Genomic DNA, 115,343 nt, shown 5'->3' with positions numbered 1-115,343 from the left:
GGCCGATGGTGGTGTACGACGGCCGGACCGTGCTCGTTCCGGTGGTGCCCTCGGACATCGGCAAGGGTGCGTTCGTGACGGGGGAACCCGGCATGGTGAACATGGTCGTCAATCATTTCGAGCGTCTTTGGGCGGACGCCCGGGAGTTCGGGGGCGGGTGACGGACGGGGCCGGCTCCTGTCCTCACACCCAGCCTCGTTCGCGGGCCAGCAGGGCCGCGTGGGCGCGGTTCTCCGCGCCGAGGATCCGCATCAGCTCCGATATGTGGCGGCGGTAGGTGCGCAGCGCTGCGCCGACCTGGCGGGCGCCGGTCTCGTCCTTGGCGACCGTGCACATCGCCCGGAGCACCTGCACCTGAAGGTCGGTCAGGCGGGGTTCGTCCGGGGCGCCGTCCCCGTGCCCGACCATCTCGGCGAACTCCGTGGCGCCCGCCCAGAGTCGTTCGAAGTTGTTGACGACGGCGGTGACGATCCCCTCCTCGCTGGAGCAGAGGGCCCCTCGGGAGGTGACCTTCGGGTCCACCGGGACCAGCGCGGTGTGGCGGTCGTAGACGATCATCAGCTCGCTCAGGTCGTCGAGCACCCGGATCCGGGCGCCGGCGGCGGTCAGTTCCTGGAGGTACGCGCGCGTGGTGTCGTCCGCCACCGCGGTGGCGCGGACCAGGCTGCGCAGGACGACGCCGCGGCGCAGGCAGCGCAGGTCCAGCTCGCGGGAGCGCTCGATGTTCTCCGGGGTGAGCGCGTCGTAGGGCTCGGAGGACAGGACTTCCGTTCGAGCAAAGAACGCCAGTTCGTCCAGCCGTTCGCGGATGGCCGGCAGCCCCATCAGCCGCTCCACCGGGGCCTGTTCGGCGTTCGAGCCGCGGTCGTGCGCCTCGCGTCTCAGGGCGTCCACGAGCGGGTTCAGGTCGGAGAGCGTGCGGATGGTGCTGTAGAACTCGTCCAGGCGCTGCTGGGCCAGCCGGTTGACCACCAGCTCCGGCTTGTGCGGCCACGCCCTGCCGCCGTCCTCGCGGATGACCTGCAGGTCCCGCAGGCGGCGCACCGCCGCGGCCGAGACGACCGGGTCCTGCCGTAACAGCACGTGCACGTCGTCGAGTTCGACCCCGGGGTTGCGCAACAGGTGCCGGTAGATCTCCTCTTCCGCCGCACTCAGGCCAAGGACCGCCATGTGGTACACGATCAAGAGGCACTCCGCGGGAGAAGGCAGGGGGGAGGGTCTGGCCAACGTGTGCTGCACGGATTGTAGAAGGTGCGTGCTCGAAGGGTAAAGGTTTCCCCATGAGTCACCAGGGACCACATCGTGAGACCCGCAGGAAACGGCCGGTCGGGCCGGATGCTGCACCGGGTTGGCCGGATGCGGCCATCGGGCCTGGTTCCTCCCCGCCTGAGGCACTGCCATATTCGGCCCCGAGGGAGGCGTGGTGCCGATCACACGCCGCCAGGGCACACGATGCCGTCGGCGGCGATCCCCGCTGGCCCGGGGCCGGTCCACGCCTCAGCACGCCACACGAGAGGTGACGGAGCCAGATGCTTTTCCGACTGCTGGGTCCTGTGAGAATCGCGGGCGGTGCCGAGATGCAGTCGGCCGCCCGCCGCGCCCTGCTCACCGCGCTGCTGCTGCGCCGGGGACAGTTCGTCGGCATGGGCGAGCTGACCGAACTGCTGTGGGACGAGCCGCCGAGCTCCGCCGTGGCCAACATCAGGAGCCACCTCACCGGGCTCCGCCGCGGCCTGGACTCCGCGCAGCCGGGGCTGAGCAAGCGGCTGACCACCAGCCGGGGCGCGGAGACCGGGTACGCCCTCACCGTCGACGCGGACGAACTCGACCTGTCGCGCTTCCTGGGGCTCGCCCGCCAGGGCCGGGAGCTCCTGGCCGCGGGCGACCACCCGACGGCGGTCGGCGTCCTGGACGAGGCCCTCGCCCTCTGGCGCGGCCCCTTCGGCCAGCGGCTCCCGGCCACCCGGTGGTTCCACGCGCACACCGTGGGCCTCAGCAACACCCGCTTCGAGGCCTGCCAGGACTTCTTCACCGCCTGTCTCCTCACCCACCGGACCGAGATGCTGGCGTACCGCATCGAGACGGTCCTCGCCGAGGCCCCCTACCGGCAGAAGCTGTGGCAGCTGCTCGCCGCCACCTACTGCGCGCAGGGCGACGTGGCCGGCGCGCTGGGCGTGGTCGAGCGATGCCAGTCCGTCTTCGCCGACGAACTGGGCCTGGACGTCCCGCCCGGCGTCGAGGCCATCCGGGCCGCCGCGCTGTCCTGGGACACCGACCGGGCGCACCGCCTGGTGGCCGAGATGGCGCGCCGATGAGGGCGGGCGTCCGGCGGCGGCTGCTGTCGCTCGCGATCGGGGAACTGGTCAACGTCCCGCTGCAGACGGCCGTCTGGTTCGGTGTGGCCGGCGTGCCGACGACCGCCGCCAACCTCCTCGGGTTCGGGCTCGTCGTCCTGCTCCTGCTCGAAGGCACCGCGTACTGGACGGTCAAGCTCCGCGCCCTGTCCGCCGAGCCCGGCGCACCGCTGCCGGGCGCGGCCTGGTTCGCCGCCGCCCGGGTGGTGAACGTGGTGCTGCTCGGGCTCGGCGTTCCGCTGACCGCGCTCATGGTGGCCGTGGATCCCGGCACCGGGAGCGTCCCGGGCCTGCTGTTCGCCCTCTTCGCCGTCCTGGAGCACGTCAACTACTTCCACACCCAACTGATGTACAGCACCCCCGAGGACCGGCGCAGCCGCCGCGTGAACGGCCGGCGCCGGGCCCATCTGGCCCGCGACCTGGAGCGGGCCCGGCAGGGTTCCTCTCAGGGCGCGGCCTTCAGGAGTTCGTAGAGGTCGGACGCGGCGGCCCGGGGTCCGTGCACCGCGGCGACCCCGGTGACGTTGAGGACCACCTCGTCCACGCCGATCGCCCGGTAGGCGTCCAGCTTCCGGTGGATCTCCTCGGCCGTCCCGTAGAGGAAGATCCCGCCGTCCACCAGGGCGCGGACGTCGTCGGGCCCGCCGTCGCCGGTGATCCGGATCCCGGCGCGCCGCAGGGCGGCCTGGTAGTGGGGGAACTGGATGTGCCCCCCGACGGTCGCCCGCAGCAGTTTCGCCATGTCCCGGTCGGGGCCGGCCAGCGCCACCGGGACGTACGCGGTGACCTTGGCCGGCTGCTCCGGGCGCCGCTCCTTCGCGCCCCGCAGCGCCGGGATCAGGAACTCCTCCAGGTAGGCCGCCGAGGCCATCCAGGTGATGGCCACGTCGGCCAGTTCTCCGGCGAGTCCGGCCATCCGCTCCCGCAGGACGCCCAGGCCCAGTGACACCTCCGGCTTGTGGAACGGCAGGAGCTGCGCCTTGGCGGAGAAGATCTCCCCCTCGCGGTCGCTGATCCCGCCGTCGAGGAGGTCCCGGACGATGGTGAGGTACTCCCGGCAGGCGGTGAGCTGGCTGGGGTAGGGCCGTCCCATGGCGCAGGTCTGCGCGGCGAGCGAGCCCGGCCCGTAGCCGGCCACCACCTCGTGCCCGGTGGCCAGGGCCACCGAACGGGCCTCGACCGCCGCGTTGTACGGCGAGCGGTAGGGCATCAGGGAGACGCCGAACCCGGCGGGCACCCTGATCCCCGCGCCGGCCAGCCAGTTCACGATCTGGTGGCTCTCCAGGACGAGGCCCTGCCCCTGCCACAGCCGGGCCGCGCCGCCCCATTTGACGAGGTTGGCGAAGGGGATCACCTGCTCGGGGCGGGTGGCGTTGACGGGGAGGAGGATCGAGTGCCGCATCCCGGCAGCCCTTTCGACGAGGGGGAACGGAGGACAGGCGGGCGGTCAGCGCCGGGGAGGCGCGGACAGTTCCAGCGGCAGGCGCAGTCCGGCCGGGTCGGCGCCGCCGAGGAGGGAGTCGAGCATCAGGTCGGTGTCGCCCACGCCGGCCCAGCCGAGCATGTAGCCGATCAGCGAGGTCCGGCCGGCCGCGCCGGTGAACCAGCCGTCCTCGCGGATCCGGCCGAGGACCTCGCCCTGATGGGCGGCGGCCCGCTCGTAGAGGTCCGGCCGTCCCAGGGTGCGGCCCGCGCCGATCAGGGCCTGGACGACGCCGCTGCTGCCGTGGCAGGCGGACAGGTCCACCGCGCGGCCGGCCGGCAGGGCGGTCGCCCGGCCGAGCAGTTCGGCGAGGCGGGGCCCGGTCAGCCAGTCCGCCCGGCCCGCCGCGGCGAGGATCTCCGAGCCGGCCAGGAGGAAGCCGGCGGCGCCCTTGCACCAGCCGTGCTCGTCCGGGAGGCCGTCCCGCTCCCAGCGGCCGATCAGCCAGTCCGCGGCCTCCTTGGCGGGGCGTTCGAGGCCCAGGACGGCGCCGGTGCGGGCGGCCGCCCAGCGCAGTCCGAGCTCGCCGTGGGCCAGGTCCGACCAGTGGGCCTCCCGGTCGAGGCCGAGGTGGGACAGGGTCAGGTCGGTCAGCCGCTCGACCGTGGCGGTGTCGGCGGGGAGGGCGGAGCCGTCGCGGCGGAGGCGGTCGAGGAGGACCATCAGCAGGCCGGCCGGGCCGTTGGCGAGGTCGGTCTCCAGCTCGCCTCGCGCCGCGCGCTCCTCCAGGGCCTCGATCAGGCCGGCGAGCCGCTCGGACTCGGTCGCCGGGTCCTCGGGGCGGACGAGGAGCAGCGAGGCGGCGCCCGTGAACACCGACTCGGGGCGCTGCAGCAGCGCCTCGCCGTACTTGGCGAGGAGGGTGGTGAGGCCGCGGTCGGCGCTGCCGGCCGGGCCCGCGAGGCTCTCGTCGCGGGCGGCGGCGCGGCCCAGGAAGGAGGCCACGCCGGCCGTGTCGTGGAAGGAGACGAAGTTGCCGGGGGTGATGGTGGAGGCGTCGCGGTCGGGGCCGATGCCGCCGACCCAGCCGCACTCCTCGCGGCCGTCGGGACCGGTGGCCGGGACGCGTACCTCGGCGATCCGGGCGGCGATCCCCCGCCACCAGGCGCCGGGACGGGCCTCGGCGAGCAGCTGCCCGCCGAAGACGCCGGAGGACGAGAGCCCGCCGGGGGTGTCCTCGCCGCACAGTTCGCCGAAGCACTCCTCCAGGAGGAAGTGGTGGTACGCGTCGCTGCGGGCCGCGTTGTGGGCGACGCCGCGCCGGGCGAAGCCGGACGCGGTCGCCGCGTACACCCCGGGCGTCGAGCCGGCGACCGTGCCGAGGGCGTCGGAGTCGCCGCGGGTGACGAAGTAGGGCACGTTGCCGACGCGCAGCGAGGCGCGTTCCTGCTCCGCGGCGAAGCGTTCCGCCTCCGGGGAGAGGTAGTCCTGGTGCATCTTCAGGAGTCCGAACAGCCGCTCGGCCTCCCGGGGGTCGGTGAGGTACTTCGGGTGGGTGGAGGCGTCGATGAAGCGTCCGTAGATCATCGTGGAGCGCAGCAGCAGCCGTACCGGCACCTCGGGACGCGCGTCGATGACGCGGGTGACGGCGCCGTCCCTGAGGGCGCGCAGGGCGGCGCGGCAGCCGGCGAGGATGGCGTCGAACCAGTCGGTGGCGGCCAGGTGCCGCTCGCCGAGCCGGGGCACGTTGTCGCCCTGCCGGTAGTTGAACGGCTCCCGGGACACCGCGATGGCGTCCGTTCCGGGGTCGCGGATCACGGCGCTGGTCATGGAGGACGGCTGGTCGCCGGCGACTCCGACGCCCGCCATGATGAAGTCGACCGGCGAGGTCGGGTTCACCATCGGTACGAGCATGGTGGAGGCGACGGACAGCTTGGTGTGGTTCATCAGCACGTCGGGGAGCTCGACGTCGCCGACCCCGGCGTCCGGCCGGAGCATGGTCTCGGTGTCGATGACGCACGGGTGCTCGCCGCGGGCCAGCAGGTTCTCGTCGTGCAGGTCGGTGGCGCCGATGGCACCGAAGAGCACCGCGAGCGCGCCGATCCGGTAGAAGTAGCGGCCGGGCTGGTCCGCCTCCTCCATGGGGGTGGGCACGGTGAACTCCTGCCAGCCGTGCGTGCCCACGGTCAGCGAGCGGGGGACGCAGCGGGACAGCGAGTGCTCCAGGTACGGGTCGACCGCCCGGTACACGTCGCGGACGAAGTCGTCGGCGGTGAGCGCCCGCGGCTTGAACACCAGCCGGGTGCCGTCGGCCAGATGGAGGATGTGCACCTGGCGGTTGTCGTTGTGCAGGTCGGAGCCGCTGGGCGAGATCGCGGACAGCAGCGCGCCGTCGCCGTCCGGCCCGGCGAGGAGGCCGGCCTCGGCGAGGAGCGGCCGGTCGTCGGCGAAGGCGGTGAGGAACTCGCGGTACGCGTCGAGGGAGTTCGCCAGCATCGTCGTCAACCGGCCCTGGAGGACCGGGTACTTCTCCAGCAGGGCGGCCGGGACGCCGGGCTCCTCCAGGTGGGCGGTGAAGCGGCGCAGGGCGGTGTCGGCGCCGGACTCCATCGGCAGGCCGAGGCCTTCGCGGAAGGTGTGGAACTCGCCGATGAGCGCCCGGTAGGACTGGGTCTCCACCATCCGCAGCAGGGCGTCGTGGGCCTGGTCCACCACGGTGTCGCGGCGGTCCGGGGCGGCGGCCCGCAGCAGCGGTTCGCGGAGTTCCCGGTCGACCGCGGCGCGGGGGGCCACGTGGGTGTAGAAGGGGAGGAAGGCCTCGACGGCCACCGCGCTCTCGCTCATGCCCCGGCACCTCCTGCCAGCAGTTCGGCCGTCCGGCCGGTTCCCTCGGCCCGCAGGCCGGTTCCGTCGGTGATCGGACCGTCGTCCTCGGCCGTGAGGCCGTTCTCCTCGGCCGTCGCCGCGTACAGCTCGCGGTACACGCTGCCTCCGTCCATGAGTTCTGAATGTGTTCCTTGCTCGACGATCCGGCCCTGGTCGAACACGTAGATGAGGTCGGCGGACTCGACGGTCGACAGACGGTGCGCGATGACGATCTGGGTGGCGCCGATGCTCTCGATCAGCCGGGTCACCCGGCGTTCGTTGACGGTGTCCAGGGAGGCCGTGGCCTCGTCCATGACGAGGATGGACGGCCGCTGCAGGAGGGTCCGTACGATGGCGAGCCGCTGCCGCTGCCCGCCGGAGAAGTTGGAGCCCATCTCGGCGACCAGGGTGTGCAGGCCCATCGGCAGGTCGTCGAGGAAGTCCAGGATGCCGACGTCGCGGCAGAACTCCCGGACCGTCTCCTCGGGGACGTCCTGGCCCAGGGTGAGGTTCTCCAGGATCGACCGGTTGTGCAGGTGGACCTCCTGCGGGATGTAGCCGATCACCCGGCGCAGGGAGTCCCGGTCGTACGCGGCGGCGTCCCGGCCGCCGAAGCGCACGGCGCCGGTGGTGGGTTCGTGGAGCCCGCAGACGATCCGGGCGAGGGTGCTCTTGCCCGACCCGGACGCGCCGACCAGGGCGACGCGGGCGCCGGCCGGGATGTCCATGGTGACCTCGCGGACCACCGGTTCGCTGTGCCGGGTGTAGCGGAAGGACACCCGGTCCAGCTCGACCGAGGGGGACGGCAGTTCCTTCAGCTCGCCGCCGGGGCCCTCGGGCTCGGTGCGGGTGATGTCGCTCAGCCGGGACATGTAGCGGCTGGTCTCGGTGAACTCGGCGTACGCCTGGAAGACCGAGGTGGAGATCGCGAAGTAGGTGGCGGAGACGGTCTGCACCGCGATCGCCCCGCCGATGGTGATGGTCCCGCGGCCGACGAAGTACAGGCTGGCGAGCAGCAGCAGCAGCGGCCCGAACATCTGGATGGTGGCCGCCACTCCGGACACCCGGCCCTGCTGCAGCCGCATCCGCGCCTTCATCGCCTCCAGCGAGTCGGCGTAGGTCTCGCGCCAGGTCTCCAGGTACTGGTCGGCGTAGCCGCCCATCTTGATGGTCGGGATGGAGACGATGGCGTCCAGTTGCAGCGACTGGCTCCGGCCGAGGTGGGTGAGCTCCATGTCGACGGCTTCGAGGACCCGCTGCCGGGTGGTGGCGAGATAGCCGGCGTTGGCCGCCACCAGGGCGAGCGCGATCAGGCCGAGCCGCCATTCGGCGTGCAGCAGGTAGCCGCTGACGCAGACCATGGTGCCGATGTCGAGGACGCCCTGGGCCACCCGGGAGGAGAGCATGTCGCGGACGGCGTTGACGCTGCCGAGGCGGAAGAGCAGCTCGCCGGGCTGACGGGTGGTGAAGAACCGGTACGGCAGCGAGAGCAGCCGGCCGAACGCGTGGTCCATCAGGTGCCGTCCGACCACCGCCACCAGCGAGGACAGCAGCACGATCCGCAGCAGGTGCAGCAGGTAGTAGCCGAGCGCGGCGCCGGCCACCATGCCGATGACCCACAGGTGGTCGCCGAGCTCGGTCCAGCCGGAGAACCGGTCCACGGACCACTCGGTGAGCAGCGGGATCCCGAGGACCGCGGCGTAGGCGGCCAGGGAGAGGACGCCGACTCCGGCCATCCGGCCTCCCGCGCCCCGGGGCAGCAGGGGCATCGTCCGCCAGTCGGCGAAGGGCCGGCGGCGCAGCCGGCGGAACTCGGGCCCGGGTTCGGCGGTGACGACGACGCCGCTGAAGTGCTCGGCGAGTTCGTCGCGGGTCAGCCGGCGGCGGCCGACGGCCGGGTCCATGACGACGGCCCGCTCGCCGTCGAAGCTCTCCAGGACGACGAAGTGGTGGTCGTCCCAGAAGAGGATCACGGGCGAGGTGAAGCGGGTGAGCGCGGCGACGCCGCGGGCGCTCAGCAGGCGGCTGCGCATGCCGCGGGACTCCAGGAACCGCGACAGCTGGCGGGCGCTCAGGCCGTCCCGTCCCGCGTCCATGTCCTCCCGCACCTCGGAGACGCCCTCGTCCCGCCCGTGGTAGCGGAGCAGGGACACGCAGCAGCAGAGTCCGCACTCGGTCTGGGCGACCTGGGTGACGGCCGGCACGCGTCGTGCGGTCCGACGTGATTCCGGGCGAACGCCCATGGTGACCGCACCTCCGGGTCGTGGGATGTCGGGTGGAAAGAGGGAGTGGGAAGAGGGGGGTGGGAAGAGGCGGGGGGGGGGAAGCGGGGGGTGTGCGTGGTCGGGACGTCGGACGGGGCGAAGACCGGGGGGTCGGGGCCGGGGTCGTGGGACCTCGGTCCCGCCCGCCCCGCCCCGTCCGACGTGGCCGACGCTGCGGTCGGCTCAGCCGGCCGCGCGTATCAGAGCCGCCAAGCGGTTCAGCACTGGCTGGTGCACTTGGTGGTCGGGCAGGCGGAGGCGGACACCAGGGTCGCCACGGCGGTCACGACGGCGCAGCTCCAGGTCGTGCCGCCGTACACGTCCGCCTCGCCCATCTCGACGAGCTCGAACTCGTCGTAGCCGCCGAGGACGTCGGCCTGCATCTTCTCCATGATCTTCTCCTTCGTGAGGAACGAACGGAATGCGTCCGGGAATCAATTCGTATGCCGAAATTCCGAACACGTCGTCCTCCGTCTCCGGAGGACGTCTCCCAGCCTGTCCTCTCCGCATTCGCTGAACGCATAGACCGGGCGACGCCGAGCGCACACACCGGAATTCCCCCGGAAAACACTTCGGGCCCCCGCGCATTCGCGCGGGGGCCCGAACGGGGAGATTCCTCAGGCGTCCCTCCGTACCGTCGCCCGGTGTCCGGCGCCCACCGCTCCGGCGGTCCACAGGACGAGTACGCCGAGTCCCGACCACGGCCCGAGAACCCCCTCGGGCTCCGAACCGCTGAGCACCGTCCCCCCGGCGACGTCCGGCAGGAACCGCGCCGCCTCGCCCACCACCGGGATGTTGCTCAGGATCGTGGAGAGCATGAAGAAGAGCGGGAGCAGGAGGGACAGCGTCGCCGCCCCGGAGCGCAGGAGCGTCGCCACACCCATGGAGAACGCCACCAGCAGCGCCGTGTACAGCACCGCCCCCAGCAGACGGCCCGCCGTGGCCGCTCCCGCCGGCGCCGCGTGCTCCCCGATGCCGTACTGCACGATCAGGAAGGCCGGTACGACTCCGGCCACCGCCAGCACCGCGCTGACCAGGCTGACGAGGCCCACCTTGGCGTAGTAGAACCGGGCCCGGTCGGGGACGGCCAGCAGGCTGGTCCTGATCGACCCCGACGCGTACTCGCCCGTGACCGCGAGGATCCCCATGACCACGAGGACGATCGCCCCGAGCGGGACGGCGGAGAGGCCGAGGCCCACCGGGTCGAATCCGGGCGCCGTGAGCATTTTCTCGCCGGAGAAAGTGCCGTAGACGATCGCCAGCGCGATCATCAGGCCGAGATAGACCGCGAGGGACCATTTCGGGGACCGCAGGGTCGTCAGTTTGACCCATTCGGCGGCCACTGCGTGTTTCATCGGATCCCTCCGGTCGAGGCCCGGTATTCGGCGTGTTCCCGGGTGAGTCTCATGAACGCCTCCTCCAGCGAACTGCCGGATTCCGTCAGCCCGAACACGGTGATGTTCTCGGCGCTCGCGACGCGCCCGACCTGTTCCGCGGAGGCACCGCTCACCGCGAGCGTCGCGTCGTCCCGCCGCACGGACTCGATGCCGCGCTCCCCCAGCGCCCGCCGCATTCCCTCCGGGTCGGACACCCGGGCCACGACGGTGACGTCCGAGTGCGCGGCGACGAAGGCGTCCACGGAGGTGTCGGCGAGCAGCCGCCCCCGGGCGACGACCACGAGGTGGTCGGCGGTCACCGCCATCTCGTTCATCAGGTGGGAGGAGACCAGGACCGTCCGGCCCTCCGCGGCCAGCGCCCGCATCAGCTCCCGGATCCACCGGACGCCCTCCGGGTCGAGCCCGTTGACCGGCTCGTCGAGGACCAGCACCTCGGGGTCGCCGAGCAGCGCCGCCGCGACGCCGAGGCGCTGCCCCATGCCGAGGGAGAGGCCGCGCACCCGCTGCCGGGCCACCGCGGCCAGGCCGACCTGCTCCAGGACCTCGTCGGCCCGGCCGGCGGGCAGGCCGTGGGAGGCGGCGAGGACCCGCAGGTGGTCGCGGGCGCCGCGGCCCGGATGCGCGGCCCCGGTGTCGAGCAGCGCGCCCACCCGGGTCAGCGGGCGGGCGAGGTCGCGGTAGGGGACGCCGCAGACGGTGGCCCGGCCGGCGGTGGGCTCGTCCAGGCCGAGGATCATGCGCAGGGTGGTGGACTTGCCGGCGCCGTTGGGGCCGAGGAATCCGGTCACCTTGCCCGGGGTCACGGTGAACGACAGGCCGTCCACGGCGACCTTCGCGCCGTACCGCTTGGTGAGGTTCTGGACCTCGATCATCACAGCACCTTTCGTTGCCTTCCGTTCCGAGGACGGGCCCGGCCGGGACGGGCCCGCCCCGCCGGTGTCACCCGGCCCCCGTCGCCACCGGCTCCGCGTACAGCCCCGCGTACACCCCGTCCAGGGCCAGCAGTTCCTCGTGCGTGCCCCGCTCCACGATCCGGCCGCGGTCGAGGACGTGGATGAGGTCGGCGTCCTGGATCGTCGCCAGCCGGTGCGCGATGACGATCTGGGTGGCGCCGGTCTCCGCGATGATCCGGGAGACCCGGCGCTCGTTGGCCGTGTCCAGCGAGGCGGTCGCCTCGTCCATGACGATGATCCGCGGGCGCTGCAGCAGGGTCCGTACGATGGCGAGGCGTTGCCGCTGCCCGCCGGAGAAGTTCGCGCCCAGCTCGGACACCAGGGTCCGCAGCCCCATGGGCAGTTCGTCGACGAAGTCGAGGATGCCCACGGCCGCGCAGTACTCCCGGACCGTGGCCTCGTCGATGTCCTGGCCCAGGGTCAGGTTCTCCAGGACGGTGCGGTTGTGCAGGTGCACCTCCTGGGGGACGTAACCGATCTGGCCGCGCAGGAAGTCGGTCCGGTAGGCGCTCATGGGGCGGCCGCAGAACTCGACGGTGCCGCCGGTCGGCTGGTGGAGGCCGCAGACGATGCGTCCGATGGTGGACTTGCCCGAGCCGGACGCGCCGACGAACGCGACCTTCGCGCCGGCGGGGATCTCCAGGGACACGTCGTCGAGCACCGGCCTGCTGTGCCGGGTGTAGCGGAACGACACCTCCCGGAGCCGTACCGAGGTGTCGGGGAGTTCGGTGAGGGGTCCGCCCTCCGGTTCGCTCTCGTGGGCCGTGATGTCGCTGAGCCGGCTCACGTAGCGGGAGGTCTCGGTGATCTCCGTCAGCATCTGGAAGACGGAGCTGCTCAGGGCGAAGAAGGTGCCCGCCACGGCCTGTACGGCGATGGCGGAGCCGACGGTCACCGTCCCCCGCGACACGAAGTGCAGGCCGGCGAGGAGCAGGGCCAGCGGGCCGAACATCTGGGTGGTGGCCGCGATTCCGGAGATCCAGCCCTGCTGGATCCGCATGCGGACGCGCATGGCGTCCAGCGAGGCCCGGTAGGTCGCCTCCCACTCGTCGGCGAACCGGCCGGCGTAGCCGCCCATCTTGATGGTGGGCACGGAGACGACGGCGTCGAGCTGGGTGGACTGGGAGCGGGAGAGCAGCGCGAGCTCGGTGTCCGTCACCTCCTTCACCCGGTGCCGGCTCAGCCAGAGGACGCCGCCGTTCAGCAGGAGCAGCCCGAGCGCCAGGAGTCCGATGCGCCACTCGGTGACGAACAGGTAGACGCCGATGCAGGCGAGGGTGCCGACGTCGAGGACGCCCTGGGCGATCCGCGAGGAGAGCAGGTCCCGGACGCTGTTGACGGTGTTCAGGCGGAACAGCAGCTCGCCGGGCTGCCGGGTGGCGAAGAACTTGAAGGGCAGGGAGAGGAGTCTCCTGAAGACGTGGCTCATCAGGTGACGGCCCATCACGGCGATCAGTCCCGCGAGCGCGGCGGTGCGCAGCATCCACAGCAGCAGGTAGCCGGTCGCGGCGGCGGCGACCGCCGCCGCGACCAGGCCCGTATGGGACAGGTCGCTCCAGCCGTCGTCGCGGTCGACGGCCCATTTGGTCAGGGCCGGGATGCCGAGGACCGCCGCGTACGAGCCGAGGGACAGCAGGGCGACGAGGGCGATGCGGCGGCCGGCGTCGGCCGGGACCAGCGGCAGCGACCGCCAGTGCCGGGCGGCGGGGAGAGACTGCCGGACGAAGGCCGGGCCCGGGGTGGCGGCGATCACCACCTGGGAGAAGCCGGCCTCCAGCGCCTCGCGGGTGAGGCGCCTGCGGCCGACGGCCGGGTCCATCACCCAGGCCGTCGTGCCGTCGAAGCGCTCCAGGACGAGGAAGTGGTAGTCCTCCCAGAAGAGGATCACCGGTTCGGTGAAGCCGCGCAGGGCCTCCACGCTCCGGGCCCGGAACGCCTTGACGTCCATGCCCCGCGAGCGCAGGAAGTCCGCGAGCTGCTTGGCGCCGAGGCCGTCCCGGCCGGCCTCCAGGTCCTCGCGCACGGTCGCGAAGTCCTCGGTGCGGCCGTGGTACCCGAGCACCGCGACGCAGCAGCACAGTCCGCACTCGGTCTGGGTGACCTGGGTGACGGACGGGACCCGGCGTCCCATCAGAGGGATCCGTGCCAGATCGGCGACACCCGGGGCCGGGCGCCGTCGAGGCGGCCGAGGAGGTGCAGCAGCACACCGGCGGAGCCGACCATGGCGCTGTCGGTGTGGGCGTAGCGGGACCCGGTGTCGGCGAGTTTCTCCGCGATCACGTCCGGGCCGAGGCGGCTCGCCTCGACGGCGTCGGCCCGGTCGAGGAGGTCCTGGTCGAGGCGGTCCGGGTCGGGGAGTTCCCGGCCGGCGCCGGCGATCCGCCGGACGATGTCGATGTTGCCGAGGTCGCCGTGGCACCAGGTGAGGTTGCGTCCGAAGCCCAGCCGGAAGGTCTGGTCGAGGGCCGTCTCCAGGCGTTCGGCGGCCCGTTCGTCCGCCGTGCGGGCGGTCGCCGCGGAGAGCGCCATGGCGATGCCGGCGGCGCCGTGGCACCAGCCGGTCGAGAACCGGTCGGGGAAGGCGGAGTTGGTGGACCAGTTCCGCTCCCCGGGGACGTAGAAGGCCTCCAGACGGTCCGTCAGGGCGCCGATCGCGCCGTCGACCCGGTCCCCGACGTGGTCGCGCAGGGCGGCGAGGGCGTACAGGACCCCGGAGACGCCGTGCGCGAAGCCCGACTGCTCCCACCAGGAGCCCGTCGGCTCGGCCACGTGGCGCAGCAGCCTTCCGGCGAGCGTGTCCAGGGTGGCGGCGGCGTGGTCGCCGCCGATCGAGGCGACCATCGTGGCGATGCCGGAGATCCCGGAGATCACCTCCGGGGTGTCCCCGGGGCCGACCTGCTCGACGACCAGCGGTACGGCGTCCTGTGCGGCCTTCACCCAGCCGGGCTCCCGCAGGATCCGTCCGGCCTCGGCGAGGGCGTACAGCAGGCCGGTGGTCCCGGTGTAGGCGCCGGCGCCGCTCTGCCGGATGCTGCGGAGCTCGTAGACGCCGTCGGTGAGGATCCCGGCGCTGCGCGCGAAGACCTCGTGGGCCACCTGTGCGTAGCGTTCGTCGCCGAAGTGGGCGGCGGCCGCGGCCAGGGCGAGGGCGGGGCCGGTGCGTCCGGTGTACAGGTCGTACCCGAGGACGCCGGAGGGCCAGGGCCGGGCGGCCTGCGCGGAGGCCAGCGGGCCGATCCAGGTGGTCGGCAGGTGGCCGTACTGGTCGGGGAGGCTGCCGGCGGTGAGGGCGTCGGCGACGGTCCGGGCGAGCCGCTCCAGGCCGGTGCGCTCGCCGGCGGCGGCCCGGCCGTTCCAGGGGGTTCCGCCGGAGAGGTGGTTGTCGGGGAAGCGGGAGCAGAAGGCCGAGTGGAGCAGCCGGAGTTGCCGCCGCACCACGTGCTCGTCGAGCGCCGCGGCCTTGGCGAGGGCCCGGGAGAGCGGGGTGCGGTCGACGCGGACGCCGGTGTCCCGGCCGTCGCAGTCGTGGACGGTGGTGCCGGTCGCGGGGACCGTGAAGTAGGGGACGTCGCGTTCGGCCATCTGCCGCAGTTCCGAGCCGATCAGCCGGCGGTCGGAGAACCGGGAGGGGATGGCGATCCGGTGGAGCAGGGCCTGGGCGAGCTCCGGGTCGGCCATCGCGGCGGCGGAGGCCGTCATCCGCAGGATCTGCGCGTACTGCGACGTGGGGTTGTGGATGTAGCGGAGGCGCAGGGACGGCGCGATCCGCCGGAGGAGGTCGGTCCACCAGGCGGGGCGGGCCGTCACCGCCTCGCAGACCTGCCGGAAGCCGTCGGCCATCTGCCCGGCGAGGCCGTGGATCTCCCGCTCCGTGGTCTCCCTGACCACGGTGGATCGCTGTTCGGCCGGGCGGGCCTGGAGGTGGACCCTGATCCGGTCGGTGAAGGGGTGCTCGAAGACCATCGTCTTGAAGGGGGAGACGCCCTGGTTGTCGCCGCCGAGGAAGCCGAGGTCGACGTGGCCGGAGTCCTCGTCCTTGCCGGCCAGGACCAGGGGGAGGATCCCGATGCCGTAGACGCTGCGGCCGATCTCGTCGTACGCGTTCCCCTCGGCCTCGCGGGTGGGGCCGGTGTGCACGCGGGCGGGGTGCAGCAGCGTCTCCAGGTCGATGGCGACGGGGCCGCGGCGGGTGGGCAGGATGTTCTCGAAGTGCATGTCGCGGGCGTCCAGCAGGTAGAACACGGCGGCCAGTTGGCCGCAGGCCCGCATGAAGGGCACGCTGTCCGCGCCGACGTCCTGCCGCTCGACGTACTCGACGTAGCCGTAGCCGTCGCGGACCAGGGTGCGGGCGGCGGGCAGGGCGCAGCCGGCCTCCGCGTTGACGCGCTCGACGACGGTCTCGAAGGCCGCCTCGCAGGAGACGTCCCGGGGCTTGTGGACGAGGCGGGCGCCGGAGGCGAAGGTCAGGATGCTCACGGCCCTGCCGTGGGCGTGGGAGTCGCCGTCGGCGCCGCCGAGGGAGAGCAGCGGGTCGCCGGGGGCGATGCCGGCGAAGCGGGAGACGGCCTCGCGGTCGGCGTGGAGCCGGCGGACGAGTTCCCGCGCGGCGTCGCGGGCGTTGCGCACGATGTGTCCGGCGGCGGAGCGGAGCACCGGGAACGGCTCCACGGCGTCGTTCCACGCGCGGGTGACGAAGTCCTGGTAGCGCTCCTCCGGGGTGTCCCCGCGCAACGCCCCTTCGCCGGAGGCCTTGTTGACGGCGGCGACCAGGGTGCGGGTGGCCGCGTCGCGGAGCCGGGCCTCGGACCTGGCGAGTACCTGGAGCGCGAAGGCGTCCGGGTCGGCCACGGTGCCGGTGAGGTCCTCGGGGAGGAGCCGGTCGGCCGCCGGGAGGGCCAGTCGCCGGATCACGCGCTGGAAGGGGTACGTCTCCGGCTCCAGCGTCCAGGCGAGTGCGGCGGCCGAGGGGGCCTCCGGAGCGGCGTCGGACGGGGCCGCGAGCGTGTCGTGGACGGCGGACGCGAAGACGCCGAGGGGCTCGATGGTTTCGCGGATCTCGACGCTGTCGAGTTCTGGGTAAAGCTTCGCGGGCGAGATCAATGCTCCGGCTCCCTGCGCGGACGGTGATAGATTTCCACGTTGCGCCGGGGGCGGGGAGCATGAGCCGCTCCCCGCCCCTGGTCCGTGCCCGGCCCTTCGGGCTCAGTTGCAGTTGGGCTGGCACTCCTTGGTGAGCGTGCACCAACCGCCCTGGTTTCCGAGGAAGTCGGAGAGCGAGAACGTGTTGGTCGAGCACGCGCCGTAGGCGACGCCGTCGAAGTCCTGCTCGGCGATCTCCTCGATGAGCGAGATGTCACCGTCGTAGTTCGTCATGGGAATTCACATCCAATCCGGCCACATGTGTTCAAGGGGCTGTTCTGCGGGAATCCGCGACCCTTTGCCTGTCGCTCGGCCGAGCGACGGGCAAAAGCTATGCGGGCCGAGAGCCGGTCCACAACCCGTCGGTTGAAGGCGGTGCTCCGAAAATCGTTCGGGCAGGGCCGTGGTCGGCGCGGGTGAAAGCCCTGATCTGCGGCTTCGGCGACGTGTGGCCGAATGCTGCCACGACGGTGGCAGCTTGATGCAGGCCGAATTGCACGGAATTCATGCGCGCGCGTATGCGCGGGACATGCGCGGCGATCGGCCGACCGAATGCGGTCGGCCAATTTCCACGCACGACACCCCGGGAAGAGAATTCATCCGCCCGGCATCATCCCGCCGCCCTTGAGGCGTTCTATGTCGGAGGGGCGGACCTGGATGACGAAGAGGGCGATGAGCAAGGCGACCACGGCGAAGGCGGCGGCCACGATGAAGCCGGCGGCCACGCCGGAGGTGAGGACCTGGTCCGCCCAGGGGGGCGGGAGCTCGCCGGTCTCGGCGAAGCGGGCCTTCTCCAGGGGGCCGGCCTGGGCCAGGAACGCGGGGACCTGTGTGTCGGCCTCGTTGCGGCTGGCGGTGCCGAAGACGGTGACCAGGATGGAGAGGCCGAGGGAACCGCCCACCTGCTGGGTGGCGTTGAGGAGGCCGGAGGCGGCGCCGGACTCGGCGGGCTTGACGTTGGAGAGGGCCATCAGGGTCAGCGAGACGAACATGAAGCCCATGCCGGCGCTGAAGACGAGCATCGGTCCGAGGATCGAGCCCGCGTAGGTGGAGTGGACGTCCGTCAGGGTCAGCCAGGAGAGGCCCACCGCGAGGCAGAGGGCGCCGAGGACCATGAAGGGCTTCGGGCCGTATTTCGGGAGGAGCTTCGCGGTGATGCCGGCGATCACCGCGATCACGGCGCTGACCGGCAGGAAGGCGAGGCCCGCCTCCAGCGGGCTGAAGTCGAGGACCCGCTGCACGAAGAGCGTCAGGAAGAAGAACATCCCGAAGATGGCCGCCGCCAGACAGAGCATCATGCCGTACGTGCCCGCGCGGTTGCGGTCGCGGAACATGTGCAGCGGGGTGATCGGCTGCCGGCTCCGGCGCTCCACCAGGACGAACACGGCGAGCAGCACGACGGCGGCGCAGAACGAGGCGATCGTCCAGGGATCGCTCCAGCCCTGCTGCGCCGCGCGGATGAAGCCGTACACCAGCGCCACCATGCCGAGCGTCGACGTCAGCGCGCCCGCGAGGTCGAAGTGGCCGGGACGGCGTTCGGACTCCCGGACGTGCCGCGGGGTCAGGAAGGCGATCATCAGGGCGATCGGTACGTTGACGAAGAAGATCCAGCGCCAGTCGAGCCATTCGACGAGCACACCGCCCGCCAGCAGGCCGATCGCTCCGCCGGCCGCCGACACGCCCGCGAACACCCCGAAGGCCCTGTTCCGTTCGGGGCCTTCCTCGAAGGTGGTGGTGATGAGGGAGAGCGCGGTCGGTGAGGCGATCGCGCCGCCGACTCCCTGGAGGGCGCGGGCCGCGAGGAGTTGCCAGCCCTCCTGCGCGAACCCGCCGAGCAGGGAGGCGAATCCGAAGAGCAGCACGCCGAAGATGAAGACGCGGCGCCTGCCGAGGATGTCGCCGGCCCGGCCGCCGAGCAGCAGCAGGCCGCCGAAGGTCAGCGTGTAGGCGTTGACCACCCACGACAGGGTGGTGGTCGAGAAGCCGAGATCGCTCTGGATGTGCGGAAGCGCGATGTTGACGATCGTGATGTCGAGAACGACCATCAGCTGGCAGGAGGCGATGACGAACAGGGCGATGCCCTTGCCGTCGCCCGGGCTGGTGGGGGTGGGGTCCACCGCCGGTGTCGTCGGCTTCGGTGTGCTACTCATTGTCGTTCATGGCGCGTCGCGCCCTCACCGCAGGAGCCGTGGGCCGGTCGGTCCACCTTTCGACCCTAAGCCCACCCCCCTGACCCGACCAGTCGATCAAGCACCGGTGGATTCGGCGCAGTTCGGGCCGGTGGCGCGAGGCGCGCGGGATCGGGTGAAAATGCGGACATGCGGGCCTACTCCGACGCCTCCGGCCGTCCCGGCCACCACCCCCGCCGCTGTCGCCGGCACTGTCGCGGGGCGGTGACCGCCGTCATCACCACGATACGTCGCCGCGCGGGGGCGTGGCCGTGGAGCTGACGCCCTCCGGGCACGTCGACGGCTTCGCCCGCGACCGGCTGCCGCCCGCCGCCCAGTGGCCGCGGCTGCTCTTCGAGCTGCCCGGGCTCGACTACCCCGAACGGCTCAACTGCGCCGCCGAACTCCTCGACCGGACCGTGGAGCGGTTCGGCGCCGGGCGACCCGCCTTCCACGACGGGGAGGGCGGAACCTGGAGCTACGGCGAGCTGCGCGAGCGCGTCGACCGGCTCGTGCGGGTGCTCATCGACGAGCTGGGGCTGCGGCCCGGCAACCGGGTGCTGCTGCGCGGCCCCACCACCCCCTGGCTCGCCGCCTGCTGGCTCGCCGTCGTGAAGGCCGGCGGCATCGCCGTCACCGTCCCGGCCCAGCAGCGCGCCGCCGAGCTGGCCTTCGCCGCCGGGACCGCCGCCTGCTCCCTCGCGCTGTGCGACGCGGGCGCCCTCGACGAGCTGCTCGCCGCCCGCGTCCCGGGCCTGCGGGTCGTCCCGTACGGCGGCGACGGGCCCGACGACCTCCGCGCCCGCGCCGGACGCCGGACACCCGGGCCCGCACCGGCCGCCGACACCGCCGCCGACGACGTGGCCCTGATCGCCTTCACCTCCGGCACCACCGGCCGCCCCAAGGGCTGCGTCCACTTCCACCGGGACGTCCTCGCCGCCGCCGACACCTTCTCCGCGCGGGTCCTGCGGCCCCGCCCGGACGACGTCTTCGCCGGCTCGCCGCAGCTCGCCTTCACCTTCGGCCTCGGCGGGCTGCTCGTCTTCCCGCTGCGGGCCGGGGCCAGCGCCGTACTCCTCGACCGGGCCGGGCCGCAGCAGCTGCTCGCCGCGATCGGCAGGAACCGGGTCTCGGTGCTCTTCACCGCGCCCACCGCCTACCGGGCGATGCTCGGCCTCCTCGACACCGGCTCGGCCGCCGACCTGTCCTCGCTGCGCCGCTGCGTCTCGGCCGGCGAGCACCTGCCCGACGCCGTCTGGACCTCCTGGTACGCCAGGACCGGGATCCGGCTGATCAACGGCCTCGGCACCACCGAGCTGCTGCACATCGTCCTCGCCGCCGACGACGCCGACAGCCGCCCCGGCACCACCGGCCGCCCGGTGCCGGGCTGGCGGGCCGCCGTCCTCGGCCCGGACGGCCGGCCCGTCCCCGACGGGCACGAGGGGCTGCTCGCCGTGCGCGGCCCGGTCGGCTGCCGGTACCTCGCCGACCCCCGCCAGACGGAGTACGTGCGCGACGGCTGGAACGTCACCGGCGACCGGTACGTCCGCGAGCCCGACGGCCGCTTCCGGTACGTCTCGCGTGCCGACGACATGATCATCTCGGCCGGGTACACGATCGCGGGCCCCCAGGTGGAGGAGGTGCTCCTCGGCCATCCGGATGTCGTCGAGACGGCGGTCGTGGGCCGCCCCGACCCGCTGCGCGGCCAGGTCGTCGTCGCCTACGCGGTGGTACGGGAGGGGGTGGCGCGCGACGCCGCCACCGCCGCCGCGCTGCGCTCCTACGTCCGCGCCCGGCTCGCCCCGTACAAGTCGCCCCGCGCCGTCGTCTTCGTGGACGCCCTCCCCCGCACGGCCACCGGCAAGCTCCAGCGCCACCGGCTGCGGGAGCCGGAGCAGCCGGGTCCGGGCTCCACGGCCTAAAATGATCACGTGGCCGAGCAGCACACCCCCCGATCCCTGATCGTCTCCCTCTACGGCGCCTACGGGCGGCCCGCGGAGGAGACTCCGATGCCGGTGGCCGCGCTGATCCGGCTGCTCGCGGTGGTCGGCGTGGACGCCCCCTCGGTGCGCTCCTCGGTGTCCCGGCTCAAGCGGCGCGGGCTGCTGCTGTCCCGCCGGACCCCCGACGGCGCGGCGGGATACGCCCTCTCCGACGACGCCCGCAGGCTCCTGGAGGACGGCGACCGGCGGATCTACGCCCGGGCGGAGCCCTCCCTCGCCGACGGCTGGGTCCTCGCCGTCTTCTCCGTCCCCGAGCAGGAGCGGCACAAGCGCCACCTGCTGCGCTCCCGGCTCGGCCGGCTGGGCTTCGGGACGGCGGCGCCGGGCGTGTGGATCGCGCCGGGCCGGCTGTACGAGGAGACCCGCAACGCCCTGGAGCGGCTCGGCCTCTCCTCGTACGTGGACTTCTTCCGCGGCGACCACCTCGGCTACACGGCGACGGCGGAGGCGGTGGCCCGCTGGTGGGACCTGCCGGCGATCGCGCGGCTGCACGAGGAGTTCCTCGCCGGCCACGAGCCGGTCCTCGCCGCCCGGCGCGAGGACCCGGGCACGGAGGAGGACGCCTACCGGGACTACCTCCTCACCCTCGACTCCTGGCGCCGGCTGCCGTACGCGGACCCGGTCCTGCCGCCCGAGCTGCTGCCCGCCGACTGGCCGGGGCGCCGCTCCGCGGAGGTCTTCGCCGCGCTGCACGCGCTGCTGTGGGAGCGCGGAGCGGAGTACGTACGGGCGGTGGAGAAGGACCTGTAGGACGGGACGCCCAAGGTCCCGTACGGGCGGGTCGTCCAAAGTCCCGTACGGCGGGTCCTGGGTCCTGTCGGGGTCGGGAGGGGGGTCTCTGTGGCTGGAAATCGCCCCCTTATATGGTTGAAACCGGGATGTCCCAGGTCCTCCTGGCCCGTCCTCCGTCGCCTTCCCGCCACCCCCGGCAAAGGGAGCCCGTCCCCATGCCCGCACCCACCGGCCCACCCGCGCCCACCGGCCCGCCCGGGACCGCCTGGCGCCTCCGGCTGCCGCGTACCACCGCCGCCGTCCCCGTCGCCCGCGCCCTGGTCCGTACCGCGCTCGACGGGACCGACCCCGGCGCGGCCGGGCGGCCGGACCGCGACACCGCGGAACTGCTCACCGCCGAGCTGGTCGCCAACGCCGTCGAGCACACCTCGGGCGAGGGCCCGATCGAGCTGGTCGTGGAGCTGCTCTCCGCGCCGGGCGGCTGCCAGATCGAGGTGCACGACCCCGATCCGGCCCGCCTCGGCCGGCTGGAGTGCCCGGATCCCGACGCCGAGGCCGACCCCTGGCAGGAGCACGGCCGCGGGCTGCTTCTGCTCCGGGCGCTCAGCAGCGACTGCGGCCACCGCCCGACCCCGCGCGGCAAGGCGGTCTGGTTCACGCTCCCCCGGGTGCCCGCCCAGCGGCCTCGCCCCCGGCCGTGAGCGCCGGCCGGGAGCCCGGTCACGCCCCGTCCGGACCCGCCAGGGTCGCGACGAGGACGGCCTTGATCGTGTGGAGCCGGTTCTCCGCCTCGTCGAAGACGACCGAGTGCGCCGACTCGAAGACCTCGTCGGTGACCTCCAGCTCGGTCAGGCCGTGCCGGTCGTGGACCTCGCGGGCGACCTTCGTGCCCAGGTCGTGGTAGGCGGGCAGACAGTGCATGAACTTCACGTCCGGGTTCCCGGTGGCGCGCAGCACGTCCATGGTGACGGAGTACGGGGCGAGGGCGGTGATCCGCTCGTCCCACACCTCCTTGGGCTCGCCCATCGAGACCCACACGTCGGTGACGACGAAGTCGGCGCCCCGGACGCCGTCGGCGACGGAGTCGGTGAGGGTGAGGGTGGCGCCGCTCGCCTCGGCCAGCTTCCGGGCGGCGGTGACGACCCCCTCGGCCGGCCAGTACGCCTCGGGGGCGACGATCCGCACGTCCATGCCGAGCAGGGCGCCGGTGACGAGGTAGGAGTTGCCCATGTTGAAGCGGGCGTCGCCGAGGTAGGCGAAGGAGACGCCGTCGAGCGGCTTGTCGCTGTGCTCGGTCATGGTGAGCACGTCGGCGAGCATCTGGGTGGGGTGCCAGTCGTCGGTGAGGCCGTTGAAGACGGGGACGCCGGCGAAGGCGGCCAGCTCGTCCACGGTGGCCTGGCTGTCGCCCCGGTACTCGATACCGTCGAACATCCGGCCGAGGACGCGGGCGGTGTCCTTCACCGACTCCTTGTGTCCCATCTGGGAGCCGGAGGGGTCGAGGTAGGTGGTGGTGGCGCCCTGGTCCGCGGCGGCGACCTCGAAGGCGCAGCGGGTGCGGGTGGAGGTCTTCTCGAAGATCAGGGCGATGTTCCGGCCGCGCAGCCGCTGCACCTCGGTGCCCGCCTTCTTGGCCGCCTTCAGCTCGGCGGCGAGGGTCACCAGGCCGCGGAACTCCTCGGCGGTGAAGTCCAGCTCCTTGAGGAAGTGGCGGCCGGAGAGGTCAAGGGCCATGAGGGGCGCTCCTGGGGTGGGAGGGGTGGGTGCCGGTCGGGGACGGGTCCTGCGGGACCAGGGGACGGATCCCGCGGGACTTTGGAAGTCTATACATAGACCAGCATGCTTATACAGACTCGGGGTGCGAGACCCCTCACACCGCGTCCCGCTCCACCGGGCAGCTCATGCAGCGCGGGCCGCCCCTCCCCCGGCCCAGCTCGCTCCCCGGGATCTCGATCACCTCGATGCCCTGCTTCCGCAGATGCGTGTTGGTCGTGACGTTCCGCTCGTACGCCACCACCACCCCCGGCTCCACCGCGAGCACGTTGCAGCCGTCGTCCCACTGCTCCCGCTCCGCCGCGTGCACGTCCTGCGTCGCCGTCAGCACCCGCACGTCCTGGAGGCCGAGGGCCGCCGCGATCGCGCTGTGCATCTGCTCCGGCGGATGGTCCGTCACCCGCAGCGCCTGGCCCTCGTCGCCGGGCTCGATCGTGTACGAGCGCAGCATCCCGAGCCCCGCGTACTGGGTGAAGGTGTCCCCGTCGACCATCGTCATCACCGTGTCGAGGTGCATGAACGCCCGCCGCTTCGGCATGTCGAGGGCCACGATCGTCCGCGCCGAACCCGCCGCGAACAGCCCCCGGGCCAGCATCTCCACCGCCTGCGGGGTGGTCCGCTCGCTCATCCCGATCAGCACCGCGCCGTTGCCGATCACGAGCACGTCGCCGCCCTCGATCGTCGACGGGTAGTCGGCCTGCCCCTCCGACCAGTGGTGGAACGGGCCCGCCTCCGGGCCGGTGAAGAGCGGATGGTGCTTGTAGATCGCCTCGAAGTGCACCGTCTCGCGCTGCCGCGCCGGCCACCTCATCGCGTTGATCGACACCCCGTCGTAGATCCACGCCGAGGTGTCCCGGGTGAAGAGGTGGTTGGGCAGCGGGCCGAGCACGAAGTCGTCCAGCTCCAGGGCGTGGAAGCGGACCGAGGTCGGCTCCCGGTGCGCGGCCAGGAACTCCCGCTTCGTCATCCCGCCCACCAGCGCCTCCACCAGCGCGCCGGTCTCCAGCGAGTCGAAGGCGGCCCGCAGGTGGTCGGCGGCGAGCGGCCCGTACTCCTTCTCGTCGAAGACCCGGTCGAGGACGAGCGTCCGGGCCGCCGGCACGTCGAGCGCCTCCGCGAGGAGGTCGCCGAAGAGGTGCACCGCGACGCCCCGGTCGCGCAGCACGTCCGCGAAGCCGTCGTGCTCCTGCCGGGCCCGCCGCACCCACAGCACGTCGTCGAAGAGGAGGGCGTCCTTGTTGGACGGGGTCAGCCGCTTCAGCTCCAGATCGGGGCGGTGGAGGATCACGCGGCGGAGCCGGCCGGTCTCTGAGTCGACATGGAATCCCATGCGCCCATCCTGGCGGAGCGGACGGCCGTGCGCGTGGGAAGCGCACGGCCGAATTCGCGCCGCACGGGCGGCCGGTGTCCCCCGGGCACCCCCTACAGCCGCGGGTCGACCGGTTCCGATTCCAGGGCGAGGACCGCGAAGACCGCCTCGTGCACCCGCCACAGCGGTTCCCCGGCCGCGAGGCGGTCGAGCGCCTCCAGGCCGAGCGCGTACTCGCGCAGGGCGAGCGAGCGCTTGTGGCCGAGGTGGCGCTGCCGCAGCCGCGTCAGGTTCTCCGGGCGGGTGTACTCGGGGCCGTACACGATCCGCAGGTACTCGCGGCCGCGCACCTTCACGCCCGGCTGCACCGGGCGGCCCGAGCCGTCGCGGACCAGCGCGGCGAGCGGCTTGACGACCATGCCCTCGCCGCCCGCGCCGGTCAGCTCCAGCCACCAGTCGGTGCCCGCGCGGACCGACGCCTCGTCACCGGTGTCGACGACGATCCGCCGCGTCACCTGGAGCAGCCCCGTCGGATCGTGCTCGACGAGCCGGTCCAGCCACCCGAGCTGCACGTCGTGCGGCACGTCGGCGAGCGACCGCCCGCGGACCGCGAGCAGCTGGAACGGCGCGAACCGCACCCCGTCAAGACCCTCCGTCGGCCAGCAGTACCGCCGGTACGCCTCGGTGAACGCGCCCGCGTCCGCGGCCCGTCCGCGCTGCGCGGCCAGCAGCCCCTCCAGGCCCTCGACGCCCCGCGCGGCCGCCGTCTCCAGCGCCCGTACGGCCTCCGGGAGGACGGCTCCCGAGGCGGCGCCGACCGCCGCGTACTGGTGGCGCAGCAGTCCGCCGGACTTCAGCGACCACGGCATCAGCTCGCCGTCGAGCAGCAGCCAGTCCCCCGCGCCGGAGGCGCTGTTCGACGCAGCGAGCTCCTCCCAGAGCCCGGCCGCGCCGATCGCCGTCCGCAGCCGGGCGAGGACCTCCTCGGTGGCGGCCTCGTCGTCGAAGAACGGCCGGCCGGTACGGGTGTACAGGGCGCCGGTCGGCCCGTCCACGCCGAACCGCTCGCGGGCCGCGTCCGCGTCCCGGCAGACCAGTGCCACCGCCCGCGAGCCCATGTGCTTCTCCTCGCACACGACCCGCTCGACCCCGTCGGCCCGGTACTGGGCGAAGGCCTCCGCCGGGTGCTCCAGGAAGCCGTCCGCCTTCGCGGTCGGCGTCGGCGCCATCGTCGGCGGCAGGTAGGCGAGGAGCCGGGGGTCGACCGCGAAGCGGCTCATGACCTCCAGGGCCGCCGCCGCGTTCTCCTCCCGCACCGCCACGTTGCCCAGGTGCCGGGTCTCCACCGTCCGCCGCCCGTGGACGTCGGCGAGGTCGAGCGGCCGGCCCTCGTGCCCGCCGGGCGCCGCCGGCGCCAGCGGCCTGGCCGGCTCGTACCAGACCCGCTCGGCCGGTACGTCGACGAGCTCGCGCTCCGGCCAGCGCAGCGCGGTCATCCGCCCGCCGAACACGGCGCCGGTGTCCAGGCAGAGGGTGTTGTTGACCCAGGACGTCGTCGGCACCGGCGTGTGGCCGTACACGACCGTCGCCCGGCCCCGGTACTCCTCCGCCCACGGATAGCGCACCGGCAGCCCGAACTCGTCGGTCTCGCCGGTGGTGTCGCCGTACAGCGCGTGCGAGCGGACCCGGCCCGAGGTGCGGCCGTGGTACTTCTCCGGCAGACCGGCGTGGCACACCACGAGGTTCCCGCCGTCGAGGACGTAGTGGGAGACGAGTCCGTCGATGAACTCCCTTACCTGCTCGCGGAATTCGGCGGGCTCGCGCTCCAGCTGCGCCACGGTCTCGGCGAGGCCGTGGGTCTGCTGGACCTTCCTGCCCTTCAGCCAGCGGCCCAGCTTGTTCTCGTGGTTGCCGGGCACGCAGAGCGCGTTCCCGGCCGCCACCATGCCCATCACCCGGCGCAGCACGCCCGGCGAGTCCGGGCCGCGGTCGACGAGGTCGCCGACGAAGACCGCCGTGCGGCCCTCCGGGTGCGCGCCGTCCACGTAGCCGAGCCGCGCGAGCAGGGTCTCCAGCTCGCTCCGGCAGCCGTGGATGTCGCCGATGATGTCGAACGGGCCGGTGAGGTGGCGCAGATCGTTGAAGCGGCGTTCGAGCCGCACCTCCGCGGCCTCGGCCTCGGCGACCGACCTGAGGACGTGGACCTTGCGGAAGCCCTCCCGCTCCAGGCCCTTCAGCCCCCGGTGCAGCTCGCGCCGGTGGCGGGGGATGACGTGGTCGGGCATGCCGGCCCGGTCGGCCCGCAGCGCGTTGCGCTCCCGGCAGACGGACTCCGGCAGGTCGAGGACGATCGCGATCGGCAGCACGTCGTGCTCCCGGGCCAGCTGGACGAGCTGCCGGCGCGCCTCGCGCTGCACGTTGGTGGCGTCGACGACGGTCAGCCGGCCGGCGGCGAGCCGCTTGCCGACGATGTAGTGGAGGACGTCGAAGGCGTCCTTCGACGCCGACTGGTCGTTCTCGTCGTCCGCGACGAGCCCCCGGCAGAAGTCCGAGGACACCACCTCGGTGGGCTTGAAGTGGCGCCGTGCGAAGGACGACTTGCCGGAGCCGGTGGCGCCGACGAGCACGACGAGGGAGAGGTCGGTGACGGGCAGCACCCGACGCTCCTCGGTGGTGGTCACGGTCATGCCCGATCCTCCTTCTTCTCGTCGTCCGCCCCGGCCACCCGGGTGAAGACGGCCATCTGCGTGGGCGCGCCGACCTCGGGGTCGTCCGCGCCGACGGGCGCGAACTCCACGGCGTAGCCGTACCGTCCGGCCACCGCGCCGGCCCACTCCCGGAACTCCGCCCGGGTCCATTCGAACCGGTGGTCGCCGTGCCGGACGTGTCCGGCGGGCAGCGTCTCCCAGCGCACGTTGTACTCGACGTTCGGCGTCGTCACGACGACCGTGCGCGGCCGGGCCGCGCCGAACACCGCGTACTCCAGGGCCGGGAGCCGGGGCGGGTCCAGGTGCTCGACGACCTCGCTGAGCACGGCCGCGTCATAGCCGCCGAGCCGCTTGTCGGTGTACGCGAGCGAGCCCTGCACCAGCTTCACGCGGGCGGCCTGCCGCTCGCCCATCCGGTCCAGGTGGAGCCGGCGCGCGGCGACGGTCAGCGCTCGCACCGACACGTCCACGCCCACGATCTCCGTGAACCGCGCGTCCTTGAGCAGCGCCTGCACCAACTGGCCCTGGCCGCAGCCCAGATCGAGGACCCGGGCGGCTCCGGCGGCCCGCAGGGCGGCCAGGATCGCCGCCCGCCGGTGCTCGGCGAGCGGCACCGGCCGCTCCTCCGTGTCGCTCGCCTCGTCCACGGCGTTGTCGACGTCCTCGACGTCGAGCCCGTCGGCCTCGGCGAGCCGCACCAGTTCGAGCCGCTCCGAGGCCTCGCGGGCGAGGCTCCGGCGGCGCGCCAGATAGCGGGTGGTGATCAGCTCGCGCCGGGGGTGCGCCGCCAGCCAGCCCTCTCCGGCCCGCAGCAGCTTGTCGACCTCGTCGGGCGCCACCCAGTAGTGCTTGGCGTCGTCGAGCACCGGCAGCAGCACGTACAGCTGGTTCAGCGCGTCCGCGAGCCGCAGCCCCTCGCCCTCCAGGACGAGCCGCACGTACCGCGAGTCCCCCCACTCGGGGAACTCGGCGTCCAGCGCCACCGGTTCGGCGTCCACCGTCGTCCAGCCCAGCGGCCCGAACAACTCCCGTACGAGCTCCGCACCGCCGCGCGCCGGCAGCACCGGCACCTCGATCCGCAGCGGCAGCGGCGCCGCCGCCCGCTCCGGCAGCGCCCGGCACTGGCCGTGCAGCGCCGTCTTGAAGACCTGCGCCAGGGCCACCGCGAGCAGCGAGGACGCGGCGTACGGCCGGTCGTTCACGTACTGCGCGAGCGCCGCGTCCGGGGCGCCGCCCCGGCCCTTCCCCTTGCCCCGGCGCACCAGCGCCACGGGGTCCACCTCCAGGAGCAGGGCCGCGGTGCACCGCTCCGCGGTGGCCTCGGGATAGAGCACGTGCGCGGTGCCGTGCGAGGTCGAGAACGCCTGCGCCCGCTCGGGATGCTTGTGCAGCAGGAAGCCGAGGTCGGTCGCGGGTCGCTCCGGGGTGCCGGTCGTACTGATCGTCAGGAACACACGTCCGAGTATGGGCGCCCCGCCTCACCCCCGACCAGGCATTTTCCCCACCGCGCTCGCGAGCGCCGCGACGGTCTCCGGCCCGACCCGGCAGCAGCCGCCGATCAGCCGGGCCCCGGCGGCGGCCCACTGCGCGGCGAGCGCCGCAGCGTCCGCCGGGCCGTACCCGGACGCCCCGCGCCAGCCACGCGCCTCCGCGTCCCAGCGCTCCCCGCTGTTCGGGTAGACGACGGCCGGGCGGCCGGTCACGGCGACGGCCGTGGCAACCGCCTCCGCGGCCTCCGCCGGCTCGCAGCAGTTCACCCCGACGGCCACCACCTGTTCGTTCCCGGCCGCGACCGCGAACGCCTCCGCCAGCCCCTGCCCGGCCCTGGTCCGCCCGCCGGCCACCGTGTACGACAGCCAGACCGGCACCCCGCACCCCTCCGCCGCCCGCAGCAGCGCCTCCGCCTCGACGACGTCCGGCACCGTCTCCAGGGCCAGCACGTCCGGCCCCGCCGCCGCCAGCGCCTCCACCCGGGGCCGGTGGAAGGTCACCAGCTCCCGCACCGAGAGCCCGTACCGCCCCCGGTACTCGCTCCCGTCGGCGAGCATCGCCCCGTACGGCCCCACGGACGCCGCCACCCAGGCCCTCCCCTCCCCCGCGTCCCGCGCCAGCGACACGCTCCGGCGCAGCAGCTCCGCCGTCTCCCGCCGCCCGAGACCCCGGCGCGCGAAGCCCTCGAAGGTCGCCTGGTAACTGGCGGTGATCAGCACCTGTGCACCGGCCCGGACGTACGCGGTGTGCGCCGCCGCGATCTGCCCGGGCGCGTCGGCGAGCAGCCGCGCCGACCAGAGCGCGTCCGCCAGCTCGCACCCCTGCGCCTCCAACTGGTTGGAGAGCCCGCCGTCGAGCACGACCACCCGACCGGCGAGCGCCTGGGCGACCGTCCGGGCCGCCGTCCGGTCGGGGGCCCGGTCAGGGCTCCGGTCGGGGGCCCGGTCAGGGGTCCGGTCGGGGGCCCGGTCAGGGCTCCGGTCGGGGGCCCGGTCAGGGCTCCGGTCGGGGGCCCGGTCAGGGGTCCGGTCGGGGGCCCGGTCAGGGGTCCGGTCCGATGCCATCTGCTCAGCCCAGCTGGGGTGCGACCTGCGCGGAGATCAGCTCCAGATGGTCCAGGTCGTCCAGGTCGAGGACCTGGAGGTAGACCCGGGAGGAGCCGACCGCCGCGTAGTGGCCGAGCTTGTCGACGACCTCGGCGGGCGTGCCCGCGAGACCGTTGGCCTTCAGTTCCTCCACCTCCCTGCCGATCGCGGCGGCGCGGCGCGCCACCTCGGTGTCGTCCTTGCCGACGCAGACGACCAGCGCGTTGGAGTACACGAGGTCCCCGGCGGGCCGGCCCGCCTCCTCGGCCGCGGCGCGCACCCGGCCGAACTGCCGCTCGGTGTCCTCGACGGAGGCGAACGGCACGTTGAACTCGTCGGCGTACCGCGCCGCCAGCCTCGGCGTGCGGGTCGCGCCGAGGCCGCCGACCAGGACCGGGATCCTCCGCTGGGCGGGCTTCGGCAGCGCGGGCGAGTCGGCGAGACGGTAGTGCCTCCCCTCGTAGTCGAAGGTCTTGCCGACCTCGGTCTCCCACAGGCCCGTGACGATCGCCAGCTGCTCCTCCAGCCGGCCGAACCTCTCCTTCGGGAACGGAATGCCGTACGCGGTGTGCTCCTCCTCGAACCAGGCCGCGCCCAGGCCCAGCTCGACGCGGCCGCCGGACATCTGGTCGACCTGGGCCACCTGGATGGCGAGGACGCCCGGCAGCCGGAAGGTGGCGGCGGTCATCAGGGTGCCGAGCCGGATCCGCTTGGTCTCGCGGGCGAGACCGGCCAGGGTGATCCACGCGTCGGTCGGCCCGGGCAGCCCGTCTCCGGACCCCATGCGGACGTAGTGGTCCGAGCGGAAGAAGGCGGAGTAGCCGAGTTCCTCGGTGGCGCGGGCCACCCTGAGGAGGGTGTCGTAGTCGGCGCCCTGCTGCGGTTCGGTGAATACGCGGAGATCCATGCCTCCATCCTGCACCTCGCGGTGCGTGTCAAGCCGCGCGTCAGCGCGGAGGGCCTCCCGGCCCGGTCGGGTGAATATCCGTCCCCCTGGCGGGACGCGTCGCCGCTGGCCAGTGACCGTGACCGGGCGCCGTCGTTTGCTCGGGCGGAGCCGGACCGCCCGGCCCGCGTGCCGGCGGCCGCAGCCGGTGCGTCGTTCTTCTCCCGTGGTCCCCGCCGTGCCGGCCGGGGTGCGGGGCGAGGAGGCCGCGATGTCCCAGGAAGCCGCGCCGGAGCAGGCGCTGCCCGAGCAGCAGGTGCCGCAGTCCGTGCCCGAGCAGCAGGCTCCGGGAGCCCCGAAGGGGCTGCTCCAGCAGATGGAGGAGCTGATGGCGGCGCTCTCCGCCGACCTCTCCCAGCTGGACGCCGACCTCCAGTCCACGGCGGAGCGCCTGGACGCGGAGCCCGAGCCCGCCGGCGAGGGTCCCGCCGGTGGCGGTCCCGCCGGTGGCGGTCCAGCCGGCGGCGTTCCCGGCGGTGACGGTTCCGGCGGTGACGGTTCCGCCGGTGTCCGCCACGACGGCGGTTCCGGGACGCGCTGACCGTCCCGGGGATGCGCTGACCTCCCTGGAGATGTGCTGACCGCCCCGAGGGGGCGCTGCCGTCCCTCCCCGCCCTCCCCGTACGGGTCGCTCGCTCCCCGCTCCTCCGTTCCGCGTTCCCCCTCTCCCCTCGTCCGCCTCACTTCCGGGCCTGGGACCTCAGTGGTCCCGGGCCCGGTCGCGCTCCCGCTCCCGCTCCCGGTCCTGTGCCTGCTCCGGCTCCCGGCCGGGCTCGGGGGCCGGGCGGGAGGGGGAGGCGGGGGACCTGGGGTGCGGGGTGGTGGCGGGCGGCGGGCCCGCCCGGCGCCTCGGGGGGTCGGGAGGGCGGGCCCGGCCCTGCTCGCGGACGTCGAGGCGTCGCAGCATGCCCCGGACCCGGTCGCCGGCCTCGTCGGCGGCGTCGATCGCCTCCATGCACTGCCAGTACAGGCTCTCGTCGTCGGTGACCGAGGCCACGCCGACGAGCGCGATGCCCACCTCCCCCAGCAGCTCGCCGAGGGCGGTGAGCGCCGAGCGCGGGTCGCCGACCTCGGTGAGCCGCGCCGCGCGCGGGCCGGCCGCTCCCCACGTCGGGTACTCCCCCGCCTCGCTGAGCCCCCGTGCCTCCCCGCGGAGCTCCAGCGGTCCGCAGAGCGCGAGGTGACTTCCTATCGCCTGGGCGAGGGCCCGGGCCTGCCAGGCTTCCGCCACGATGTCGTGTGCCGTCCGGCTCTCTCCCAGCGCGTGCAGGCCCGCCTGGACGAGTCGCTCCGCTTCCATCAACTCCGCCCCCGTTCGTGCGACTTGCCGTTCTCTCAGTCCACTACCCAGAGTGAGGCCGCCTGAGCCCCGGCACCAGAGGAATTCGGAAATCTGTGGACAGGCATCTCGACGGGGATGAACCGATCACTCCGAAGAGTGACGATCAACGCTTTCGATGCCCGACTCGTCCGTTCCGTCCCGTCTGCGGGGTGGAAAGCGGAGCTCGTTCCGGTCGATCTTGGCGGCGAGCGCGGCGAGGGGGTCGATCCCCAGCACCGTGCAGAACTGGAGGGTGTAGGCGAGGACGTCGGCCACCTCGTCGGCGACGCGGTGGGCCGTGTCCGGGTCCTCCATCACCTTCTCCGCCTGCTCGGGCGTCAACCACTGGAAGATCTCCAGGAGTTCGGCCGCCTCGACGCTGAGCGCCGCCGCCAGGTTCTTGGGCGTGTGGTAGGGCTGCCAGTCGCGTGCCGCCGCGAAGGCGGCGAGGCGGCGCTGGAGCCCCGCCACGTCGTGTTCGGTGTCCGTCACGGGGTCAGGTCTACCACCGTCACCCCGGGGGTCCGCCGGGCCTGGGCGGCGGCGCGCTCGCCGACCGCGCCGGCCAGCCGGATGTGGCCGTCGGCGGCGATGGCGGCGGTCAGGCCGAGGAGGGCGGCGGTCTGGCGGCCGTCGAGCCCCCGGTCGAGGTCGTCGGTGAGCAGGGTGAGGCACTGCATGGCGTCCGGGACCTCGGCGATGCGGTCCATGGCGAGGACGCCGGGGCCGGTGAGGAGGGTCAGCGCGAGGGCGAGGTAGCGGAGTTCGCCGGCGCCGAGACGGCCGAGCGGGGTGGCGGGGCGGGCGCCGCGGGCGAGGAGGGCACGGACGGTGCCGTCGCGGAGCTCCTGCACGCCGACGCCGGTGACGGGCCCGGCGCAGCCCGCGCCGGCGACGGCGGCGAGGCGCTGGTGGCGGCGCGGGCAGTCGGTGTGGGTGCGGTGCAGGACCTCGGCGAGGTTGGCGCAGTCGCGCAGCAGCCGGCCCTCGCCGGGGAGGACGGGCGCGCGCATCCTCTCCGGTTCGGGGGCGCAGACGAAGAGGGAGCGGAGTCCGACGACTGCCTGTTCGGCGGCGGCGAGCACCTCGCGCTGCCCCTGCGTCGCGCCGGCCACGCGCAGCGGGAGAAGGGCGGTGCCGAGGAGGTCGTCGGGGAGCGGTGCGCGGGTGACGGGCGTGGCGCCGGCGGTGAGCCAGGCGGCCTGGACGGTGGTGCGGCCGGGGTCCCTGAGGGCTGTGGTGAGGAGGGTGCGGCCGTGGCGGGTGAGTCGTTCGCCGACGATGCGGAGTTCGGGGTGGGCCTGGACGGCGAGGTCGATCCTGACCGGGCCGACGGGGCCGTCGACGGTGCAGCCGATGCGGAAGCCGCGGCGGCCCTGGGCGTCGGGCCGGGCGCTGTCCGGGACGAGGTCCGCGGGGTGCGGGAACACCTCGCCGAGCGGCTCCCCCGCGCCGAGCCTGGCCAGCGCCTCGTACGCGCCGAGAACGGTCGACTTGCCGCTGCCGCTCGGCCCGGCGAAGAGGGTGACGGGCCCGAGCGTGTACGCGGCGCGGCGCCGCCCGGCGTAGGCGGAGAGCCGCAGCTCGGTCACGGCGGGGCGGGGCAGGGTCGGCCGCTCGGCGCGGGGGGCGCCGGGGGCGCCGTCGATGTTGCCGGCGCGGTCGGCGCGGTCGGCGCGGTTGGCGCTGCCAGGCCCTTCGCCGCCGTCTGCGCCCTCGCCGCTGCCGGCGTTGACGTCGCCCACGCCTTCGGCACGCGGACGGCGACGGGATGGGGAACGGGCGCCCGCGCGGGTGGCGGGACCGGTGCCGGGGCGGGTGCCGGGCGTGGTGTCGGGCACTGGACCGGTGCCGGGTGCGGTGTCGGTGCCGGGTGCGATGTCGGGTGCCGCCCCCGAGCGGGTACCGGGTGCCGTGCCGCTGCCGCTGCGGGACGCGGTGCCAGCGCTAAGCACCGGGCCAGTGCCGGGCACTGGGCCGGTGCCGGACGCAGCGCCCGTGCGCGTACCAGGTGCAGTGCCGCTGCCGGACGGGGTGCCAGCGCCAAGCACCGGGCCAGTGCCGGGCGCCGGGCGGGTGCCGGATGCTGTGTCGGTGCCGGGCGACGTACCGGTTGCAGCGCCGGTGCGGGTGCCGGGTGCCGCGCCAGTACCAGGCGTCGGGCGGGTACCGCGTGCGGTACCACTGCCGGGCGCCGTGGACGTGCCGAGTGCTGCGCCGGGCGACGTACCGGTTGCAGCGCCGGTGCGGGTGCCGGGTGCCGCGCCAGTAGCGGACGTCGGGCGGGTACCGCGTGCGGTACCACTGCCGGGCGCCGTGGACGTGCCGAGTGCTGCGCCGGGCGACGTACCGGTTGCAGCGCCGGTGCGGGTGCCGGGTGCCGCGCCAGTAGCGGACGTCGGGCGGGTACTGCGTGCGGTACCACTGCTGGGCGCCGTGGACGTGCCGAGTGCTGCGCCGGGCGACGTACCGGTTGCAGCGCCGGTGCGGGTGCCGGGTGCCGCGCCAGTAGCGGACGTCGGGCGGGTACTGCGTGCGGTATCACTGCTGGGCGCCGTGGAAGTGCCGGGTGCGGTGTCCGTGCCGGGTGCAGCGCTCGTGCGGATACCGCGTGCGGTGCCGCTGCCGGATGCGGTGCCGGGCGCCGTGCCTGTGTCGGTGCCGGGGGACGTGTCGGTGCTGGGGGCGGTGTCTGGGTGTGGGGTTGGTTCTGGGTGGGGGGTGGCGTCCCCGCCCGTTCCCCTGGCGGAGGGCGGGGTCGGGCGGGGGCTGGGTACGGCGAGGGTGGGGCCGCAGGTGAGGTCCATGATCGGACCGTACGCAGGGGTGGAGCTGACGAACCGTTACGCCGAGATGACCTTCCTACGATCGGGGGACTCCGGCGCGCGGCGCGCCGACGGGCTCCTCGTCCTCGTCGCCGGACGGGCCCTCGCCGGTGCTCTCGACCTCGGTCCCGGGAGGGGCGAGCAGGAAGACGTTGCGGTCGACGCGGTGCATGCCGCTGCCGAGGCCGAAGACGACGCCGCTGCTGAAGTCGAGGACGCGCTTGGCGACTTCCGGGTCGGCGCCGGTGAGGTCGAGCAGGACCGGGATCTGGGCGATGAGGTACTCGGCGACCTCGCGGGCGTCGGCGAAGACCTGGACCCGCAGCACGACCATGCGGCGCTGTTCGGCGGACTCGTACTGCTCGGGGATCGTGCGGTGGTCGACCCTGGACGGCCATTCGTCGCGGCCGCGCAGCGGCAGTACCTGGGCCAGGCCCTCCCACTGCTCGTCGGTGACGTCGTACCTCTCGTACCTACTCATGACCCCATCCTCCCGCCCCTCACCCGTTCGGCCCAACAACGACACGGGTGAACGGACGCCGGACGAAGACCGCCGGCGGTGAAGGTGCGGGTGTACGGGATGCGGTGGGCAGCGAGCGCGCGGCGGGTGGCGTCGGCGCGGGCCTCGGCGCCGGGGGCGGCCGGGTCGTGGAGGACGCCGGCGACGGAACCGCTGTGGGAGATCTGGACGCCGACGGCGCCGGTACGGCGGGCCAGGGCGACGAGCGCCTCGAAGTCCGGGTGCCGCAGGACGCGTTGGGCGCGGCGGGCGCTGGCGGTGGCGACCCGGCCGAGGAGCGCGGCGTCGCCGTCGGCGACGGCGCGGCGGAGCCGGTCGAGCAGCCGGGCGTAGGCGCGGAGGTCGGCGCCGGTGGCCGCCGGGGCGGGCAGGGCGAGGGTGTCGACGGGTTCGCCGCCGCCGAGGAGGCAGCCGACGACGAGGAGCGGCGGCAGCGCGGGCCCGAGGACTTCGAGGACGCGGCCCTCGCGCTGGGCGAAGAGGACGGGCCGCTCGTCGAGCATGAGGGGGTCGCTGGCGCCTTCGGCGCGGACGGCGAGCCCGGCGGTGGTGCCGGGGTCGAGGCGGAGCCCGTACGCGTCGGCGACGGCGCGCACGGTGGCGAGGACGTCGCTGGTGGAGCTGCCCATGCCGAGCCCGAGCGGCACGGAGCCGGTGAGGCGCAGCGTGCCGCCGCGCGCGGGGCGGCCGGTGCGGGCCGCGCAGACGGCGGCGGCGAGCCGGGCGGCGCGGGCGGCCTTCGACCGCCCGGCGGGCACGACGGCGACCGCGTCGGCCGGCGCGCCGGGACTCGGCGTGAACTCGGCACGGGTGCCGGGACCGTCCAGCGGCAGCGTGACGAGCCCGGCCCTGGGCCGCCCGCCGCCGTCGGCGAAGACCCCCTGCAGCAGCTCGCCGTGATGAGCTGCCGCGTGACCCGTACCGGGGGTGGGGTTGGGGGTGGTAGTGGAAGTGGGGGTGGCGGCGGGTGCCTCGGCGGGCGGGGGCGCGGGTGTACTGGCGGTCACGAGGGAGAGTGTCACCCCCCGGCCGGCCGTGCCCGTGCCGGGGGGTGGTGCTCCGGGAAGCGGTGGTACGACTCCGAGGGGCGTCGCGCGGCACCCGGGCGAGGTCCCACGGGGGCACCGCGCGGGGGCCTCCGGCCCTGACCGGCGGGGAGTGGGCGGGGGCACGGGGGCACGGGGGGGCACGGGGGCCGCGCGCCGTCAGGGCCGGCCCGGGCCGGGGATGCGATCCGCGGGAGTGGGGGTCAGGGGGTGGGCCACCAGGGGGTGGTGGGTTCGGTGGTGTCCTTGATGAAGAGGAGGGCGTCCGTGGTGGGGAGGTGGGTGGGGTTCAGGGGGGCGTAGCCGTGCCAGGGGGAGGTGCGGGGAGGGGGTGGGGTGGCGCCCAGGGCTGTCGTCAGGAGGTGGGTGTTCAGGAGGTGGTGGGGGGCGGGGAGGGTGTACAGGAGGCCCTCCACGGTGTTCGGGGGCGGGGGCTGGACCCCGCGGTGGCGGAGGGTGCCCACGGCGGTGGCGGCGAAGGCGTACTCCTGCCCCAGGCGGGAGGCGACGAGCGCGCCGGCACCCCACCATGCGACCTGCCGCTCCCCCATCCGCATGCTGCTCCGTTCGCGCTGGAGGTGGCTGTTGTGGGCGTGCGCGAGGACGGGGCCGCGGGCGGCGAGGGCGAGGAGGTTGGCGGCCATGAGGGAGTCGCGGAGCGTGAGGAGCCGGGGCAGGCGCGCGGGCGAGGGGTCCGCCATGGAGGCGTGGTAGCGGAGGAGTCCGGCGGCGGTGCGGGCGTAGAGGCGGGCTTGTCGGTCCGTGGCCGCTTCCCGGGGTGCGGGGAGCGCGTCCAGGAGGGCCTTCAGGTCGTCGGTGATCAGGCGGAGCCGCTCCGCCTCGGGCGTGCGGCCGACCGAACGGGACGGGTCCCGCAGGGCGGCGGGTTCGTTCCAGCGGTGGTCCTCGCCCAGGAGCTCGTCGAGGGTCCGGGCGGTGCAGGGCAGCATCGCGGGGTCGTAGTGGGCGGCCAGATGGGCGTGGAGCGCCGTGAGCGCCCGGCGGGGGCTCTCGCCGCCGGCGGTCTCCAGCGGGCCGTCGAGGCCGGCGAACCGCACCCGGTCCTCCGGCGGCCGGCCCTCGTTGAAGGCGCGCATCCACCGGACGAGCGCGCGGTTGGCCGGGGAGCCGCCGAAGCCGTGGCTGAAGCCGCGCGCCATGACGTCGTCGAGGGCGTCGTCGAGGGATTCGGTCGCTCCGTCGGGCGCGCTGTGCGTCACGTACGCGTCGACGAGCAGGCCCGCCAGGCAGTCGCTCTCGACGGCGACGGTCCGGTAGCCCTCCTTCTCGACCAGCTGTCGGAAGAGGGTGTTGCGCACGTCGAGGAGGCTGTCCTCGCCATGGGTGGGTTCGCCGAGCGCGAGCACGCGCGGGCGGGTGCCCAGCAGCTCCAGGAGGCGGGCCGCGTCGACGGGGTGGGCGAAGGCGGGTGTGGATGGGGATGCGGATGCGGATGCGGATGCGGTCATGGCGGTGGAAGCTACACCTGCACATTCGAGTGAAGTTCTGGCCGACACGGGCCTGCCACAGGCGGCCTTCCGCGGCCTAAAATCTCAAATATGGCTTCTCTCCGGCCGGCTGATCTCGCCCGCGAGCACGGCATCTCCCCGCAGACCGTCCGCAACCACGAGCGCGACGGCCTCCTCCCGCCGGCCGACCGCACCTCCTCCGGGCACCGCCGCTACACCGCGCGGCACGCCGCCGCGCTCAGGGCCTACCGCGCCCTCGTACCGGCGCACGGGTACGCGGAGGCGGCGGCGATCATGCGGGCGGTGACCGGGGGGCGGCTGGAGGAGGCGCTGGCCGCCGTCGACCGCGGCCACGCCGAACTCCTCCGCGACCGGGGCACCCTGGAGGCCGTGGGAGAGGTGCTGGCCCGGCTCGGTGGGGCCTCGGGCAGGGCCTCGGGCGGGGCCTCGTGGCGGGGGCGGAGGGGTGTTGCCGCGTCGTTCACGATCGGCGAGCTCGCCCGCCGCCTCGGGGTGAGCGTGGCGACCGTCCGCGCGTGGGAGAAGGCCGGGGTCCTCAGCCCCGAGCGCCGCTCCGACAGCGGCCACCGCGTGTACGACGCCGACGACGTGCGGGACGCCGAACTCGCCCACTTCCTGCGCCGGGGCGGATATCCGCTCGCCGTCATCGCCACCGTCGTCCGGCAGGTCCGCGCGGCCGGCGACACCCGGGCGCTGGAGGCGGCCCTCGACGACTGGCGCGGCCGGGTCGCCGCCCGGGGGCGGGCGATGCTGGCGGCGGCCGCGCTGCTCTCGGACTACCTGGCGCTGGAGGAGGCGGCCGGTGCCGGGTGACGGTGGTAGGCCTTGTTCGCGATCCGCCAGGTGCCGCCGGTGCGGACCAGCAGGAAGACGTCGGTGAAGGTGTCCGGGCCGTGCAGGAGCGTCATGGTGGCGGTCGCGACGGTGCCGTGGACGTCCACGGTGTCGACGCGCCGGACCCTGGTCGCCTCGTCGGGGGCCGGGCGGCCCCGGAAGAGGGCGCAGTACTCGTCCAGCGGCCAGGAGACGAAGACGGAGTCCCGGATTCCCTCGATGTGCGCGGTGGGCAGGAACGCCTCGCGGAAGTGGCGGGGATCGCCGGTGGCGTGGCCCCGGACGTAGGCGCGGAGCGGGGCGAGGACCGCGGCGTCCGGCGCGGCGGGGAGTGTGGCGGCGAGGGCGATGTCCGCGTCGGACGCAGCCGTGGGGGTGGCGAACGGGGCGGTGCCGCCGCGCACCGGGAGCCGCGAGGCCCCGGCGAGGAGGGCCAGGTCCTTCGCGAGCGCGCCGATCGTGAACTCGGCCGTGGCCGGTGGCGGGCCGTCCTGGAGGTAGCGGCGCTTGCGGGAGACGAGGCCGCCGAGCTGGCCGCGTTCGAGGACGTCCAGGGCCTGGTCGCGGGGCAGGCCGAGGGCGTCGGCCTGGTGCAGCGCGTCGCGCAGGGCGAGGACGGCGCCGGCGAGGCTGTGGTTGGCGACCAGTTTGAGCGCGGCGGCGGTGGCGGCGCCGTCCACGGGCCGTACGGTGCCCAGCGCTTCGAGCACCGGTCGTACCCGGTCGAGCGCGGCCGGCTCCTCGGCGGCGGCGAGGAACGTCACCGCGCCGGCGGCGACGGCCGGCACCGAGCCGAGGACGGGCGCGTGGACGTACGCAGGGCCCGGGCGGCGGGCCAGCGCGGCAGCCTCGTCGGGGGCGATCGTGGCGGTGTTGACGATCACCGCGTCCGCGGGCACCACGCCGTCGACGGCGTCGAGGACCTCCCGGCAGGCCGCTGCGTCGAAGAGCGCCAGGAGGACGACGTCGGCCCCCGCCACGGCCTCCTTCGCCTCGGGGACCGCGGCGAAGCGGCCGGGCGCGCGGGCCTCGTGCGGCCCTCCCGAGCGGGTCCAGCCCGTGACGTCCGCGCCCGTGGCGGCGAGGCGGGTGGCGATCGCGGTGCCCATGCGGCCCAGGCCCAGGACGGTGATGTTCTGCGGTGCGGTCATGAGGCCACGATCCGCCCTCGCGAACACTGCGACAAGCGCAGATCTCGCAGGCCAGGTCTGCGTGATGCGCATACCTCTCCGCATACTTCGGCATACTGGCGTCCATGGATCTGATGGATCTGACGGTGTGGCGGAGTTTCGTGACCGTGTGCCGGCTGGGGTCGTTGTCGGCTGCCGCGGCGGAGTCGCATCACACGCAGTCGGCCGTCTCCCGGCAGATCGCCGGGCTTGAGCGGCAGTTCGGGGTGGCGTTGGTGGAGCGTCACGCGCGGGGCGTGCGCCCTACGGCGGCCGGGGAGGTGTTCCGGCGGCACGCCCTGGCCACGCTCGACGAGGCCGACCGGGCGGTGAGCGCCGTGCGGGCCGTCCGGGACGGGGCGCGGGAGCGGCCGCTGGCCGTCGGGGCCACGCCGTCGCTCGCGGCGGGGATCGTCCCCGAGGCGGTGCGGGCGCTGCTCGACGAGGCGGGGCCGCTGCCGTGGAGTCTGCGTCCGGGGCTGAGCGCGGACCTGCACGAGCGGGTCCTCGCGGGGGAGCTCGACGTCGCGGTGGTCACGGACGCGCCGCCCGGGCTGCCGCACGCGCCCCGGCTCGTACGCCACTTCCTGGGGCTCGACGAGATGGTCGTCGCGCTGCCCGCCGGGCATCCCGCGGCGGGAGGCGGGGCGGTGGACATCGGCGGGCTCGCCGGGGAGACGTGGGTGGAGGACGACGACGGGTCGGCGGCGCTGCTGCGGCAGCACGCGGCCCGCGCCGGAGCGACCGTACGCGTCGATCTCGCCGCCGCGGATCTGCCGGGCAAGGTCGCCCTCGTGGCGACCGGTCATGCCATCGCCCTGATCCCCGGGGTCCTGACCCGGGCGCTGCGCCCGGACGTCACCACGGCGCGGCTCGTGGCCGCCCCGACGCGCGGGATCTACGCGATCGCCCCGCGCCGGGACGCCCATCCTTCCGTGAGGCCGCTTCTCGCACATCTCGGCGCGGGGTTCGGCTGACGCGGTGTCGTCGGTCGACGGAGCCGTCGGCCGGGGCTCGTCGGGAGGACGGGGGGGCCTCACCGGTCGGTGGCGAGGGGACTCCCGGTCCGCTCCCCCGCACATGGGAGCGGACCGGGAGCCGGTCGGGGAGGGTGGGTCAGATCACGCCCTGGTCGAGCATGGCCGCGGCGACGCGCTCGAAGCCGGCGATGTTGGCTCCGGCGACGTTGTCGCCGGGGGTTCCGTAGCGTTCGGCGGTCTCGACGCAGGTGCGGTGGATGTCGCGCATGATCGTGGCGAGCTCCTGCTCGACCTGCGCGAAGTCCCAGGCGACGCGTCCGGCGTTCTGGCGCATCTCCAGGGCGGAGGTGGCGACGCCGCCCGCGTTGGCGGCCTTGCCCGGGCCGAAGGCGACGCCGGCCTCCTGCAGGACGCGGACCGCCTTCGGGGTGACGGGCATGTTGGCGCCCTCGGAGACGGCCTTGACCCCGTTGCGTACGAGGGTGAGCGCGGCGTTCTCGTCCAGCTCGTTCTGGGTCGCGGAGGGGAGGGCGATGTCGACGGGGACGTCCCACACGCTGCCGCCGGTGACGAACCGGGCGGCGCCGCCGCGCCGTTCGGCGTACTCGGAGATCCGGCCGCGCTCGACCTCCTTGATCTGCTTGAGCAGGGCCACGTCGATGCCCTTCTCGTCGACGACGTAGCCGCTGGAGTCGGAGGCGGTGAGGACGTGGGCGCCCAGCGCCTGGGCCTTCTCGATGGAGTGGAGGGCGACGTTGCCGGAACCGGAGACGCCGACCTGCAGGCCCTCCAGGTCCTGGCCGCGGTGGCGCAGCATCTCGGCCGTGAAGAGGACGTTGCCGTAGCCGGTGGCCTCGGCGCGGGCCTGCGAGCCGCCCCAGCCGGTGCCCTTGCCGGTGAGGACGCCGGCCTCCCAGCGGTTGGTGATGCGGCGGTACTGGCCGAAGAGGTAGCCGATCTCCCGGCCGCCGACGCCGATGTCGCCGGCGGGGACGTCGGTGTGCTCGCCGAGGTGGCGGTGGAGCTCGGTCATGAAGGACTGGCAGAAGCGCATCACTTCGGCGTCCGAGCGGCCGCGGGGGTCGAAGTCGCTGCCGCCCTTGCCGCCGCCGATGCCGAGGCCGGTCAGCGCGTTCTTGAAGATCTGCTCGAAGCCGAGGAACTTGACGATGCCGAGGTTGACGGAGGGGTGGAAGCGCAGGCCGCCCTTGTAGGGGCCGAGGGCGCTGTTGAACTCGACGCGGAAGCCGCGGTTCACCCGGACGGTTCCGGAGTCGTCCACCCACGGGACCCGGAACATCAGCTGCCGCTCCGGTTCCACGAGGCGCTCCACCAGCTTGGCCGTGGCGTACTCGGGGCGGGCCGTGAGCACGGGGCCGAGGGATTCGAGGACCTCGCGGGCGGCCTGGTGGAATTCGGCCTCGCCGGGGTTGCGCCGCAGGATCTCGTCGTACAGGGAGTCCAGCTGAGGGGTCAGAGCGGTCATGGGATCCGTAAGCCTTTCGGGATGAAGTCGTCGTGCTGTGCCGTGCGGTGTCCCGTGCGGACTCCCGCCGGGTCGAGCCGTCCCCGGGCGGGGGCGGCCGGAACGCGCTCGGCGCGCAGGGTGTCGTAGTAGGAGAGGGCGGTGGAGAGGGCGGGGGCGGGGACGCCGCCGCGGGCCGCCGCGGCGACGACGCCGCGCCAGCCGCGCTGCGCCGCGGCGAACTCGCGGGTGAACGCGGCGTCGGCCGGGAAGCAGGGCACGGCGCGGCCCGACCCGTGGGCGCCGGCGATCCGGTCGAGGAAGGGCGCCGGGACGAGGGAGTCGTCGCCCCAGAGGGAGGAGACGACGCCGAGGTCGATGTCCCAGCCGTAGGCGCCGTTCGCCTCCACGATCCGGTGCCAGCCCTGGGCCCACACCACGACCTTGGAGGCGTACAGCGCCTGCTCCACCTCGCGGACGAACCCGTCGGCGTCGGCGAGGTGCCGTCCGATGGGCTCGGGTCCGGGCAGCCGGCGGGCGGCCCGGTGCCAGGCGGCGAGGCCGGACAGCGCCTGGTCGAACACCGCCGCGGCGATGTTCGCGACGGGGACGTCGGCGTCCTGGGCGCTCCGGGCGACGCGGCGCCCGTAACCACCCCCTTGCCCGTCGTACGGCTCCTGCCGGCTCTCCCCGTCCGCGACGGCGGTGCGGGCGAGGAGGTCGGCGGTGATCTCCGTGAAGTGGGCGCCGAGCCGGCCGCCGTCCCACCGCCCGAAGACGTCCGCGATGCGCGCCGGCGAGAAGCCGCCGATCCCGCGGAGCAGGTCGTACGCCTCCGCGGTCAGCTCCACGGTGGCGTGGGCGATGCCGTCGTGCACCATCTTCACGAAGTGGCCCGCGCCGTCGGGACCTACGCGCGTCGCGGCGGGGCGGCCGTCGGAGGTGCGGGTGGCGATCGTCTCCAGGACGGGGCCGACGACGTCGTACGCCTCCGGGGAGCCGCCGACGGTGATGCTGGGGCCGTACAGCGTCTTCTCCTCGCCGCCGGAGATGCCGGCTCCGACGAAGTGGATGCCGTGCTCCCCCAGTTCGGCCTCGCGGCGGCGGGTGTCGGCGAAGTGCGCGTCGCCGCCGTCGACGAGGAGGTCCCCGGGTTCGAGGAGCGGGGCGAACGCGGCGATGACGGAGTCCGTCGCCTCCCCGGCCCTGACCGTGATCAGGAGCCGTCGGGGCCGCTCCAGGGAGGAGAGGAGCTCGCGCGCGGTCCGGGCGGGGAGGAACGTGCCCTCGTGCCCGAACTCGCTCACGAGGCCCCGGGTCCGGTCGGCGGTCCGGCTGTGCACGGCGACCGCGTAGCCGCGACGGGCCAGGTTGCGGGCGAGGTTGCGCCCGGTCGCCGCGAGGCCGATGACGCCTATCTGGGCGGTCGAGGGCATGGCAAAGCTCTCCTTTCTGCGTGGGTGGGTCGTGAGAACGTCGTGGACGCGCCTTCGGGGCGCCGTGGAAACGCCGTGGTGCGGCCGCCCCACTCCGTGTCGCCGAACGTCGCACGCGACGTCGGCCGGGCAGCCGCACCATCAGAACCTTCGACCGGTCCCGTTGATTCCCGGGAGGGTCAGCCGGCGAGAGAGACTTTTCGCAGGGGCGTGACCTCGAGCTCCGCCCGGATCACTTCCTTGCGCACGGGCGCCGAACCGAGCACCTCGCGCTGCAACATCTGGACCTCGGGAGAGGGTTCGAGACCCAGCTCCTCGTTCAGGAGGCGCCGCAGGTTCTGGTACGCCTGGAGCGCCTCGGCGCGCCGGCCCGCCTGGGACAGGGCGCGGATCAGCTGGCCGTGGAACCACTCGTTGAGCGGATAGTCCTGGACCCGCATGCGCAGCTCGGGGATCGTCTCCCGGTAGCGGCCGAGGCGGTGCTCGGTCTCGATGCGCAACTCAAGTGCCCGGATGCGGAGTTCCTCGACGTGCGAGATGGCGGACGCGAGCACCTCTCCGGTCCGCACGGTCGACAGCACCGGGCCACGCCACAGGGCGAGCGCCTCGCGGAGCCGGGCGGAAGCGCCCTGGACGGCCCCCAGTTCGAGGTCCTCCTGCGCCTGGTTGATCAGACCCTCGAAGACCAGGAGGTCGATCTCGTCCGCGTCGACCTCGGCGACGTACCCGCGCGAACGGGTGGTCACGATCTGGCGGTTGGCCGGTATTCCACACTCGCTCACCAGCATGCGGCGGGCGTGGTACACGTACGTCTGGAGTGTCGTCTGAGCGCTTCGAGGCGGATGGGCACCCCATAGCTCCCGTATGAGAGCTTCGGACGCCACGACCTCGTTGGGCCTGGTGAGGAGCAGGGCAAGCGTCTGACAGACCTTCGGCGTACCGGGTCGATGGATGCGACCGTCGTCCGTGATGATCTCGAAAGGGCCTAAGAGGTTGAATCGCACTCCGCACACTCCTTCCCGGCGCTTTTGGCGCCGGCCTCACATCGTCGACGTGGCTGAGTTCACCCTAGGCAGATGGCCTGTCACGGAGCCAACAAACGACAAGGAAGTGTCAAGTGTTGATTTTCACCTAACGGGAAGAGGGGTCGCGACATCGACTGGACATGCTTTCGAGGCGGTTCCCGGACCATGGACATGTGCTCACAAAGTCGATCTCCCCAGACCTTTTCCGTGCCGCTCTGTCCCACTGGACCAGTGGAGTCACCGTCGTGACCACGTCGGATCCGGCGGGCTCGCACCACGGCTTCACCGCGAGCGCCTTCTCGTCGGTCTCCCTGGATCCCGCCCTCGTCCTCGTGTGCCTGGACAACAGGGCGAACTGCTACGAGGCCTTCGACCAGTCGTCGGGCTTCGCGGTGCACGTCCTCGCCGAGGGCCAGGAGGGCCTCGCCGGGCACTTCGCGCGCAAGGGGGCGGACAAGTTCGCCGGTCTCGACATGGACCTGTCCCCCGCCGGGCTGCCGCTGCTGCCGGACGCCCTGGTGCGGATGGAGTGCCGGACCGAACGCCGCATACCGGCCGGCGACCACCTGATCCTCATCGGCGAGGTGCTGGAGGCGCAGACCGGGGACGGCGACCCCCTGGTCTACTACCGGAGCGACTTCCGCCGACTCGCCGACGGGAGCCGGGCCTAGAGCCTCCGGCCTCCCCCCGGAGCCCATGGAAAGAAGGGGGTCGCGGCGATGACGCCGCGACCCCCTTCCTGATGCCCTGATGGCCTGATGCTCTGATGTCCTGATGTCCTCAGGACGCGCCGCCCTTCAGGAGCACCGGCAGCTCGCCGTGTCCGTTGGAGATGAAGGAGCCGAGGGGCGGGATCGACTCGGCCGGCCGGGCCAGGGCCAGGTCGGGGAAGCGCTCGAAGAGCGCGGGGAGCGCGATGGACGCCTCCAGGCGGGCCAGGGGCGCACCCACGCAGTGGTGGACGCCGTGGCCGAAGGCGACGTGGTCGCGCCGGGTGGGCCGCGTGAGGTCGAACTCGTCGGCGGTCTCGCCGTGGGTGCGGGGGTCGCGGCCCGCTGCCCCGAAGGAGATGAGGATCGGGTCGCCCTTGGGGATGACGACGTCGCCGAGGTCGATGTCCTCGACGGCGTACCGCATGGGCAGGTTGACCAGTGGGGCCTCCAGGCGGAGGGTCTCCTCGACGACGTCCTCCCAGTTCGCCTCGCCGGAGCGCACGAGCGCGAACTGCTCGGGGTGCGTCAGCAGGGCGTACACGGCGTGGTCGAGGAGGTTCACGGTCGTCTCGTGTCCCGCGGTGAACATCAGCAGGATGGTGTCGACGAGTTCGCGCTCGGTGAGGCCCTGGCCGCCGTCCTCGTCACGGGCGCCGATGAGCCCGGTGATCAGGTCGTCGTCCGGGTCGGCCCGCTTGACCTCGACGATCTCGGCGAGGAGGGCGTACACCTCGGCCTCGTTGCGCTGGGCGTCCTCGGCCGAGGCACTGGTGTCGAAGAGGTTGTGGATGACGTGGAGCAGCCGGTCGCGCAGGTCGTCCCGGATGCCGAGGAGTTCGGAGATGACGTACGTGGGGAGGGGGTAGGCGAACTCGGCCCTCAGGTCGACCGTCCCGTCCGTGCCGTCCTCGGAGAGCGCGGCCAGCCGGTCGAGGAGGGTGTGCGTCAGTTCCTCGATGCGCGGGCGCAGGACGGCGGTGCGACGGGCGGTGAACGCCTTGGCGACGAGCTTGCGCAGGCGCTTGTGGTCGTCGCCGTAGGCCGTGATCATGTTGCGGTCCGCGACCCACATGGCGAGCGACCAGGTCTGCGCGAGCTCGCTCTCGCCGTTGCCCCAGGCGGGCCAGTGCTGGTACGTGTCGCGGGAGACGCGCGGGTCGGTGAGCAGGTCCTTGACGAGCTGGTGGTCGGTGACGGTCCAGACGACCACGCCGCCCGGCAGTTCGGTCTGGGTGGCCCGGCCTCTCGCTCTGAGCAACCGGCCCTCGGCGTGGACGTCCGAGCCTGTCGGGTCTATGACAAACGGGCACCGCATGCTGCTCATCCTTCTGGCCTCGCTCCTATGGGGGAAGGGGCGGCCCCCGGAACGAACACGCGCTTCGTAGGGGTGGTCGAAGCGCGTGTCCTCCGGGGGCCGTGCAGGGGTCTCGCAACGGTTCCGGGGCGGGGGGCACCCGGAACCGTTGGTGCGTCTTAGGCGGTGGGCAGCTCGTCGGCGAGCGGACGGTCGACCGCCATGATCCAGCGGTTCTCGCCGACGCGCCGCATCACGTCGGTGCAGGTGCCGTTGATGACGGTGCGCTCGCCGTCCTCACCGGTGAGCTCCAGCTCGAACTCGACGAACACGAGCGAGACGTCGCCCGCGACGTAGTTGTTGGTCACGCGCGAGTCGAGCTTCGGTCCGGTCTTCAGCAGGTCGATGATGCCCTGCTTCCGCTCGGCGCCCGTGAGGGGCTTTCCGGTCAGATTCGAGATGGCGTCATCCCGGTACAGCGCGTCGAAGATGGCGCCGTCACCGGAGTTGAAGGCGTCGATGAACGCCTGGTTCTGCTGCTCGACGTCGTCGGTGAGGACCAGGTTCTTCAGGTCCGAGGTGGTCGTCATGGCGGTGAGGTACTCCTGTTTCTACGGGAGGGTGGGGTCGGCGGCGGTCGCCGGCCTGACGGACGGGCGTCACGCCATGCCGGAGGCCTCCGCCGCCTTGATCGCGGCGTTGATGCCGGACTCGATGGCGCCTTCGATGAAGCCGTTCCAGCCGCTGGCCAGACCGTCGTTGGCGAAGGCGATGCGGCCCACGGGCTGCTGCAGGGCGGGCAGCTGGCGCAGGAGCTGGTTGGGACGGCGCAGCGACCAGCCGCCGCGCGCGTACGGGTCGTGACCCCAGTCGGCGACCTTGAAGTCGACGACCTCGTACGCGGATCCGAGGATCCGCTTCGTCTCGGCGTTGAGGCTGGCCTTGTCCAGGGAAAGGCCCGCGCCGCCGAAGGCGATCATCAGCTGGCCGTCGGGGAGCTTGTGCATGGGGACCATGGACTCGAACTTCGAGCCCTCCGCGCTCTGCACCAGGGTGCGGGTCTGCGGGCCGCGCACGTACATCCAGATCTTCACGGCGTGCGGCACGCCCAGGCCCTCGGTGGCCGCGTCCTTGAAGGCCTGCGGAATGCCGTAGGTGAAGGTGATGTTGTTCCAGACGTTCGTCGGGACGGCGCAGACGACGGCCTTGGCCCGGTAGACGATGTTCTGGGCCGTGGTGACGGAGACCTGGGAGCCGGCGGCCGCCGGGTCGGAGATCCGGACGATGTTCTGGTTGTAGCTGATCTCGTGCTTCGCGTCGTTGAGCATGGCCTGGGCGAGACCGATCATGCCCGTCGCCGGCTTCTGGCTGGTCAGGTTGAACCAGCCGTTGGCGTCGTAGCCGCCGAGGCCCCACCACTGGGCGAGGGAGGTCCAGCTGGCGCCGCTGGACGGCAGGCCCGCGTAGCCGGACAGGGTGCCGCCGATCCAGGCCTTCTCCTCCGCGGTCATCCCGAGCTTGGCGTACCGGTCGGCGACGGTGTAGCCGTCCTGGGCGGCGATCAGGTCCTTGGCCTGCAGCGGGTTCAGGGCGTTCGGCAGGAACGTCTGGGTGCCCTCGAAGAACTTCGTGTACAGCCCGCCCAGGGTCTCGAAGGCCGTGCCGACGTCGTACTGCCGGTAGCTGCCGTCGGCCTGCTGCGCGAGGACGGCGTCCATCGGGTCGTCGTAGACGATGCCGATGCCGTACTTGCGCAGCGAGCTCTGGATGTTCGACTGGCTCGGGTGGAACCAGCCGGCGCCGAGCTCGATCTGCTGGCCCTGGAGGGTGTCGGTCCAGGTCCTGCCGCCTATGCGGCCTCTGGCCTCCAGGATCTGGACGTTGTCGAAGCCCATGCCGCGCAGGTGACGCGCGGCGGCGAGGCCCGCGAAGCCGGCGCCGATCACGAGGATGTCGGGGTCGGGCTCCACCGGCGTGCCGCTGGGCGCGGCGGAGGCGGTGGTCGTGGTGCCGGACATGGCCATGCCCGCGGCGGCCATGGCGCCGACGGCGCCGGCCCGCTTCAGGAAGCCGCGGCGGTTCCAGCCGCCGGTGGCGGCCTCCGTGGTCCCGTCCTGGTCGAGCTGTGCGTCGCTGTGCTGAGCGTCCATCAAATGATCCCTTTGATCTCGTCTTTGTCGGTGGAAAAGCGGAGAGCTCCACGAAGGCGGGGCGTGGGGGGTGGGGGGTGGGGGTGACCATCTGATGGGCGCTCCGTCGTGCTGTCCGGCCGGGGCGTCGCACAGGGGGGGTGCGACGCGCGCGGCCTCCGTCCCCGCCCGGAAGGGGGAGTACGGGCGGGGAGGAGTCGGAGTACCGGTGGGCGCGGCCCGCCCGGGTGTGCGGGCCGCGCCTGCCCCTTACAGGAAGGGGGTCTCGGGGTCGAGGCCGAGCAGGACGCGCCCGTGGACCTCGAGGTTGGTGCTGAGCAGCAGCAGACCGTGCAGGGACAGGCCCTGGGCGTCACGGTGGAACCGCTGGAGCGGTGCGGAGCGGCCGATGACGGAGGCGCCGCTCGCGCTGTAGACGATCTCGACGGCCTCCTTGGCGAGCTGCATCGCGTAGGCGGCCTGGCCGCGGAGTTCGGCCTTCTCCTCGGTGGTGGGCTGCTCGTCGGCGTCGGCGCGCGCCTGGAGGCGGGCGATGTAGCCGGACTGCAGGGCGTACGCCGCGGCGATCTTGTTGGCGGCGGTGGCGACCTGGATCTGGGTCAGCGGGTGCTGGGCCTGGTCCGCGTAGTCGGTGTACGTGATCGGGCGGCCGTTGACACGACCCCGGAAGAGCTCCAGGGCGCCGGTGGCGATGCCGAGGTAGGCGGACGCGCCGGCCGCCATCACGTAGCTGAACAGCCCGTACTTGCGGCCGGGGGTGACCTCCTGGTCGCGGCCGGGCGTGGTGTTGAAGATGGCGTCGCCGAAGCCGACCACCCGGTGCTCGGGGACGAAGACCCCGGTGGCGGTGGAGGTGCAGCTGCCGGTGCCGCCGGCGGACGTCACGTCCCAGTCGTCGGCGATGGTGAACTCGGACTGCGGGACGATCGTGACGACCTCCTCGTGGGAGCCGTCCTCGTGCTCCAGGATGGCGGCGGCGATGTTCCAGTCGGCGCCGCGCACACCGGAGTTGAAGCGCCAGGCGCCGTCGAGGACGTAGCCGCCCTCGGTCCGCTTGAGCGTGCCGCTCGGGGTGAAGCCACCGGACACCTTGACGGAGCCGCCGGCGAACACCTCCTCCTGGACGCTGTCCGGGAACAGGGTGACGAGCCAGCCGCTGGACACCCAGACCATGGCGACCCAGCCGGTGGACGGGCAGCCGCTCGCGATCGCGGAGAGGACCCGGGCCTGCTGCTCCAGGGAGCTGTCGAGGCCGCCGAAGCGCGCCGGGACGCCCATGCGGAACACGCCCGCCTTGTCCAGGACGTCGATGTTCTCCTGCGGGATCCAGCGTCGCTTCTCGGCCTCCGCGCCGTTCTCCCGCAGCAGGGGCACGGCCTTCCCGACCTCGTCGAGAATGCGGTCGACCTCGATGTCGCCCGCGCTGTCGATCCTGGTCATTCTTTTTCTCCTCCCCAAGCCGTCTGTTTTCTCACCGGTCCGACAGCGGCGGTGGTGACCACAGGCGGCGTTCTGGCGTACGGGATCCGGAATTCCTCGGGAATTCAACGGAAGTTCGGCACGAATGCCGGCGGTCTGCGAGGTCGGATTGCGTTGCGCGAAGGTGCGCCGCAGGGGAACCGCGCCGATGCCAGAACGCTACGGGAGGGCAGTTTCAAGCCGTTCATGCCGCGAGTCACCGCGCGGTAATCGCCGGGGTGGCCTGAGCCGAGACCGGCGGATGCCCGCACGATGAGACGCGCGCCCGGCCTCCCCTCGCAGAGGACGGGAGGCCGGGCGCGCCGGGCGTGCTCGCCGGGCGGGGCCGGCGTCAGGGGTGGTGGGACGGGATCAGACCGCTTCCAGGACGCGGTCGTTCTCCGGCCGGGGGAAGTACCCGGTGGAGACGAAGAACTCGACGTACCGGGCGAAGAGTTCGGCGGTGACGGGCGGGCATTCCACGCCGGTGCCCTCCAGGGCCTCGACGGTGTCCGTGACGTCCATCGGGGGGTAGAAGCCCTCGCTGTCGGTCATCACCATCTCGAAGGCGTCGAGGAGCGGCACCATCGCGTTGTCGCGGTCGGCCGTCACCTTCTCCAGCCAGGCGTCCCGGTCGAACTCGTCGAGACGGTGGCCGGCGGCGCGCAGCAGCTCGGCGGCCTCGGCGAAGCTGAACTCGGCCGGGTTGTAGAGGTGGAAGGTGCGGCCGGTGTTCTCCTCCCGGGTGGAGATGGCGACGATGGCCGCGCTGACGTAGTCCACCGGCATCAGGTGCAGCGGTCCGGCCAGGCCCTCGGGGACGGCCCCCGCCTGGAGCAGCCCCTTGAGGCTGAGCCAGACGAAGTCCTTGGTCTGGCAGGCGCCGTGGGCCTGGTCGCCGGAGATGACGTCGACGCGGTGGACGGTGACGGGCAGTCCGCGTTCCACGGCCCGCTTGGCCAGCTGCTCGCACACCCACTTGGTCTGCACGTAGCCGGTGGGCATCGACTCGGGCGTGCCGACCGGGTCGGTGGGCCGCAGGGCCCGGCCGTCGCCGGTGGCGCCGGAGAACACGCCCGTGGTGGAGACGTAGTGCAGGGGCACGCTGCGGTACTTGGCGGCGAGCCGCATCAGCTCCACGGTGCCGCCGACGTTGGCCTCCCGCAGCCGGGCGTAGGGGTGGATCCAGTTGACCGACGCGCCCGGGTGGTAGACGGCGTCGACGGTACGGGCGAGGTGCTCGTACTCCTCCTCGGCGAGGCCGAGCCGGGGCCGGCCCAGGTCGCCGACGTGGACCCGCACCCGCTCCTGGTCGATCTCCGGCCACAGCCGGTACCACTCCAGGTTGGCGCGGAGCCGGGCGTGGGCGTCCTCCTGGTCCGCGCCGCGGACCAGGACGTGCACGGTGGCCCGGGTGGTGCGCAGCAGGTCGCGCAGGAGGAAGGCGCCGAGGAAGCCGGTGCCGCCGGTGATCAGCACCTCCGACGGGTCGTCGGCGGACCGGACGACCTCGCCGGCGGGGACGATGTCGTCCGGCAGCTGGATGTCGGCCTCGAAGTCCGTCTCGTCCGCCGCCGCCGTCCCGGCCCCGTCGAGGAGCAGTGCGCACAGGTGCGCGGCGAGCGCCGCCGGGGTCGGGTGGTCGAAGACCAGGGAGGCGGGCAGCCGCCGGCCGGTGACGGTGCTGATGCGGTTGCGGAGCTCCACGGACGTCAGCGAGTCGAAGCCGAGGCCGGGGAACGGCAGGTCCAGCGGGATGGTGCTGGGGTCGGCGTGCCCGATGACGGCGCCGATCTCGGCCCGCAGGAGGTCGACGAGGTAGCCGAGGCGCCGGTCCTCGGGGAGGCCCGCGAGGATCTCCGCGGGGTCTCCGGCGGCCACGGCGCTGTTGCGGGCGGTGGGCCGGCCGGGGGCCTTGGCCAGGGTCGTGAGCAGCAGCGGAGCCTGGGCGGCCTTCTCCCGCAGGGCGGTGATGTCCAGCGGGGTGGCGACGAGGGCGGGGCTGCCGAGGCCGAGGGCCGTGTCGAGGATCGCCGGGCCCTGCTCGGTGGTGACGGGGCGGAAGCCGGCCCGCGCGATGCGCTGGAGGTCCGCCTCGTCGAGGTCCCCGGTCATGCCGCTGGCCTGCGCCCACAGGCCCCAGGCGACGGAGGTCGCGGGCAGGCCGCGGGCGGCCCGGTGCTGGGCGAGGGAGTCGAGGAACGCGTTGGCGGCGGCGTAGTTGGACTGGCCCGCGCCGCCGATGACGCCGGCGAGCGAGGAGAACAGCACGAAGGCCGACAGGTCCAGGTCGCGGGTCAGGTCGTGCAGGTTCCAGGCCGCGTCGGCCTTCGGCCGCAGCACCCGGTCGACCCGCTCGGGCGTCTGGTCGGCGAGGAGTCCGTCGTCGAGGACACCGGCGAGGTGCACCACGCCGGTCAGCGGCCGGTCTGCGGGGACGGCGGCGAGGACGGCGGCGAGCGCGTCCCGGTCGGCGGCGTCGCACGCGGCGATCGTCACCTCCGCGCCGAGCTCCCGCAGTTCGGCGGCGAGCTCCTCGGCGCCCTCGGCGTCGGCGCCGCGGCGGCTGGTGAGGAGCAGGTGCCGCACCCCGTGGACATCGGCGAGGTGGCGGGCGAAGAGCGCGCCGAGGGTGCCGGTGCCGCCGGTGATCAGGACGGTGCCGTCGGCCCGCCACTCCCCCGTGGCCGGGCCGGAGCCGTCGGCGTCGACGCGGGTCAGGCGGGGCAGCAGCACCGCGCCCGCGCGGACCGCGGCCTGCGCCTCCCCGGACCGTACGAGGACGTCGAGGAGTTCGGCGGGCACCTCGGGCTCGTCGGTGTCGACGAGGACGATCCGGCCGGGCGCCTCGGACTGGGCCGAGCGCAGCAGGCCCCACACGGCGCCGGCGGCGAGGTCGGGCACGGTGTCGCCGGCGGCGGCCGGGACGGCTCCGGTGGCGAGGGCGCCGCGGGTGGCGACGACCAGCGGGGTGCCGGCCAGCCGCTCGTCGGCGATCCAGCGCTGCGCGAGCTCCAGGATCCGGTGGGCGGCGAGGTGCGCCGACTCGGCCGGGGATCCGGCCTCGGGGCTGGTCCAGGGCAGCAGGACCGCGTCCAGGCGGGTCCCGGAGTCCAGGGCGGCGGCGACGTCGGCCGGGCCGGTGAACGGCCGGCCGGCGAACCCGGCCCCGTGCCGCTGCGGGTCCCGCCCGTCGCGGCCGGTGCCGTCGGCGAGGACGCCCCACGTGACGGCGGCCGGGTCGGCCTGGCCGGTGGGCAGGGCGAGCGGGGTCCAGCCGATCCGGAACAGGGCGTCGGCGGCCCGGGCACGGCCGCGGCCGATCTCCTCGGCGAGGACGGCACGGAACCGCACGGACTCGGCGGAGGCGACGGGCTGCCCGCTGCGGTCGGCGAGCCGCAGCCCGTACGCGCCCTCGGCCAGCGGGGTGAGCCGGGCCCGGACGGCGGCGGCGCCGGTGGCGTGCACCCGGAAGCCGGTGAGCCGGTCGGCCGTCCACGCGGGTCCCGACCCGTCCTGGCCCCACGTCGGGTCGGCGATGCCGAGGGCGGAGGCGAGCAGCACCGGGTGCAGCAGGTGGGTGCCCGCACCGGGGACCTCCCGCTCGGGCAGCCGCAGTTCGGCGTGGAGCGAGCCGTCGTCGGTGCGCCACACGGTCACGGGCGCGGCCTCGGTCGCCGCGTCCGCGGCGGGCTCCGGCTCCGCTTCCGCGGCGGGGTCGCCGTGCGGTACGGCGCCCTCCGGCGGCCAGGCCGCGAGGTCGAACGGAGCCCCGGCGGCGCGGACGCTCAGCAGGCCGCGGCCGAGCGGGGTCCACGGCAGGTCGCCGCGCTCGGGGCGGGCGTGCACGAGGACGGAGCGCCGTCCGTCCGCGTCGGGCGCGCCGACCGCGACCTGCACGTGGACGCCTTCGCCGTCGGGCAGGACGACCGGGTTGTCGAGGGTGAGCTCGTCGACGCTGGTGGCGCCGAACTCGTCGCCCGCCCTGGCCGCGAGTTCGGCGAGCGCGGCGACGTCGAGGACGGGCGCGCCGTGCAGGGTGCGGGTGGCGAGCCAGGGGTGGGTGCGCAGCGAGAGGCGGCTGGTGAACAGGGTCTCGTCGGAGCCGGCGACGGTGACGGCGGCGCCGAGCAGCGGGTGCCCGGTCGCGCCGAGTCCGAGGCCCTGCGCGTCGAGGGTGGAGCTGCCCGCCTCGTACCAGTAGCGGTCCTGCTGGAAGGCGTACGTCGGCAGCTGCACGCGCCGCGCGCCGGTGCCGTCGAAGACCTTCGCCCAGTCGGGTCCGGCGCCGCGGACCTGGGCCTCGCCGAGGGAGGTCCAGAAGCGCTCCAGGCCTCCTTCGTCGCGGCGCAGGGAGCCGATGAAGACGGCGTCGCGGCCGGTGTCGTCGATGGTGCCCTGGATGCCGGCGGCAAGCACGGGGTGCGGGCTGCACTCGACGAAGGTGGTCCAGTCCTCGCCGAGGAGGCGGCGGACGGCGGTGTCGAGCTGGACGGTCTGGCGCAGGTTGCGGTACCAGTATCCGCCGTCCATCTCGGTGCCCTCGGCCCAGGTGCCGGTGACGGTGGACAGGAACGGTATCTCCGCCGTGCGGGGGGCGACCGGGGCGAGGAGTCCGGCCAGTTCCTCTTCGAGGAGTTCGACGTACGCGGAGTGGGAGGCGTAGTCGACGTCGATGCGGCGGACCCGCTCGCCGGCTGCCTTCGCCTGCTCCAGGAAGGCGTCGAGGGCCTCGGTCTCACCGGCGACGACGACGCTCGCGGGCCCGTTGACGGCGGCCAGCTGGATGCGGCCCTCCCACGGCTCGATGAGCTCCCGCACCCGGTCGGCGCCGAGCGCCACGGACACCATGCCGCCGAGGCCGGCGAGGACCCGGCCGATGGCCTGGCTGCGCAGGGCGACGACGCGGGCGCCGTCCTGGAGGGTGAGCACGCCGGCGACGGTGGCGGCGGCGATCTCGCCCTGGGAGTGGCCGACGACGACGTCCGGCTCGACGCCGTGGTGGCGCCAGAGCGCGGCCAGGGAGACCATCACGGACCACAGGACGGGCTGGATGACGTCGACGCGCTCGATGTCGGGCGTGCCGTCCGCGCCGCGCAGCACGTCCTCCAGGGACCAGTCGCAGAACTCGGCGAGCGCGGTGCCGCAGTCGGCGATGGAGCGGGCGAACACGGGCGCGGTGTCGAGGAGTTCGACGGCCATGCCGATCCACTGGGAGCCCTGCCCGGGGAACAGGAACGCGGTGCGTCCCGCCGTCCCGGCGGCGCCGCGGACCAGTCCTGCGGCGGGCTGGTCGTCGGCGAGCGCCCGCAGCCGGTCGAGGAGACCGTCCCGGTCGGCGGCGACGAGGACGGCCCGCTCGGGGAGGGCCGCGCGGTGCACGGCGAGCGTGTACGCGACGTCGAGGGCGCGGACGTCGTCGTTCTTCTCCAGGTGGTCGAGGAGCCTGCGGGCCTGGCCGCGCAGGGCGTCGCGGGTGCGCGCGGACAGCGCCCAGGGGACGACCGGCAGCTCCGTCGCGGCGGCGGTGCCGGTGGCGCTGCCGGTGGCGGGGTCGCCTTCGGCGGCCGGGGCGGGCGCCTCGGCCGGGGGCTGCTCGATGATGACGTGGGCGTTGGTGCCGCTCACGCCGAAGGAGGAGACGGCGGCGCGACGGGGCCGGTTCAGCTCCGGCCACGGGCGGGCCTCGGTGAGGAGCTCCACGGCCCCCGAATCCCAGTCGACCATGGGGGTCGGACGGTCGACGTGCAGGGTCTGCGGCATCATGCCGTGGCGCAGCGCCTGCACCATCTTGATGATGCCGCCGACGCCGGCCGCGGCCACGGTGTGGCCGATGTTCGACTTGAACGAGCCGAGGTAGAGGGGGCGGCTCTTGGGCCGGTTCTGGCCGTAGGTGTTGAGCAGGGCCTGCGCCTCGATGGGATCGCCCAGGCGGGTGCCGGTGCCGTGGGCCTCGACGATGTCGACGTCGCCGCTGCCGAGTCCGGCGCCGGTCAGGGCCTGGCGGATGACCCGCTCCTGGGAGGGGCCGTTGGGCGCGGTGATGCCGTTGCTCGCGCCGTCCTGGTTGACGGCGGTGCTCTTGACGACGGCGAGGACCTGGTGGCCGTGCTTCTTGGCCTCGGACAGCCGCTCGATCAGGATGAGGCCGACGCCCTCGGACCAGCCGGTGCCGTCGGCGGAGGCGGCGAAGGACTTGCAGCGGCCGTCGACGGCGAGGCCGCTCTGCCGGGAGAAGTCGACGAAGCCGCCGGGGTGCCCGTTCACGGTGGTGCCGCCGGCGAGGGCGAGCGTGCACTCGCCGCTGCGGACCGCGTTGACCGCGAGGTGCAGGGCGACCAGCGACGACGAGCAGGCCGTGTCGAGGGAGACGGCGGGCCCTTCCAGGCCGAGGAAGTAGGAGATGCGGCCGGAGGCGACGCTGGAGAGCTTGCTGGTCATCAGATAGCCCTCGAACTCCTCGGGGCCGTCGAGTTCCAGGTAGCTCTGCTCCACGACGCCCACGAACACGCCGGTGCGGCTGCCCTTGAGGGAGGTGGGGTCGATGCCCGCGTGCTCGAACGTCTCCCAGGCGGTCTCCAGGAGCACCCGGTGCTGCGGGTCCATGGCGAGCGCCTCGCGCGGCGAGATCCCGAAGAAGCCGGCGTCGAAGCGGGTGGCCCCGTCGAGGAAGCCGCCCTCCTTCGTGTACGTCTTGCCGGGCTTGCCCGGCTCCGGGTCGTACAGGGCGTCGGCGTCCCAGCCCCGGTCGACGGGCCAGGGCGTGATGGCGTCGCGGCCCTCGGCGACGAGCTGCCACAGGTCGTCGGCGGAGGCGATGCCACCGGGGTAGCGGCAGGCCATGCCGACGATGGCGATCGGGTCGTCGTCGGCCGCCTCCAGCTCCGCGACCCGGCGGCGGGCCTGCTGGAGCTCGACGGTGACGCGCTTCAGGTACTCGACGAGCTTCTCTTCGTTCTGCGCGCCGGGAGTGCCGGGAGTGCCGGACGCCTTGGGGGTGGGGGATGTGCTGGGCTTCGTGGACATGCGTGAATCTCTCCTCGGTGGCCCCGGGTGCCGCGTGGCACCCGGGGAACTGCGAAGGGAAGGGGACGTCGGTGGCGCGGGACCGTCAGTTCACGGGGTCACCGCCCAGCTCGCTGTCGATGAACGCGAACAGGTCCTCGGCGGAAGCCGAACCGAGCCGCTCGGCCAGATCCGCCTCCTCCTCGGCCGCGGCCGGCGCCTCCTGGGCGGCCGCGGCGAACGCGACCGGGGCGCCGAGTGTCTCCAGGAGCTCCATGAGCCGCGCCGAGACCGCCGCACGGGCCTCCTCGTCGTCGGCGAGCGCCCCGAACCCGGCCTCGACGCGGTCGAGTTCGTCGAGCACCGCGCCGCTGCCGGACGTGCCCGACGTCGCGAGCTCCAGCAGGCCGGCGGCGAGCGCGGCGGGCGTCGGATGGTCGAAGACCAGCGTGGCCGGCAGCTTCATCCCGGCCGCGGCACCCAGGCGGTTGCGCAGGTCGACCGCGGTCAGCGAGTCGAAGCCCAACTCCTGGAAGGCCCGCCCCGGCTCGACGGCGTCCGCGTCCGAGTGCCCGAGCACCTCCGCGACCTTGCTCCGCACCAGGGCGAGCACGGTCCGGGACCGCGCCTCGTCGTCGAGCCCGGCGAGCCGGTCGGCGAGCGACTCGGCGGACACGGCCTGGGACACGGCCGTACGACGGGAGGCCCGGGCCGCCTCGCGCGGCGCCCGCCCCGCGCTCTCGTCCTCCGACCCGGGCGTGGCGAAGGCCGCGTACGGGATCTCCTGGAAGGTGACGGAAGCGGCGGAGAGCACCGGCTGACCGGCGGCGTCGGTCAGCAGCAGCGCGGCCGTGAGCGCCTCGGCGCCGTCTCCGGCTCCGGTGGCGGTCAGGTGGGCGCGTACGGCGGTGGCGCCGGTGGCGTACAGCCGGACGTCGCTCCACGCGACGGCCACGAGCACCCCGTCCGCGTCCGCCTCCTGCGGGAACGGATGCCGCAGCAGCGCCCCGTCGATCAGCTCCGGGTGCAGGCCGAACCGCTCGGCCTCGGCCGCGAGTTCGTCCGCGAGCGCCACCTCGGGGGCGGACGCCCCGGCACCGGAGACCTCGGCCTCCGCGTCCGGTCCCGCGTCGCCCAGCGTGCCGTCGGCGTGCAGGGTCCACTCCGCGCCGGGCCGGTCGGCCCTGGCGTGCACGGCGAACGGCCGCAGCCCGTCCTCGTCCGGCCCGCCCACCCGGACCTGGAGCTGTACGTCGCCGGAGGCGGGCAGCACCAGGGGCGCGTGCAGCGCGAGCCCGTGGACGGTGTCCGCGCCCAGTTCGTCACCGGCACGGACCAGCAGCTCGACGAACGAGCCGGCGGACACGACGACCGCGTCCCCGACCGCGTGGCGGCCAAGCCAGGGGTGGGTGTGGCGGGTGACACGGCTGGTGAAGAGGGTGTCCTCGGACCCGGCGACGGTCACGGCCGCACCGAGCAGCGGGTGACCACCACTGCTGTCGGCCAGGGCTGCCGGGCCGGACTCCAGCCAGTAACGCTGGGTCTGGAAGGCATACGTGGGAAGAGTGACGCGTCCGGGCCGGGCCGGGGCGAAGTACGCGTCCCAGTCCACCGACACACCGGCGACGTGCAACTGCCCGAGAGCGGACACCAGGGTGTCGGGCTCGGAACGATCACGACGCAGACCGGCGACGAGCGTCCCGTCCTGCACGGACTCCGCCGCCATCGCGGAGAGGACACCGTCCGGGCCGAGTTCGAGGAAGACGCCGACCCCGGCCGCCTCCAGGGCGCCGACCGCGTCGGCGAAACGGACCGCGCCACGGACCTGGTCGGCCCAGTACTCCGCCGTCCGCAGATCCCCACCCTCCGCCAGACGACCCGTCAACGTCGACACGACCGGAATCGAAGGCTCGGCGAACGTCAACTTGGCGGCCTCCGCACGGAAGGCGTCGAGCATCCCGTCCATGTGCGGGGAATGGAACGCATGAGACACCGTGAGCCGCTTGGTCTTACGACCCTGCTCCCGCAGCTTCTCCGCGACCGCGAGGACCGCGTCCTCGTCACCCGAGACGACCACCGAGGTCGGACCGTTGACGGCCGCGATCGCGACCCGACCCTCCAACAGCGGAAGAACCTCGTCCTCCGCCGCCTGCACGGCCACCATCGCACCGCCCGACGGCAACGCGTCCATCAGCGACGCACGCGCGGCCACGAGCCGGCAGGCATCCTCAAGGGACAGCACCCCAGCGACGTGCGCGGCAGCGAGCTCACCGATCGAGTGACCAGCCACGAAGTCCGGACGGACACCCCACGACTCCACCAGCCGGAACAGAGCCACCTCGACCGCGAACAACGCCGGCTGCGTCATCCCGGTGCGATCGAGGTTCTCGCCGGAGGCGATCACCTCACGCAGCGACACCTCCAGCAGACCGTCAAGCACACCGACGACCTCGTCGAACGCCTCCGCGAACTCCGGGAAGGCATCGGCCAGTTCCAGACCCATCCCGGCACGCTGCGCGCCCTGGCCCGTGAACAGGAACGCCGTCTTGCCGGAGCGGCCGGCGCCCCGCACGACGGAGGCGCTGGAGCCGCCCTCGGCGAGCTCGCGCAGCCCCGACAGCAGGGCCTCGCGGTCGTCACCGACGACCACGGCACGGTGATCGAGGACCGCACGCCCGGCGGCCAGCGAGAAACCGACGTCCGCCGGACGCAGGCCGGGCTCGGCCTCGACGAGTGCGGCGAGGCGTGCCGCCTGGTCCTGGAGGGCCTGGGCGGTGCGGCCGGACACCGTCCACGGCACCACGGACAGGTCCGCGGCCGGCCGGTCGTCCCGCGAGGTCTGCGGGGCGGCGGCCGGGGGCTCCTCGATGATCACGTGGGCGTTGGTGCCGCTGATGCCGAAGGAGGACACGGCGGCGCGGCGGGGGCGGCCGGCCTCGGGCCACGGGATCTCCTCCGAGAGGAGCTCCACGGCGCCCGTCTCCCAGTCGACGTGCGGCGTCGGCTCGCCGACGTGGAGGGTGCGGGGCAGCACGCCGTGGCGCATGGCCTCGATCATCTTGATCATGCTGCCGACGCCTGCGGCGGCCTGGGAGTGGCCGATGTTGGACTTCAGCGAGCCGAGGTAGAGCGGGCGGTCCTCCGGCCGGTCCTGGCCGTAGGTGTTGAGCAGCGCCTGCGCCTCGATGGGGTCGCCGAGGCGGGTGCCGGTGCCGTGCGCCTCGACGGCGTCGACGTCGGCGGTCGACAGTCCGGCCGCGGCGAGCGCCCGGCGGATGACGCGCTCCTGCGAGGGACCGTTGGGGGCGGTGAGGCCGTTGCTGGCGCCGTCCTGGTTCACGGCCGATCCCTTCACCACCGCCAGGACCTGGTGACCGTTGCGTACGGCGTCGGACAGCCGCTCGACGAGCAGCAGGCCCACGCCCTCCGCCCAGCCGGTGCCGTCCGCGTCCGCCGAGAACGACTTGCAGCGGCCGTCGGGGGACAGTCCGCGCTGGCGCGAGAACTCCACGTACGTCAGCGGGGTGGACATCACGGTGGCGCCGCCGGCGAGGGCGAGGTCGCACTCGCCGCTGCGCAGGGCGTTGGCCGCGAGGTGCAGGGCGACCAGCGACGACGAGCAGGCGGTGTCGACCGTGACGGCCGGGCCCTCCAGGCCGAGGGTGTACGAGACGCGGCCGGAGGCCACGCTGCCCGCGATGCCGGCGGCGCGGTACCCCTCCAGGTCGTCGGGGATGTGCGCGGCCCCGGCGCCGTAGTCGTGGTACATGACGCCGGTGTAGACGCCGGTGCGGCTGCCGCGCAGGGCGCCGGGGTCCACGCCCGCGTTCTCGAAGGCCTCCCACGCGGTCTGGAGCAGCAGGCGCTGCTGCGGGTCGGTGGCGAGGGCCTCGCGCGGCGACATGCCGAAGAACTCCGGGTCGAACCGGTCGGCGTCGTGCAGGAAGCCGCCGTGCCGGGTGTACGTCTTGCCGACGCTCTCCGGGTCCGGGTCGTACAGCGATTCGACGTCCCAGCCGCGGTTGTCCGGGAACTCGGAGACGGCGTCCACGCCCCCGGCGACGAGCCGCCACAGGTCCTCGGGCGAGGCGACCCCGCCCGGGTAGCGGCAGGCCATGCCGACGATCGCGATCGGCTCGTCCGCCGTGACGTCGACGGTCGCCACGGGCGCGGCGGCGGCCGGGGCGTTCGTGTCGAGGCCGAGCTGGTCGCGCAGGTGGGCGGCGAGGGCCCCGGGGTTCGGGTGGTCGAAGACCAGCGTGGTCGACAGGCGCAGACCGGAAGCGGTGTTCAGGCGGTTGCGGAGCTCCACCGCGGTCAGCGAGTCGAAGCCCAGCTCCTGGAAGGCCCGGTCGGCGTCGATCGCCGACGGGTCGGCGTGCCCGAGCACCCCGGCCACCTGCGCCCGCACCAGGTCGAGCAGGGCCGCGTCCCGCTGCGCGGGCGTCAGCGGTGCGAGCCGCTCCGCCAGGGCGGCGTCGCCGTGGCTCGCGGAGCCGGCGCGGCGCGGCCCGGCCGGGGCCAGGGCCCGCAGCATCGGCAGCGGCTGGTCGCCGTTCCCGCCGCGCAGCGCGGCGAGGTCGATGCGGTTGACCGCGAGGACGGCCTCGCCGGTGGCGGGGGCCGCGTCGAAGAGCTCCATGGCCTCGGCCGTACGCAGCGGCAGCAGGCCCGAGCGGGCCATGCGCTGGAGGTCGACGTCCGACAGACCGCCAGAGAGCTCGCTGCTCTCGGCCCACAGGCCCCAGGCCAGCGACAGACCCGGCAGGCCCTGGGCGCGGCGGTGGGCCGCGAGGGCGTCCAGGAAGGTGTTGCCCGCGGAGTAGTTGGCCTGCCCGGCGGTGCCGAGGAGACCCGCGATCGAGGAGTAGAGGACGAAGGCGGTGAGGTCGAGGTCGCGGGTGAGCTCGTGGAGGTTCCACGCCGCGTCGACCTTCGGCCGCAGCACGGCGTCGAGGCGCTCGGCGGTCAGCGAGCCGATGAGCCCGTCGTCGAGGACGCCGGCGGTGTGGACGACGGCGGTGAGCGGCTGCTCGGCGGGGACGGCGGCCAGCAGCCCGGCCAGCGCCTCCCGGTCCGTCACATCACACGCCGCGACCGTCACCGACGCACCAGCGCCCTCCAGCTCCGCACGCAACTCGGCAGCACCCGGGGCGTTCTCACCCCGACGACTGACAAGGAGCAGATGCCTCGCACCGTGCTCGGCCACCACGTGCCGGGCCAGAACCGCACCCAACGCACCCGTGGCACCCGTGATCAGCACCGTCCCCGCGTCCCAACGGGCACCGGACGCGTCGGCTTCGCCGGCGTCGGCCTGGGCCCGCACGAGGCGGGGCACGAGCAGCGACCCCGCCCGCACCGCGACCTGCGACTCCCCGCCCGCCAGGACGGCCGCGAGAGCGCGGCCCGACGCGTCGGTCTCCTCGTCGAGGTCGACGAGGACGATCCGGTCCGGGTTCTCGGTCTGCGCGGACCGCACCAGACCCCACACACCGGCGTGCAGCAGATCCGACACGTCCCCGCCGCCGACGGAGACCGCGCCGCGCGTCACGACCACGAGCCGCGACTCCGCGAACCGCTCCTCCGCCAGCCAGGAACGCACCACGCCCAGGACCCGGGCCACGGCGCCGCGCGCCGCCTCGCCCGACACCGCGCCACCGGACATCAACGGCAGGACGACCACGCCCGGCACCGTCGACAGGGCGGACAGCGCCGACAGGTCCGAGGCGTCGGACGGCAGCTCGAAACGGTCCTCGGGCAGGGCGAGTTCGCCCGCCGGGGCGGGCAGGGCCGTCCAGGTGACGGCGTACAGCCCGTCGCGGACCTGGGTCGCCGCGGCGCGCAGCGCCTCCCGGGAGAGGGGCCGCAGCGCCAGCTCCTCGACGGAGGCGACCGGCGCGCCCGAGGCGTCGGCGACGGTCAGCGCGACCGACTCGGGCCCGGTGAGCCGGAGGCGTACCCGCAGCGCCGACGCGCCGAGGGCGTGCACCTGGACGCCGGACCAGGAGAACGGGAAGCCCTCCTGGCCCTTACGGTCGGCGACGCCGGGCAGCAGGGTGTGCAGGGCCGCGTCGAGGAGCGCGGGATGCAGCCCGAAGCGGGCGGCGTCGGCGCGCTGCTCCTCCCCGAGCGCCACCTCGGCGAACAGCTCGCCCTCGCCCTTCCAGACCCGTCGCAGGCCCTGGAACACCGGGCCGTAGCCGTAGCCGAGCTCCGACAACCGCTCGTAGACACCCGCGAGTTCGGCCTCCGCGGCCCCGACGGGCGGCCAGGCGGCCAGCCCCTCCGGGGTCTCCGCGCCGACCTGGGCGAGGGTGCCCGTGGCGTGCGCCGTCCACGGCCGGCCGGCCGCTGCGTCGTCGCCGTCGGGCCGGGAGTAGATGCCCACGCTCCGGCGGCCCGAGGCGTCGGCGCCGCCGACGAGGACCTGGATCTGCACACCGCCGGACGCCGGCAGCACGAGCGGGGCCGCGAGGGTCAGGTCCTCGACGCGGCCGGCACCGAGGCGCTCGCCCGCCGCCGTCGCGAGCTCCACGAAGCCCGTCCCCGGGAAGAGGTCGGTGTCGAGGACCCGGTGGTCGGCGAGCCAGGGGTGGGTGTGGCGGGTGATACGGCTGGTGAAGAGGGTGTCCTCGGACCCGGCGACGGTGACGGCCGCACCGAGCAGCGGGTGACCACCACTGCTGTCGGCCAGGGCTGCCGGGCCGGACTCCAGCCAGTAACGCTGGGTCTGGAAGGCATACGTGGGAAGAGTGACGCGTCCGGGCCGGGCCGGGGCGAAGTACGCGTCCCAGTCCACCGACACACCGGCGACGTGCAACTGCCCGAGAGCGGACACCAGGGTGTCGGGCTCGGAACGATCACGACGCAGACCGGCGACGAGCGTCCCGTCCTGCACGGACTCCGCCGCCATCGCGGAGAGAACACCGTCCGGGCCGAGTTCGAGGAAGACGCCGACTCCGGCCGCCTCCAGGGCGCCGACCGCGTCGGCGAAACGGACCGCGCCACGGACCTGGTCGGCCCAGTACTCCGCCGTCCGCAGATCCTCACCCTCGGCGAGACGACCGGTCAGCGTCGACACGACCGGGATGGTCGGCTCGGCGTAGGAGAGCTTCGCCGCTTCCTTACGGAAGGCGTCGAGCATGCCGTCCATGTGCGGGGAGTGGAACGCGTGGGACACCGTGAGCCGCTTGGTCTTACGACCCTGCTCCCGCAGCTTCTCCGCGACCGCGAGGACCGCGTCCTCGTCACCCGAGATCACGACAGAGGTCGGACCGTTGACGGCCGCGATCGCGACCCGACCCTCCAACAGCGGGAGGACCTCATCCTCGGCGGCCTGGACCGCGACCATCGCACCGCCCGACGGCAACGCGTCCATCAGCGACGCACGCGCGGCCACGAGCCGGCAGGCATCCTCAAGGGACAGCACCCCGGCGACGTGCGCGGCGGCGAGCTCACCGATCGAATGACCGGCCACGAAGTCCGGACGGACACCCCACGACTCCACCAACCGGAACAGAGCCACCTCGACCGCGAACAACGCCGGCTGCGTCATCCCGGTGCGATCGAGGTTCTCGCCGGAGGCGATCACCTCACGCAGCGACACCTCCAGCAGACCGTCAAGCACACCGACGACCTCGTCGAACGCCTCCGCGAACTCCGGGAAGGCATCGGCCAGTTCCAGACCCATCCCGGCACGCTGCGCGCCCTGCCCCGTGAACAGGAACGCCGTCTTGCCCGAGCGGCCCGCGCCGACCGCCACCGACGCGGCCGTGCCGCCCTCGGCGAGCTCGCGCAGCCCCGACAGCAGGGCCTCGCGGTCGTCACCGACGACCACGGCACGGTGATCGAGGACCGCACGCCCGGCGGCCAGCGAGAAACCGACGTCCGCCGGACGCAGGCCGGGCTCGGCGGTCTCCAGGGCCGTGAGCAGGTTGCGGGCCTGGGCGGTCAGGGCTTCCGGCGTCTTGCCGGAGACCGGCCACGGCACGACCGGCAGGTCGACGGCCTGGACGGCCGGGGTGGCCTGCGCGGCCGGTGCGGGCTGCTCCGTCGTCTCGTCCTCGGCGGCGGCCGGTGCCGAGGGCTGCTCGATGATGACGTGGGCGTTGGTGCCGCCGAAGCCGAAGGAGGACACGGCGGCGCGGCGCGGCCGGTCGGCCTCGGGCCACGGGGTCTCTTCGGCGAGGAGCTCGACGGCGCCGCTCTCCCAGTCGACGTGCGGCGTGGGCTCGTCGATGTGGAGAGTGCGGGGCAGCACGCCGTGGCGCATCGCCTCCACCATCTTGATCACGCCGCCGACACCCGAAGCGGCCTGGGCGTGGCCGATGTTGGACTTCAACGACCCCAGGTACAGGGGACGTTCGCGGTCGCTTCCGTAGGTGTTGAGGATGGCCTGGGCCTCGATGGGGTCGCCGAGGCGGGTTCCGGTGCCGTGCGCCTCGACGGCGTCGACGTCGGCGGCGGACAGGCCGGCGGCCGTCAGGGCCTGCCGGATGACCCGCTCCTGGGCGGGGCCGTTCGGGGCGGTGAGGCCGTTGCTCGCGCCGTCCTGGTTGACGGCCGAACCCTTCAGGACCGCCAGGACCTGGTGACCGTTGCGCACGGCGTCCGACAGCCGCTCGACGAGCAGCAGGCCCACGCCCTCGGCCCAACCCGTACCGTCCGCGTCCGCCGAGAACGACTTGCAGCGGCCGTCGGCGGCGAGGCCGCGGAGCCGGGAGAACTCGATGAAGGCGACCGGGGTGGACATGACGGTGGCGCCGCCGGCGAGGGCGAGGTCGCACTCGCCGCGCCGCAGGGCGTTGGCCGCGAGGTGCAGGGCGACCAGCGACGACGAGCAGGCGGTGTCGACCGTGACGGCCGGGCCTTCGAGGCCGTACGTGTAGGCGAGCCGGCCGGAGGCGATGCTGCCGGCGCTGCCGCTGAACAGGTAGCCCTCGACGCCCTCCGGGGGCAGGTGGGGGCGGGAGCCGTAGTCGTTGTACATGACGCCGGTGAAGACGCCGGTGCGGCTGCCGCGGACGCCGTCGGGGTCGATGCCGGCCCGCTCGAAGGCCTCCCAGGCCGTCTGGAGCAGCAGGCGCTGCTGCGGGTCGACGGCCACGGCCTCGCGCGGCGACATGCCGAAGAACTCCGGGTCGAAGCGGTCGGCGTCGTGGAGGAAGCCGCCCTCGCGCCCGTAGGTCTTGCCGACACTCTCGGGGTCGGGGTCGTACAGGGCGTCGACGTCCCAGCCGCGGTTGTCCGGGAAGTCGGAGACCGCGTCCACGCCGTCGGCGACGAGCCGCCACAGGTCCTCGGGCGAGGTGACCCCGCCCGGGTAGCGGCAGGCCATGCCGACGATCGCGATGGGTTCCTGCTGCCTGTCCTCCACTTCGCGCAGGCGCCTGCGCGCGTCACGGGCATCCGCGATGGCCCGCTTGAGGTAATCGCGGAGTTTCTCCTCGCCCGACATGGTGTCCTCTCCCCCAGGGGTGGTGTGCGTGTGGCGGCGGCGGTCCGCCGATGGCTGTGGCGTTGGGTGTGGTGCTGCGTGGGGCGCCGGTTCGCGCGGTGCGGTACTCACTCCAGCTCGTCGAGCAGGGCGAACAGCTCCTCGTCGCTGGCGCTCTCCAGGTCCGCGTCGTCGTCCTCGCGGCCGCCGGGGGCGGCTTCTCCCCCTGCGGTCTCCGCCAGGCTGAGCAGCTCGCGCAGCCGGGCGGTGAGGAGCGCCTGGCCGTCGGAGCCGGCCGCCGCCACCTCCTTGATCAGCGAGGTGAGGCGGGAGAGTTCCTTGAGGACGGGTTCGGCGGACGGGGTTCCGTCGAGGCCGAGCTGGTCGCGCAGGTGGGCGGCGAGGGCGCCGGGGTTCGGGTGGTCGAAGACCAGCGTGGTCGGCAGTCGCAGACCGGTGGCCGTGTTGAGGCGGTTGCGGAGCTCGACCGCGGTCAGCGAGTCGAAGCCCAGCTCCTGGAACGCCCGGTCGGCGTCGATCGCCGACGGGTCGGCGTGCCCGAGCACCCCGGCCACCTGCGCCCGCACCAGGTCCACGAGGGCCGCTTCCTGCTGGCCCGGCGACAGGGCCGCGAGCCGCTCCGCGAGGGTGGCGCCGCCGGTCTGCTCGGCCGTGGTGCCGGCCGCCGCGCGCTTCGGTGCCCGGCGGACCAGGCCGCGCAGCAGGGCGGGCGGTTCGGTGTCCGCGGAGCGCAGCGCCGCCGTGTCGAGGCGGGTGACGCCGAGGACGGCTTCCCCGGTGGCGGGGGCGGCGTCGAAGAGCTCCATGGCCTCGGCCGTACGCAGCGGCAGCAGGCCCGAGCGGGCGAGGCGCTTGATGTCGGCGTCCGTGAGGCTGCCGGAGAGTTCGCTGCTCTCCGCCCACAGGCCCCAGGCCAGCGACAGACCCGGCAGGCCCTGCGCCCTGCGGTGGGCCGCGAGGGCGTCGAGGAAGGTGTTGCCGGACGCGTAGTTGGCCTGCCCGGCGGTGCCGAGGAGGCCGGCGATCGAGGAGTAGAGGACGAAGGCGGTGAGGTCGAGGTCGCGGGTGAGCTCGTGGAGGTTCCACGCCGCGTCCACCTTGGGCAGGAGCACGGAGTCGAGCTGCTTGCGCGTGAGGGAGGAGAAGACGCCGTCCTCGACGATGCCGGCGGTGTGGACGACGGCGGTGAGCGGCTGCTCGGCGGGGACGGCGGCCAGCAGCCCGGCCAGCGCCTCCCGGTCCGTCACGTCACACGCCGCGACCGTCACCGACGCACCAGCGGCCTCCAGCTCCGCACGCAACTCGGCAGCACCCGGGGCGTTCTCACCCCGACGACTGACAAGGAGCAGATGCCTCGCACCGTGCTCGGCCACCACGTGCCGGGCCAGAACCGCACCCAACGCACCCGTGGCACCCGTGATCAGCACCGTCCCCGCGTCCCAACGGGCACCGGACGCGCTGTCGGATGCGCCGGCGTCGGCCTGGGCCCGCACGAGGCGGGGCACGAGCAGCGACCCCGCCCGCACCGCGACCTGCGACTCCCCGCCCGCCAGGACGGCCGCGAGAGCCCGGTCCGAGGCGTCGGCCGCGTCGGCCGGGTCGAGGTCGGGGTCGAGGTCGAGGAGGACGATGCGGCCGGGGTTCTCGGTCTGCGCGGACCGCACGAGGCCCCACACACCGGCGTGCAGCAGGTCGGTGACGTCTCCGCCGTCGACGGAGACGGCGCCGCGCGTCACGACCGCGAGCCGCGCGTCGGCGAACCGTTCCTCGGCCAGCCAGGAACGCACCAGGTCGAGGACCCGGGCCACGGCGTCGCGCGCCGCCTCGCCGGTCACCGCGCCGCCGGACGGCAGCGGCAGGACGACCAGTCCCGGCGCGGCCGGCACGTCCGACACGTCCGTCGCGTCGGCCGGCAGCTCGAAGCGGTCCTCGGGCAGGGCGGGCTCGCCCGCCGGGGCCGGCAGCGCCGTCCAGGCGACGCGGAGGAGTCCGTCCCGCGTGCCCGCTCCGGCGGCGCGCAGGGCGTCGAGGGAGAGCGGGCGCAGGTGCAGGGTCTCCACGGTGGCGACGGGCGTGCCGGCGCCGTCGGTGACGGTGAGCGCGGCCTGCAGGGTGTCGGGGTCGGGGCTGGTGAGGGCCAGGCGTACGCGCAGGGCGGTGGCGCCGGTGGCGTGGAGGGCGGCGCCGCTCCAGGCGAACGGCAGCCAGGACCGGCCGTCCTTGTCGGCGACGCCCGGGAGCAGGGTGTGCAGGGCGGCGTCGAGGAGCGCGGGGTGCAGCCCGAAGCGGGCGGCGTCGGCGCGCTGCTCCTCCCCGAGGGCGACCTCGGCGAACAGTTCGCCCTCGGCCTTCCAGACCCGTCGCAGGCCCTGGAACACCGGGCCGTAGCCGTAGCCCTGGTCGAGGAGCCGGTCGTACGCGCCGGTCAGGTCGACCTCTTCGGCCCCGGCGGGCGGCCAGGCCGCGAGCGCCTCGGGTTCGGGGGCGCGGTCGGCGGCGAGCGTGCCGGTGGCGTGCCGGGTCCAGCCGGTGCCGTCGGTGTCCGTCTCGGGCCGGGAGTGGACGTCGACGGTGCGGCGTCCGGTGTCGTCGGCGGCGCCGACGGCGACCTGGAGGTGCAGGGCGCCGGTCTCCGGCAGGACGAGCGGGGCGGCGAGGGTGAGTTCCTCGACGTGGCTCGCGCCGGTCTCCTCGGCGGCGCGGGCCGCGAGGTCGAGGAGGGCGGTGCCGGGCAGGAGGGTCACTCCGGCGACGGCGTGGTCGGCGAGCCACGGGTGGCCGCCGCGCGAGACGCGGCCGGTGAGGACGTACTCGTCGCGGTCGGCGAGGGCGACGGCGGCGCCGAGCAGCGGGTGGTCCGTGCCGGACAGGCCGAGGCCGTTGGCGTCGCCGGTGCCGCCGGCGGGGCCGTCGAGCCAGTACCGGGCGTGCTGGAAGGCGTACGACGGGAGGGCGGTCCTGCGGGCGCCGGGGAAGACGGCGTCCCAGTCGACGGGCGCGCCGGAGGCGGCGAGCAGGCCGAGGACGGCGGCGAAGGAGCGGGCCTCGGGGCGGTCCCGCCGCAGGACGGGGGCGACGACTCCGGCGTCGTCGGTGAGGCAGCCCTGGACGAGGGCGGTGAGGACGCCGTCGGGGCCGAGCTCGATCCACTCGGTGACGCCGGCGGCCTCCAGGGTGCGGACGCCGTCGAGGAAGCGGACGGCCTCGCGGATGTGGCCGGCCCAGTAGTCGGCGGAGGCGAGCTGTTCGGGGGTGGCGAGCTCGCCGGTTAGGTTGGAGACGACGGGGATGCGGGGGGCGTGGTAGACGAGTCCGCCGGCGACCTCCCGGAACTCGTCGAGGACCTCCTCCATGTGCGGGGAGTGGAAGGCGTGGCTGACGGACAGCACCTTGGCCTTGCGGCCCTTCTCCTTCCACGCGGCGGCGAGGGCCGCCACGTGGTCGGCGTCCCCGGAGATCACCGTGGACGACGGGCCGTTGAGTCCGGCGACGGTGACGGCGGCGCCGGCGGGGAGCCCGGCCAGCAGGTCGCGGACCTCTTCCTCGGTCGCCTGGAGCGCGGCCATGGCGCCGCCCTCGCGGGCGGCCTGCATGAGCCGTCCGCGTTCGGCGACGAGGACGCAGGCGTGGTCGAGGTCGAGGACGCCGGCCAGGTGGGCGGCGGTGACCTCGCCGATGGAGTGGCCGAGGAGGTAGTCCGGGGTGATCCCGTGGTGTTCGAGGAGCCGGAACAGGGCGGTCTCGACGGCGAACAGGGCGGCCTGGGTGAAGGCGGTCCGGTCGACGAGGGCGGCGTCGGCGGAGTCGGCCGGTGCGAACAGCACCTCCTTCAGGGGGCGCGGCAGTTCCTGGTCGAGGCGTCCGCAGACCTCGTCGAACGCGGCGGCGTAGACGGGCGAGGTCTCGTACAGCTCCCGGCCCATGCCGAGTCGCTGGGAGCCCTGGCCGGTCAGCAGGAACGCGGTCTTCCCGCGCCGGGCGGCGGCCCGGACGACGTCCGGGGAGACCTGGCCGCGGGCCAGGGCGTCGAGTCCGGCGAGGAGTTCGTCGCGTCCGCCGGCGGTGACGGCGGCGCGGTCGTCGAGGAGGGCCCGGGTGGTGGCCAGGGACCAGCCGATGTCGGCGGGGTCCGTGCCGGGGTTCTCGGTGACGTACGCGTGGAGGCGGGCGGCCTGGGCGCGCAGCGCGTCCTCGCCGCGAGCGGAGAGGAGCCACGGGGTGACGGGGACGGCCGGGGTGGCCGCGGGCCGCGCCGCCTTCGCGTCGGCGGGCTTCGCCGGCGGCTGCTCGATGATGACGTGGGCGTTGGTGCCGCTGATGCCGAAGGAGGAGACGGCGGCGCGGCGGGGGCGGCCGGCCTCGGGCCACGGGGTCTCCTCGGTGAGGAGCTCGATGGCGCCGTCCTCCCAGTCGACGTGCGGGCTGCGCTCGTCGGCGTGGAGGGTGCGCGGCAGGACGCCGTGGCGCATGGCCTCGATCATCTTGATGACGCCGCCGACGCCGGCGGCGGCCTGGGAGTGGCCGATGTTGGACTTCAGCGAGCCGAGGTAGAGCGGGCGGTCCTCCGGACGGTCCTGGCCGTAGGTGTTGAGCAGCGCCTGGGCCTCGATGGGGTCGCCGAGGCGGGTGCCGGTGCCGTGCGCCTCGACGGCGTCGACGTCGGCGGACGTCAGGCCCGCGGCCGTCAGGGCCTGCCGGATGACGCGCTCCTGGGCGGGGCCGTTGGGGGCGGTGAGGCCGTTGCTGGCACCGTCCTGGTTGACGGCCGAACCCTTCAGGACCGCCAGGACCTGGTGCCCGTTGCGCACGGCGTCGGACAGCCGCTCGACGAGCAGCAGGCCCACGCCCTCGGCCCAGCCGGTGCCGTCCGCGTCCGCGGAGAAGGACTTGCTGCGGCCGTCGGGCGAGAGTCCGCGCTGGCGCGAGAACTCCACGAACACGCTGGGTCCCGCCATCACGGTGACGCCGCCGGCGAGGGCGAGGTCGACCTCGCCGCTGCGCAGCGCGTTGGCCGCGAGGTGCAGGGCGACCAGGGACGAGGAGCAGGCGGTGTCCACGGTCACGGCCGGGCCTTCGAGGCCGTACGTGTAGGACAGCCGGCCGGAGACGACGCTGGACAGGTTGCCGGCGAGGAGGAAGCCCTCGAACTCCTCGGGGCTGGCGGGCAGCCGGGCCGCGTAGTCGTCGTACATGGCGCCGGTGTAGACGCCGGTGTGGGAGCCGCGGAGGGTCGCCGGGTCGATGCCGGCGCTCTCGAAGGTCTCCCAGGCGGTCTCCAGGAGCAGCCGGTGCTGCGGGTCGGTCGCGGTGGCCTCGCGCGGCGAGATGCCGAAGAACTCCCGGTCGAACAGGTCGGCGTCGTGGAGGAAGCCGCCGTGGCGGACGTAGGAGGTGCCGGCCTGCTCCGGGTCCGGGTCGTACAGGTCGTCGAGGTTCCAGCCGCGGTTGACGGGGAACTCGCTGATGGCGTCGACGCCGTCGGCGACGAGCCGCCACAGGTCGCCGGGCGAGGAGACCCCGCCGGGGTAGCGGCAGGCCATGCCGACGATGGCGATGGGCTCGTTCGCGGTCGTGGTGGCGGACTTCTTCGCGGGGGCGGCGGGCGCCCCGGCGGAGGCGGCGCCGTCGATCTTGCCGAGGAGGAAGGCGGCGACCGCGGCCGGGCTGGGGTGGTCGAAGACCAGGGTGGCGGGGAGCCGGAGCCCGGTGGCGGCGTTCAGCCGGTTGCGGAGCTCGACGCCCGCGAGGGAGTCGAACCCGGTGTCCTTGAAGGCGCGTTCGGGGTCGACGGACCGGGCGTCGGGGTGGCCGAGGACGGTGGCGACGACGCCGCGCACCAGGTCGACGACGGTGGTGGCCCGCTCCTCCGCGGAGAGCGCGGCGAGCTGCCCGGCCCAGTCCGAGCCGGCCGCGCCCGCGCCGGACGCCACGGCCCTGCGGGTCCGGGCGGCGGCCGGGACGAGCCGGCGCAGCAGGGCGGACGGCTCGCCGGCGGCGCGGAGCTTCGGCAGGTCGAAGGCGGCCGGGACGGCGAGGGCGTCGCCCGAGGCGAGGGCGGCGTCGAAGAGGGCGAGGCCGCGGGCGGCGTCGAGCGGGTTGATGCCGGCGCGGGTCCAGCGGGCCAGGTCGGCCTCGCCGAGCCCGGCGCCCATGCCCTGCTGGGCGTCCCACAGGCCCCAGGCCAGGGAGAGGGCGGGCAGGTCCTGGGCGTGGCGGTGGGCCGCCAGGGCGTCCAGGAAGGTGTTGGCCGCCGCGTAGTTGGCCTGTCCGGCGGTGCCGGTGATGCCGGACACCGACGAGAAGAGGACGAAGGCCGACAGGCCCAGGTCGCGGGTGAGGTCGTGCAGGTGCCAGGCGGCGTCCACCTTCGGTGCGAGGACGGTGGCGAGCTGCTCGGGGGTGAGGGCGGCGACGGTGGCGTCGTCGAGGACGCCGGCGGTGTGCACGACCGCGGTCAGCGGATGCGCGGCGGGGACGGCGGCCAGCAGGGTCGCGACGTCGTCCCGGTCGGCGGCGTCGGCGGCGGCCACGGTGACGTGGGCGCCGAGGGCGGTGAGTTCGGCCGTCAGCTCGTCGGCGCCGGGGGTGGCGGGGCCGCGCCGGCTGCTCAGCAGCAGGTGGCGTACGCCGTGGGCGGTGACGAGGTGGCGGGCGAAGAGGGCGCCGAGGCCGCCGGTGCCGCCGGTGACGAGGACGGTGCCGTCCGGGTCGAAGGCGGCCGGCCGCTCCTCGCCGTCGGCTGTCGGCGTGGCGGTGGCGCGGGCGAGGCGGGGCGCGTGGAGGCGGCCGTCGCGCAGCGCGAGCTGCGGCTCGCCGGCGGCGAGGGCCCGCGCGAACACCTCGGAGTCCAGGCCGGCTTCCTCGGTGTCCACGTCCAGGAGGACGATGCGGCCCGGGTGTTCGGCCTGGGCGGAGCGGACGAGTCCCCAGACGGGTGCGGCGGCGAGTCCGCCGACCGCGTCGCCGGGCAGGGCCGCGACCGCGCCGTGGGTGACGACGAGGAGTGGAGCGTCGGCGCCCGCCTCGTCGGCCAGGTGCGCCTGGAGGAGGTCGAGCGCGGTGCGGGCCGCGGCGTGCGCCGCGGACGGCCGGTCGTCGTCGGCGGCGTCGGCGGTGTGCGGGACGCGGAGGACGACGGGCTCGGCCGTGGCCCCGGCCGGCTGTCCGCCGGTCTCCTGCCACTCGACGCGGTACAGCGCGTCGGGCGTGGTGTCGGCGGCCCGGCCGAGGCGCGCCTTGGGCACCGGCCGCAGGGTGAGGGCCGCGACGGACGCCACCGGGGCGCCGGTGGTGTCGGCGAGCAGCAGGGAGACCGTGTCGGGTCCGGCGGGCGAGATCCGGACGCGCAGGGCGGTGGCCCCGGAGGCGTGGAGGACGGTGTCGGACCAGGCGAACGGCAGCCGGATCTCGTCCGGGGAGCTGTCCTTGGCGGCGTCGAGGACCAGCGGGTGCAGGACGGCGTCGAGGAGCGCGGGGTGCACGCCGAAGCGGGCGGCCCGCTCGTGCTGGTCCTGCGGCAGCCGGATCTCGGCGTACACGTCGGAGCCGGCGCGCCAGAGGGCGGTGAAGCCCTGGAAGGCGGGCCCGTAGCCGTATCCGAGGTCCCGGAGGCGGTCGTACACGCCGTCGAGGGGCTCGGCCGTGGCGCCGGCGGGCGGCCACTGGCGGAGGTCCTCGGGGGCGTCGGTGCCGGTCGCCGGGGCGAGGGCGCCCGTGACGTGGCGGGTCCACAGGGATTCGCCGTCGGTGAGGGGCGCCGCGTCGTCGCTCACCCGGGTCTCGGGCGAGGAGTGGACGGTGAACGGGCGGGCGCCCGTGGCGTCGGGGGCTCCGACGGTGACCTGCACGCGGACCGCGCCCTGGCGGGGCAGGACGAGCGGGGCCTCCAGGGTGAGCTCCTCGACCCGGCCGGCGCCGGTCTGGTCGCCGGCCGCGACGGCGAGCTCCAGGAAGGCGGTGGCGGGGACGAGGACGGTGCCGCCGATGGTGTGGTCGGCCAGCCAGGGGTGGGCGCTCAGGGAGAGGCGGCTGGTGAGGACGACGTCCTCGCGGTCGGCGAGCCGGACCGTGGTGGCGAGCAGCGGGTGGTCCGCCGCGTCCAGGCCGAGGCTGCGGGCGTCGCCGGAGGCCTGCGGCGCGAGCCAGTAGTGGGCGCGCTGGAAGGCGTACGTGGGCAGGGCCGCCGCGGGCCGGGCCCCGGGGAAGAACGAGGCGCGGTCCAGGGGCGCGCCGGCGGCGTGGGCGCCGCCGATGCCCGCGAGGAGGGTGCCGGGCTCGGAGCGTCCGGACCGCAGCAGCGGGAAGGCGCGGGCGGCCGGGGTGGCGAAGGAGCCGGTGGCCATGGCGGTGAGCACGGCGTCGGGGCCGACCTCGACGAAGACGGTCGCGCCCTGCTCCTCCAGGGTGCGGACGGCGTCGAAGAAGCGGACGGCCTCGCGGATCTGGGTGACCCAGTACGCGGGCGAGGTGAGCTGCCCGGGTTCGGCGAGCGTGCCGGTGACGGTGGAGACGACGGGGACGGCGGGCTCGCGGTACTCCAGCTCCTCGGCGGTGCGGCGGAACTCGTCGAGGACGGAGTCCATGTGCGGGGAGTGGAAGGCGTGGCTGACGGTCAGCCTGCGGGTCCTGCGGTCGCGGGCGCGCCACGCCTCGGCGATCTCCTCGGCGGCGTCGGCGTCGCCGGAGATGACGACGGCGGTGGGGCCGTTGACGGCGGCGAGCGCGACGCGGCCCTCGTAGCCGTTCAGGCTGTCGGTGATCTCGTCGGCGGAGGCCTCGACGGCGATCATCGCGCCGCCTTCCCGCGCGGCCTGCATCAGCCGGCCGCGGGCGGCGACCAGGCGGGCGGCGTCCGGGAGGGAGAACACGCCGGCGGCGTGCGCGGCGGCGAGTTCGCCGATGGAGTGGCCGGCGAGCAGGTCGGGGGCGAGCCCGTGGTGGGCGAGGAGCCGGAAGAGGGCGACCTCGACGGCGAACAGGGCGGGCTGGGTGTACGTGGTGAGGTCGAGCAGCTCCGCCTCGGGGCTGCCCGGCTCGGCGAACAGCAGCTCGCGCAGCGGCCGGTCGAGGTGCGGGTCGAGGCTGTCGAGGACCTCGTCGAGGGCACGGGCGAACACCGGGTGCGCGGCGTACAGTTCGCGGCCCATGCCGGCGCGCTGGGCGCCCTGGCCGGTGAACACGAACGCGGTGCGCCCGGCGCGGGCGGCGTCGCCGGTGACGACGTGGGCGGCGTCGGCGCCGCGGGCGAGCGCGTCGAGCCCGGTGAGGAGTTCCTCGGCGGTGGAGCCGTACACGGCCGCCCGCTGTTCGAAGGCGGTACGGGTCGCGAGCGCGGCGCCGACGGAGGCGGCCTCGGTGTCCGGGTGGTCGGCGAGGTGGGCGTGCAGGCGGGCGGCCTGCTCGCGCAGGGCGTCCTGGTCGCGGGCGGACAGCACCCACAGGGCGGGGGCGGCTGCCGGGGCGGGGGCGGCTGCCTCGGCCTCGGCCTCGGCCTCGTCGCCCTGTTCCAGGACGACGTGGGCGTTGGTGCCGCTGATGCCGAAGGAGGAGACGGCGGCGCGGCGGGGCCGGCCGGCCTCGGGCCACGGGGTCTCCTCGGTGAGGAGCCGTGCCGCGCCGGCCTCCCAGTCGATGTGCGGGCTGGGCTCGTCGGCGTGGAGGGTGCGGGGCAGGACGCCGTGGCGCATGGCCTCGACCATCTTGATGATGCCGCCGACGCCGGCGGCGGCCTGCGCGTGGCCGATGTTGGACTTCAGCGAGCCCAGGTAGAAGGGGCGGTCGCCGGGCCGGTCCTGGCCGTAGGTGGCGAGCAGGGCCTCGGCCTCGATGGGGTCGCCGAGGCGGGTGCCGGTGCCGTGCGCCTCGACGGCGTCGACGTCGGCGCCGGTGAGTCCGGCGTCGGCGAGGGCCTGCCGGATGACGCGCTGTTGGGAGGGGCCGTTGGGGGCGGTGAGGCCGTTGCTGGCGCCGTCCTGGTTGATCGCGGTGCCGCGGATGACGGCGAGGACGCGGTGGCCGTGGCGGCGGGCGTCCGAGAGCCGCTCGACGACGAGGAGGCCCACGCCCTCGGCCCAGGAGGTGCCGTCGGCGGCGGCGGAGAACGACTTGGAGCGGCCGTCGGCGGCGAGGCCCCGCTGGCGGGAGAACTCGACGAACATGCCGGGCGTCGACATGATGCTGGCGCCGCCGGCGATGGCCATCCGGGACTCGCCCTGCCGGACCGAGCGGACGGCCATGTGGAGGGCGACGAGCGACGACGAGCAGGCCGTGTCGATCGTGACGGCGGGGCCGACGAGACCGAGCTGGTAGGCGATGCGGCCGGACATGACGCTGGGCGTGGTGCCGGTGAGGAGGTGGCCCTCGACGGCCTCGGCGCCCTCGTGCATCCGCGGCCCGTAGTCGAGCGCGGTGGCGCCGACGAAGACGCCGGTGCGGCTGCCCTTCAGCGTCTCCGGATCGATCCCGGCGCGCTCGACGGCCTCCCACGCGGTCTCCAGGAGGAGCCGCTGCTGCGGGTCCATGGCGAGGGCCTCGCGGGGGGAGATGCCGAAGAAGCCGGCGTCGAAGGAGCCCGCGCCGTGCAGGAAGCCGCCCTGGTTCACGGCGCTGCGGCCGCTGCGGTCCGGGTCGGGGTCGAACAGGTCCTCGGCCCAGCCGCGGTCCTCGGGGAAGCCGCCGATGGCGTCGACGCCGTCCGCGACGATCCGCCACAGCTCCTCGGGCGAGGCGACCCCGCCCGGGTAGCGGCAGGCCATGCCGACGATCGCGATGGGCTCGTCGGCGCCGTCGGCCGGGGTGAACAGGTCGTCGTCCGCGTCACGGACGCCGGTGAGCTCGGCGATCAGGTGCTCGACCAGGGCGGCCGGGGTGGGGTGGTCGAAGAGCAGGCCGCTGGCCAGCCGGAGGCCGGTCGCGGCGGCGAGGGACTCCCGCAGCTCGACCGACATCAGCGAGTCGAAGCCGAGGTCCTTGAACGGGAGCCGGGCGTCGACGGCCGAGGGGCTCGCGTACTCCAGGACGGCAGCGACGTGGGCGAAGACGAGGTCGGCGACGATGGTACGGCGCTCGGCCTCGCCGAGGCCGGTGAGCCGCTGGGCGAACGCGCCGCCGTGGGCACGCGGGGCCGCGGAGGCCTCCGTCCCGGCCGGGGCGGCGGCGGGCAGCTCCGCCGCGGCGCGCGGGGTGCCGGAGACCCAGTACGGCTGCCGCTGGAAGGCGTACGTGGGCAGGGCGACCTGGCGCGGCGACGCGCCCTCGAAGGAGCGGGTCCAGTCGACGGGGGCGCCGTGCACGAAGGCGGCGGCGAGCGCGGCGGTGAAGGTCTGCGCCTCGTCGCGGTCGCGGCGCAGGACGGGGACGGCGGTGACGCTGTCCACGGCGGCGACCGAGTCGCGGGTCATCGCGGAGAGGACGCCGTCGGGGCCGAGTTCGAGGAAGACGCCGACTCCGGCGGCCTCCAGGGTGCCGACCGCGTCGGCGAAGCGGACCGCGCCACGGACCTGGTCGGCCCAGTACTCCGCCGTCCGCAGATCCTGCCCCTCCGCGAGACGGCCGGTGAGCGTGGAGACGACGGGGATGGTCGGCTCGGCGTAGGTGAGCCGGGCGGCCTCGGCGCGGAAGGCGTCGAGCATGCCGTCCATGTGCGGGGAGTGGAACGCGTGGGAGACCGTGAGCCGCTTGGTCTTACGACCCTGCTCCCGCAGCTTCTCCGCGACCGCGAGGACGGCGTCCTCGTCACCCGAGATCACGACAGAGGTCGGACCGTTGACGGCAGCCACAGCCACCCGGCCCTCCAGCAGCGGAAGAACCTCGTCCTCCGCCGCCTGCGCGGCCACCATCGCACCGCCCGACGGCAACGCGTCCATCAGCGACGCACGCGCGGCCACGAGCCGGCAGGCGTCCTCAAGGGACAGCACCCCAGCGACGTGCGCGGCAGCGAGCTCACCGATCGAATGACCCGCCACGAAGTCCGGACGGACACCCCACGACTCCACCAGCCGGAACAGAGCCACCTCGACCGCGAACAACGCCGGCTGCGTCATCCCGGTGCGATCGAGGTTCTCGCCGGAGGCGATCACCTCACGCAGGGAGACCTTCAGCAGACCGTCGAGGACGCCGACGACCTCGTCGAACGCCTCCGCGAACTCCGGGAAGGCATCGGCCAGTTCCAGACCCATCCCGGCACGCTGCGCGCCCTGGCCCGTGAACAGGAACGCCGTCCTGCCCGCCTCTGCCGCGGCGCCGCTGACGGCGCCGGGCGCCGGGGTGCCGGCGGCGAACGCGGCGGTGGCGGCGAGGAGTTCGTCGGATCCGGCGCCGAGGACGACGGCCCGGTGGTCGAAGAGGGTGCGGGTGGTGAGGAGCGACCAGCCGATGTCGGCCGCGTCGGGCGCGGTGGTGCCGTCGGCGAGGGCCTGGTGCAGGCGGGCGGCCTGGGCGCGCAGCGCCTCGGGGGTGCGCCCGGAGAGCACCCAGGGGGTGAGGCCGCCGGTCCGCGTGGCGGGGGCCGCGGTCTCGCGGACGGGGCTCTCCGCGAGGACGACGTGGGCGTTGGTGCCGCCCATGCCGAAGGAGGAGACTCCGGCGATCAGTTCGCGCTCGGGGTGCGGCCAGGGAGACAGCTCGCGCTGCACGGCGAGGCCGAGTTCGTCGAGCGGGATGGCCGGGTTGGGCGTCTCGAAGTTGAGGCTCGGGGGGAGCTGGCGGTGGGTCAGGCTGAGCAGGGCCTTGATCAGCCCGGTGATGCCGGCGGCGCCTTCGAGGTGGCCGACGTTGGTCTTGGCGGAGCCGACGTGCAGGGGCTCGCCGGCCGGGCGGCCCGCGCCGAGGACGGCGCCGAGGGCGGCGGCCTCGATGGGGTCGCCGACGGGGGTGCCGGTGCCGTGGAGTTCGACGTACTGCACGTCGGTGGGGGTGATGCCGGCCTTGGTGTAGGCCTCGCGCAGGACCTGCTCCTGGGCGGCGGCGCTGGGCACGGTGAGGCCGGGGGTGGCGCCGTCGTTGTTGACGGCGCTGCCGCGGATGACGCCGTAGATCCGGTCGCCGTCGGCGAGGGCGCGGTCGAGGGGCTTCAGGACGACGACGCCGGCGCCCTCGCCGCGGACGAAGCCGTTGGCGCGGGCGTCGAAGGTGTAGGCGGTGCCGTCGGGCGAGAGGCCGCCGAAGCGCTCCTCGGCGAGGGCGGCCTCGGTGAGCAGGTTGAGGTTCACGCCGGCCGCGAGGGCGGTGTCGGACTCGCCGGTGCGCAGCGACTCGCAGGCGAGGTGGACGGCGACGAGCGACGAGGACTGGGCGGCGTCGACCGTGAGGCTGGGGCCCTGCAGGCCGAGGAAGTAGGAGACGCGGTTGGCGATGACGCCGCGGTTGACGCCGGCCATGGTGTGCTGGGTGACGGCCTGGTCGCCGTACCGGTTGACGATTCCGGCGTAGTCGTCGCGGAGGGTGCCGACGAACACGGCGGTGCGGCTGCCGCGGAGGGTGGCGGGGACGACTCCGGCGTCCTCCAGGGCCTCCCAGGCCAGTTCGAGGACGATCCGCTGCTGCGGGTCCATCGCGGCGGCCTCGCGGGGGGAGATGCCGAAGAACCCGGCGTCGAAGTCCTCCACCCGGTCGAGGAAGCCGCCGCGCCGCACGCCGGCCTGCGCGGCCGGCGTGGAGTGCTCCAGGCGTCCCTCCGGTGCTTCGGTGATGGCGCTCGAACCGTCGCGGAGCAGGGTCCAGAATGCGCCCGGGTCGGCGGCGTCGGGGAGCCGGCAGGAAATTCCCACCACAGCGATGCCCGCACCATTCCCGTTTCCGGGACCGTTGACGACAGGGGTGTGTTCGACCGTCATCGCGCTCGACTGACCTTTCATCGCAGAAGCACAGAAGAACTGTCCGACTTCATCATCGAAAACAGGCAGACAGCTGAAGCCCGATCGAATCTACCGACCGTCGCTAATTGCCGCGTTCGGGCTCGGTAATGTTCCGGTAGGCCCCTGGTCATGGCGGTGGAATCCGCGTCGGAGAGCGTTCGGTTACCTTGTGGTGAGCGATGGGTGAGTCGGGGTCGGTTAGCTTTTCGGAAAAGCTTCGCCGACCGACATGAAAGTGGGACCGGATTCGCCATGGCAATTGAACTCACCGATGACGCCACCAAGATGACTGAGCTCTACCAGAAGGCGTTCAACACCGGTGACCCGAATGTGGTCAACCAGCTGTACACCGACACCGCCGTGACGGTGTGGGAGCCCGGCAACCCGAAGACGGGTCAGGAGCGGAAGGACGCGCTGGCCGAGTTCCTCTCCCTCAAGCCGACGATGAACGCCAAGCTGCGCACCGCCTACGTGGCGGGTGACGCCGCGCTCCTGGTCGTCGACTGGACGATCGACGTCACCGGCCCGGACGGGACCGAGGAGCACCACGAGGGCATCGGCAACGACGTCCTGCGCCTCGGCGAGGACGGCAAGTGGCGCTTCGCCATCGACCACCCGTTCGGCAACTGAGCGCCGGGCAGGAAAAAGGGTCCGGCCCCCGCCGTGGGCGGGGGCCGGACCTGGGGTGGTGCTCACCCGGGCATGTCTCGACGAGACATGCCCGGCGGGGTGCTGCTCAGCCCTCCTGCGGGGCGGAGATGTGCTGCGCGAGACCACCGTCGACCGGCAGCTTGACGCCGGTGGTGAAGGTGGCGTCCGCGGCGAGGAACAGCGCGGCGGCGGCGATCTCGTCGACCGAGCCGTGGCGCTTCATCGGGGTGATGGCGTCGCCCACCGCGTGGAAGCCGGCGCGCTCCTCGGCGGAGAGGCCCGCGGCACCGGCGGTCGGGGTGTCGATGAAGCCCGGCTGCACCGCGTTCACACGGATGTTGCGGGGGAGCAGCTCGGAGGCGAGCACCTGGGCGAAGGACCACAGGGCGGCCTTCGACGCCGAGTAGACGCCCATGCCGGGGGTGCCGGTGACGTCGGCGATCGAGGTCGTGAAGACGATGGCGCCACCCTCGTTGATGAGCGGGGCCAGGGCCTTGACGGTGAAGAACGCGCCCTTGGTGTTGATGTTGAACTGGCGGTCGTAGGACTCCTCGGTCACCAGCTCCAGCGGGCCGAGCTCCGAGATGCCGGCGTTGACGAACACGTAGTCGAGCGAGCCGAGCGTGTCCTTGACGGCACCCGCGAGGGCGTCGATGTCCGAGAGGACGGCGGTGTCGGAGACCACGGTGTGGCCCTTGGCGCCCAGGGTGTTCTTGGCGTCCTGGAGGTTCTTCTCGCTGCGGCCGGTGACGATGACCTCGCCGCCGCCGTCGACGAAGTGCTTGGCGATGGCCAGGCCCATGCCGTTGCTGCCGCCGGTGACGAGAGCCTTCTTGCCTGCGTACTTGCTCATTCTCTACTCCTTGTATTTCCAGCACTCGCGCTGGTCGGCCGTCTCCTGCGCCGTCGGCCGGACGTGCTCATGGAAACACGGCACCCTGGAGAGCTACTTGAGGTTTCATCCAGGCCTCTGACCTGCGCCCGGGATCCGTCCGAAGGGGTGGGGAACGCCCCAAACACGGCTTCCACAAAGCTTCCATGGGGCCTCTACGGGCCTTCGAGAGACCTCTGCGACCCTGAGCGCGGGGCACTGTCGGCCGCATGCCGTCGTACTGGACCCATGGCCCTGAGCGTCGCCGTCATCTTCCCGTTGCGCGGCGTGATGCTCAAGGGCCGGCTCGGGGTCGAGTCGAGACCATGCGGCCCTGCCCCCGGGTGGGGGCTGCGAGCGATGCAGTCCACGACGACGATCGCGCGGGGGAATTGATGCGGTTTCGGATGCTGGGGCCACTGGAGATCACGGCCGACGACCAGTCGTTGGCGTTGGGGGGTTCGAAGCAGCGGGCGACACTGGGGTTCCTTCTGCTGCGGGTCAACAAGGTGGTGGCGACCAGCCAGCTCCTGAAGGCCCTGTGGCCGGAGGACGAGGCGCCCAACTCGGCGCGGAAGATACTCCAGAACACGGTGTGGGGGCTGCGCCGCGTCCTGGCGGCCAACGGGGAGAACTCCGGCTGCGCCCCGGACTCCCCCTGGGTCGTCACCCAGCAGCCCGGCTACATGCTGCGCGTCAGCACCGACCAGATCGACCTGTTCCGGTTCCGCACCCAGGTCGAGGAGGGCCGGGCGCGGCTCGCGGCGGGCAAACCCGACCTGGCCGCACAGCAGTTGAAGGACGCCCTCTCGCTGTGGCGCGGCCCGGTGCTCGCGGACCTGGTGGAGGGCGGTGTGTCCTGGCCGGAGCTCGCGGCCGTGCAGGGCGCGCGCCTCGACGCCCTGGAGGACTACTTCGAGGCCGAGCTGGCCCGCGGCCGTCACCAGGCGATCCTCGGCGAGCTGGAGACCCTGGTCGAGACGGAGCCGCTGCGGGAACGCGCCTGCGGCCAGCTGATGCTCGCCCTGTACCGCTGCGGCCGGCAGGCCGACGCGCTCAGTGTCTACGCGCGTGTGCGGGCGGAGCTGGTGGAGAACCTGGGCCTGGAGCCCGGGCACGACCTGCGCCTGCTCCACCAGGCCATCCTCAACCAGGACCCGGAGCTCATCCTCCCCAGCAGTCCCATGTCCGCCCAGCAGTCGCTGCCGCTCGGCTGGTCCGCGGCCCGTCCGGTGGCGCTGGCCGCCCTCTCCCCCAGCGCGCCCGTCCTCGCACCGGCGCCCGACGCCACCGCCGCCCCCCGCGCGGCCGACCGTCCCCGTCCCGAGGGCGACGCCCTGGTCCCCGCGCAGCCCCGGGGCATGCCCGAGCGGGCCACGCCCGTGGCGCCGCCGTCGGACGCGACGGTGTACGGCACCGGTGCACTGGCCGTCCCCGCGGCGGACCGCGCCCGGGTGTCGGCCGAGCGGAAGTGGCTGGGCGTGCTGCTGATCCGCACCGAACCGACGCCGGAGGCCCTGGAGTCGCCCGTCGACGTCGTCGACCGGTCGCTCGCCGAGACGTCCGCCGCCGTCCGCGAGGAGGTGGAGCGGCTGCACGGCAGCCTCGCGGCGACCATCGGCTCGGTGTCGCTGGCCCTGTTCGGGGTGCAGCGCAGCCACGGCGACGACACGGCCCGGGCGGTACGGGCCGCCCTGGCCGTACGGGACCGGCTCGCGCACACCGGGCTCGTCGAGTTCCGGGCGGCCATCGACACCGGCGAGGTCCTCGTCCACTTCCGCCCGGACGACGAGAGCACCCCGCCCCGGGTGAGCGGCCGGCTCCTGGACGGCGCGCAGACGCTCCTCGCGGGGATCCCCGCCGGGGAGATCCACGCCAGCGCCGGCGTGCACAGCGCGACCGAGGCCGCCTTCGCCTACCTCCCCACGGACGGGCCGGGCACCGGCTGGAAGCTGGCCGGCCCGCGTCGCGACCGGCCCGGCCTGCACACCCTCCCGATCGTCGACCGGGAGTACGAACTGGAGCTGCTGAGCGGCCTGGTGGAGCTCGCCGAGCACCGTGCCGCCCCGCACCTGGTGACCATGGTCGGCGCCGACGGGGTGGGCAAGACCCGGCTCGTGATGGAGCTGGGCCGCCGGGTGGCGGGCCGCCCGGACCTGGCGCAGTTCCTCGCCGCGACCACCCCCGCGCCGGACGCGGCCGACGCGGGTCCGCTCGCCGTGCCGGCCGAGCTGCTGCGCGCGTACTGCGGGATCCTCCCCGGCGACCCGCCGGAGAGGGTGCGGGGCAAACTCGCCCGGCCGTTGCGGGAGCTGCCGCCCGGTCCGCCGTCGGACGCCGACGCCGAGCGCGCGCTGGCGCTGCTGCTGCCCCTCGTCGCCCCCGGGGACACCGGGGCGGGCGCGGAGCGGGGAGCCGGCGGTCCCTCGCGTACGGCCGACGTCCTCGACGCCTGGCGGTCCTTACTCGTGCGGGCCGCGCGGGTGCGGCCCGTGGTGATCGCCGTCGACGACCTGCACCTCGCCGACGACCTGCTGCTCGACTGCGTGGAGCGGCTCCCGGAGACGGCCGGCCCGGTGCCTCTGGTGGTGGTCGCGGCGGCCCGCCCCGAGCTGCGCGAGCGCCGCCCCGTGTGGGGCGCGGCCGCCCCGCACACCACCACCCTCACCCTGTCGCCGCTGTCCGACACGGCGGTGGACCGGCTGCTCGACCTGCTGGTCACCGAGCCGGCGGCCGGGATGGACAAGCGGAACGGCGGTTTGCTCCACCGCGCGCTCCAGGGTTCGGCCTGCCATCCGCCGGCCGACCGCCGCCGCCAGGTGCGCGAGCTGCTGCGGCTCGCCACTCCGCTGCCGGTGCGGCCGGCCGGGGCGAAGGCCCCGGAGCCCCTGGCCGGCTGACGGGCGTTCAGGGGATTCTCGCGAGGGCCGCGGGCACTGCGCCCGCGGCCTCGCGTCGTCCGCGGGACCGGTCAGCGGCCGGTCAGCCGGGCCTCGTCCGCGTCCCGCAGCACCTCGGCGACGGCCCGGAGACCGGCTTCGAGCTGGGCGATCTCCGCGTCCGTGACCAGGACCGACGGCGCGAACCTGAGGGTGTTGCCGGCGCTCGCGGTGGGGAAGGTACGCACCCGGTGCTTCCGCAGCAGGAAGCCGGCGAGGTGGTAGCCGAGCAGGCCCGAGCGGGCCCCCTCGGCGATCACCTCGGACGACGAACCGGACTGCTCGTGGAACTCCAGGCCCTGCATCAGGCCGCGGCCCCGCACGTCCTTGACCACGTCGGGGAAGTCGGCCCGCACCTTGCCGAGGGCCTCGGCGAGCCGGGCGCCGCGCTCCTCGGCGAGCCGGTAGGCGCGGCCGCCGTCGGCCTCCAGCATCTGCAGCACCTTGAGGGCGATGCGCGTGGAGAAGCCGTCCTTGGCGAAGGTCGAGCTGTGCACCAGCTCGAACTCGTGGCGGTAGCGGCTCTGCCGGGTCAGCATGACCGAGGTCTTCGCCAGGCCGCCGCCCAGGCTCTTCGCCAGGACGTAGTAGTCGGCGCGCAGCCCGACCGCCGAGCTGGCCAGCATCCGCCCGGTCCGGCCGACGCCGCTCTGGATCTCGTCGACGACGATCGGGACGCCCGCCGCCGCGCACTCCCGCTGGATCTCGGCCACGAAGGCCTCCGAGAGCGGGACGATGCCGCCCTCGCCCTGGATGGGTTCGAGGAGCAGCGCCGCCACGCCCGGGAAGGCGTGCTCGACCACGACGACCTGGCCGCCGCGCACCGCGAGGCCGTACAGGACGGTCCGCTCCTCGGCGAGGGTCCGGCGGAGCGCCTCGGCGTCCTCGCGCGGCACGAAGCGGGCCTGCGCGGCCAGGGCGGTGAACGGGGTGCGGTAGCCGGGGTTGTGGGTGAGCTGGACGCTGCCCACGAGCTTGCCGTGGAACGAGCCCTCCAGGGTGAGGAAGACCGGGGCCCGGCCCGCCGCCTCGGCGTTGCGGCGCTCCGCCTCGGCGGCGAGGGCCTCGAAGCCGGTGGCGCCGGCGGCGGCCGGCACGCCGAGGTCCCGGAAGGCCTCGGCGGCCACCACGGCCTCGCCGGTGAGGACCGCGGCCCGCGCCTCCGCGAGCTCCGCGGCGACGCCCTCGGTGAGCTCTCCGGCCCGCATCACGCGGTCCAGCTCGGCGTGCTTGACGGCCGCCTCGATGGCCTCCGCGCCGCTGTTGCCGAAGATGGCGAAGTACGGCTCGTCGGTGCCGAGTTCACGCTGGAGGACGCGGTTGAGCTGGTTGGCGACGGCGTCCGCGTCCGGGTGCCGGGAGAACTGCGCGAGCACCGGGGTGCCCCAGTCGAGCAGCTCCTTGGCGTGCGCGACGATCTCCGGGTGGTTGTGCCCGAAGAACAGCGAGCCGTAACCGCCCGCCGCGTCGAACACCTCGACCTCACGGCCGTCCCCGCCCTCGTAGTACAGGGTGTTTCCCGAGGCCCGCTTGTACGCGACGTCGAGTCCCACGGAGCTGAGAAAACCGAGGATGTACGGCTCCGCCAACTCGGGTTGCTGTGTCTTGGAATTCATGCCGCCCTCTTTCCGACCACGTCGACCACGTCGACCACGAAGCGATGCGGCGACCCTATGCGCGGCCTGGAACCGGAAGGCCTCTCGCTTTTCTCCCCCCGGGTCATGCCACGGTCATCGGCCGCTCATTTCCCGGCGGTGGGCGCGGTCACGGAACCCGCGGTGAGCGCGGAATGGACGACGCGGGCGACATCGGTCGTCCGGCCGTCGAGGTAGAAGTGCCCGCCGGGGAAGATCCGGACGTCCGTCCTGGCCTCGGTGTGCTCCCGCCAGGCGGCCGCCCGGTCCGTGGTGACCACCGGGTCGCTGTCGCCGACGAGGACGGTGAACGGCATGGAGAGCCGCGGGCCCTCCGTCCAGGCGTAGGAGCCGATGGCGCGGTAGTCGGCGCGCAGGCTCGGCATCACCATGGCCATGATCTCCGGGTCCTCCAGGACCTGGCTGCCGGTGCCGCCGAGCCGGCGGATCGCGGCGATCACCGCCTCGTCGTCGTCCATGCGGTCCAGCGGGTTGACGAACGGCGTCGGCGCGCCGCGGCCCGACAGGAAGAGCCGCACCGGGGCCGGGAGGTCCTGGCCGACGAGGCGGCGGGCCGTCTCGTAGGCGACGACGGCGCCCATGCTGTGCCCGAAGAAGGCGTACGGCCGGTCCAGGTGCGTGACGATCTCCCGGGCGACGGCGTCCGCGAGCCGTCCGATGTCGTCGACCGGCTCCTCCAGGCGCCGGTCCTGGCGGCCCGGGTACTGCACGGCCACCACGTCGAACGCCGGGTTCAGCTCACGGGCCAGGCCCACGTAGGCGCTGGCCGCGCCGCCGGCGTGCGGGAAGCAGAAGAGCCGCGGACCGCTCGCCCGTATCGCGTCGAACCGCCGGAACCACTCACCACTCACGATGTCTCTCCCCTGTCGATGCCTGGGCCGGCTCCGTGGTCGGAGCGGCCTCGTCCGTGCTGATGTACCGGCCCGATGTACCGAGTACCGAGTGCCGAGAACCGCCGCGGCGCCGTCGACGGGGCGGTCCTAGCGGAGGATCTCCACCAGGGCGCAGCCGACGGTGCGCGAGCAGCCGCCGACGAGCGCCACGAGGTCCCCGGGTCGTACCGCGCCGGTCTCCAGGAGGTGGGCGAGTCCGGCGATCTGGTCGCCCGCGCCGAGGTGGCCCACCTGCCGCCCCCAGCCCCAGGTGGTCCGGCTCTCGTCGATCCCGTCGGCGGTGCGCCACCGCCACACGGCGGAGTCCCGGCCGACGTTGGAGAAGACGAAGCGCGCGACGTCGTCGAGGGTGTGTCCGGCCTCGGCGACGGCGGTGCGCACGGCGTCGCGCTCCCGCGCGGCGAGGAGGGACGCGGTGCCCGGTCCGTCGTCGGCGCGGTGGCGGCAGTCGGTGGCGGAGGGCGCCTCGCGCCAGGCGAGGTCGGCGCGGAACAGCGTCCCCTCGGGCGGTTCGCCCAGGACCGTGGTGGAGAGCAGCCGGGCCACTCCCCCGGTCCGGGTGAGGACGAGCCCGGTGGACCCGTCGCCGAGGACCGCGCCGCTGGTGTGGCGGTAGCGGTCGCAGCCGGCGGCGCCCCCGGCGTCGGTGGTGGCGACCAGCGCGACGCCGTCGCCGTCGAGCGCGTCGAGGTACGAGGCGGCCGTGTGCAGGGCCAGTACGCCGCCCCCGGCGGGCCGTACGACCTCCAGGGTGGTGGCCCGGTGTCCGGCGACCTTCTCCTGGACCCGCGCCCCGGCGGCGCCCTGGAGGGAGCCGCACCGGGTCGACTGGGCGTGGACGACGAGATCGAGCTCGCGGCCCGCGCGTCCCGAGGTGCGTACGGCGTGCGAGGCGGCGGAGTGGGTGAGCTGTTCGGCGCTCTCGCGCTCGGCGACGCACACGGCGTCGTACCCGTCGCGGCGCCAGGTCCGGAGGCTGTAGCGCCCGGCGGTCACCGCGGGGCGGATGGGCTCACGTCGTCCCAGCCGGACCGTGGCAGCACCGACGTACACGCTGTCCCACCGCATCGTCCACCCCTTCATCCGGACGGCCAGCCTGTCACAGGCCGCTCGAAGAGCCGTCCATCCCCGGTCGCGAACCGCCCCTGACCTGCGCACGGGCGTGGCGGAGGCCCGCACGGCGGAACGTCCGTGGTGCGGGCCCGTCCGACGGCCACCGGGCATCCGCCCGCCGCGGGGGGTCGATCGCGGCGGATGCCCGGTGGCGGCTCCGTGTCCGGTCCGGCCGGAATCCCTTACTTGAAGGCCGGGATGGTGCGCGCGACCCAGTCGCCGAAGGAACGGGCCGGGCGGCCGAGGACCTTCTCCACGTCGAGGCTGACCTCCTGCTCGACGGGGAGCGGCTCGCCGAGGACGTCGAGGGTGCCCTTGACGACGGCCGGCGGCATGAACTGGGACATGACCTCGGTGGCCTGCTCGCGGGTCAGCTCCACGTAGGTGACCTCCTCGCCGAGGACCTCGGAGAGCATGGCGACCTGGCGGCGCGGGCCGACGGCCTCGGGGCCGGTGAGCACGTAGGTGCGGCCGTTGTGGCCGTCCTGGCGGAGCGCGACCGCCGCGACGTCGGCGATGTCCGCCGGGTCGACGACGGGCAGCGCGATGTCGCCGAAGGGGTGGAAGACCTGACGGCCGGTGCGCACCGACTCGGCCCAGGCGAAGGCGTTGGAGGCGAAGCCGCCCGGCTGCAGGATGGTGTACTCCAGGCCCGACTCGCGCACGGCGGCCTCGAACTCGCGCAGGCGGTTGTGCGAGGGGGTGTCCGAGCGGGTGCCGGCGAGCTGGGAGGAGACGAGGACGACGCGCTTGACGCCCGCGCCCTTGGCGATGTCAAGGAGTTCGACCGCCGGCGCGCCGGGGCCGTTCTGCTCGCCAGCCAGCAGGATGAAGAAGGCGTCGGCCCCTTCGAGGACCGGCTTCATGGAGGCGAAGTCGCCGAGCGAGGCCTGGACGACACGGACGCCGTCCGGGAGGCCGGCGGGCTGGGCGTTGCGCGACACCGCGACGACGTCCTCGCCGGCCTCGGCCAGGGCCGCGACGAGCGGACGGCCGATGTTGCCGGTGGCACCGGTGACAACAATCATGAACAGCTCCCTATATCAGTGTGGTTGGGGTGAGTTCGCCGCTGCCGGGAGACCGCGCCGAACGGGTCGGACAGTGCTCCTGGCCGTCACGTTCCGGACGCTAGCATCCTCGGAATAGTAGGTACCTAGAGGAAAGTGACTCACCCCTCGGTCCCCGCCGTACGCTGCGACGAGTGAGACCCCGAAGCGCGCGAAGGACTCCCGCGCCTCGGGAAGTTCGTGGGTCCGCGCGCGCTCGCGCGGTTCCGCCGCGGCGGCCCGTGCCGCGGCCACGGCGACCGGCCGCATCGGTGCGGGCAGCGCCCGCGTCAGCTTGCGGAGCGCGGAGCGGAGTTCGGGCGAGGACGGGGCCCGCGCGGCGGCCGCGAAGAGCGCCTCGGTCTCGCCGGCCGTCAGTCCGGTGAGGTCGGTACGGGCTCCGCCGACCAGCTGCCATCCGCCGCCCCGGCCGCGCTGGGAGTAGACGGGGACGCCGGACGAGGCCAGTGCCTCCAGGTCGCGTCGCGCGGTGCGCTCGGAGACCTCCAGTTCCCGCGCCACCTCGCGCGCCGTGACCTGCCCCCGCTCCTGGAGGAGCAGGAGCGTCGCCACCAATCGATCCGCCTTCATTTCACATCTTTTTCGGTAAGAGGCCACAAGATGGCCTGTTTTGCGGTGAAGATGGCGTTCATGACGACTTCTTCTGTCTCTGCCACGTCCACCTCTCCCTCCGCTGCCGACGCCGACCCGCGCCTCGGCCTCTTCAAGGCCCTCGACCTGGTCGGGGACACCCTCGCGGCGATCCGCCCCGAGCAGTACGACACGGTCACCCCGTGTCCCGGGTTCTCGGTCCGCGCCATGGCCAACCACCTCGTCTCGGTCCTGCGCCGGCTGACCGTCATGGGCACGGGCGGCTCGTTCATGAGCGTTCCGCACCTCGCCGAGGACGTCGCCGACGGCGACTGGGCCGATGCCCTGGCCACCGCCCGCGAGGAGTTCGACGCGGTGTGGACCGACGACGCCGTGCTCGGCCGTACGATCGGGCTGCCCTGGGGCCCCGTCCCCGGCGCGGTCGCCGCGGTGATCTACACCAACGAGTTCGTGCTGCACGCCTGGGACGTGGTGAAGGCGACCGGCCAGAGCCCCGAGTGGGACGCCGACATGCTCGCCGCCCCGCTCGCCGTCATGAAGCAGGCCGTCCCCGCCGAACCCCGGGGCGGTCACGTGCCGTTCGGCCCCGTCGTCGAGGTCCCCGAGGACGCTCCGGCCATCGACCGGCTCGTCGGCTGGTACGGGCGCCGCCCCTGAGCCGCCCGCGGCGGCTCCGGGCCCCCGGGCCGGCACCACGCCGGCCCGGCCGCCCGGACGGGCCGTCAGGCCCGCACGGCCTCGACGATGCTGCACAGTCCCCCGCCGGGCAGGACGCGGGACAGCTTCAGGCCGACGCGGGCGAAGAGCTCGGCGTACTGGGCCTCGCTGCGCTGGACGCCGTCCGCGTGCGCCATCATGTTGAGGTCCATCAGCTTCACGGTCAGCGCCTCGGTGCCGTCCGGCGGCATCACGGCCTCGACGAGCAGCACCCGGGCGTCGTCCGTCATCGCCTTGCGGATCCCGCCGAGGATGAGCTCCGCCTTGTCGTCCTCCCAGTTGTGCAGGACGTTCACCACCACGTAGGCGTCGCCGCCCTCGGGGACCGAGGCGAGGAAGTCGCCGCCCGCCACCTCGACGCGGTCCCGCACACCGGCCTTGTCGAACTCGTCGCCGGCGCCGGCGACGACCTCGGGCTGGTCGAACAGCACACCGCGGACACCCGGGTTGGCCGCCAGGATCGCCGCGAGGAACTGGCCGTGGCCACCGCCGACGTCGACGACCTTGCGGAAGCCGCTGAAGTCGTAGGACGCCACGGCGGGGGCGGTCACCTGGGACGAGGTGTCCGTCATCGCCCGGTCGAACAGGGCGTTGACCTCGGGGTGCTCCAGCATGTACTCCCAGACCGGCTTGCCGTGCACCGACTCGAAGACGGAACGGCCGGTCCGGACCGAGTCGGCGAGGCCGGTCCAGGTGAAGCGCTCCGCCGCGGTGTTCACCCAGCGGGCGAAGTTGCGCATCGAGTCGGGGGCGTCGCTGCGCAGGGCGTTGCCGACCTCGGTGAGGGCGAACACCCGGCCCTCGGTCTCGTCGAAGAGGCCGAGGTCGGCCGTGGCGCGCAGCAGCCGGTACAGGTTGGTGGTGTCGACGTCGAGCTCCTTCGCCAGCCGGTCGACGTCGGTGGGCCCCTGGCCCAGGACGTCGGCCACGCCGAGCTCGGCGACCGCGCTGACGGCGGCCGCGACCCAGCTCGACATCGCGAGCTGGAGGACCCGGGCGGAGGGAGGGATCTGGGCGGTGGCGGTCTGCACTTCGGTCACGGCCTTTCGTTGGGATTCTGTGGAAGCGGGGCTCCGGGGCGCCGGCCCCCGGAAGGGGCCGGCGCCGTCGGGGCGGCGGTCAGACCGCGCCGACCGACTGGGGGAAGGTGAAGAGGCGGTACGGGTCGTACTTCCTCTTGACCGTGACCAGGCGGGCGTAGTTGTCGCCGTAGTAGGACTGCCTCCAGTCCGTCAGCACCGGGTCCATGTAGTTCACGTACGTCCCGCCGTTGGAGTACGGGTCGATCGTGTCGAACGCCGTGTCGGCCCAGCTCTGCGCGTTGGCCTTGTTCGCCGTGGTGGCGACGGTGGCGTCGGCGATGGTCGAGCGGTAGCTGATGCAGTACAGCGTGTCGCGGTGCGGGTAGGCGGTGGCGCTGACCGGGACGTCGTTGGCGGCGCCGCCGAACCAGTGGATCTCCAGGGTGCGCATCTGGCCGGCGGACCGCTGTCCGTCGAAGGCGGCCATGACCTCGGCCCAGCCGCTGGCCGGGAGCGGGTCGGTGACCATGCGCATCCGCTCCACGCCGTAGGCGTTGCGGCCCAGCTGGCCGGTGGTGGACTTCTCGGAGCGGCGGCAGGCGTCCTGGCTCAGGCTGCCGCAGCCGAAGATGTTCATCATCAGGTCGCGGTAGGAGACGGTCATGTCGTGCCGGCCGGCCGGCTGGCCGGTCATGGCGAGCAGCCGCGAGGTCTCGGCGGCCAGCTCGGCGGAGGTGCCCCGCGAGACGAGGGTGACCGTGGTGGTGGGCACGTTGCCCGGCGCGGCGTCCGGCAGCGTGATGTAGGTGCCGCCCGAGATGGAACGCGGGGCGTCGACCAGCCAGCGGGTGGAGGCGTCGAGCACCTCGGCGGAGCGCTCGTACGGGAAGAAGAGGTACGAGACCAGCAGGTCGCCGACGACGTGGTGCTTGAGCGTGAACGAGGTGACGATGCCGAAGTTGCCGCCGCCGCCGCCCCGGAGCGCCCAGAACAGGTCGCAGTTCTGCGTCTCCGAGGCGGTGACGGTCCGGCCGTCGGCCAGCACCACCCGGGCGGAGCGCACGGAGTCGCAGCCCACGCCCAGGGAGCGGGTCATGAAGCTCAGTCCGCCGCCCTGGAGGAAGCCGCCGGCCGCCACCGTGGGACAGCCGCCACTGCTGAGCGCGTACCCCTGGTCGGCGAGGGTGTTGAGCACGTCGACGTTGAGGGCGCCGGGGCCGATCGTGACGGTGTCCGAGCCCACGGATATGGAGTCCATCCGGGAGACGTCGATGACGAGACCGGTGGAGGTGGAGACGCCCGCGTAGTTGTGGCCGCCGCTGCGGACGGCGAACGGCAGGCGCTTGTACTTCGCGTACGCGAGGGCGGTGGCCACGTCCGACTCGTTGACGCAGTACGCGATGGCCCTCGGGTTGATCACGTCGTACTGGGCCAGTTCGAGCTGCTTGGCGACCGCGTACTCGGAGTGGTACGGCAGCACCAGGTCGCCGTCCATCATCGCGGCGAGCGTTCCCCAGGTGGCGTCGGTGCCCGCCACGGCGGCTTCGGCGATCCCCGCCACCGGCGGGACCTGCGTCAGGACGGCGGCGGCGCCCAGTCCGCCGACGGCCGTGCCCAGGACTTTTCTACGGCTGATCATGTGGAGTCCAGATGTCCGTTCGTGTGAGGTGACAGGTCGGCCGTGCTCAGGAGACCTTGCGGCCGCGCAGGCCCTGCTTGACGGCGCCGGCCAGGAACGAGCGCCCGAGATCGCGCATCTCCTTGGGGCCGGTCGTGTTCGCCCACCACATGAACTTCATCATGGTGGGGGTGGTCGCCCGGTAGAAGCGGTGGTCCTCCGGGTCCTTCCAGCCGAAGGGGGTGTTGACGGACTCGCACTCGCGGATCGCCTCGAAGACGATGTCCGCGGCCTTGTCGCCGTCGATCTCCCCGGCCTCGTACCGCTCACAGGTCGTGTTCGTGAGCTCGAAGAGGTGCTTGAAGGCGTGGCTGTCCGGCCACCACAGGCCCGTGTAAGGAGAGTTCTCCATCTCCTTGAAGTGGCGGTCGTCGCCGTCGATCTCGAAGTTCTGGCGCGCCCTGATCTGGCGCATCGTCGCGGGCGTGGTGAAGCAGGCCCAGACCCGGAAGACCGCGTTCCACAGCCGGAAGTGGTCGAAGGCGATGTACGAGCTGTTGACGATCTTGTCGTTGTGGTCGAGGAGACCCTGCTCCAGGCGCTCGACGTACTCGAAGCGCTCCGCGGAGAACTCGTTGTCGCGCAGGGCGTCGAGGAGCCGCCAGGCGAGCGCGTCCACGACCTCGAAGGTGTTGGACAGGCCACGCGAGTACAGCGGGTCGACGAAGCCGGCGGCGTGCGACATGAGGCACCAGCGGTCGCCGACGGTCTTCTTGGAGGAGTACTGGATGCGGTCGGCGGTGTTGACCCACTCGCGGATCCGCTTGGCGCCGTCGAACTGCCGCTTCACGGCGGGGAACTTGTCGAGGTAGTGCTGGAACTCCTGCTCCGGCGTCATGTCCGCCGGCTTCGGGTAGAGCCGCTCGTCGAGCGTCAGGCCGACGCTGCAGACCGGGTTCCTGGAGTCCTTGTAGTTGTCGAAGGGGATGATCCAGAACCATCCGCGCTCGATGAGGTGGTGCAGCGTCCCGCCGTGGAAGGGGGACTCGGCCGGCGGGCGGAGCGCCTCGGGGTAGTTGCACACGTCGTCGTACGGCTTGATGCCCACGTAGTGGGTGAACATCGAGCGCGCGTGGTGCTTGAGCCGGGACGGGCTCTCCCGCAGGTCGAACTTCTGCGCCAGCGGGGAGCGGAAGCCGCTCGCGTCGATCAGGTACTTGGCCCGGAAGACCTCGCCGCTCTTGCCCGTGACCGTGACGCCGTCGTCGTCGAAGTCCATGTCGGTCGCCCACCAGTTCTGGCGGATGGTGCAGCCGTACTTCGCGGCGACGTTCAGGTAGTACGAGTCCGTGTCCTGGCGGTACAGGTGGACGGCCTCGGTGAGCATCTTGGGGATGACGAACATGGTCGCCTCCCGCGGGTCCGGCTCGCGGTTCTCGCGGTGCCTCACGAAGCCGAAGCTCTGCTTGCGGCCGTGGTGCGGGCCCATGTGCTCGGTGATCGCCTTGACGTCGAGCATGTGCTTGATCTCGGGCACGTCGTAGCGGACGGCCAGGATGTGCAGCCACTCGACGAGCTGCGGGTTCTGCGACTCACCGACGGCGAACCGGGGGTGCTGGCCCGCGTCGATCAGGGTGACGTCGACCCCCTGCCGCGCCAGGATCGAGCCCATGATCGAGCCGGCGAGGCCCGATCCGAGGATCAGGACGTCGGTCTCGGTCCACTCACCGGCCCCGGGGGCCGCGTTCTGCTTCTCGGTCTTGCTGGGCAAGACGGCACTCTCCTTTTCCGGGTTGCTCGGATGTCCTGGGGCCGCGTTCAGGAGCGGGGCTCGCCGAACCACTGCGCGAGGGCGTCGGTCAGCCCCTCGACGGAGCCCGCGGGGCTCGCCCAGGTGATGTAGCCGTCCGGGCGCACCAGGAGGTTCGCGGCGGGCGCGTCGGCCTCCGGACGGCGGGCGGTGACGATGTCGACCCGGTCCGCCCACGGGGCGGCGGCCTCGCGGAGCGCGGCGTCGTCGAACATGTCGAGCAGCACCGGACGGCCGGTGTGCAGCAGCTCGTGGGTGGTCGTGGCGGCCTCGTCGACCACCAGGGGCTGCTCCGGCAGGCGGCGGCCGAGGAGCGGGTGGCCGCCGGGCGCGGCGCCGTAGGTGATGTCGAGGCCGGTGACGAGGCCGACGAGGTGGTGGCGGACCGCCTCGATGCGCACGAGCTCGCCGAAGAGGTCACGGAGCGGCTGGGCCTCGGGGCCGCCGAGGTAGAGGGTGCGCTGCGCCAGGGTGTTGGTGATGACGCGGGCACCGACCGGGTGGCGCTCGGTGTGGTACGTGTCGAGCAGGCCCTCGGGGGCGTGGCCCTTGATCTCGGCGGCGAGCTTCCAGCCGAGGTTGATCACGTCGCCGACGCCGGCGCTGATGCCCTGGGCGCCGATCGGCATGTGGATGTGGGCGGCGTCGCCGGCGAGGAAGACGCGGCCCTTGCGGTACTCGGCGGCCTGGCGGCTGGCGTCGGTGAAGTAGCTGGTCCAGAGCGGCTTGGCGGCGCTGATGTCCTCGCCGGTGACGCGTTGGAAGGAGGCGGCGACCTCCTCGAAGGTGGGCGGCTCCTGGGTGGGGCGGACGCCGGCGCCGCGCTCGAAGACGACGACGCGGGTGGCGTGCGGGCCGAGCGGGAGCACGACGACCATGCCGGTCTCGCTGATCTCGCCGGTCGGGCGCAGGCGCACCGGGACGCCGGCCACGTCCGCCATCTTCATCTCGAGGGTGGCGTTGTAGCCGGGGAAGTCGATGCCGGTCAGCTTGCGCACGGTGGAGCGGGCGCCGTCACAGCCCACCAGGTAGCGGCCGCGGAGCGTCTCGGTGCCCTCGGGGCCGGAGAGCTCGACGCTGACGCCGTCCTCGTCCTGGGTCAGTCCGACGACCTCGCGGCCGCGGCGGACGTCGGCGCCCAGGCCGACGGCCCACTTGGCGAGGATGGCCTCGGTCCGGGACTGCGGGACGCCGCGGACGCCGAAGTTGCCGCCCTCGACGATCGTGTAGTCGAGGGGAAGGCCTCCGAAGTGGCCGCCGGGCATGGATTCCATCGCGCCGAATTCACCGAGGAGACCGCGCTGGCTGAATTCTTCGAGAGTGCGGGCCGAGAATCCCAGGGCACGGGACTGCTGCATCGGCTCGGCGAGCCGGTCGACCGCGATGACGGAAATTCCCTGGAGTCGGAGCTCTCCGGCGAGCATGAGGCCCGAAGGGCCGGTGCCGGCAATGATCACATCGGCGTTGTACGCGTCCATATTCCCTCTCCCGCAGGCTTTTCCCTCAGTATTCCGGGGTGGCGACGGAAGCTGAACGGCCGCAGATACAGGGTTCTGACAAGTTCGTCAGGGATGTGGCGGGAGGGGGCGTGCGGAGAGCGCGAGAGGGTGCCGGCGTGGAACTCCGGCACCCTCTGGGGTCGCTCAGCGAAGGCCGAGCACGCGATCGACGGCGATCTCGATCACGGCGAGGCCCGGTGGCTGCGGGGGCGGCGACCAGTAGCGCCGGGTGTAGCGGCGTACCCCTTCCTGGAGCCGCTCGGGGTCGGTGGAGACCGCCGCGGCCCCCTCCAGGGTGATCCAGCGCATGCCGGCCACCTGGCAGATGGCGGCCCGGGCGCCGTCCGCCGTCAGGTTGCGCACCTTCTGGCGGGTGACGACGGTCATGACCCGGACCAGGCCGGCCTCGGCGTCCCAGGTGAACCGTACGGGCGCGGCGTGGGGGGAGCCGTCGCCGCGGACGGTGGTCAGGGTGCCCACGTGGTTCTCCGTCAGGAACGCCTCGGCGGCGGCGTCCAGGAGTAAGGGCGACGGGGGTGTGCGTGGCACGGACAAGGCGCCTCCAAAAGGCGGGACGGGTGCGGACGGCGGGCGGGGGAAGCCGGGCGGGTTCGCGGTTTCCGGAAGTTACCACCGTCGATATAGTGAGTACCTAGAGGAAAGTGACTTCCCGAAAGGTGACCGCTGTGCTGAGGAGCCCCGCCGACACCCCCGGAGCCGAGCAGGCGTGCCCGATCGCTCCGGTCCTGGACATCGTCTTCAGCCGCTGGACCACCCCGATCCTGTGGACGCTCCACGCGTACGGCGTCCAGCGCTTCGTGGAGCTGCACCGGAACATCGGCACCATCACGCCCAAGGTGCTGACCCAGCGGCTGCGCCAGATGGAGCGGGACGGCCTGGTCCTGCGCACGTACTACCCGGAGGTGCCGCCGCGCGTGGAGTACGAGATCAGCGACCTGGGCCGGAGCCTCGCGCCGCTGTTCGCCGCGCTCGCCGACTGGTCGACGGAGAACCTGCCGGCCGTGGAGCGGGCGCGGCAGGCGTTCGACGGGGCGGAGCACCCGGTCACCGTCGGCTGAACCGCCCGCCGCGCGCGGGTCAGCGCCGGCCGGAGGCCACCGGCTCCCCGAGCTCGCGCATGGAGCCCTGGAAGAAGACCAGCGGCTCCTCCTCCTCGGCCGGGGCGGCGAGCCCGACGACCTCGCCGAGGAGGATGGCGTGGTCCCCGCCGTCGTACTCGGCGGCCAGCCGGCACTCCAGGTGCCCCAGCGCCTCGCTCAGGACGGGGAGTCCGTTGCCGGTCCTGTGGTGCGGCGTCTCGTCGAGCCGGGCCGTGGCCCGGCCGGCGAACGCCCAGGCCACCGGCGCCTGACGGAGCGTCAGGAGATTGACGACGAATCCGCCGGAGCTCCGGATCACCGGCAGCAGCCGGGAGTTCTCGTGCAGGCAGATGAGCACCAGCGGCGGATCGAGCGACACCGACGTGAAGGAGTTCACCGTGGCGCCGGCGCTCTCGTCGCCGATGCCGGAGGTGATGACGGTGACGCCGGTGGCGAAGTTGCCGCAGACGGTGCGGAGCTGACGGCCTTCGATCGGAGCGGCCGGCCGGAGCGCGGCAGGCGAAACGCTGGTCATGGCTTCCCTCTCATCAGGTGCGGAGCCGGCCGAGGCCGGCGGGTTCGGCGGTTTTCGGCGCGGTGTCGTCCTGCTCCGGCGCGGGCTCGTCCCGGTCCGGCCTCTGGGCCGTACGGCGGCTGAGCAGCGGGCCGGCCATGGCGGTCGTGACGAGGGCCATGATCACCAGCATGGTGAACATGCGGCCGTCGAGGACGCCCAGGCTGACGGCGGCGTTGAGGATGATCAGCTCGGTGAGGCCGCGGGTGTTCATCAGCAGCCCGAGGTCCTTGGTATCCCGCCAGGACATGCCCGCGAGGCGCGCCGGGATCAGGGCGCCGATGAGCTTGCCGGCGCAGGCGACGGCGATGATCGCGCCGAGCGCGACGACGTCGCCGCCGGTCAGCGCCCCGAGGTCGACGCCGAGTCCGGTGACGATGAAGAAGACCGGGAGCAGCACCGAGCTCACGTTGTCGATGGGCTTGCGGACGTGCTCGACCAGGAGCCGGGCGGGCTCGCGGGGCATGACGAAGCCGAACATGAAGGCGCCGAAAATGGCGTGGATGCCGATCCACGTCGTCGCCCACGCCGAGGTCAGGGCGCCCGCGCAGAGCAGCGCGAGCAGCGTGGACCAGCGTTCGGTGGCGGCGAGCCGCCAGGTCAGGCGGGAGGCCAGCGGCCGGACGACGAGCAGCATCAGGGCCACGTACAGCACGCTGAGCGCGCCGATCCGGGCCAGTTCGGTGTAGTTGCCGTCCGCGGCGACCAGCGCCGAGACGTAGGCGAGCAGGCACCAGGCGAGGACGTCGTCGATGGCGGCGCTGGCCAGGGAGAGCGAGCCGACGCGGGTGTTGATGAGGTCGTTCTCGGTGAGGATCCGGGCGAGCACCGGGAAGGCGGTGACCGACATGGCGGCGCCGAGGAAGGTGGCGAAGGCGTTGAACGGGATCTCGTGTCCGGCGACCATGGCGTGGTCCGGGTAGAGCGGGAAGGCCAGGGCGTATCCGAGGCCGAAGGCCATCGCGATCGAGGACACCGAGATGCCGGCGGCGAGCTTCGCGTGCGGCTTGATCATCCGCCGCTCGAACTCCCAGCCCACGACGAACATGAAGAGGATCAGGCCCACCTGGGAGACCGCCGACAGCAGCGGTCGCACGTCGAGGGGGAAGAGCCGCTCGGTGAGGCCGCCGGGCAGCAGGCCCAGGACGCTGGGGCCGAGCAGGATGCCGGCGGTGATCTCCCCGACGACGGCGGGCTGGCGGAACCGGCGCGCGAGCCGGCCGAGGAGGGCTCCGGCGACCAGTACGACGGCGATGTCGGCCAGCATCACGGCGATCTGCGTCGTCTCCCGCGGGTTCACCGCGGCGAGCACGGTCATCGGGGCTCCTGGGCTCCGGGCGGGGTGCCCCGGGTCCACAGCACGCGCAGGGACAGGGAGGCGATCCGCCACCCGTCCGCGGTGCGGCGGGCCCGCGCGGTCGCCAGGGTGCCGGCCTGGAACAGCGGATCGGCCGCGGCCCCGGGGTGGTGCACATGGGTGGCGAGGACGTTGGCGCGCAGCACGGCGTGCTCCCCGTCGTCCTCGATCTCGGTCACCACCGAGGAGCCGAGGTGCTGGGTCCCGGCGAAGGCCGCGCGCGCGTGCAGGTGGAAGGCGGCGAGACCGTCGATCCCGTCGTGCCGGCTCATCGGGAACGTGATGCTCGCGTCCTCGGTGAAGAGCCGGCCCGCCCAGTCGTCGTCGATCTCTTCGTCGTCGAGCGAAACGAGATAACGGCTCAGGAGGCCGCTGATCTCAAATACTTCCTGTCCTGAATCCATTGTCCGAGGATGCGCAGGATTTCCCGGGCCGCCAAGGCCTCTTTTCACCTTCCTGACCAAGACCGCGAAGAACTGTGACACCTCCCCCTGGTTCTTGGCGAATCAGCCGCAAAGCTTGAACTCGAAGGCCTTCAATTCGAGTTCCGGCCTTGCAAAGCTTCTGCCGTATCGAACTTCCGCCGATGAAGGAGACGAGAGAATGCCGAAGATCGCGGCCGACGGCCAGCATCTGACGGTCCTCAACCTGTTCACGACCGACACCGCGGAGAAGCAGGAGAAGCTGCTCGCCGCGATGCGGCAGATCGTCGACGCCGCGGCGTACGAGGGCTGGATCTCCAGCACGGTCCACGCCGGACACGACAAGTTCGGCACGGCCAACTTCATCCAGTGGCGCAGCACCGAGGACCTGGACGCCCGCTACGCGGGCGACGAGTTCAAGCACCGCACCCTGCCGCTCTTCGGTGAGATCACCACCTCGATCCGGCTGCTCCAGAACGAGATCGCGTTCACCCAGCAGAAGGCCGCGCTGAACGGCGTGACCGAGGTCTCCCCGACCCGCGACGACTACACGGCCATCGAGCTGTTCGGCGTGGCGGAGGCCGACCAGGAGGACCTGGTCGACGCCCTGGGCGCGTCGCAGGAGTACCTCCTCGACGTCGCCGGCTACCGGACCCACACCGTGCTGCGCGGCCTGAAGGCCCGCGGCATCGAGGGCAAGTTCGTCGTCGTCTACTCCCAGTGGGACAGCAAGGAGGCGTACGACGCCTTCCGCGCCGAGGCGCAGCAGGACCGCGTGCCGGACCGCCTGAAGGTGGACGCCCGCGTCCAGGCCCTGCGGACCTGGTACGACGACAACACCTACCGGGTGGTGCACACGCGCTCCGCGGGCGAGTGACCTCACCCCCTCGAACCGGCCGCTGTCAGGGTTTCCCCCACCCTGCCGGCGGCCTTCGCGTATCCGACGCGGGGGCGCCGCGCGCGCCCACCGCACGGCAGGACAAGGAGCTGACCGCAGTTGGACCTTCAGCGCCCGCTTTCTCCGTTCGGTCACGGGAGGGAGGTGCTGGACGTCTGGCTGCTGCCGCCTCCCGAATCGCCCCGGGACGTGCCCGGCCATGAGCTCGACCCCGTCGAGCGGCGCCGGGCCGAGTCCTTCCTCCAGCCCGCCGACCGCCGTATGTACCTCGCGGCGCACGTCGGGCTGCGCCGGGTCCTCGCCCTCTACACCGGCATCGCGCCCGCCCGCCTCGTCATCGCGGGCGAACTGCACAAGGGTGACGGGGGCCGGCACGGGCGGCCCAGGGTGCTGCGCGTGCCCGGCGCCCCGCAGTTCTCCCTGTCGCACAGCCACGGCCTGGCACTGGCCGCCGTCGCGCACGCCCGGGTGGGCGCCGACGTCCAGCGGATCCCCTCGGACACGACGGTGGAGGCCTGCCTTCCGGCACTCCATCCCGACGAGCGCGAGGAGCTCCTGGCCGTGCCCGCGCACGCGCGGGCGGCGGTCTTCGGCCGGCTGTGGACCCGTAAGGAGGCCTATCTGAAGGGCCTGGGCACCGGCCTCAACCGGGCGCCGAGCCTGGACTACCTGGGCGAGGCCGAACCGGCGAACCGGCCGGGCGGCTGGCTCGTCGGCAATCTGCCCCTGTGCGAGGGGCACGTCGGCGCGGTGGCGCTGCGGGGGTCGGGGACCTGGCAGGTCGCGATGCGGGCGGTGCCGGCCGCGTACCTGTACGCCGCCGACGCCAGGACCGCGGTGCGCGGCATCGGCGGGATCGAACCCGGCTTCCGCACGGTGCTGCGGGACCGGTCGGCGGGACCCCGCGAGGAGTGACCCGCCGGACACGCCGAAGGGCCGCGGAGTCGAAACCGACTCCGCGGCCCTTCGGTGTGTCGGCCTGCGGTCAGGCGGCGCCGCGCCAGCTGCGCGGTCCCTCGAAGCCCGTCACCCGCTCCGGCCGCCGCCACCGGGCGACCGTCTGGGCCCGGCGCGCCACGTCGTCGGGCGTGGCGCCGGCCAGGAGCGAACGGGACAGCAGGACCGCCGTCAGGGCGGCGAGCTCCTCGGGCGTCGCGGAGCCGGCCTCCAGCCGGAACAGCGGCGCGCCGGTGGTGGGGTGGTCTTCCGCGGTCATCGTTCCTCCTGGCTCACTGGGGCGGGTTGCCGTGCTTGCGGCTCGGCAGGTCGGTGTGCTTGTGGAGGAGCATGGCGAGCGAGCGGGCGAGGACCTCGCGGGTCTGCCGGGGGTCGATGACGTCGTCGACCAGGCCGCGCTCGGCGGCGTAGTACGGGTGGACCAGCTCGCGGCGGTACTGGTCGATCTTCTCCTGCCGCATGGCGTCGGGGTCGTCGGCGGCGGCGATCTCGCGGCGGAACACCACGTTGGCCGCGCCCTCCGCGCCCATGACCGCGATCTCGTTCGTCGGCCAGGCCAGCGCGACGTCCGCGCCGATGGAGCGCGAGTCCATCACGATGTACGCGCCGCCGTACGCCTTGCGCAGCACCACGGAGACCCGGGGCACCGTCGCGTTGCAGTAGGCGTAGAGCAGCTTCGCGCCCCTGCGGATGATGCCCTCGTGCTCCTGGTCGACGCCGGGCAGGAAGCCGGGGACGTCCACCAGGGTGACCAGCGGGATGTTGAAGGCGTCGCAGAACTGGACGAAGCGCGCCCCCTTCTCGGAGGCCTTGATGTCGAGGACGCCGGCCATGGCGGCCGGCTGGTTGGCGACGACGCCGACGGTGTGTCCGTCGACGCGGGCGAGCCCGACCACGATGTTCTGCGCCCAGGTGGCGTGCACCTCCATGAACTCGCCGTCGTCCACGACCTCCTCGATGACGGCGCGGATGTCGTACGAGCGGCTGCCGTCGACCGGCACCAGGTCGAGCAGGCTGTCGCCGGGGCGGTCCACGGGGTCACCGGTGTGGGCGACGGGCGGCAGCTCCCGGTTGTTCTGCGGCAGCATCGACAGGAGGTAGCGGACCTCCGCGATGCAGGTCTCCTCGTCGTCGTACACGAAGTGCGCGACGCCGGAGGTCCCGGCGTGGACGTCGGCGCCGCCGAGGCCGTTCTGGCTGATCTCCTCGCCGGTGACCGCCTTGACGACGTCCGGACCCGTGATGAACATCTGCGAGATGTCCCGCACGGCGAAGACGAAGTCGGTCAGCGCGGGGCTGTAGGCGGCGCCGCCGGCGCACGGGCCGAGCATCACCGAGATCTGCGGGATGACGCCGGAGGCCTTGGTGTTGCGCCGGAAGATGCCGCCGTAGCCGGCGAGGGCGGAGACGCCCTCCTGGATGCGGGCGCCGGCGCCGTCGTTCAGGGAGACCAGCGGCGCGCCGGCCGCGATGGCCATGTCCATGATCTTGTGGATCTTCGTGGCGTGGGCCTCGCCCAGGGCGCCGCCGAAGACCCGGAAATCGTGGGCGTAGACGAAGACCGTACGGCCCTCGACCGTGCCCCAGCCGGTCACGACGCCGTCGCCGTACGGCTTCTTCGCCTCCAGGCCGAAGCCGGTGGCACGGTGCCGGCGCAGCGGCTCCACCTCGCTGAAGCTGCCCTTGTCGAGCAGGAGCGCGATGCGCTCATGGGCCGTCAGTTTGCCCTTGGCGTGCTGGCGTTCGGTCACCCGGGGGTCCCCGCCGTCCCGTGCGGTGGTCTTTCGTTCGGCCAACTCGTCGAGGCGTACGGTGAGTTCGTCGGCAGCCGCGATCGACATGTGCGGTGCTCCCTGTCTGCTAGCGGTGGATGGATGACGGCTGGTGTTCGTCCTGGGGTCCGGTCGCCCCGGCGAGGCGCTCGGCCACCTCCCCGACCGTGCTCGCCCGCAGTTCTTCCGCGGGCACCTCCGTGCGCAGGACGGTGCGGATCGCGCGCTCCAGGCTGAGCGCGTTGATCGCGTCGAGGCCCTGGGAGCCCAGGGGGAGGTCGGCCGAGAGCCGGTGCGCCGGGGGGACCGCGAGCAGCCGCTGGAGTTCGAGGCGCAGCAGGTGGCAGATCGCGGCGGCGCGTTCCTGCCGGGGCAGGCGGCGCAGCCCCTCCAGGTCCCGGAGGCGTTCGAGCCCGTGCGGGGCGGGTGCTTCGGCGGTGGTCATGGTGTCCTTCCTGTCGCGGATGGAGCGGGGGCGGCCGGGTCCGGTACGGGATCGCCGTCCGGGCCGGGACCGGGGCCGGCCCCGGCGTGGCGTCGCCGGCGTCTGCGGAGCAGGGCCGGGACCAGCACGGCGAGGCCGGCCGCCAGGGAGACGAGCCCTCCCAGGTACAGGCCCGAGCGGGCGCCGTACCGCACGGACAGCCAGCCGACGAGCAGCGCGCCCAGCGGGGTGAGGCCCTGGAGGACCAGCGTGTACAGCGCCATCGTCCGGCCGCGGTACTCGGGCGCGCTGCCCAGCTGGACGTAGTGGTTGGCGGCCTGGACGAAGTAGATGCCGGCGGCCCCGGTCAGGCCGACGAGGACGGCGGCGGTCGCGTGGTCGGGGGCGAACCCCGCGACCGTCTCCAGGACGCCGAAGGCGACCGCGGAGCCGGTGACGAGCAGGGCCGCCGGACGGCCGCTGCGGGTCGTGGCGAGCAGCGCGCCGCCCAGCGAACCGGCGGCGAACGCCGCGCTGAGCAGGCCGAACGCGGAGGCGTCGGCGTGGAAGACGGTCTTGGCGAGCAGCGGCAGCGTGAGCTGGAAGTTGAAGCCGGCGAGGCCGACCGTCCCGACCAGCACCAGCGGCACCAGCAGATCGGGCCGGCCCCGCACATAGCGCAGCCCGTCGACGACCTTCGCCGCCCGTGCGGAGCGCGCGGAACGGACGAGCTCCCCGGGACGCATGAGGCACAGGGCGGCCACCGTGGCCGGGTAGCTCAGCGCGTTGACCAGCATGACCGGGCCGACGCCGATCCAGGCGATGAGCAGCCCGGCCCCGGCGGGCCCGACCATGCGGGCCGTGCTGAAGTAGGCGGCGCTCAGGGAGGAGGCGTTCGGCAGCAGTTCGGGGCCGACCAGCTCGCTGACGAACGCCATCCGGGCGGGTACCTCGACGGCGTTGACGAGCCCGAGGCACAGCGCGGCCGCGTACACGTGCCACAGCCGGACGGCGCCCGACATCACCAGGACCGACAGGGCCAGGGCGAGCAGCCCGGCGGCCGTGTTGGCGGCCCCGAGCAGCCACCGCTTGTCGTACCGGTCGGCGAGCCGGCCGCCGTACAGCGTGAACAGGAGCAGCGGGGTCAGTTGGAAGGCGGTCACGGTGCCGAGCGCCGTGCCCGAGTCCCCGGTCAGGGAGAGGACCAGCCAGTCCTGGGCCGTCACCATCATCCAGGTGCCCGCGGCCGAGACCACCTGGCCGGCCACGAAGAGCCGGAAGTTGCGGACGGCCAGGGACCGGAAGGGAGCAGGGAACTTCCTGCCGGGAGAGTTCCGGCCGGAAGAGTTCCTGTCGGGAGACTTCTTACCCATCGTTCAGCAGGCCGCCGCCACGGCCGGACCGGTGGCCGCGACCGGACCCGCGGACCGGCGGGCCAGGCAGTCCTCGAAGAAGCCGAACGCCCGCAGGTGGTAGGCGCGTGCGGCCCAGCCGAGGCTGATGTTGTGGCCGGCGTCGGGCTGGCCGTCGACCCGGACGAGGGGCGCCGCCGTGAACTGCGCGGTGAGGTCGGCGCGGGCCGCCTCGTCGTGGTGCCACCAGAACTCGTGCTCGGCGAAGGTCAGCCGCACCGGGACCCGGACCCGCCCGGCCGCCGCGGCGAACCGCCGCGGCCACTGGGCGGCCTCCGCCCGCTCCCGCTCGGGCATGGGTGCCACAAGGCCCTTCGCCTGCCGGAAGGTGTCCGGCGGATAGCAGCGCAGCGGGCCCCAGAGCCGCTTCGTGTTCCGCTGCGCCAGCGGGTCGGCGAGGGCCTCCGGCTCGGTCGCGTAGTGGCGGCCGAGACCGGAGATGTCCAGTCCGAGCAGTTCGGGGGCGGCCGGGCCCGCCGCGTCGGCGTCGGACGCGGCGTAGGTCAGCGCCAGCTTGCCCCCGAAGGAGTGGGCGAGCAGGAACAGCCCGGCGCCCGGGTCGCCGCGCTGCCCGAGGTGGGCCAGGGCGGCCCGCAGCGTCGCCGCCTGCGCGGCCAGATCCTGGCCGCTCGGCAGGTCCGCGGCGGACAGCCCGTAGCCGGGCCGGTCGACGGCGACGACCGTGTAGCCGAGCCGGGCGCCGAGGGCGAGCAGGGACACGTCGGGGTGCGCCTGTCCGTCGAAGTAGCCGGCGCTCATCCCGCCGCCGTGCACGGCGAGGACCGTGGCCCTCGGGGTCCCTTCCGGGCGGGCGACGAGCGCCGACAGGGTCCGGCCGCCCGCCTGGAGGACGATCGGGCGCACTCCCGGGGACATCGGGCGCGGCGTGGGTTCCGGTCGTACGCCGGCCGTGCGGAGGGTGCTCATCCGTGGTCCGGGGTGCCGAGCCACTGGTCCATGGCCGCCTTGAGCCCGGTGACGTCGGTGCCGTCCTCGGTGGCGGGTCCGCCGAACCAGCGGCGGAGCGCGGCGTCGAGGCCGGTCTCGTCGGCGCCCGCCCAGGCGACGTACCCGTCGGGGCGGACCAGGATCGCGGTGGCGCCGCCGAAGGCCTTCGGGTCCCGCGGCGTGCCCTCGACGGTGACGACCCGGTCCTTCCAGCCGGCCGCGAGGTCCCGCAGGCCCGCCGTGCCGGAGAGGTCGAGCAGCACGCCCAGGGCCGGGTGGAGCAGTTCGGGCGTGCGCACCTCTCCCTGCGCGGTGTCGAGGGCGCGCGGCGGCAGCCGGTGGCCGGCGAGGGGGTGGCCGTCCGGGCCGAGGTCGTAGTGGACGTCGAGGTGGCTGACCGCACCGGCCAGGAGCCGCTTGACCTCGTCGAGCTCGATGAGCTCGGCGAACAGGTCCCGCAGCGGCTGGGACTCCGGGCCGCCGAGGAAGACCTGGCCCTGGGCGCGGGTGTTCGACAGGAGGCGCTCGCCGACGGGGTGGCGCTCGCCGTGGTAGGTGTCGAGGAGGCCTTCGGGCGCCCAGCCGCGGACGGTGGCGGCCAGCTTCCAGCCGAGGTTGACCGCGTCCTGGACGCCGGTGCTCAGGCCCTGGCCGCCGGCCGGCAGGTGGATGTGCGCGGCGTCGCCCACGAGCAGCACGCGGCCCCGGCGGTACTCGGTGACCTGGCGGGTGGCGTCGGTGAAGGAGCTGACCCAGGCGGCGCCGCCGCCGGAGATGTCCTCCCCGGTGAGCCGCTTCCAGGCCTCGGCGACCTCGGCGAACTCGGGGGTCTCGCTGCGGTCGGCGGGCGGCGTGCCGTGCTCGCAGACGATGATGCGGTCGACGCCCTCGGCGAGCGGCGCGGCCATCACCATGCCGCCGGGGAGCCGCTCGCCCAGGGGGCGGGGCGGGACGGCGCAGCCGACGACGTCGGCGAGGTACATGCCCCGGGTGGCGGAGGTGCCGGGGAAGTCGAATCCGCCGGCCTTGCGGACGGCGCTGTGCCCGCCGTCGGCGCCGACCAGGAACAGGCCGCGCAGCCGCCGCTCCTCGCCGTCGGTGCCGGCCACGGTGACCGTGACGCCGTCCTCGTCCTGCTCCAGGGCGACGAACCGCAGGCCGCGGCGGATGTCGGTGCCGCGTTCGGCGGCCCACTCCTCCAGGACGGCCTCGGTCTGGGACTGCGGGATGCCGCGGGCTCCGAAGTGCGCGTCCTCGCGGACCGTGTAGTCGAACACCACGCCGCCGAAGTGCCCCATCGGGCTGGTCTCCAGGCCGCCGAAGCGCTCGACGAGGCCGCGCTGGTCGAAGGACTCCAGGGCGCGGGCGGTGAAGCCCAGGCCGCGGGACTGGCCGGTGGGCCGTTCCAGGGCCTCGACGACGATGACGCTCGCCCCGCCGAGCCGCAGCTCGCCCGCCAGCATCAGGCCGGTGGGACCGCCACCGACGACGATGACGTCCGCGTCCGTGTTCCTGTCCATGAATTTCCTTTCCTCGCGTGCGGGGCACGCGTCGGGTGGCTGGTCGTTCGGCTCGGACTCTCAGGCGGTCGGCGGGCTCCCGAACCAGCGGTCGAGCGCCGCGCGCAGACCGCCGGCCTCGTCCCCGTCGCCGTCGCCGTCGCCGTCGCCGGTCCAGGCGACGTGGCCGTCCGGACGTACGAGGACGGCCCGGTCCTCGGGGAGCGCGGAGCCGGGCGCGGGCCGGGCGTCGACGACGTCGACCTCCTCGCCCCACGGCAGGGCCGCGTCGGCGAGCGCCCGGGCGCCGGGCGTGGCGGGGAGCAGCAGGAGCCCGCGGCCCCCGCGCAGCAGTTCGGTGGTGCGTACGGCTCCGTCGGGCGCGGTCAGCACGGTGTCGGGCAGCCGCAGGCCGACCAGGGGGGACGTCTCGGGCCCGGCGTCGTAGCGGATGCCGATGCCGCTGATCATCCCGGCGAGGTGCTCCCGTACGTCCTCCAGGGCGACGAGTTCGGTGAGCAGGGCGCGGACGGGCTCGACCTCCGGTCCGCCGAGCAGCAGGTCGCCCTGGGCCCGGATGTTGGCGAGGGTCCGGCCGCCCACGGCGTGCCGTTCCTCGTGGTAGGTGTCGAGCAGGTTCTCGCCGGCGCCGCCGCGGACCACGGCGGCGAGCTTCCAGCCGAGGTTGAAGGCGTCCTGCACGCCGAGGTTGAGGGCCTGGCCGCCGCTGGGCATCTGCTGGTGCGCGGCGTCTCCCGCGTACAGGACCCGCCCGTGGCGGTACCGGGCGAGCTGCCGGTTGGCGTCGTGGAAGGCGTTGACCCAGGTCGGCGTGCCGTGGCCGATGGACTCGCCGGTGACGCGCCGCCAGGCGGCGGCGACGTCCGCGAACCGCGGCTGTCCTCCCCCGGGGCGGACGGGCCGGCCGAACTCGTGGACCATGACGCGGGTGACGCCGTTGCGGGTGGCGGCGATGGCGAGGCCCCGCTCCAGGCGCTGGAAGCGCCGGTCGGGGATGTCGAGGCCGCGCACGTCGGCGCGGAGCAGTTCGCGGCGCGGTTCCCGGCCGGGGAACTCGGCCCCGGTCAGCCGCCGCACCGTGCTGTCCTCGCCGTCGCACGCCACCAGGTAGCGGGCGCGCACCCGCAGGGGCCCGCCGGGACCCTCGGCCGCCGTGTCCACGCCGTCGGGCCTGACCGTGACCTTGTGCACCCGGTGCAGGCGGCGCACGTCGGCGCCGAGCTCGACGGCCCGGTCGCCGAGGAGTTCCTCGGTGCGCGTCTGGTCGACCTTCCACTGCCCGGCATGGGGTCCGGGCAGGGTCAGGTCGAGCGGTACGCCGCCGAAGTGGCCGCGGGCGTCGCGGGGCGGGGTGCCGAGGGCGGCGAGGAGTCCCCGGGAGTCGAGGATCTCCATGGTGCGGGCGTGCAGCGTCGAGGCGCGGGACTCGGTGGTCGGCCCCGCCCGCTCGTCGAGCACGAGCACCCGGGCGCCGCCGAGCCTGAGCTCGCAGGCGAGCATCAGTCCGGCGGGCCCGGCCCCGACCACCACGACGTCCGTGTCCTGGCGGTCGGTGGTCACGGCCGGCGCTTGCTCTCTGCGAACGCCTTGGCGTGGTTGAGGGTGGCCAGGCTGTTGGTGGACAGCGCGGTGTGGACGTACGACCGGGCGTCGTCGACGGTGGCCTCGGCGCCGAGGACGGCGGCGATGTTGTCGGCGTTGAGGGTGACGGTGTGCTGGGAGGTCGCGACGACGGAGGTGCCGTCGTCGACGAAGGTCCAGCGGCCGGTGTGCAGGGTCATCAGCGCGGGCAGCGTGACCTGCTTGTAGGCGATCTTCGCGTGGGGGAAGGTGACCCGGTACGACTTGGTGGTGTGCACCGAGCCGTCCTTGGCGCGGGTGTCCATCTCCAGGCTCTGCAGGCCGGGGGTGTCCTCCGAGAAGCGGACGGTCGCCACGTGCGGCAGGCGCTCGGGCCACCGGTCGGCCTCGTCGATGAAGGCGAAGACGTCCTTGGCCTCGCCGTCGACGCGTACCGAGTCCTCGAAGGAGAAGGTCAGCTCGCGGGCGCCGTGGACGAGTTCGACGTTCTTCTTGAGGGCCGCGAGCTCCGAGCGGCTGTTGCGGTCGACCGCCTCGTCGATCCACAGCAGGTCGTGCGGGTCGTCGTCGATGGCGCGGTAGTCGTGCAGCAGCCGCACCCGGCACTCGTCCTCGCCGAGCGCCTCGATGATCCAGGTGCCGCCCATGGAGGCGACCGGCGCCGGGCTGACCTCCTGGCGGAAGGTGATGCGCAGCTCGTCGGGGAAGAGCTCGCGGCGGGAGGTCCAGTTCTTGGCCTCTCCGTTGGCCGTGGCCCAGATGCGGATCCGCTCCTGGGTGGCGCTCTCCTCGACGCGGTCGACGTGGATGGTCGGCGGGAAGATCAGGGGCCAGTTCTCCACCTCGGCGAGCAGCCGGTAGACCGCCGGCGCGGGCGCGGCGATGGTGATGTCGTGCTCAACCTCACGGGTCGTCATGACGGCTTCGTTCTCCAGGGGTTCGGTGCGGGCGGGGCCGGTCAGAAGTTGCCGAGGCCGCCGCAGACGTTGATGGCCTGCGCGGTGACGGAGGCGGCGGTGTCCGAGGCGAGGTAGGCGACCATGCCGGCGACCTCCTCCGGGGTGGAGTAGCGGCCGAGCGGGATCTTGGACTGGAACTTCTCCAGGATCGCGTCCTCGGTGGTGTCGTACGCGGCGGCGTAGCCCTGCCGGACGCGCTCGGCCATCGGCGTCTCGACGTAGCCGGGGCAGACCGCGTTCACGGTGATGCCGGTGGGGGCCAGCTCGTTGCCGAGCGCCTTGGTGAAGCCGACGACGCCGTGCTTGGAGGCGGAGTACGGGGCGCCGAGGACGACGCCCTGCTTGCCGGCGGTGGAGGCGATGTTGATGATGCGGCCGCGGCTCTTGTGGCGCATGCCGCCGGTGGTGAGGACCTCCTTCGTCAGCCGGAAGACGCTGTTGAGGTTGGTCTCGATGACGTCGGCCCACAGCTCGTCCGCGATGTCGGCCGTGACGCCGCCGCCGGACCGGCCGGCGTTGTTGACGAGGACGTCCACGCCGCCGAAGCGGTCGACGGCGGCCTGGACGAAGGCTGCGGCGGAGGCGGAGTCCCGCACGTCGAGGACGCCGCCGTCGGCCTCGAACCCTTCGGCCTGGAGCTCCTTCACCGTGGCCGCCACGGTGTCGGCGTTGCGGGCGCCGATGAAGACGCGGTGGCCGTCGGCGGCCAGGGCTCGGGCGGCGGCCAGTCCGATGCCGCTGGTGGCGCCCGTGATCAGGGCGACCCGGTTGTGCTGCGTAGACATGTTTCCTCTTCGGGGTTCCGGCGGTGACGTTCGACGGCGGGCGGGCCGGGCTCAACCGATCGCCCGGCCCGCAGGGGTGCGCGGACGCTCAGGCGGCCTGCTGGAGGGCGCCGAGCGCCTCGTTGACGGCGGCGATGAGCGCGCGCGGGGTCTGGGCGTCGGCCAGCAGGTCCTCGTCGAGGGCGACGCCGTACTCGCGCTCGATGCGGCTGCCGGTCTCCAGGAGCGCCAGCGACTCGTAGCCGAGGCTCTCGAAGTGGACGTCGAGGATGTCGCCGGCGAGGTCGACGCCCTCTTCGGCACCGGCGGCCTCGAGGAGAACGCGGCGCAGGTCGTCCAGGGTGAAAGGCGCAGTGGACACGTGGGTTCCTTCCGGATGGAGAGATCGGTCGAACCGGTCGCCGGGCGACCGGGGTTCTGACGGGCCGGTGTCAGCCGGCGGCGCGGACGACGACGGCCGAGTTGAAGCCGCCGTATCCGCGGGCCACGACCAGCGCGGCCCGCAGCGGGGCCTGCCGCGGCTGGTCGACGACCAGGTCCAGGCCGTAGCCCTCGTCCGCGGTGATGTGGACGGTCGGAGGGATCAGTCCCTCCTCGAAGGCGAGCAGGGCGGACGCGATGTCGAGCGGGCCCGCGCCCGAGTAGAGGCGGCCCGTCATCGTCTTGGGCGCGGTGACCGGGACGCCCCGCGCACCGAAGACGGCGGTGAGCGCCTCCGCCTCGGTCCGGTCGAGCTCCGGCACTCCGGCCGCGTCGGCGAAGACGACGTCGATGTCGCCGGGGGTCAGGTCCGCGTCGGCCAGGGCCAGTTCGATGGCCTTGCGCAGACCGGGCTCACGGCCGCTGCCCGGCTTCGGGTCGAAGGTGGAGCCGTAGCCGGAGATCTCGCCGTAGACGCGCGCCCCGCGCTCGCGGGCGGACTCGGCCGACTCCATGATCAGGATGGCGCCGCCCTCGCCCGGCACGTAGCCGGACGCGTCGGCGTCGAAGGGCAGGTACGCCCGGGTCGGCTCGGTGCTGCGGGTCAGCCGGCCCGCGGCCTGCTGCGCCACCCAGCCCCACGGGCAGATCGAGGCGTCGATCGAGCCGGAGACGACGACCGGGGTGCCCTTGCGGATGAGCCGGCGGCCGTGGGCCACCGCGTCGAGGCCGCCGGCCTCGTCGCTGACGATGACCCCGCTGGGCCCCTTCATCCCGTTGCGGATGGAGATCTGGCCGCTGTTGACGGCGTAGAACCAGGCGAAGGACTGGTACGCGGAGACGTACTGGCTGCCCTGGCTCCACAGCTTCTGCAGCTCGTTCTGGCCGAACTCGAAGCCGCCGGAGGAGCTGGCCGTGACCACGCCCATGTCGTACGCGGGCAGTTCGGCGGGTTCGATGCCCGCGTCCTGGAGCGCCCAGTCCGTGGCGACCAGCGCCATCCGGGTCATCCGGTCGGTCTGCGGGAGCAGCCGGCTCGGCAGGTGGTCCTCGGCGACGAAGCCCGGGACCTCTCCGGCGAGCGTGGACGGGTAGGAGGACGGATCGAAGCGGGTGACCCGGCCGATGCCGTTCTTGCCGTTGCGGGTCGCCTCCCAGTACTCCCTCGTCCCGAGCCCGTTGGGAGCGGCGATGCCCAGGCCCGTCACTACCACCGAGGTGGTCATGCCACACTCCTCTCGGGTCGCGCCAGCACCATGGCGCTCTGGAATCCGCCGAAGCCGCTGCCCACGGTGAGCACGGCGTCGGTCAGCTGCTCGCGGGCGACCAGCGGGACGTAGTCGAGGTCGCACTCGGGGTCCGGGGTGTGCAGATTGGCCGTCGGCGGCACCACGTTGTGCTCCATGGCCAGCGCGGACGCGGCGATCTCGATGGAGCCGATGGCGCCGAGCGAGTGCCCGACCATCGACTTGATGGAGCTGACCGGGGTCCGGTACGCGTGCTCCCCGAGGCTGCGCTTGAAGGCGGCGGTCTCGTGCCGGTCGTTCTGCTTGGTGCCCGAACCGTGCGCGTTGATGTAGTCGATCGCGGTCGGGTTCATCCGGGCCTCGGCGAGGGCCGTGTCGATGGCCTCGGCCATCTCGGCGCCGTCCGGCCGCAGTCCGGTCATGTGGTAGGCGTTGGAGCGCGTGGCGTAGCCGGCGATCTCCGCGTAGATGTGCGCGCCGCGCTTCCTGGCGTGCTCCAGCTCCTCCAGGACGAAGACGGCGGCGCCCTCGCCGAGGACGAAGCCGTTGCGCGTCCCGTCGAAGGGCCGGGAGGCGCTCTCGGGGGCGTCGTACCGGGGCGTCGTCGCCTTGATGGCGTCGAAACAGGCCATGGTGATCGGGGAGATCGGCGCGTCGGACGAGCCCGTGATCATGACGTCGGTGGTGCCCTCGCGGATGAGCTCCACGGCGTGTCCGACGGAGTCGATGCCCGAGGTGCAGCCGGTGGAGACCACCGTGCTGGGGCCCTGCGCGCCGGCGTCCCAGGCGACCTCGGCCGCGAAGGAGCTGGGCACCAGGTAGTTGTAGAGGTGCGGCACCGCGTACTCGTGGTCGACGACGTGCAGCCGGCCGCCGTCGCTGACCACCTTGTACTCCTCGTCCAGGCCCATGGTGGCGCCGACGGCGCTGCCGATGGTCACGCCGACCCGGTACGGGTCGTACGCCTGGAGCTCGATCCCGCTGTCGGCCACGGCGCCGCGCGCGGCGACCACCGCGAACTGGGCGGCGCGGTCCATGCGGCGGATCTCGTGCGGGGTCAGACCGTGGGCCTCGGGGTCGAAGTCCATCTCGGCGGCGACCTTCGAGCGGTACGGCGCCGGGTCGAAGAACGTGATGCCGCGGGTGGCGGTCCGGCCCTCGCTCAGCAGGTTCCAGAACTTCTCCCGGCCCACGCCGCCGGGGGCCAGGACCTCGATGCCGGTGATGACGACTCGTCGGCCGGTCACGCGGACGCCTCCCAGTGGTAGAAGCGGGTGGCCATGGCGTCGGCGGGCGAGCGCCAGGTCGCCGGGTCGTACGCGGTGATGAACGGCTTCAGGTCCTCGCTGATCGCCACGAACCGCGGGTCGGTCTTGGCCTCCTCGATCCGTTCGCCGCCGTTGTCCGCGTCGAAGTCCTGGAGGTGGAAGTACAGTCCTCGATAGTGGAACAGCTGCCGGCGGCGCGTCCCCATGCGATGCGGCATTTCCGTCCCGTCGAATTCGCCGAAAAGCTTGGCGACGTCCACATTCGCTGCCGGGTCCATTCGCGCGACGATCAACGTGCTGTGCATTTTCCCCTCTTCCTTTCGCACCCGCTTGACTCCCGAAAGAATTTACGACAAGTATCCGGGCCTGCCGGATCGGTTTTCAACAGCCGGAATGTCAGGGCAGTGTCATATTCGTCAACCGGCCGACCGGAAATTCGCGCGCCGGTCGGCGTCTCCCGGTTTCCCGTCAGGCTTTGATGTCGCAGATGCCGGCGCCGGAGGTGACGGACGCGCCGACCTCGGCGTTGAGTCCGGTCACGGTGCCGGACTTGTGGGCGTTGAGGGGCTGTTCCATCTTCATGGCCTCCAGGACGACGATCA

Annotated in this window: 77 protein-coding genes and 1 pseudogene (1 of these 78 running past the window's edge); 16 read left to right on the top strand and 62 right to left on the bottom strand. The window is 73.7% G+C overall.

Annotated elements, in window-relative coordinates:
* Window positions 1-161: the final stretch of a helix-turn-helix transcriptional regulator gene (locus HHL19_RS13605; RefSeq protein WP_169089164.1), read on the top strand. Its footprint begins 637 nt before the window's first position; 161 of the gene's 798 nt are visible here — the last part of the coding sequence; its start codon lies beyond the left edge, outside the window; the stop codon is at window positions 159-161.
* Window positions 162-183: 22 nt separating this feature from the next.
* Here HHL19_RS13605 and HHL19_RS13600 read toward each other — a convergent pair whose 3' ends face one another.
* On the bottom strand, window positions 184-1,170 hold the full coding sequence (locus tag HHL19_RS13600) for a helix-turn-helix transcriptional regulator (protein WP_169089163.1): 987 nt from the start codon (window positions 1,168-1,170) through the stop codon (window positions 184-186).
* A 359-nt stretch (window positions 1,171-1,529) separates the two neighbouring features.
* On the opposite strand from HHL19_RS13600, the gene HHL19_RS13595 reads away from it, so the two are divergent.
* Complete coding sequence (locus tag HHL19_RS13595) at window positions 1,530-2,315, top strand: BTAD domain-containing putative transcriptional regulator (RefSeq protein ID WP_206325943.1); 786 nt, start codon at window positions 1,530-1,532, stop codon at window positions 2,313-2,315.
* Window positions 2,312-2,827, top strand: a complete 516-nt coding sequence (locus tag HHL19_RS13590; protein ID WP_240981594.1) for a hypothetical protein — start codon at window positions 2,312-2,314, stop codon at window positions 2,825-2,827. Before HHL19_RS13595 ends, HHL19_RS13590 begins: the two co-directional genes overlap by 4 nt.
* Here HHL19_RS13590 and HHL19_RS13585 read toward each other — a convergent pair.
* The 10 genes from HHL19_RS13585 to HHL19_RS13540 form a co-directional block, all read right to left on the bottom strand.
* The gene (locus HHL19_RS13585) at window positions 2,800-3,756 is read right to left on the bottom strand and encodes an LLM class flavin-dependent oxidoreductase (protein ID WP_169089161.1); all 957 of its coding nucleotides are present in this window, start codon (window positions 3,754-3,756) and stop codon (window positions 2,800-2,802) included. The two genes, HHL19_RS13590 and HHL19_RS13585, sit on opposite strands and share 28 nt — an antisense overlap.
* A gap of 45 nt (window positions 3,757-3,801) precedes the next feature.
* A complete protein-coding gene (lanM, locus tag HHL19_RS13580; protein WP_169089159.1) occupies window positions 3,802-6,621 on the bottom strand; it encodes a type 2 lanthipeptide synthetase LanM in 2,820 nt (939 codons plus the stop codon).
* Window positions 6,618-8,846 (bottom strand): peptidase domain-containing ABC transporter, encoded by a 2,229-nt coding sequence (locus tag HHL19_RS13575; RefSeq protein ID WP_169089157.1) that lies wholly within the window; start codon window positions 8,844-8,846, stop codon window positions 6,618-6,620. The genes lanM and HHL19_RS13575 overlap by 4 nt, the downstream gene beginning before the upstream one ends.
* Window positions 8,847-9,124: 278 nt before the next feature.
* The gene (locus HHL19_RS13570) at window positions 9,125-9,298 is read right to left on the bottom strand and encodes a class II lanthipeptide, LchA2/BrtA2 family (RefSeq protein WP_169089155.1); all 174 of its coding nucleotides are present in this window, start codon (window positions 9,296-9,298) and stop codon (window positions 9,125-9,127) included.
* Between the two features lie 225 nt (window positions 9,299-9,523).
* Entirely contained in the window at window positions 9,524-10,261 is a 738-nt protein-coding gene (locus tag HHL19_RS13565; protein WP_169089153.1) for an ABC transporter permease subunit, read from the bottom strand.
* A complete protein-coding gene (locus tag HHL19_RS13560) occupies window positions 10,258-11,175 on the bottom strand; it encodes an ATP-binding cassette domain-containing protein (RefSeq protein ID WP_169089151.1) in 918 nt (305 codons plus the stop codon). The genes HHL19_RS13565 and HHL19_RS13560 overlap by 4 nt, the downstream gene beginning before the upstream one ends.
* A 67-nt stretch (window positions 11,176-11,242) precedes the next feature.
* Complete coding sequence (locus HHL19_RS13555) at window positions 11,243-13,387, bottom strand: peptidase domain-containing ABC transporter (protein ID WP_169089149.1); 2,145 nt, start codon at window positions 13,385-13,387, stop codon at window positions 11,243-11,245.
* Complete coding sequence (locus HHL19_RS13550; RefSeq protein WP_169089147.1) at window positions 13,387-16,356, bottom strand: type 2 lanthipeptide synthetase LanM family protein; 2,970 nt, start codon at window positions 16,354-16,356, stop codon at window positions 13,387-13,389. Before HHL19_RS13550 ends, HHL19_RS13555 begins: the two co-directional genes overlap by 1 nt.
* A 102-nt stretch (window positions 16,357-16,458) precedes the next feature.
* Window positions 16,459-16,629, bottom strand: coding sequence for a plantaricin C family lantibiotic (locus HHL19_RS13545; protein WP_169089145.1), 171 nt, complete (start codon window positions 16,627-16,629; stop codon window positions 16,459-16,461).
* A 362-nt stretch (window positions 16,630-16,991) separates the two neighbouring features.
* Window positions 16,992-18,545, bottom strand: coding sequence for an MFS transporter (locus HHL19_RS13540; RefSeq protein WP_169089143.1), 1,554 nt, complete (start codon window positions 18,543-18,545; stop codon window positions 16,992-16,994).
* Window positions 18,546-18,835: 290 nt separating this feature from the next.
* On the opposite strand from HHL19_RS13540, the gene HHL19_RS13535 reads away from it, so the two are divergent.
* The 3 genes from HHL19_RS13535 to HHL19_RS13525 all read left to right on the top strand — a co-directional run bounded on the left by HHL19_RS13535 (window position 18,836) and on the right by HHL19_RS13525 (window position 21,999).
* The gene (locus HHL19_RS13535) at window positions 18,836-20,485 is read left to right on the top strand and encodes an AMP-binding protein (RefSeq protein WP_169089141.1); all 1,650 of its coding nucleotides are present in this window, start codon (window positions 18,836-18,838) and stop codon (window positions 20,483-20,485) included.
* A gap of 9 nt (window positions 20,486-20,494) precedes the next feature.
* The gene (locus tag HHL19_RS13530) at window positions 20,495-21,316 is read left to right on the top strand and encodes a PaaX family transcriptional regulator C-terminal domain-containing protein (protein WP_169089139.1); all 822 of its coding nucleotides are present in this window, start codon (window positions 20,495-20,497) and stop codon (window positions 21,314-21,316) included.
* Between the two features lie 197 nt (window positions 21,317-21,513).
* Window positions 21,514-21,999, top strand: coding sequence for an ATP-binding protein (locus HHL19_RS13525; RefSeq protein WP_169089137.1), 486 nt, complete (start codon window positions 21,514-21,516; stop codon window positions 21,997-21,999).
* A gap of 19 nt (window positions 22,000-22,018) precedes the next feature.
* On the opposite strand, the gene argF is transcribed toward HHL19_RS13525, so the two are convergent.
* The 6 genes from argF to HHL19_RS13495 all read right to left on the bottom strand — a co-directional run bounded on the left by argF (window position 22,019) and on the right by HHL19_RS13495 (window position 30,571).
* Window positions 22,019-23,032 (bottom strand): ornithine carbamoyltransferase, encoded by a 1,014-nt coding sequence (gene argF, locus HHL19_RS13520; RefSeq protein ID WP_169089135.1) that lies wholly within the window; start codon window positions 23,030-23,032, stop codon window positions 22,019-22,021.
* A 136-nt stretch (window positions 23,033-23,168) separates the two neighbouring features.
* Window positions 23,169-24,401, bottom strand: a complete 1,233-nt coding sequence (locus HHL19_RS13515) for an arginine deiminase (protein WP_169089133.1) — start codon at window positions 24,399-24,401, stop codon at window positions 23,169-23,171.
* A gap of 92 nt (window positions 24,402-24,493) precedes the next feature.
* The gene (locus HHL19_RS13510; RefSeq protein ID WP_169089131.1) at window positions 24,494-27,067 is read right to left on the bottom strand and encodes a polynucleotide kinase-phosphatase; all 2,574 of its coding nucleotides are present in this window, start codon (window positions 27,065-27,067) and stop codon (window positions 24,494-24,496) included.
* Entirely contained in the window at window positions 27,064-28,542 is a 1,479-nt protein-coding gene (locus HHL19_RS13505) for a 3' terminal RNA ribose 2'-O-methyltransferase Hen1 (protein ID WP_169089129.1), read from the bottom strand. Before HHL19_RS13505 ends, HHL19_RS13510 begins: the two co-directional genes overlap by 4 nt.
* Window positions 28,543-28,566: 24 nt before the next feature.
* Window positions 28,567-29,643, bottom strand: a complete 1,077-nt coding sequence (mmuM, locus tag HHL19_RS13500) for a homocysteine S-methyltransferase (RefSeq protein ID WP_169089127.1) — start codon at window positions 29,641-29,643, stop codon at window positions 28,567-28,569.
* Window positions 29,644-29,647: 4 nt separating this feature from the next.
* On the bottom strand, window positions 29,648-30,571 hold the full coding sequence (locus tag HHL19_RS13495; RefSeq protein ID WP_169089125.1) for an LLM class F420-dependent oxidoreductase: 924 nt from the start codon (window positions 30,569-30,571) through the stop codon (window positions 29,648-29,650).
* Window positions 30,572-30,821: 250 nt separating this feature from the next.
* Here HHL19_RS13495 and HHL19_RS13490 point away from each other — a divergent pair, with 250 nt between their 5' ends.
* Window positions 30,822-31,151, top strand: a complete 330-nt coding sequence (locus HHL19_RS13490; protein ID WP_169089034.1) for a hypothetical protein — start codon at window positions 30,822-30,824, stop codon at window positions 31,149-31,151.
* Window positions 31,152-31,310: 159 nt separating this feature from the next.
* Here HHL19_RS13490 and HHL19_RS13485 read toward each other — a convergent pair whose 3' ends face one another.
* The 6 genes from HHL19_RS13485 to HHL19_RS13460 all read right to left on the bottom strand — a co-directional run bounded on the left by HHL19_RS13485 (window position 31,311) and on the right by HHL19_RS13460 (window position 37,791).
* Complete coding sequence (locus HHL19_RS13485; RefSeq protein WP_240981593.1) at window positions 31,311-31,910, bottom strand: DUF6099 family protein; 600 nt, start codon at window positions 31,908-31,910, stop codon at window positions 31,311-31,313.
* Window positions 31,911-32,036: 126 nt separating this feature from the next.
* A complete protein-coding gene (locus tag HHL19_RS13480; RefSeq protein ID WP_169089123.1) occupies window positions 32,037-32,423 on the bottom strand; it encodes a nucleotide pyrophosphohydrolase in 387 nt (128 codons plus the stop codon).
* The gene (locus HHL19_RS13475; protein WP_169090026.1) at window positions 32,420-33,580 is read right to left on the bottom strand and encodes an ATP-binding protein; all 1,161 of its coding nucleotides are present in this window, start codon (window positions 33,578-33,580) and stop codon (window positions 32,420-32,422) included. Before HHL19_RS13475 ends, HHL19_RS13480 begins: the two co-directional genes overlap by 4 nt.
* Before the next feature lie 1,213 nt (window positions 33,581-34,793).
* A complete protein-coding gene (locus HHL19_RS13470) occupies window positions 34,794-35,237 on the bottom strand; it encodes a cell division protein SepF (protein WP_169089121.1) in 444 nt (147 codons plus the stop codon).
* A complete protein-coding gene (locus HHL19_RS37230; protein WP_169089119.1) occupies window positions 35,234-36,283 on the bottom strand; it encodes a GHMP kinase in 1,050 nt (349 codons plus the stop codon). Before HHL19_RS37230 ends, HHL19_RS13470 begins: the two co-directional genes overlap by 4 nt.
* Window positions 36,284-36,525: 242 nt before the next feature.
* Window positions 36,526-37,791, bottom strand: a complete 1,266-nt coding sequence (locus HHL19_RS13460) for an erythromycin esterase family protein (protein WP_169089117.1) — start codon at window positions 37,789-37,791, stop codon at window positions 36,526-36,528.
* 90 nt (window positions 37,792-37,881) lie between these two features.
* On the opposite strand from HHL19_RS13460, the gene HHL19_RS13455 reads away from it, so the two are divergent.
* On the top strand, window positions 37,882-38,625 hold the full coding sequence (locus tag HHL19_RS13455) for a MerR family transcriptional regulator (RefSeq protein ID WP_169089115.1): 744 nt from the start codon (window positions 37,882-37,884) through the stop codon (window positions 38,623-38,625).
* Here HHL19_RS13455 and HHL19_RS13450 read toward each other — a convergent pair.
* Window positions 38,589-39,797: a nuclear transport factor 2 family protein gene (locus HHL19_RS13450; RefSeq protein WP_169089113.1), complete on the bottom strand. Its 1,209-nt coding sequence runs from the start codon at window positions 39,795-39,797 to the stop codon at window positions 38,589-38,591. The two genes, HHL19_RS13455 and HHL19_RS13450, sit on opposite strands and share 37 nt — an antisense overlap.
* Window positions 39,798-39,910: 113 nt before the next feature.
* On the opposite strand from HHL19_RS13450, the gene HHL19_RS13445 reads away from it, so the two are divergent.
* The gene (locus HHL19_RS13445) at window positions 39,911-40,792 is read left to right on the top strand and encodes a LysR family transcriptional regulator (protein ID WP_169090024.1); all 882 of its coding nucleotides are present in this window, start codon (window positions 39,911-39,913) and stop codon (window positions 40,790-40,792) included.
* A gap of 139 nt (window positions 40,793-40,931) precedes the next feature.
* On the opposite strand, the gene gdhA is transcribed toward HHL19_RS13445, so the two are convergent.
* The 3 genes from gdhA to HHL19_RS38490 all read right to left on the bottom strand — a co-directional run bounded on the left by gdhA (window position 40,932) and on the right by HHL19_RS38490 (window position 44,700).
* Window positions 40,932-42,281 carry an NADP-specific glutamate dehydrogenase gene (gdhA, locus tag HHL19_RS13440; protein WP_169089111.1) on the bottom strand — a complete coding sequence of 450 codons (1,350 nt, stop codon included), beginning with the start codon at window positions 42,279-42,281 and terminating at the stop codon, window positions 40,932-40,934.
* Window positions 42,278-43,696 carry an NADP-dependent phosphogluconate dehydrogenase gene (gene gndA / locus HHL19_RS13435; RefSeq protein ID WP_169089109.1) on the bottom strand — a complete coding sequence of 473 codons (1,419 nt, stop codon included), beginning with the start codon at window positions 43,694-43,696 and terminating at the stop codon, window positions 42,278-42,280. The genes gdhA and gndA overlap by 4 nt, the downstream gene beginning before the upstream one ends.
* 179 nt (window positions 43,697-43,875) lie before the next feature.
* Complete coding sequence (locus HHL19_RS38490) at window positions 43,876-44,700, bottom strand: AfsR/SARP family transcriptional regulator (protein ID WP_169089107.1); 825 nt, start codon at window positions 44,698-44,700, stop codon at window positions 43,876-43,878.
* A gap of 161 nt (window positions 44,701-44,861) precedes the next feature.
* On the opposite strand from HHL19_RS38490, the gene HHL19_RS13425 reads away from it, so the two are divergent.
* Entirely contained in the window at window positions 44,862-45,392 is a 531-nt protein-coding gene (locus HHL19_RS13425) for a flavin reductase family protein (protein ID WP_169089105.1), read from the top strand.
* Between the two features lie 109 nt (window positions 45,393-45,501).
* Here the strand turns inward: HHL19_RS13425 and HHL19_RS13420 are convergent, their stop codons facing one another.
* The 7 genes from HHL19_RS13420 to HHL19_RS13390 all read right to left on the bottom strand — a co-directional run bounded on the left by HHL19_RS13420 (window position 45,502) and on the right by HHL19_RS13390 (window position 80,567).
* On the bottom strand, window positions 45,502-46,758 hold the full coding sequence (locus HHL19_RS13420) for a cytochrome P450 (RefSeq protein ID WP_169089103.1): 1,257 nt from the start codon (window positions 46,756-46,758) through the stop codon (window positions 45,502-45,504).
* 149 nt (window positions 46,759-46,907) lie between these two features.
* On the bottom strand, window positions 46,908-47,318 hold the full coding sequence (locus HHL19_RS13415) for a nuclear transport factor 2 family protein (RefSeq protein WP_169089101.1): 411 nt from the start codon (window positions 47,316-47,318) through the stop codon (window positions 46,908-46,910).
* A 69-nt stretch (window positions 47,319-47,387) separates the two neighbouring features.
* Window positions 47,388-48,878: an NAD(P)/FAD-dependent oxidoreductase gene (locus HHL19_RS13410; protein WP_169089099.1), complete on the bottom strand. Its 1,491-nt coding sequence runs from the start codon at window positions 48,876-48,878 to the stop codon at window positions 47,388-47,390.
* A 249-nt stretch (window positions 48,879-49,127) separates the two neighbouring features.
* On the bottom strand, window positions 49,128-50,318 hold the full coding sequence (locus tag HHL19_RS13405; RefSeq protein WP_169089097.1) for an acyl-CoA dehydrogenase family protein: 1,191 nt from the start codon (window positions 50,316-50,318) through the stop codon (window positions 49,128-49,130).
* 390 nt (window positions 50,319-50,708) lie between these two features.
* On the bottom strand, window positions 50,709-57,362 hold the full coding sequence (locus tag HHL19_RS13400; RefSeq protein WP_169089095.1) for a type I polyketide synthase: 6,654 nt from the start codon (window positions 57,360-57,362) through the stop codon (window positions 50,709-50,711).
* 85 nt (window positions 57,363-57,447) lie between these two features.
* A complete protein-coding gene (locus tag HHL19_RS13395; protein ID WP_169089093.1) occupies window positions 57,448-66,798 on the bottom strand; it encodes a type I polyketide synthase in 9,351 nt (3,116 codons plus the stop codon).
* A gap of 107 nt (window positions 66,799-66,905) precedes the next feature.
* Entirely contained in the window at window positions 66,906-80,567 is a 13,662-nt protein-coding gene (locus tag HHL19_RS13390) for an SDR family NAD(P)-dependent oxidoreductase (protein ID WP_346768586.1), read from the bottom strand.
* 336 nt (window positions 80,568-80,903) lie between these two features.
* Between HHL19_RS13390 and HHL19_RS13385 the strand changes: the two genes are divergently transcribed.
* Window positions 80,904-81,281, top strand: coding sequence for an SgcJ/EcaC family oxidoreductase (locus tag HHL19_RS13385; RefSeq protein WP_169089090.1), 378 nt, complete (start codon window positions 80,904-80,906; stop codon window positions 81,279-81,281).
* Window positions 81,282-81,387: 106 nt separating this feature from the next.
* Here HHL19_RS13385 and HHL19_RS13380 read toward each other — a convergent pair whose 3' ends face one another.
* Window positions 81,388-82,155, bottom strand: a complete 768-nt coding sequence (locus tag HHL19_RS13380) for an SDR family oxidoreductase (protein ID WP_169089088.1) — start codon at window positions 82,153-82,155, stop codon at window positions 81,388-81,390.
* A gap of 425 nt (window positions 82,156-82,580) precedes the next feature.
* On the opposite strand from HHL19_RS13380, the gene HHL19_RS13375 reads away from it, so the two are divergent.
* Entirely contained in the window at window positions 82,581-85,073 is a 2,493-nt protein-coding gene (locus HHL19_RS13375; protein WP_169089086.1) for an AfsR/SARP family transcriptional regulator, read from the top strand.
* Window positions 85,074-85,144: 71 nt separating this feature from the next.
* Here the strand turns inward: HHL19_RS13375 and HHL19_RS13370 are convergent, their stop codons facing one another.
* The 5 genes and pseudogenes from HHL19_RS13370 to HHL19_RS37220 all read right to left on the bottom strand — a co-directional run.
* On the bottom strand, window positions 85,145-86,728 hold the full coding sequence (locus HHL19_RS13370; protein ID WP_169089084.1) for an aminotransferase class III-fold pyridoxal phosphate-dependent enzyme: 1,584 nt from the start codon (window positions 86,726-86,728) through the stop codon (window positions 85,145-85,147).
* A 125-nt stretch (window positions 86,729-86,853) separates the two neighbouring features.
* Window positions 86,854-87,618, bottom strand: coding sequence for an alpha/beta fold hydrolase (locus HHL19_RS13365; RefSeq protein WP_169089082.1), 765 nt, complete (start codon window positions 87,616-87,618; stop codon window positions 86,854-86,856).
* A 129-nt stretch (window positions 87,619-87,747) separates the two neighbouring features.
* On the bottom strand, window positions 87,748-88,728 hold the full coding sequence (locus HHL19_RS13360; protein WP_169089080.1) for a 3-oxoacyl-[acyl-carrier-protein] synthase III C-terminal domain-containing protein: 981 nt from the start codon (window positions 88,726-88,728) through the stop codon (window positions 87,748-87,750).
* Window positions 88,729-88,955: 227 nt separating this feature from the next.
* Entirely contained in the window at window positions 88,956-89,801 is an 846-nt protein-coding gene (locus HHL19_RS13355) for an NAD(P)H-binding protein (protein WP_169089078.1), read from the bottom strand.
* A gap of 237 nt (window positions 89,802-90,038) precedes the next feature.
* A pseudogene (locus tag HHL19_RS37220) lies at window positions 90,039-90,410 on the bottom strand (HTH domain-containing protein); the annotation flags it as partial.
* Window positions 90,411-90,470: 60 nt separating this feature from the next.
* Here HHL19_RS37220 and HHL19_RS13345 point away from each other — a divergent pair.
* Window positions 90,471-91,088 (top strand): TIGR03086 family metal-binding protein, encoded by a 618-nt coding sequence (locus HHL19_RS13345; protein WP_169089074.1) that lies wholly within the window; start codon window positions 90,471-90,473, stop codon window positions 91,086-91,088.
* Window positions 91,089-91,153: 65 nt separating this feature from the next.
* Here HHL19_RS13345 and HHL19_RS13340 read toward each other — a convergent pair whose 3' ends face one another.
* The 5 genes from HHL19_RS13340 to HHL19_RS13320 all read right to left on the bottom strand — a co-directional run bounded on the left by HHL19_RS13340 (window position 91,154) and on the right by HHL19_RS13320 (window position 97,646).
* Window positions 91,154-92,188, bottom strand: a complete 1,035-nt coding sequence (locus HHL19_RS13340) for a methyltransferase (protein WP_346768587.1) — start codon at window positions 92,186-92,188, stop codon at window positions 91,154-91,156.
* A 79-nt stretch (window positions 92,189-92,267) separates the two neighbouring features.
* Complete coding sequence (locus HHL19_RS13335; protein WP_169089072.1) at window positions 92,268-93,809, bottom strand: FAD-dependent oxidoreductase; 1,542 nt, start codon at window positions 93,807-93,809, stop codon at window positions 92,268-92,270.
* Window positions 93,810-93,855: 46 nt separating this feature from the next.
* A complete protein-coding gene (locus tag HHL19_RS13330) occupies window positions 93,856-95,559 on the bottom strand; it encodes an FAD-dependent monooxygenase (protein WP_169089069.1) in 1,704 nt (567 codons plus the stop codon).
* 47 nt (window positions 95,560-95,606) lie between these two features.
* Entirely contained in the window at window positions 95,607-97,076 is a 1,470-nt protein-coding gene (locus tag HHL19_RS13325; protein WP_169089067.1) for an FAD-dependent monooxygenase, read from the bottom strand.
* Window positions 97,077-97,241: 165 nt separating this feature from the next.
* Window positions 97,242-97,646, bottom strand: a complete 405-nt coding sequence (locus tag HHL19_RS13320; RefSeq protein ID WP_346768588.1) for a TIGR03618 family F420-dependent PPOX class oxidoreductase — start codon at window positions 97,644-97,646, stop codon at window positions 97,242-97,244.
* 137 nt (window positions 97,647-97,783) lie between these two features.
* Here HHL19_RS13320 and HHL19_RS13315 point away from each other — a divergent pair, with 137 nt between their 5' ends.
* Window positions 97,784-98,176, top strand: coding sequence for a helix-turn-helix domain-containing protein (locus HHL19_RS13315; RefSeq protein WP_346768589.1), 393 nt, complete (start codon window positions 97,784-97,786; stop codon window positions 98,174-98,176).
* Between the two features lie 19 nt (window positions 98,177-98,195).
* Here HHL19_RS13315 and HHL19_RS13310 read toward each other — a convergent pair whose 3' ends face one another.
* Genes HHL19_RS13310 through HHL19_RS13300 form a run of 3 tightly spaced genes read right to left on the bottom strand, consistent with a single transcriptional unit; the run spans window position 98,196 to window position 100,532 of the window.
* Window positions 98,196-98,732, bottom strand: a complete 537-nt coding sequence (locus HHL19_RS13310; RefSeq protein ID WP_206325921.1) for a flavin reductase family protein — start codon at window positions 98,730-98,732, stop codon at window positions 98,196-98,198.
* A gap of 13 nt (window positions 98,733-98,745) precedes the next feature.
* On the bottom strand, window positions 98,746-100,089 hold the full coding sequence (locus HHL19_RS13305; RefSeq protein WP_169089065.1) for a cation:proton antiporter: 1,344 nt from the start codon (window positions 100,087-100,089) through the stop codon (window positions 98,746-98,748).
* Entirely contained in the window at window positions 100,086-100,532 is a 447-nt protein-coding gene (locus HHL19_RS13300) for a nuclear transport factor 2 family protein (RefSeq protein ID WP_169089063.1), read from the bottom strand. Before HHL19_RS13300 ends, HHL19_RS13305 begins: the two co-directional genes overlap by 4 nt.
* 199 nt (window positions 100,533-100,731) lie before the next feature.
* On the opposite strand from HHL19_RS13300, the gene HHL19_RS13295 reads away from it, so the two are divergent.
* Both HHL19_RS13295 and HHL19_RS13290 read left to right on the top strand, forming a co-directional pair.
* On the top strand, window positions 100,732-101,427 hold the full coding sequence (locus tag HHL19_RS13295; RefSeq protein WP_169089061.1) for an antibiotic biosynthesis monooxygenase: 696 nt from the start codon (window positions 100,732-100,734) through the stop codon (window positions 101,425-101,427).
* Window positions 101,428-101,592: 165 nt separating this feature from the next.
* Window positions 101,593-102,363 carry a 4'-phosphopantetheinyl transferase superfamily protein gene (locus HHL19_RS13290; protein WP_346768590.1) on the top strand — a complete coding sequence of 257 codons (771 nt, stop codon included), beginning with the start codon at window positions 101,593-101,595 and terminating at the stop codon, window positions 102,361-102,363.
* A 70-nt stretch (window positions 102,364-102,433) separates the two neighbouring features.
* Here the strand turns inward: HHL19_RS13290 and HHL19_RS13285 are convergent, their stop codons facing one another.
* The 14 genes from HHL19_RS13285 to HHL19_RS13220 form a co-directional block, all read right to left on the bottom strand.
* Window positions 102,434-102,664 carry an acyl-CoA carboxylase subunit epsilon gene (locus tag HHL19_RS13285; protein ID WP_169089058.1) on the bottom strand — a complete coding sequence of 77 codons (231 nt, stop codon included), beginning with the start codon at window positions 102,662-102,664 and terminating at the stop codon, window positions 102,434-102,436.
* 13 nt (window positions 102,665-102,677) lie between these two features.
* Complete coding sequence (locus HHL19_RS13280; protein ID WP_169089056.1) at window positions 102,678-104,246, bottom strand: acyl-CoA carboxylase subunit beta; 1,569 nt, start codon at window positions 104,244-104,246, stop codon at window positions 102,678-102,680.
* Between the two features lie 19 nt (window positions 104,247-104,265).
* Entirely contained in the window at window positions 104,266-104,622 is a 357-nt protein-coding gene (locus tag HHL19_RS13275; RefSeq protein WP_169089054.1) for a phosphopantetheine-binding protein, read from the bottom strand.
* Window positions 104,619-105,869, bottom strand: a complete 1,251-nt coding sequence (locus HHL19_RS13270) for an MFS transporter (RefSeq protein WP_346768591.1) — start codon at window positions 105,867-105,869, stop codon at window positions 104,619-104,621. The genes HHL19_RS13275 and HHL19_RS13270 overlap by 4 nt, the downstream gene beginning before the upstream one ends.
* Before the next feature lie 108 nt (window positions 105,870-105,977).
* A complete protein-coding gene (locus tag HHL19_RS13265) occupies window positions 105,978-106,889 on the bottom strand; it encodes an alpha/beta hydrolase (RefSeq protein WP_206325922.1) in 912 nt (303 codons plus the stop codon).
* Window positions 106,890-106,936: 47 nt separating this feature from the next.
* Window positions 106,937-108,481 carry an FAD-dependent monooxygenase gene (locus HHL19_RS13260; RefSeq protein ID WP_169089050.1) on the bottom strand — a complete coding sequence of 515 codons (1,545 nt, stop codon included), beginning with the start codon at window positions 108,479-108,481 and terminating at the stop codon, window positions 106,937-106,939.
* A gap of 60 nt (window positions 108,482-108,541) precedes the next feature.
* A complete protein-coding gene (locus tag HHL19_RS13255) occupies window positions 108,542-110,041 on the bottom strand; it encodes an FAD-dependent monooxygenase (RefSeq protein ID WP_346768592.1) in 1,500 nt (499 codons plus the stop codon).
* Window positions 110,038-110,979, bottom strand: a complete 942-nt coding sequence (locus HHL19_RS13250; RefSeq protein WP_169089048.1) for an aromatase/cyclase — start codon at window positions 110,977-110,979, stop codon at window positions 110,038-110,040. Before HHL19_RS13250 ends, HHL19_RS13255 begins: the two co-directional genes overlap by 4 nt.
* A gap of 41 nt (window positions 110,980-111,020) precedes the next feature.
* Entirely contained in the window at window positions 111,021-111,806 is a 786-nt protein-coding gene (gene fabG / locus HHL19_RS13245) for a 3-oxoacyl-ACP reductase FabG (RefSeq protein ID WP_169089046.1), read from the bottom strand.
* A gap of 88 nt (window positions 111,807-111,894) precedes the next feature.
* Window positions 111,895-112,167 (bottom strand): acyl carrier protein, encoded by a 273-nt coding sequence (locus tag HHL19_RS13240; RefSeq protein ID WP_169089044.1) that lies wholly within the window; start codon window positions 112,165-112,167, stop codon window positions 111,895-111,897.
* A 70-nt stretch (window positions 112,168-112,237) separates the two neighbouring features.
* Complete coding sequence (locus HHL19_RS13235; protein WP_169089042.1) at window positions 112,238-113,452, bottom strand: ketosynthase chain-length factor; 1,215 nt, start codon at window positions 113,450-113,452, stop codon at window positions 112,238-112,240.
* The gene (locus HHL19_RS13230; protein WP_169089040.1) at window positions 113,449-114,720 is read right to left on the bottom strand and encodes a beta-ketoacyl-[acyl-carrier-protein] synthase family protein; all 1,272 of its coding nucleotides are present in this window, start codon (window positions 114,718-114,720) and stop codon (window positions 113,449-113,451) included. The genes HHL19_RS13235 and HHL19_RS13230 overlap by 4 nt, the downstream gene beginning before the upstream one ends.
* Window positions 114,717-115,046 carry a TcmI family type II polyketide cyclase gene (locus tag HHL19_RS13225; RefSeq protein ID WP_169089038.1) on the bottom strand — a complete coding sequence of 110 codons (330 nt, stop codon included), beginning with the start codon at window positions 115,044-115,046 and terminating at the stop codon, window positions 114,717-114,719. Before HHL19_RS13225 ends, HHL19_RS13230 begins: the two co-directional genes overlap by 4 nt.
* A gap of 163 nt (window positions 115,047-115,209) precedes the next feature.
* A partial coding sequence (locus HHL19_RS13220) for a biotin/lipoyl-containing protein (protein WP_169089036.1) occupies window positions 115,210-115,343 on the bottom strand: 134 nt, incomplete at its 5' end.

It is taken from the genome of Streptomyces sp. R302 (assembly GCF_012927245.1).
Taxonomy (GTDB): Bacteria; Actinomycetota; Actinomycetes; order Streptomycetales; family Streptomycetaceae; genus Streptomyces.
The sequence above is the reverse complement of the archived record's forward strand: the minus strand, read 5'-3'. Positions and strand labels throughout refer to the sequence as shown.

What these genes read in the sequence shown, in the direction of transcription:
- HHL19_RS13600 (WP_169089163.1), bottom strand. Translation starts at nt 1,170, where the DNA reads ATGGCGGTCCTTGGCCTGAGTGCGGCGGAAGAGGAGATCTACCGGCAC.
- HHL19_RS13595 (WP_206325943.1), top strand. Translation starts at nt 1,530, where the DNA reads ATGCTTTTCCGACTGCTGGGTCCTGTGAGAATCGCGGGCGGTGCCGAG.
- HHL19_RS13590 (WP_240981594.1), top strand. Translation starts at nt 2,312, where the DNA reads ATGAGGGCGGGCGTCCGGCGGCGGCTGCTGTCGCTCGCGATCGGGGAA.
- HHL19_RS13585 (WP_169089161.1), bottom strand. Translation starts at nt 3,756, where the DNA reads ATGCGGCACTCGATCCTCCTCCCCGTCAACGCCACCCGCCCCGAGCAG.
- lanM (WP_169089159.1), bottom strand. Translation starts at nt 6,621, where the DNA reads ATGAGCGAGAGCGCGGTGGCCGTCGAGGCCTTCCTCCCCTTCTACACC.
- HHL19_RS13570 (WP_169089155.1), bottom strand. Translation starts at nt 9,298, where the DNA reads ATGGAGAAGATGCAGGCCGACGTCCTCGGCGGCTACGACGAGTTCGAG.
- HHL19_RS13565 (WP_169089153.1), bottom strand. Translation starts at nt 10,261, where the DNA reads ATGAAACACGCAGTGGCCGCCGAATGGGTCAAACTGACGACCCTGCGG.
- HHL19_RS13560 (WP_169089151.1), bottom strand. Translation starts at nt 11,175, where the DNA reads ATGATCGAGGTCCAGAACCTCACCAAGCGGTACGGCGCGAAGGTCGCC.
- HHL19_RS13555 (WP_169089149.1), bottom strand. Translation starts at nt 13,387, where the DNA reads ATGGGACGCCGGGTCCCGTCCGTCACCCAGGTCACCCAGACCGAGTGC.
- HHL19_RS13545 (WP_169089145.1), bottom strand. Translation starts at nt 16,629, where the DNA reads ATGACGAACTACGACGGTGACATCTCGCTCATCGAGGAGATCGCCGAG.
- HHL19_RS13540 (WP_169089143.1), bottom strand. Translation starts at nt 18,545, where the DNA reads ATGAGTAGCACACCGAAGCCGACGACACCGGCGGTGGACCCCACCCCC.
- HHL19_RS13525 (WP_169089137.1), top strand. Translation starts at nt 21,514, where the DNA reads ATGCCCGCACCCACCGGCCCACCCGCGCCCACCGGCCCGCCCGGGACC.
- argF (WP_169089135.1), bottom strand. Translation starts at nt 23,032, where the DNA reads ATGGCCCTTGACCTCTCCGGCCGCCACTTCCTCAAGGAGCTGGACTTC.
- HHL19_RS13515 (WP_169089133.1), bottom strand. Translation starts at nt 24,401, where the DNA reads ATGGGATTCCATGTCGACTCAGAGACCGGCCGGCTCCGCCGCGTGATC.
- HHL19_RS13510 (WP_169089131.1), bottom strand. Translation starts at nt 27,067, where the DNA reads ATGACCGTGACCACCACCGAGGAGCGTCGGGTGCTGCCCGTCACCGAC.
- mmuM (WP_169089127.1), bottom strand. Translation starts at nt 29,643, where the DNA reads ATGGCATCGGACCGGACCCCTGACCGGGCCCCCGACCGGACCCCTGAC.
- HHL19_RS13495 (WP_169089125.1), bottom strand. Translation starts at nt 30,571, where the DNA reads ATGGATCTCCGCGTATTCACCGAACCGCAGCAGGGCGCCGACTACGAC.
- HHL19_RS13490 (WP_169089034.1), top strand. Translation starts at nt 30,822, where the DNA reads ATGTCCCAGGAAGCCGCGCCGGAGCAGGCGCTGCCCGAGCAGCAGGTG.
- HHL19_RS13485 (WP_240981593.1), bottom strand. Translation starts at nt 31,910, where the DNA reads ATGGAAGCGGAGCGACTCGTCCAGGCGGGCCTGCACGCGCTGGGAGAG.
- HHL19_RS13470 (WP_169089121.1), bottom strand. Translation starts at nt 35,237, where the DNA reads ATGAGTAGGTACGAGAGGTACGACGTCACCGACGAGCAGTGGGAGGGC.
- HHL19_RS13460 (WP_169089117.1), bottom strand. Translation starts at nt 37,791, where the DNA reads ATGACCGCATCCGCATCCGCATCCGCATCCCCATCCACACCCGCCTTC.
- HHL19_RS13455 (WP_169089115.1), top strand. Translation starts at nt 37,882, where the DNA reads ATGGCTTCTCTCCGGCCGGCTGATCTCGCCCGCGAGCACGGCATCTCC.
- HHL19_RS13450 (WP_169089113.1), bottom strand. Translation starts at nt 39,797, where the DNA reads ATGACCGCACCGCAGAACATCACCGTCCTGGGCCTGGGCCGCATGGGC.
- HHL19_RS13445 (WP_169090024.1), top strand. Translation starts at nt 39,911, where the DNA reads ATGGATCTGACGGTGTGGCGGAGTTTCGTGACCGTGTGCCGGCTGGGG.
- gdhA (WP_169089111.1), bottom strand. Translation starts at nt 42,281, where the DNA reads ATGACCGCTCTGACCCCTCAGCTGGACTCCCTGTACGACGAGATCCTG.
- gndA (WP_169089109.1), bottom strand. Translation starts at nt 43,696, where the DNA reads ATGCCCTCGACCGCCCAGATAGGCGTCATCGGCCTCGCGGCGACCGGG.
- HHL19_RS13425 (WP_169089105.1), top strand. Translation starts at nt 44,862, where the DNA reads ATGCTTTCGAGGCGGTTCCCGGACCATGGACATGTGCTCACAAAGTCG.
- HHL19_RS13420 (WP_169089103.1), bottom strand. Translation starts at nt 46,758, where the DNA reads ATGAGCAGCATGCGGTGCCCGTTTGTCATAGACCCGACAGGCTCGGAC.
- HHL19_RS13415 (WP_169089101.1), bottom strand. Translation starts at nt 47,318, where the DNA reads ATGACGACCACCTCGGACCTGAAGAACCTGGTCCTCACCGACGACGTC.
- HHL19_RS13410 (WP_169089099.1), bottom strand. Translation starts at nt 48,878, where the DNA reads ATGGACGCTCAGCACAGCGACGCACAGCTCGACCAGGACGGGACCACG.
- HHL19_RS13405 (WP_169089097.1), bottom strand. Translation starts at nt 50,318, where the DNA reads ATGACCAGGATCGACAGCGCGGGCGACATCGAGGTCGACCGCATTCTC.
- HHL19_RS13400 (WP_169089095.1), bottom strand. Translation starts at nt 57,362, where the DNA reads ATGTCCACGAAGCCCAGCACATCCCCCACCCCCAAGGCGTCCGGCACT.
- HHL19_RS13395 (WP_169089093.1), bottom strand. Translation starts at nt 66,798, where the DNA reads ATGTCGGGCGAGGAGAAACTCCGCGATTACCTCAAGCGGGCCATCGCG.
- HHL19_RS13385 (WP_169089090.1), top strand. Translation starts at nt 80,904, where the DNA reads ATGGCAATTGAACTCACCGATGACGCCACCAAGATGACTGAGCTCTAC.
- HHL19_RS13380 (WP_169089088.1), bottom strand. Translation starts at nt 82,155, where the DNA reads ATGAGCAAGTACGCAGGCAAGAAGGCTCTCGTCACCGGCGGCAGCAAC.
- HHL19_RS13375 (WP_169089086.1), top strand. Translation starts at nt 82,581, where the DNA reads ATGCTGGGGCCACTGGAGATCACGGCCGACGACCAGTCGTTGGCGTTG.
- HHL19_RS13370 (WP_169089084.1), bottom strand. Translation starts at nt 86,728, where the DNA reads ATGAATTCCAAGACACAGCAACCCGAGTTGGCGGAGCCGTACATCCTC.
- HHL19_RS13360 (WP_169089080.1), bottom strand. Translation starts at nt 88,728, where the DNA reads ATGCGGTGGGACAGCGTGTACGTCGGTGCTGCCACGGTCCGGCTGGGA.
- HHL19_RS13355 (WP_169089078.1), bottom strand. Translation starts at nt 89,801, where the DNA reads ATGATTGTTGTCACCGGTGCCACCGGCAACATCGGCCGTCCGCTCGTC.
- HHL19_RS13345 (WP_169089074.1), top strand. Translation starts at nt 90,471, where the DNA reads ATGACGACTTCTTCTGTCTCTGCCACGTCCACCTCTCCCTCCGCTGCC.
- HHL19_RS13335 (WP_169089072.1), bottom strand. Translation starts at nt 93,809, where the DNA reads ATGATCAGCCGTAGAAAAGTCCTGGGCACGGCCGTCGGCGGACTGGGC.
- HHL19_RS13325 (WP_169089067.1), bottom strand. Translation starts at nt 97,076, where the DNA reads ATGGACGCGTACAACGCCGATGTGATCATTGCCGGCACCGGCCCTTCG.
- HHL19_RS13310 (WP_206325921.1), bottom strand. Translation starts at nt 98,732, where the DNA reads ATGACCAGCGTTTCGCCTGCCGCGCTCCGGCCGGCCGCTCCGATCGAA.
- HHL19_RS13305 (WP_169089065.1), bottom strand. Translation starts at nt 100,089, where the DNA reads ATGACCGTGCTCGCCGCGGTGAACCCGCGGGAGACGACGCAGATCGCC.
- HHL19_RS13300 (WP_169089063.1), bottom strand. Translation starts at nt 100,532, where the DNA reads ATGGATTCAGGACAGGAAGTATTTGAGATCAGCGGCCTCCTGAGCCGT.
- HHL19_RS13295 (WP_169089061.1), top strand. Translation starts at nt 100,732, where the DNA reads ATGCCGAAGATCGCGGCCGACGGCCAGCATCTGACGGTCCTCAACCTG.
- HHL19_RS13285 (WP_169089058.1), bottom strand. Translation starts at nt 102,664, where the DNA reads ATGACCGCGGAAGACCACCCCACCACCGGCGCGCCGCTGTTCCGGCTG.
- HHL19_RS13280 (WP_169089056.1), bottom strand. Translation starts at nt 104,246, where the DNA reads ATGTCGATCGCGGCTGCCGACGAACTCACCGTACGCCTCGACGAGTTG.
- HHL19_RS13275 (WP_169089054.1), bottom strand. Translation starts at nt 104,622, where the DNA reads ATGACCACCGCCGAAGCACCCGCCCCGCACGGGCTCGAACGCCTCCGG.
- HHL19_RS13265 (WP_206325922.1), bottom strand. Translation starts at nt 106,889, where the DNA reads ATGTCCCCGGGAGTGCGCCCGATCGTCCTCCAGGCGGGCGGCCGGACC.
- HHL19_RS13260 (WP_169089050.1), bottom strand. Translation starts at nt 108,481, where the DNA reads ATGGACAGGAACACGGACGCGGACGTCATCGTCGTCGGTGGCGGTCCC.
- HHL19_RS13250 (WP_169089048.1), bottom strand. Translation starts at nt 110,979, where the DNA reads ATGACGACCCGTGAGGTTGAGCACGACATCACCATCGCCGCGCCCGCG.
- fabG (WP_169089046.1), bottom strand. Translation starts at nt 111,806, where the DNA reads ATGTCTACGCAGCACAACCGGGTCGCCCTGATCACGGGCGCCACCAGC.
- HHL19_RS13235 (WP_169089042.1), bottom strand. Translation starts at nt 113,452, where the DNA reads ATGACCACCTCGGTGGTAGTGACGGGCCTGGGCATCGCCGCTCCCAAC.
- HHL19_RS13225 (WP_169089038.1), bottom strand. Translation starts at nt 115,046, where the DNA reads ATGCACAGCACGTTGATCGTCGCGCGAATGGACCCGGCAGCGAATGTG.